Annotated in this window: 86 protein-coding genes and 1 CRISPR repeat array; of the genes, 20 read left to right on the plus strand and 66 right to left on the minus strand. The window is 61.8% G+C overall.

Annotated features, from left to right (window positions below):
* The 7 genes from B0D78_RS12780 to B0D78_RS04375 all read right to left on the minus strand — a co-directional run.
* Window positions 1-426, minus strand: a 426-nt coding sequence (locus tag B0D78_RS12780) for a hypothetical protein (RefSeq protein WP_168170002.1), incomplete at its 3' end; no start/stop codon positions are given.
* Between the two features lie 58 nt (window positions 427-484).
* The gene (locus tag B0D78_RS04355; protein WP_240496116.1) at window positions 485-1738 is read right to left on the minus strand and encodes an ATP-binding protein; all 1254 of its coding nucleotides are present in this window, start codon (window positions 1736-1738) and stop codon (window positions 485-487) included.
* 375 nt (window positions 1739-2113) lie between these two features.
* On the minus strand, window positions 2114-2245 hold the full coding sequence (locus tag B0D78_RS13475; RefSeq protein WP_256385753.1) for a hypothetical protein: 132 nt from the start codon (window positions 2243-2245) through the stop codon (window positions 2114-2116).
* A 605-nt stretch (window positions 2246-2850) separates the two neighbouring features.
* Window positions 2851-4074: an ABC transporter permease gene (locus tag B0D78_RS04360; RefSeq protein WP_078015772.1), complete on the minus strand. Its 1224-nt coding sequence runs from the start codon at window positions 4072-4074 to the stop codon at window positions 2851-2853.
* Between the two features lie 15 nt (window positions 4075-4089).
* Window positions 4090-4788, minus strand: a complete 699-nt coding sequence (locus B0D78_RS04365; RefSeq protein ID WP_078015773.1) for an ABC transporter ATP-binding protein — start codon at window positions 4786-4788, stop codon at window positions 4090-4092.
* Window position 4789: 1 nt separating this feature from the next.
* Window positions 4790-5962: an efflux RND transporter periplasmic adaptor subunit gene (locus tag B0D78_RS04370; RefSeq protein WP_078015774.1), complete on the minus strand. Its 1173-nt coding sequence runs from the start codon at window positions 5960-5962 to the stop codon at window positions 4790-4792.
* Window positions 5959-7230 (minus strand): TolC family protein, encoded by a 1272-nt coding sequence (locus tag B0D78_RS04375; RefSeq protein ID WP_078015775.1) that lies wholly within the window; start codon window positions 7228-7230, stop codon window positions 5959-5961. The genes B0D78_RS04370 and B0D78_RS04375 overlap by 4 nt, the downstream gene beginning before the upstream one ends.
* Window positions 7231-7398: 168 nt before the next feature.
* Here B0D78_RS04375 and B0D78_RS04380 point away from each other — a divergent pair, with 168 nt between their 5' ends.
* The 3 genes from B0D78_RS04380 to B0D78_RS04390 are packed head-to-tail and all read left to right on the plus strand — an operon-like array spanning window position 7399 to window position 12904.
* Window positions 7399-11658: a DEAD/DEAH box helicase gene (locus B0D78_RS04380; protein WP_078015776.1), complete on the plus strand. Its 4260-nt coding sequence runs from the start codon at window positions 7399-7401 to the stop codon at window positions 11656-11658.
* A gap of 56 nt (window positions 11659-11714) precedes the next feature.
* Entirely contained in the window at window positions 11715-12254 is a 540-nt protein-coding gene (locus B0D78_RS04385; protein ID WP_078015777.1) for a bifunctional adenosylcobinamide kinase/adenosylcobinamide-phosphate guanylyltransferase, read from the plus strand.
* Between the two features lie 44 nt (window positions 12255-12298).
* Window positions 12299-12904: a uracil-DNA glycosylase gene (locus B0D78_RS04390; RefSeq protein WP_078015778.1), complete on the plus strand. Its 606-nt coding sequence runs from the start codon at window positions 12299-12301 to the stop codon at window positions 12902-12904.
* A 93-nt stretch (window positions 12905-12997) separates the two neighbouring features.
* Here B0D78_RS04390 and B0D78_RS04395 read toward each other — a convergent pair whose 3' ends face one another.
* Both B0D78_RS04395 and B0D78_RS04400 read right to left on the minus strand, forming a co-directional pair.
* Window positions 12998-13267: a type II toxin-antitoxin system RelE family toxin gene (locus B0D78_RS04395; RefSeq protein WP_078015779.1), complete on the minus strand. Its 270-nt coding sequence runs from the start codon at window positions 13265-13267 to the stop codon at window positions 12998-13000.
* A gap of 5 nt (window positions 13268-13272) precedes the next feature.
* On the minus strand, window positions 13273-13536 hold the full coding sequence (locus B0D78_RS04400) for a DUF6290 family protein (protein WP_078015780.1): 264 nt from the start codon (window positions 13534-13536) through the stop codon (window positions 13273-13275).
* A 943-nt stretch (window positions 13537-14479) separates the two neighbouring features.
* Between B0D78_RS04400 and B0D78_RS04405 the strand changes: the two genes are divergently transcribed.
* Complete coding sequence (locus B0D78_RS04405; protein ID WP_078015781.1) at window positions 14480-15352, plus strand: LysR family transcriptional regulator; 873 nt, start codon at window positions 14480-14482, stop codon at window positions 15350-15352.
* A 124-nt stretch (window positions 15353-15476) separates the two neighbouring features.
* Here the strand turns inward: B0D78_RS04405 and B0D78_RS04410 are convergent, their stop codons facing one another.
* The 39 genes from B0D78_RS04410 to B0D78_RS04600 all read right to left on the minus strand — a co-directional run bounded on the left by B0D78_RS04410 (window position 15477) and on the right by B0D78_RS04600 (window position 61638).
* Window positions 15477-16442 carry a hypothetical protein gene (locus B0D78_RS04410; protein ID WP_078015782.1) on the minus strand — a complete coding sequence of 322 codons (966 nt, stop codon included), beginning with the start codon at window positions 16440-16442 and terminating at the stop codon, window positions 15477-15479.
* A gap of 18 nt (window positions 16443-16460) precedes the next feature.
* The gene (locus tag B0D78_RS04415; RefSeq protein ID WP_143521721.1) at window positions 16461-16757 is read right to left on the minus strand and encodes an EamA family transporter; all 297 of its coding nucleotides are present in this window, start codon (window positions 16755-16757) and stop codon (window positions 16461-16463) included.
* Window positions 16757-17344: an EamA family transporter gene (locus tag B0D78_RS04420; RefSeq protein ID WP_078015784.1), complete on the minus strand. Its 588-nt coding sequence runs from the start codon at window positions 17342-17344 to the stop codon at window positions 16757-16759. Before B0D78_RS04420 ends, B0D78_RS04415 begins: the two co-directional genes overlap by 1 nt.
* A 125-nt stretch (window positions 17345-17469) precedes the next feature.
* On the minus strand, window positions 17470-19134 hold the full coding sequence (locus B0D78_RS04425) for a YadA-like family protein (RefSeq protein ID WP_143521723.1): 1665 nt from the start codon (window positions 19132-19134) through the stop codon (window positions 17470-17472).
* 50 nt (window positions 19135-19184) lie between these two features.
* Window positions 19185-21539, minus strand: a complete 2355-nt coding sequence (locus tag B0D78_RS04430; RefSeq protein ID WP_168170003.1) for a hypothetical protein — start codon at window positions 21537-21539, stop codon at window positions 19185-19187.
* Between the two features lie 368 nt (window positions 21540-21907).
* On the minus strand, window positions 21908-22819 hold the full coding sequence (locus B0D78_RS04435; protein ID WP_078015787.1) for a DMT family transporter: 912 nt from the start codon (window positions 22817-22819) through the stop codon (window positions 21908-21910).
* Window positions 22820-23272: 453 nt separating this feature from the next.
* Window positions 23273-24103: a pyridoxamine kinase gene (locus B0D78_RS04440; protein WP_078015788.1), complete on the minus strand. Its 831-nt coding sequence runs from the start codon at window positions 24101-24103 to the stop codon at window positions 23273-23275.
* A 220-nt stretch (window positions 24104-24323) separates the two neighbouring features.
* Complete coding sequence (gene metG / locus B0D78_RS04445) at window positions 24324-26279, minus strand: methionine--tRNA ligase (protein ID WP_078015789.1); 1956 nt, start codon at window positions 26277-26279, stop codon at window positions 24324-24326.
* Window positions 26280-26396: 117 nt separating this feature from the next.
* Window positions 26397-27215 (minus strand): 16S rRNA (cytidine(1402)-2'-O)-methyltransferase, encoded by an 819-nt coding sequence (gene rsmI / locus B0D78_RS04450; RefSeq protein WP_078015790.1) that lies wholly within the window; start codon window positions 27213-27215, stop codon window positions 26397-26399.
* 100 nt (window positions 27216-27315) lie between these two features.
* Window positions 27316-28077: a tRNA1(Val) (adenine(37)-N6)-methyltransferase gene (locus tag B0D78_RS04455; protein WP_078015791.1), complete on the minus strand. Its 762-nt coding sequence runs from the start codon at window positions 28075-28077 to the stop codon at window positions 27316-27318.
* A complete protein-coding gene (gene smc / locus B0D78_RS04460) occupies window positions 28068-31469 on the minus strand; it encodes a chromosome segregation protein SMC (protein WP_168170004.1) in 3402 nt (1133 codons plus the stop codon). The genes B0D78_RS04455 and smc overlap by 10 nt, the downstream gene beginning before the upstream one ends.
* Window positions 31444-32946 carry an Rne/Rng family ribonuclease gene (locus B0D78_RS04465; RefSeq protein WP_078015793.1) on the minus strand — a complete coding sequence of 501 codons (1503 nt, stop codon included), beginning with the start codon at window positions 32944-32946 and terminating at the stop codon, window positions 31444-31446. Before B0D78_RS04465 ends, smc begins: the two co-directional genes overlap by 26 nt.
* 105 nt (window positions 32947-33051) lie before the next feature.
* The gene (locus B0D78_RS04470) at window positions 33052-33681 is read right to left on the minus strand and encodes a TIGR03936 family radical SAM-associated protein (RefSeq protein ID WP_240496117.1); all 630 of its coding nucleotides are present in this window, start codon (window positions 33679-33681) and stop codon (window positions 33052-33054) included.
* On the minus strand, window positions 33660-35477 hold the full coding sequence (locus B0D78_RS04475) for a TIGR03960 family B12-binding radical SAM protein (RefSeq protein ID WP_078015794.1): 1818 nt from the start codon (window positions 35475-35477) through the stop codon (window positions 33660-33662). Before B0D78_RS04475 ends, B0D78_RS04470 begins: the two co-directional genes overlap by 22 nt.
* 87 nt (window positions 35478-35564) lie before the next feature.
* Window positions 35565-36719: a rod shape-determining protein RodA gene (gene rodA, locus B0D78_RS04480; protein WP_078015795.1), complete on the minus strand. Its 1155-nt coding sequence runs from the start codon at window positions 36717-36719 to the stop codon at window positions 35565-35567.
* Entirely contained in the window at window positions 36719-37024 is a 306-nt protein-coding gene (gene minE / locus B0D78_RS04485; RefSeq protein ID WP_078015796.1) for a cell division topological specificity factor MinE, read from the minus strand. The genes rodA and minE overlap by 1 nt, the downstream gene beginning before the upstream one ends.
* Window positions 37025-37033: 9 nt before the next feature.
* Window positions 37034-37834: a septum site-determining protein MinD gene (gene minD, locus B0D78_RS04490; protein ID WP_078015797.1), complete on the minus strand. Its 801-nt coding sequence runs from the start codon at window positions 37832-37834 to the stop codon at window positions 37034-37036.
* Window positions 37835-38183: 349 nt separating this feature from the next.
* Window positions 38184-38852, minus strand: a complete 669-nt coding sequence (locus B0D78_RS04495) for a septum site-determining protein MinC (protein WP_078015798.1) — start codon at window positions 38850-38852, stop codon at window positions 38184-38186.
* A 186-nt stretch (window positions 38853-39038) separates the two neighbouring features.
* Window positions 39039-40817 (minus strand): penicillin-binding protein 2, encoded by a 1779-nt coding sequence (gene mrdA / locus B0D78_RS04500; protein WP_078015799.1) that lies wholly within the window; start codon window positions 40815-40817, stop codon window positions 39039-39041.
* Window positions 40798-41280 carry a hypothetical protein gene (locus B0D78_RS04505; protein ID WP_078015800.1) on the minus strand — a complete coding sequence of 161 codons (483 nt, stop codon included), beginning with the start codon at window positions 41278-41280 and terminating at the stop codon, window positions 40798-40800. Before B0D78_RS04505 ends, mrdA begins: the two co-directional genes overlap by 20 nt.
* A complete protein-coding gene (mreC, locus tag B0D78_RS04510; protein WP_078015801.1) occupies window positions 41277-42053 on the minus strand; it encodes a rod shape-determining protein MreC in 777 nt (258 codons plus the stop codon). The genes B0D78_RS04505 and mreC overlap by 4 nt, the downstream gene beginning before the upstream one ends.
* A gap of 12 nt (window positions 42054-42065) precedes the next feature.
* Window positions 42066-43115, minus strand: a complete 1050-nt coding sequence (mreB, locus tag B0D78_RS04515) for a rod shape-determining protein (protein WP_078015802.1) — start codon at window positions 43113-43115, stop codon at window positions 42066-42068.
* Window positions 43116-43162: 47 nt separating this feature from the next.
* On the minus strand, window positions 43163-43882 hold the full coding sequence (locus B0D78_RS04520) for a JAB domain-containing protein (protein ID WP_078015803.1): 720 nt from the start codon (window positions 43880-43882) through the stop codon (window positions 43163-43165).
* A 4-nt stretch (window positions 43883-43886) separates the two neighbouring features.
* A complete protein-coding gene (locus B0D78_RS04525; RefSeq protein ID WP_078015804.1) occupies window positions 43887-44516 on the minus strand; it encodes an MBL fold metallo-hydrolase in 630 nt (209 codons plus the stop codon).
* Window positions 44513-44971 carry a D-aminoacyl-tRNA deacylase gene (gene dtd, locus B0D78_RS04530; RefSeq protein WP_078015805.1) on the minus strand — a complete coding sequence of 153 codons (459 nt, stop codon included), beginning with the start codon at window positions 44969-44971 and terminating at the stop codon, window positions 44513-44515. Before dtd ends, B0D78_RS04525 begins: the two co-directional genes overlap by 4 nt.
* 3 nt (window positions 44972-44974) lie before the next feature.
* Window positions 44975-47428, minus strand: a complete 2454-nt coding sequence (locus tag B0D78_RS04535) for a RelA/SpoT family protein (protein WP_143521725.1) — start codon at window positions 47426-47428, stop codon at window positions 44975-44977.
* Window positions 47429-47501: 73 nt separating this feature from the next.
* Window positions 47502-49160 (minus strand): DHH family phosphoesterase, encoded by a 1659-nt coding sequence (locus B0D78_RS04540; protein ID WP_240496118.1) that lies wholly within the window; start codon window positions 49158-49160, stop codon window positions 47502-47504.
* Between the two features lie 68 nt (window positions 49161-49228).
* Window positions 49229-49570, minus strand: a complete 342-nt coding sequence (locus B0D78_RS04545) for a lipopolysaccharide assembly protein LapA domain-containing protein (RefSeq protein ID WP_078015807.1) — start codon at window positions 49568-49570, stop codon at window positions 49229-49231.
* Between the two features lie 283 nt (window positions 49571-49853).
* Window positions 49854-50732, minus strand: coding sequence for a protein translocase subunit SecF (gene secF, locus B0D78_RS04550; RefSeq protein ID WP_078015808.1), 879 nt, complete (start codon window positions 50730-50732; stop codon window positions 49854-49856).
* A 15-nt stretch (window positions 50733-50747) separates the two neighbouring features.
* A complete protein-coding gene (gene secD / locus B0D78_RS04555) occupies window positions 50748-52151 on the minus strand; it encodes a protein translocase subunit SecD (RefSeq protein ID WP_078015809.1) in 1404 nt (467 codons plus the stop codon).
* A gap of 86 nt (window positions 52152-52237) precedes the next feature.
* Window positions 52238-52687, minus strand: a complete 450-nt coding sequence (gene yajC, locus B0D78_RS04560; RefSeq protein WP_078015810.1) for a preprotein translocase subunit YajC — start codon at window positions 52685-52687, stop codon at window positions 52238-52240.
* A 96-nt stretch (window positions 52688-52783) separates the two neighbouring features.
* A complete protein-coding gene (locus B0D78_RS04565) occupies window positions 52784-53455 on the minus strand; it encodes a redox-sensing transcriptional repressor Rex (protein ID WP_168170006.1) in 672 nt (223 codons plus the stop codon).
* A gap of 16 nt (window positions 53456-53471) precedes the next feature.
* Window positions 53472-54752, minus strand: coding sequence for a phosphopyruvate hydratase (gene eno, locus B0D78_RS04570; protein WP_078015812.1), 1281 nt, complete (start codon window positions 54750-54752; stop codon window positions 53472-53474).
* Between the two features lie 207 nt (window positions 54753-54959).
* A complete protein-coding gene (locus tag B0D78_RS04575; RefSeq protein ID WP_078015848.1) occupies window positions 54960-55256 on the minus strand; it encodes a S4 domain-containing protein in 297 nt (98 codons plus the stop codon).
* An 88-nt stretch (window positions 55257-55344) separates the two neighbouring features.
* Window positions 55345-57084: a DNA primase gene (gene dnaG / locus B0D78_RS04580; RefSeq protein ID WP_078015813.1), complete on the minus strand. Its 1740-nt coding sequence runs from the start codon at window positions 57082-57084 to the stop codon at window positions 55345-55347.
* 110 nt (window positions 57085-57194) lie between these two features.
* Complete coding sequence (locus tag B0D78_RS04585; protein ID WP_078015814.1) at window positions 57195-59273, minus strand: sodium-translocating pyrophosphatase; 2079 nt, start codon at window positions 59271-59273, stop codon at window positions 57195-57197.
* Window positions 59274-59447: 174 nt separating this feature from the next.
* Window positions 59448-60524: a M24 family metallopeptidase gene (locus B0D78_RS04590; protein WP_078015815.1), complete on the minus strand. Its 1077-nt coding sequence runs from the start codon at window positions 60522-60524 to the stop codon at window positions 59448-59450.
* 86 nt (window positions 60525-60610) lie between these two features.
* Window positions 60611-60886, minus strand: coding sequence for a GNAT family N-acetyltransferase (locus tag B0D78_RS04595; RefSeq protein ID WP_205948263.1), 276 nt, complete (start codon window positions 60884-60886; stop codon window positions 60611-60613).
* Between the two features lie 197 nt (window positions 60887-61083).
* A complete protein-coding gene (locus B0D78_RS04600; RefSeq protein ID WP_078015816.1) occupies window positions 61084-61638 on the minus strand; it encodes a biotin transporter BioY in 555 nt (184 codons plus the stop codon).
* Window positions 61639-61850: 212 nt separating this feature from the next.
* On the opposite strand from B0D78_RS04600, the gene B0D78_RS04605 reads away from it, so the two are divergent.
* Window positions 61851-63026 carry an alanyl-tRNA editing protein gene (locus B0D78_RS04605; protein ID WP_205948264.1) on the plus strand — a complete coding sequence of 392 codons (1176 nt, stop codon included), beginning with the start codon at window positions 61851-61853 and terminating at the stop codon, window positions 63024-63026.
* 152 nt (window positions 63027-63178) lie between these two features.
* Here B0D78_RS04605 and B0D78_RS04610 read toward each other — a convergent pair whose 3' ends face one another.
* The 3 genes from B0D78_RS04610 to B0D78_RS04620 all read right to left on the minus strand — a co-directional run bounded on the left by B0D78_RS04610 (window position 63179) and on the right by B0D78_RS04620 (window position 65032).
* Window positions 63179-63679 carry an arsenic metallochaperone ArsD family protein gene (locus B0D78_RS04610; RefSeq protein ID WP_168170007.1) on the minus strand — a complete coding sequence of 167 codons (501 nt, stop codon included), beginning with the start codon at window positions 63677-63679 and terminating at the stop codon, window positions 63179-63181.
* A gap of 98 nt (window positions 63680-63777) precedes the next feature.
* Window positions 63778-64503: an HAD family hydrolase gene (locus tag B0D78_RS04615; RefSeq protein ID WP_078015818.1), complete on the minus strand. Its 726-nt coding sequence runs from the start codon at window positions 64501-64503 to the stop codon at window positions 63778-63780.
* A gap of 145 nt (window positions 64504-64648) precedes the next feature.
* Window positions 64649-65032, minus strand: coding sequence for an ArsR/SmtB family transcription factor (locus B0D78_RS04620; RefSeq protein ID WP_078015819.1), 384 nt, complete (start codon window positions 65030-65032; stop codon window positions 64649-64651).
* 187 nt (window positions 65033-65219) lie between these two features.
* On the opposite strand from B0D78_RS04620, the gene B0D78_RS04625 reads away from it, so the two are divergent.
* The 7 genes from B0D78_RS04625 to B0D78_RS04655 all read left to right on the plus strand — a co-directional run bounded on the left by B0D78_RS04625 (window position 65220) and on the right by B0D78_RS04655 (window position 71407).
* Window positions 65220-65438, plus strand: coding sequence for a cation transporter (locus tag B0D78_RS04625; protein ID WP_078015820.1), 219 nt, complete (start codon window positions 65220-65222; stop codon window positions 65436-65438).
* Window positions 65439-65577: 139 nt separating this feature from the next.
* Complete coding sequence (locus B0D78_RS04630) at window positions 65578-67461, plus strand: heavy metal translocating P-type ATPase (protein ID WP_078015821.1); 1884 nt, start codon at window positions 65578-65580, stop codon at window positions 67459-67461.
* A 501-nt stretch (window positions 67462-67962) separates the two neighbouring features.
* Complete coding sequence (locus B0D78_RS04635; RefSeq protein WP_078015822.1) at window positions 67963-68754, plus strand: DUF4198 domain-containing protein; 792 nt, start codon at window positions 67963-67965, stop codon at window positions 68752-68754.
* Between the two features lie 5 nt (window positions 68755-68759).
* Window positions 68760-69260, plus strand: a complete 501-nt coding sequence (locus B0D78_RS04640; RefSeq protein ID WP_078015823.1) for a hypothetical protein — start codon at window positions 68760-68762, stop codon at window positions 69258-69260.
* Between the two features lie 2 nt (window positions 69261-69262).
* Complete coding sequence (cbiM, locus tag B0D78_RS04645) at window positions 69263-69871, plus strand: cobalt transporter CbiM (protein WP_078015824.1); 609 nt, start codon at window positions 69263-69265, stop codon at window positions 69869-69871.
* A gap of 16 nt (window positions 69872-69887) precedes the next feature.
* Window positions 69888-70664: an energy-coupling factor transporter transmembrane component T family protein gene (locus B0D78_RS04650; protein WP_078015825.1), complete on the plus strand. Its 777-nt coding sequence runs from the start codon at window positions 69888-69890 to the stop codon at window positions 70662-70664.
* The gene (locus tag B0D78_RS04655) at window positions 70661-71407 is read left to right on the plus strand and encodes an energy-coupling factor ABC transporter ATP-binding protein (protein ID WP_078015826.1); all 747 of its coding nucleotides are present in this window, start codon (window positions 70661-70663) and stop codon (window positions 71405-71407) included. The genes B0D78_RS04650 and B0D78_RS04655 overlap by 4 nt, the downstream gene beginning before the upstream one ends.
* A gap of 114 nt (window positions 71408-71521) precedes the next feature.
* On the opposite strand, the gene B0D78_RS04660 is transcribed toward B0D78_RS04655, so the two are convergent.
* Window positions 71522-72685 (minus strand): helix-turn-helix domain-containing protein, encoded by a 1164-nt coding sequence (locus B0D78_RS04660; protein ID WP_078015827.1) that lies wholly within the window; start codon window positions 72683-72685, stop codon window positions 71522-71524.
* A 270-nt stretch (window positions 72686-72955) separates the two neighbouring features.
* Here B0D78_RS04660 and B0D78_RS13585 point away from each other — a divergent pair, with 270 nt between their 5' ends.
* Window positions 72956-73135 (plus strand): hypothetical protein, encoded by a 180-nt coding sequence (locus B0D78_RS13585; protein ID WP_446737330.1) that lies wholly within the window; start codon window positions 72956-72958, stop codon window positions 73133-73135.
* A gap of 61 nt (window positions 73136-73196) precedes the next feature.
* Here the strand turns inward: B0D78_RS13585 and B0D78_RS04670 are convergent, their stop codons facing one another.
* From B0D78_RS04670 to B0D78_RS04690, 5 genes are all read right to left on the minus strand, one after another.
* The gene (locus B0D78_RS04670) at window positions 73197-73586 is read right to left on the minus strand and encodes a bleomycin resistance protein (RefSeq protein WP_078015829.1); all 390 of its coding nucleotides are present in this window, start codon (window positions 73584-73586) and stop codon (window positions 73197-73199) included.
* 114 nt (window positions 73587-73700) lie between these two features.
* Window positions 73701-75230 (minus strand): glutamine-hydrolyzing GMP synthase, encoded by a 1530-nt coding sequence (gene guaA / locus B0D78_RS04675; protein WP_078015830.1) that lies wholly within the window; start codon window positions 75228-75230, stop codon window positions 73701-73703.
* Window positions 75231-75330: 100 nt separating this feature from the next.
* Window positions 75331-77214 carry a DEAD/DEAH box helicase gene (locus tag B0D78_RS04680; RefSeq protein WP_078015831.1) on the minus strand — a complete coding sequence of 628 codons (1884 nt, stop codon included), beginning with the start codon at window positions 77212-77214 and terminating at the stop codon, window positions 75331-75333.
* A 76-nt stretch (window positions 77215-77290) separates the two neighbouring features.
* On the minus strand, window positions 77291-78727 hold the full coding sequence (gene proS, locus B0D78_RS04685; protein WP_078015851.1) for a proline--tRNA ligase: 1437 nt from the start codon (window positions 78725-78727) through the stop codon (window positions 77291-77293).
* Between the two features lie 155 nt (window positions 78728-78882).
* Window positions 78883-81000 carry a patatin-like phospholipase family protein gene (locus B0D78_RS04690; protein ID WP_078015832.1) on the minus strand — a complete coding sequence of 706 codons (2118 nt, stop codon included), beginning with the start codon at window positions 80998-81000 and terminating at the stop codon, window positions 78883-78885.
* A gap of 297 nt (window positions 81001-81297) precedes the next feature.
* On the opposite strand from B0D78_RS04690, the gene B0D78_RS04695 reads away from it, so the two are divergent.
* Both B0D78_RS04695 and B0D78_RS04700 read left to right on the plus strand, forming a co-directional pair.
* Window positions 81298-82233, plus strand: coding sequence for a DMT family transporter (locus B0D78_RS04695; protein WP_078015833.1), 936 nt, complete (start codon window positions 81298-81300; stop codon window positions 82231-82233).
* Window positions 82234-82488: 255 nt separating this feature from the next.
* Window positions 82489-82782: a YtxH domain-containing protein gene (locus B0D78_RS04700; protein ID WP_078015834.1), complete on the plus strand. Its 294-nt coding sequence runs from the start codon at window positions 82489-82491 to the stop codon at window positions 82780-82782.
* Window positions 82783-83204: 422 nt separating this feature from the next.
* Window positions 83205-86031: a CRISPR direct-repeat array (repeat unit 33 nt; unit sequence GTTTCAATTCACGCGCCCCACGAGGGGCGCGAC).
* Window positions 86032-86404: 373 nt separating this feature from the next.
* Here B0D78_RS04700 and cas7c read toward each other — a convergent pair.
* From cas7c to B0D78_RS04720, 4 genes are read right to left on the minus strand one after another with little or no spacing between them, the layout of a single operon-like run.
* Window positions 86405-87361, minus strand: a complete 957-nt coding sequence (gene cas7c / locus B0D78_RS04705) for a type I-C CRISPR-associated protein Cas7/Csd2 (protein WP_078015835.1) — start codon at window positions 87359-87361, stop codon at window positions 86405-86407.
* Window positions 87362-87375: 14 nt separating this feature from the next.
* On the minus strand, window positions 87376-89184 hold the full coding sequence (gene cas8c, locus B0D78_RS04710) for a type I-C CRISPR-associated protein Cas8c/Csd1 (protein ID WP_078015836.1): 1809 nt from the start codon (window positions 89182-89184) through the stop codon (window positions 87376-87378).
* Entirely contained in the window at window positions 89181-89897 is a 717-nt protein-coding gene (cas5c, locus tag B0D78_RS04715) for a type I-C CRISPR-associated protein Cas5c (RefSeq protein ID WP_078015837.1), read from the minus strand. The genes cas8c and cas5c overlap by 4 nt, the downstream gene beginning before the upstream one ends.
* A 24-nt stretch (window positions 89898-89921) precedes the next feature.
* On the minus strand, window positions 89922-92318 hold the full coding sequence (locus B0D78_RS04720) for a CRISPR-associated helicase/endonuclease Cas3 (protein WP_078015838.1): 2397 nt from the start codon (window positions 92316-92318) through the stop codon (window positions 89922-89924).
* 226 nt (window positions 92319-92544) lie between these two features.
* Between B0D78_RS04720 and B0D78_RS04725 the strand changes: the two genes are divergently transcribed.
* Window positions 92545-93126: a DUF5662 family protein gene (locus B0D78_RS04725; RefSeq protein WP_078015839.1), complete on the plus strand. Its 582-nt coding sequence runs from the start codon at window positions 92545-92547 to the stop codon at window positions 93124-93126.
* A gap of 127 nt (window positions 93127-93253) precedes the next feature.
* Here the strand turns inward: B0D78_RS04725 and larE are convergent, their stop codons facing one another.
* From larE to B0D78_RS04745, 4 genes are all read right to left on the minus strand, one after another.
* On the minus strand, window positions 93254-94063 hold the full coding sequence (larE, locus tag B0D78_RS04730; RefSeq protein WP_078015840.1) for an ATP-dependent sacrificial sulfur transferase LarE: 810 nt from the start codon (window positions 94061-94063) through the stop codon (window positions 93254-93256).
* Window positions 94064-94084: 21 nt separating this feature from the next.
* Window positions 94085-94909, minus strand: coding sequence for a LarC family nickel insertion protein (locus tag B0D78_RS04735; RefSeq protein ID WP_078015841.1), 825 nt, complete (start codon window positions 94907-94909; stop codon window positions 94085-94087).
* Entirely contained in the window at window positions 94906-95661 is a 756-nt protein-coding gene (larB, locus tag B0D78_RS04740) for a nickel pincer cofactor biosynthesis protein LarB (protein WP_078015842.1), read from the minus strand. Before larB ends, B0D78_RS04735 begins: the two co-directional genes overlap by 4 nt.
* Before the next feature lie 143 nt (window positions 95662-95804).
* Window positions 95805-96233 (minus strand): RrF2 family transcriptional regulator, encoded by a 429-nt coding sequence (locus B0D78_RS04745; RefSeq protein ID WP_078015843.1) that lies wholly within the window; start codon window positions 96231-96233, stop codon window positions 95805-95807.
* 540 nt (window positions 96234-96773) lie between these two features.
* On the opposite strand from B0D78_RS04745, the gene B0D78_RS04750 reads away from it, so the two are divergent.
* Genes B0D78_RS04750 through B0D78_RS04760 form a run of 3 tightly spaced genes read left to right on the plus strand, consistent with a single transcriptional unit; the run spans window position 96774 to window position 99427 of the window.
* Complete coding sequence (locus B0D78_RS04750; protein ID WP_168170009.1) at window positions 96774-97703, plus strand: ABC transporter substrate-binding protein; 930 nt, start codon at window positions 96774-96776, stop codon at window positions 97701-97703.
* A gap of 21 nt (window positions 97704-97724) precedes the next feature.
* Window positions 97725-98639 (plus strand): ABC transporter permease, encoded by a 915-nt coding sequence (locus B0D78_RS04755; RefSeq protein WP_078015844.1) that lies wholly within the window; start codon window positions 97725-97727, stop codon window positions 98637-98639.
* A complete protein-coding gene (locus B0D78_RS04760; protein ID WP_078015845.1) occupies window positions 98633-99427 on the plus strand; it encodes an ABC transporter ATP-binding protein in 795 nt (264 codons plus the stop codon). The genes B0D78_RS04755 and B0D78_RS04760 overlap by 7 nt, the downstream gene beginning before the upstream one ends.
* Before the next feature lie 92 nt (window positions 99428-99519).
* Here the strand turns inward: B0D78_RS04760 and B0D78_RS04765 are convergent, their stop codons facing one another.
* Window positions 99520-99807: a helix-turn-helix domain-containing protein gene (locus tag B0D78_RS04765; protein WP_009163915.1), complete on the minus strand. Its 288-nt coding sequence runs from the start codon at window positions 99805-99807 to the stop codon at window positions 99520-99522.
* A 351-nt stretch (window positions 99808-100158) separates the two neighbouring features.
* Between B0D78_RS04765 and B0D78_RS04770 the strand changes: the two genes are divergently transcribed.
* Window positions 100159-100434, plus strand: a 276-nt coding sequence (locus B0D78_RS04770) for a helix-turn-helix domain-containing protein (RefSeq protein ID WP_143521727.1), incomplete at its 3' end; no start/stop codon positions are given.

Genomic DNA, 100434 nt, shown 5'->3' on the forward strand with positions numbered 1-100434 from the left:
AAAAACAGAAAACTTCATGAAAAACATCGGATCTCCGCCCGGCCCGCGCCGCGGATCTTCCCCGGGATCTGCCGCGCGATATTTCAGTGAGGAAACAAGAGGGACCGCCCCCGCCGCCGTCCGCAGGGCGCACGCGCCTTTTCGAAGGGCCGGCGGCAAACGTCGCGCCCCTGGACCGATCGAACGGTCCGGGGGCGCGGCGTTATGCGGTTTTAGGGCCGCCAGCCGGCGGCGATGGCGAAGCGGACTTTCGCCGTCGCGGTACAACGGCAGCTTTTCGCGCCCGATATACAGGACGCTCCCGGCAATCCCGCCGCCCTCGCTCCTTCCGGTGCGGGCGACGCAGCGCGCTTCATCGTCGTGCGCGTATTCGCCTGCCCCTTCGGTGACAAATGTTTCGCCGTCCGTCGTCGTGGCGACGCGCACCGCGACGTCTTTTTCCTTGTTACGGTTTTACCATGGATCTCCCATTCCTTCCCGGCTGTCAGAACAGTTCGACGCGATTCAGCAGAAAATCGCCAAGCGCGCAGTGGAAAATCCCGTTTTCGTCATAGTAGCTGTGCAACAAGTCCATGCGAATCACGATCTTTTTGAAAAAATCGTTCGTCAGCCACAGCGAAGCGAGCTCAGACGAAGTTTTGCTCTCCATGTCCATTCTCAGCGCCGACTGGATATAGATCCTTCTGTTCGTATCGTTGACGACGAAATCGATCTCTTTCCGCACGTTGCCTCCGCCAGCGCGGTCGCTGACTACGCCGACATCGACGGAATAACCTCGGCGGATAAGCTCATTGTAAATTACGTTCTCCATGATGTGTCCCGGGTCGAACTGCCGGTAATTCAGCCGCGCGTTGCGCAGGCCGAGGTCGGTATAGTAATATTTGTTGGGGTACTTGAAATACGATTTGCCCTTCACGTAAAACCGCTTCGCCTCGCTGATCAGGAATGAATCGAGGGAATACTGGATATAATTCGACACAAGCGAAGGATTCACCTTTTCCCGTCTCATGCTCGTCAGAGCGTTTGCGACGGCCGTCGGATTCGTCAGCGAGCCGATCTGCGAGGCGAGATAATCAAGGATGCCGTTCATCAGGTCCTCCCGCTCAACGCCGTTGCGCTCAGCGATGTCTTTCAGATACAGCTCGTTATAAAGAGACATGAGATAATCTTTCTTGTCTTTCTCATCATCGAGAGAAAGCAGGCGCGGCATCCCGCCATAAAGCATGTACCGGTCAAGCGCCGCGCGCTCGTCGCCGCCGACATGCGAGTATAATTCCGCAAACGACAGCGGATAAACGCGGATCTGCGTCGCCCGCCCACGAAATTCCGTCGCGACGTCGCTGGACAGCCCTCTGGAATTGCTCCCCGTCACGTACATGTCAAGATTTTTGTACGCTTTCAGCTCGTTCAGCATGTCGTAGACAGTCACAGAGATACCGCCACTTTCGCTGTCGAGCGTCGTCGAAGTCATCTGAACTTCGTCGAGCAAAAGATAAAACCGCTTTTTCGACTCTTTCTGGATCAGCGACTCGACAGACTCGCACAGGACGATCGGATTGCGGTATCGATAGAACCTTCGCTGATCGAGCGCGATCCTGACGATCTGTTCGTCCTTCACGCCCTGACTGAGCAGATAATCGTAAAACAGCTCGAACAGCAGCACCGATTTCCCGCAGCGGCGAAGTCCCGTGATGATCTTGATCTCTCCGTTCCACATGGCGCGAACGATTTTGTTCAAATAAAAATCCCGTTTAATCATATATTTCACCTCAAAGTCATATCGTAACCGTTATAACTACAATAATGATTATAGACTTCCATTCAGGAAAAAGCAATTCGTCCCTTCATCGTGCCGTTTCATCCTGACATGATTTTTGACAGGCATCGCATTCAGAATGAAATGAAAACCTCTCAGCGCCGAATATTCACTCAGGAAAAGGAGGGAACAGGCAACGGTAAATCCCCAACCACAGTCGCGCTCAGCGGTATGAATAAAGCCGCCTTAACGAACATAATCCTTCTTTTAAAAAGAGCACAAGACAGACAACAAACGTCACGCCCCCGGACCGATCGAAACGGTCCGGGGGCGTGACGTTATACGGTTTTAGGACTGCTAGTCGCTGCCGGCGGCGATGGCGAAGAAGAACGGGAACAGGAAGAGAAAGTCGTCCCGGTCGCGGCGATGCCGCCAATACCGCGGAGGCGGAGGCGGCGGACGGTGCCAGGCCGGCGGCGGGGGCGGCATCCTCCGTCCCCAGTAGGGCGGAGGCGGCGGCCCGGGGCGCCAATCGCGGCGCGGCGGGGGCGGTGGGGCTGGGCGGAAGCCGGGGTGAAAGGGCGGGGGCGGGGCAGGACGCCAGTCACGCCGTGGCGGAGGCGGGGGAGCAGGGCGAAAACCTGGACCGCCCGGTCCGGGACGGAAAGGCGGAGGGGCGGGACGCCAATCGCGGCGAGGCGGGGGCGGCGCGTGATGGAAGCCCGGACCGCGCCCGAAAGACGGCGGCGGCCCGCCGTGGAATCCCGGCCCCGGGCGCGCGCAGGCCGCGCCCGCCAACGTCAGGACCGCCAGCGCCGACAGCGCCAGACGAGCATATTTTCTGCCGGTGAATTTCATGTGAATTCGCTTCCGTGTGAGCTCGTTCGCGTGCTTGTTTTGTCTGAGTTCTGTCCAATATGCCGTTTTCAGGGGCGCTTTGGCTTTTTCACGCGGGCAACCGGCTAGAAATACTTCGGGCATGAGCTCGAATTTCCTACTTGACTTTTAATAGCTGGTCTCCTTTAAAGGATTTACTCTGCGGAGCGTATATGAAAAAGCGGAGTTTACGCAAAAACGCCGCTGATCTTCGCGTCTCATTCGTATTTCAGCGCGTCGATGGGATCGAGCAGCGAGGCCTTGGCCGCGGGGTAATAGCCGAAGCCGATGCCGACCGCCGCGGAAAACACGAAAGCCAGCGCGATGGAACCGAACGTGAACACCGGCGGCGCCTGCGTGACCGAGGCCAGAGCATACCCCGCGCCGACGCCCAGGCAGATGCCGAGGATGCCGCCGATCACCGACAGCGTCACCGACTCGATCAAAAACTGCAGGCGGATGTTGACGCTCTTGGCGCCTACGGCCATGCGGATGCCGATCTCGCGCGTGCGTTCCGTGACCGAGACGAGCATGATGTTCATGATGCCGATGCCGCCGACGACGAGCGAGATGACGGCGATGGAAGCCAGCAGCATGGAGGTGACGCTGGTGGTCCTGCGGCGCGCTTCGAGCATCTGCGAAAGGCTGCGCACCGCGAAGTCGTCGGCCTGGCCGCCGCGGATCTTGTGGCGCTCGCGCATCAGCATCGTGATCTCGCTGGTGATGTACGAAAGCGATTCCATGGACACGCCCTTGACCTGGATGGTGCCGACGCGACCGGGCGTGTTGTCCCACTTGACGAGGCGGCTCTGCGCCGTTTTCAGCGGCACGAGGATCAAGTCGTCCTGATCCATGAAGCCGCCGGTGGATTGTCCTTTCGCGGCGAACACGCCGACGACGGCAAAGGGCACTTTGGCGATGCGGATCGACTTGCCGACCGGGTCTTCGTGGGGAAAAAGTTTCTGCGCCACGGTGCTGCCGATCACGGCCACCTTGTTGCCCTGGCGCTGGTCCGATTCGCTGATGTTGCGTCCCTGCGCGATCGCGTACCCCTGCACGTCGCCGTACGACGGGGTGCTGCCGTAGACTGCCGTGGACCAGTTCGTGTTGCCGTAGACGACCTGCGCGCTGGCGTTCACGACGGGCGCCACGGCCGCAACGCCGGAGACGTTGGCGGCGATCGCCTCGGCGTCGCCTTCGGTCAGGTACTTGGCGGTGTCGCCGGTGGATTGGGCGTTGCGCTCGCGCATGACGGTGACGGAGTTGGTGCCGAAGGAGGCGATCTCCTCGTCGATCACCTTGTTGGCTCCCGCGCCGACGGCGAAGGCGGCGATCACGGCGCCGACGCCGATGATGATGCCCAGCGTCGTCAGGAACGAACGGGTCTTGTTGCGCCGCAGGGCGCGCAGCGCGGTACGAAAAATCTCCACGAGGGAAATCATGAACGTTCACTCCTTTTAAGTGCGCCGATGTTCGTTAAGCCGGTCTTCGAGGATCACGCCGTCGCGGAAGAGCAGCTCGCGCCCGGCGAAGGCCGCCACGTCCGGTTCGTGGGTGACGAGGATGATGGTGATGCCTTCTTCGCGGTTGAGCCGCTGGAACAGGCGCATGATCTCGTCGCTGGTCTTGGAGTCGAGGTTGCCCGTCGGTTCGTCGGCCATCAGGATCGGGGCGTGGTTGACGATGCCGCGGGCGATGGCGACGCGCTGCTGCTGGCCGCCGGAAAGCTGGCTCGGCTCGTGATACAGGCGCTCGCCCAGCCCCATGCGCGCCAGGGCTTCCACGGCGCGCTCGCGGCGCTCCCTGGCATGGACGCCGGCGTAGAGCATGGGCAGCTCGACGTTTTCGACGGCGCTGGTGCGCTGCAGCAGGTTGAAGCCCTGGAACACGAAACCGATGGTGCTGTTGCGGATCGCCGCGAGCTCGTCGCGGTTCAGTTCCGAGACGTCGCAGCCGTCGAGGAAATATTGGCCGGACGTGGGCTTGTCGAGGCAGCCGAGGATGTTCATGGTCGTCGACTTGCCCGACCCCGACGGCCCCATCATGGCGACGAATTCGCCCTTTTCCACGACGAGATCGATGCCATGGAGGATCTCCACCTGCCCGCCGCCGAGGCGGAAGCTTTTTTTGACGTTTCTCAGCTCGACGAGCGGCATCTTATTTCTTCTTTTCCGCTTGCAGGTTGAAGCCGACCAGCACCCTCGCGCCTTCTTCGAGGCCGGAAAGGATCTCGGTGCGGTCGCCGTCGCTGATGCCCTTCTCCACTTCGATCTTGGCGGGCTTTTTGCCGAGCAGCACGTACACGCCGGGCGTCTCCGCCGCGGCCACGGTGCCGCGGCGGGAGGGCGGCCCCATGGCGATTTCGGTGCTGACGACGGGGCGGAAGCGCAGCGCCGCGTTGGGCACGAGCAGGACGTCTTTCTTCTCGGTGACGACCAGCGAGACGTTGGCCGTCATGCCGGGCATCAGCTTTTCTTCGTCGTTGGCGACCTTGACGATCACCGTGTAGCTGACGACGTTTTCGCTGGTGCTGGGCGAGATGCGCACCTGCGTGACCTTGCCGGAGAACGTCGTGTCGGCGTAGGCGTCGACGGTGAATTCGGCGTCCTGCCCCACTTTGACGCTGCCGATGTCGGCCTCGTCGACGTTGACTTCGACCTGCATCTGCTTGAGGTCGCGGGCGATCTCGGCGATGCTGGGCGTCTGATAGCTGGCGGCCACGGTCTGTCCCTTTTCCACGTTCTTGGCCACGACGACGCCGTCGACGGGCGAATAGATCTTCGTGTAACCGAGGTTGATCTCGGCCTTGCGCAGCGTGGCCTCGTACTGGGCCACGCGCGCCTGCGCGGCCATCACGTCGGCGCTGGCCGTCGACTGGGAAGCCACGTCGGCGTCGAGCTCGCTGCGGGCGATCAGATCTTTTCTGATCAGCTCGCGAGTGCGCTTCAGGTCGCGGTCGGCCTTGAGCAGCGTGGCCTTCGCCTTGGCCAAGTCCGCCTTGGCGGAGAGGACGTTGGCCCTGGCCATGTCGACTTCGGCCTGCTGGGTGCGGTCGTCCATCACGGCGATGAGCTGTCCCTGCGCGACCTTGTCGTTGTAGTCGACGTAGATGTCGTTGATGGTGCCGCTGATCTGCGTGCCGACGTCGACGGTCTCCTCGGCGCTCAGGGTGCCGGTGGCCTGGATGACGCTGCGCAGCGAACCGCGGGCGGCGACGGCCGTGCGGTAGCTCACGTCGGCGCTGGCGGCGCGCCGTTCGCTGTACCAGTACACGCCGCCGCAGCTGAGCGCGACGACGGCAAGAAGCGTGACGATCCTTTTCAGTTTCATGATCCGGAAACCTCCCCCATGGCTTTCTCGAGGCTGAGCCGCGCCTCCTTGTGATTGTAAAGGCTCGCGATCAGCGTCGTCTGCGATTGCGCGTAAGCGTCGACGGCGTCGGAAATCTCCAGGCTGTCGCCCACGCCGGCCCGGTAGCGGCTCAGCGCCAGATCGAGATTTTCGCGGGCCTGCCGCTCCGCCGCGCGGGCGGCGTCGATGGAAGCGGCGCTTTCCCGAAGGCTCTGCCAGGCCTGGCGCACGTCGAGCACGACGTCCTGCGCCAGCTTGTCGCGGTTGGCCCGCGCCACTTTCAGATCGGCTGTGGCGCCGGCCACGCGCGCTTTCGTCTCGCCGCCGTCGCCGATCGGGATCGACAGGCTGAGCCTGGCGTTCCACTGGTCGTCGTCGTAAAATCCCGAGCCGCCGAAGCTGTAGCCGGCGCTGGCGGTCAGATCGGGGGCGTTGTTCAGCTTCGCCGCGGTCACGTCGGTCTTCGCCTTGTCCACCAGCAGGTCCTGAGCGGCCAGGTCGGCGCGGTTCGCGGCCGCGCGCTTCAGCGCGTCGCCGAGGGCGATGTCCCATCGTTCGTATTCCAGTTCGTCGGCGACGCCGTCGATTTCCAGTTCGGGCATTCCCATCGCCGAGGCGAGCCGGGCCTTGTACTGCTCCGCCGCGGACTCGGCCTTGATCAGCGAGAGTTTGGCGTTGGCCAGGTCGGTCTCGGCCTTGGTGACTTCGATTTTGGCCTTGGCGCCGGCCGAATAGTAGGATTTGGCCCAATCGAGGCGTTGCTGGTAATTTTTCACCTGTTCGTTTTGCACCGCCGTGTCGCGCACGGCCTTGTTCAGGCTGTAATAGGCGTCGCGCACGTCGGCGACCACGCTCTCGCGGGTGCGTTCCAGCGTTTCCCGCGCGGCTTTTTCGCCGAGCTTGGCGCTTTTCACGGACGCCTTCGTCTTGCCCCAGTCGTACACCGTCTGCGAGAGCGAAACGCCGGTGCTCCAGTCGCCGTCGCTGCCGCCGCTGTTCGCTCCCTTGGTGGAACCGTTGCGCGCGTAAGAACCCGTCGCGCTGGCTTTCAGCCGGCTGCCGGATGCGGAGAGCGAGGCGGCGGCATGGCGCGATTCCGCCGTTCCTTCGGCGGCCGTCAGGCTGGGATGGGAGGCCAGCGCCTTTTCGACGCACTGCGCCAGCGTCAGTTTTTCGCCGGCCATGGCGGGGACGCCGAGCAGAAGCAGGCAGCCGCCCAAAGCCAGAGCGCCGATTTTTTTCCTCATGTGAGTCACCTCGTCGAATGATCTGTCCGTTCCGATTTCGTTGGCTTCAGTCTAGCGCCGCCCATTCCGTTTGGCATTGTCGAAAATACCAGTTCGCCCCCCGGTGAATTCCCTACTCCGCGCGGAAAGGCTATAATAACGACAGATGAAAAAGGCAGGTGACGCGCAGTGCAGCTTGATTTCGAACGGGAAAATTTGCTTTCTCTCTACCGCAAGACGGACGGCGACGAGAAGCACGCCTTGCGGATCCTGGCGGCGGCGGTCGGCCCCGTCGCGGCGGGCGCGTACGAGACGATGCTCCATTCCCGAAAAGCGGCCCGCATCTCGCCGACTCTTCCCGGTTTCGACGCGGCGGCGGCGCTGCAGCGCTGGAAACGGCTCGGGCTGGCGGGGCGCGAGCGGGGAGCCGAGGGCGAAGGCTGGTCCGTCGTTCTGCCCATCCGCGAGCTGGTCGCCCGCGAAACGGTGCGCGAGAACTCCTTCGCGCTGTATTGCGAAGCCGTGGAGAGCAAACTGCATCTGCCCTCGCTGCGCGCCGAATTCAGCGGCGGCTATCGGGTGTTCAGAGAGCTCTGGCGCGCCGTGTACTTCCTGCGCAAATATTTTTATCTGGGCGACTCCGAAAGTTTCATCCAGCTGGGAGCGCTCGACTTCGCCGGCGGGGAAGCCACCGAAGAGCAATGCCTGAGCGTTTTTGCCGCCGCGGTGCTGAACAACCCCTTCGACCGCGAGATGTTTCGCGCCCTGCCGAAAGTCATGCGCCCCTTTTTCCTCGAAACGCTGCATCTGACGAGAATGAGCCCGGAACTGCGCGCCTTTGCGACCGACGCCGAAGAAGAACTCTGCCGGTCCGGCGACTTTCCGGAGCTGGCGGCCCTGCTGGCCGACCAGTACTGCCATGCCGGGCTCTTCGCGAAGGCGATGGAGTTGCTGCCCAAGCTCGACGACGCCGGCCGCGACCGCCTGCAGGCGGTCGACGCTCTGGTGCGCGGCGACCTCGAAGCGGCGCGCAAAAGCTACGCGCGCCTGGCGCGTCGTCCCAAACGCCGCGCCGGCAAGGCTCCGCCGCCCGTCAACCTTTGGGATCCGTTTTACATCCCGGTGCTAGCGGCGCTGCGCGAAACGCCCGACAAGATCGCCGCCGCCGCGCACAAGGAAAGCAACCGCACCGAATGGGCGCGCGGCGGGCGCCTTTACGACGCGCTCGGCGTCCTCGCCAAAGGAAGTTCCGCCAATCAGGCGGCGCTGTTCGCCGAAGACGATTTGGTCAAGACGCTCGACAGGGCCGTTCGCTCCATGCTGTGCGCCCCCCCCCGCCAGGACGAGAAAGCGCTCGACGAGCGGCTCACGAAGCTGATGGACTCCCTCGGGCTCGGCGCGGCCGACCTGTGCCATCTGCTGCTGGCGGCGCGCTGGATCGCGCCCCGGCTGGCCAGAACGTGGCGGGCGTTCTACCGCATCGCGGCGTTCCACCTGAACAGCCTCGGCATGTCGTTCGTCGCCAGCGAGCTGGAAGCCGCCGGCGAAGCGCTGGCAAGCCGACAGGACGACGGCTGGCACCCGCTTCGCGACCTGTTCAGCCCGCGTCCGCCGTGGGAGTGCGCCCTCGACGCGCTGGAATCGCTCGCCGGCGACGCCGGCGGAGTCCGGAAGAAAGGCGAACGCCGCCTCCTCTGGCTCGTCGAGATCGCCAGACCGGCGTGGCTGGAGGAGGACGAACCGATCGTCGCCGTGCGCCCGCTCGAACAGACGCTGCAGGCCTCGGGGAAATGGAGCAAGGGGCGCGAGATCGCCCTCAGCTCCATCGCCAACGGGCTGGAACGCATCCCCAACCTGAGCGAGCAGGAACGCCGCGTCGCCGACGCCGTGTACGATCGCGGCTCTTACGGCAAGTCGGAGCTGTGGCTGGACGGAATGCAGGCGCTGCACATCCTCGCCGGGCTGCCCAACCTCGTCCGCGCCGACGACTTTTCGCCGCTCGAAGTGGTCAAAATCGAGCCGCAACTGGAAGTGACCGCCGTCCCGTCCGGCTGCCGCATCCTCATGACGCCCGCCAACCCGCGGGGACGCGAATACGCGCTCAGCGAAGAGTCGCCGTCGCGGCTGCGCGTCACCCGTTTTTCGCCGGTGCATCTCAACATCCTCGCCATTCTCGGCGGCGAGGGCGCGCTCGTTCCCGAGGAAGCGCGCGCCCGCACGCTGAAGATCCTGTCCCGGCTGGCCGCGAACGTGACCGTGCAGTCCGAACTGGAGGGCGCGCCGCAGAGCGTCCCCGTCGAAGAAGCCAACGCGCGCCTGCACGTTCAGCTCTCGCCCTGCGGCGACGGCCTCAACGCGGAGATCGTGGTGCACCCGTTCGGCGGCGAGGGGTTGTCCTGCCGCCCCGGCGGCGGCGCGCCGACGCTGTTCGGCCTGAAAAAGGACGACGCGGGGAACGAGCGGCGCGTGCAGGTCAAACGCGACCTCGCCGCCGAAGCGCGGAAGACGAAGGAACTTTTCGCCGCCTGCCCGGCGCTGGCCGAAAACGGCGATCCCGACGACGGGCGCGCGCAGCTCGCCGCTCCCGACGCGTGCCTCGAACTGCTTTTGCAGCTGCAAAAAATCCCCGACGTGACCGTCGAATGGCCGCGCGGCGGCGCCATGACCGTGCGCCGCGAGCTGGACGGAAGCGCCATGCTCGGCGCGGTCCAAAGCGGCGGTACCGACTGGTTCGCGCTCTCCGGCACCGTCGCCGTGGACCGCGAACTGACGCTGTCGCTGCGCCAGCTCATGGATCTGCTGCGGCAGCGCAAAGGCCGCTTCGTCCCCGTCGGCGCGGGGCAGTTCGCGGCGCTGACGCGGGAATTCCAGCGCCGCCTGGAAACGCTCGACTCCCTGACCGACGCCAAGGGGCAGGAACTGCGCGTGCCGGCGCTGGCCGCCGCGGCCGTGGCGGAGCTGTTCGACGAAGGCGCTTTGGCCGCCGACAAAAAATGGCGCGAGCTGTGCGAGCGCTTCGACGAAGCGAGGGATCTCGCGCCCGAAGCGCCGCGCGCGCTGTGCGCGCAGCTGCGCCCCTACCAGCTGGAAGGATTCCGCTGGCTGGCGCGTCTCGCTCACTGGGGCGCGGGCGCCTGTCTGGCCGACGACATGGGGTTGGGCAAAACCGTGCAGACGCTGGCGCTGCTGCTGTACCGCGCCGAGGGCGGCCCGGCGCTCGTGGCCGCGCCCACGTCGGTCTGCGGCAACTGGATCGAGGAGGCGGCGCGTTTCGCGCCGACGCTGAACGTCGTCGATTACCGCAGCGCCGGGCGCGAAAAGGCGCTCGCCACGCTCAAGCCCTTCGACGTCGTGCTGGCGTCTTATGGCCTGCTGCAGAGCGACGCGGAGTCGTTCGCGCAGAAACGGTGGCACACGGTCGTGCTCGACGAGGCGCAGGCGGTCAAGAACATGTCCACCAAGCGTTCCGCCGCCGTCATGGGGCTGCAGGGCGACTTCCGCATGATCATGACCGGCACACCGGTCGAAAACCGCCTCGGCGAGCTGTGGAACCTGTTCCGCTTCCTCAACCCCGGCCTGCTCGGCTCGCTGGAGCGCTTCAACCGGCGTTTCGCTTCGCCCATCGCCGCGGGCGACGACGGCGCGCGGGGCCGTCTGCGCCGGGTGATCGCGCCGTTCCTGCTGCGCCGCGTCAAGGAGCAGGTGCTCGACGACCTGCCCGAGCGCACCGAAGTGACGCGCCGCATCGAACTGAGCCCGCAGGAATCGGCGTTCTACGAAGCGCTGCGCCAGTCCGCCGTCGAGGCCATCGACGCCGCCGGAAACTCTCCGGAGGCGGACAAGCGCTTCGCCATCTTCGCCCAGCTAATGAAGCTCCGCCGCTGCTGCTGCGCCGTCAAGCTCGTGTCGGAAAGCGTGGGCGCGGCGATCCCCTCTTCCAAGCTCGAAGCGCTGCTCGAACTTGTTGCCGAACTGCGCGAAAGCGGGCATCGCGCCCTGATCTTCAGTCAGTTCACCGACTATCTGCGCCTGATCGAACGGGCGCTCGCGGAACGGGGCGTGCCCTGTCTCTATCTGGACGGCGCCACGCCGCCGGGCAGACGCGCCGAACTGGTGCGCGCGTTCCAAGCCGGACGCGGCGACTGCTTTTTGATCAGCCTGCGCGCCGGCGCCACGGGGCTGAACCTGACCGGCGCCGATTTCGTCGTCCACATGGATCCGTGGTGGAACCCCGCCGTCGAGGACCAGGCCTCGGACCGCGCCTACCGCATCGGCCAGACGCGCCCGGTCGCCGTCTATCGCTTCGTGGCCGCCCGCACCGTGGAGGAGAAGATCGTCGACCTGCACCGCCTCAAGCGCCGCCTCGCCGACAGCCTGCTCGAAGGCGCGGACACGCCGCGTTCGCTCGATCTCGAGGCGCTGGCGGCGCTGATCCGCGACGAAGCGTGAGAAAGCGGCGCGTCCGCCGCGCCGGCAAAAATTTTCGATTGAAGGAGGCGTTACGCATGAACAGCGAATGGAGGTCGCCCTCGGGCGTCCAGGTCCGCATGGTGACGGGAGGATGGCGCAGCGGCGCCAGCGCTTTCGCGCTGAAACTGGCGCAGGACTGGGAGCGGAAAACGATCGTCTCCGCCCAGACCTCCACCGAGGAAGACATGCTGGAGCACATCGCGCTCTATCAAAAAGGCCTCGACGACGGCTGCGAAACCATCGTCGAGGGCGTTCATCTCGACCAGGCGCTCGACAAGGTCCGCGGCGGCGTGTGCATCGTCGACGACCTCGGCGCCTGGGTGAGCAACCTGACGAGCGGCAGTTTCCGCTTCACCGGCGAGACCTGTCCCGAGATCGAAGCGTTCGTCAGAAAACTGCGCCGGCCGCCCTGCGAGGTGATCGTCGTCACCCGCGAGCTGGGCATGGGACTGCCGTCCGACCGGATCGCCGAGCGGCGCTACCGCGACGTCGTCGGCCGCCTCAACCAGCGCATCGCCGCCTTGGCCGCCTCGGTCTACCTGTGCGTCAGCGGGCTGCCGCTCAAGCTCAAATAATTCGTGTATAATACCCTCGAGAACTTTTCCGGGGAGGGATCCGCATGTCCGCACTCAGCGCGCTTCATCAGCGCGTCTGCCAATGTCGCAGCTGTCCGCTGGGACAGGCCGACGGCGTCCGCGAGGACGGCTCCGCCTTTTATCACGTGCCCGGCGAAGGGCCCGAAAACGCCCGCCTCATGATCGTCGGCGAAGCGCCCGGCGCCGAAGAGGAGCGCACCGGCCGCCCCTTCGTCGGCCGTTCCGGCCGTCTGCTCACCGAAATCCTCGCCGCGGCGGGTTTGGAGCGCGAAGAGATCTTCATCACCAGCGTGTGCAAATGCCGGCCGCCGAAAAACCGCACCCCGCTGCGGACGGAGATCGCCGCCTGCCTGCCGTGGCTCACCGCCCAGTTCGAGGCGGTCCGTCCGCATCTGGTGCTTGCCGTCGGCAACGTGCCTTCGCAGACCCTGCTCGGCGTCAGGACCGGCATCAACGAGCTGCGCGGCCGCTTTCATCAATTTGCGTGGAACGGCCGAACCATGACGCTGCGGCCGCTGTTCCACCCCGCCTACCTGCTGCGCAACCCGCGCCGCGTCGAGGGCTCGCCGTGGGACAAAATGCTCCGCGACCTGGTCGAAGCGCGCGACTTTCTCGCCGGGCGAGGTTGAGCGCGCCGCCGGACGGGAGCCGCCGCAAAGACGCGAAAAAAATCAAAAAAGGTCTCGTCTGGAATGCGCATTCCAGACGAGACCTTTTTTATACTAATTCTTGTAAATGCTTCCACGTGGGCCGACATCGAGAATCAAGATTGTTAAAATGCCGTGTTCTATTTTGACAATGACTCTGTAATCCCCAACGCGATAACGATACAATCCGGCGAGATTCCCTTTCAGGTTCTTGCCGCTTTGCTGCACCTCTTCTTTACAGGCCAACTCTTCTTCAATCCATTTTCTAATACGTTCGCGAATTGGCCTGTCAAGTCTTGCCATTGCTTTAATCGCCGCTTTAGCGTAGCTGATTTTATACAACACTGGAATTAGCGTTCCTTATCGCTTTGTTCCCAAACTGCACGCGCTTCTTCGGGCGTATAGACCGTTGGGTCTGCTTCGTATTCTGCAAGGGCTTTCATCGCGGCTTGGCGATCTTCTTCGTCTTCTATCCAATCTGCTATACGCGCCGCGATACATTCAGATATTGTCAGGTCTTTCGCGGCTGCATAGCCTTGAAGAAAGACGAGCGTTTGTGAAGGGATTGCGATTTCAATACTTGTTGTTTCCTGCGGCGTTGAAATATTAGGCATGATATGTCACCTCATTGTTTGAGTGTACGAGAATGCGATGTAGTATATTTCTCCACGACGAAGGTTCATTCTCCGCTTTCTCCAATCTGCTTACACATAAGCGCTACAAGTTCGTTCGCGTTCTCGTTTTCAGCACAGGCTTCAACAAGTACGGCGTTGTCATAACGACGCTTCCGCTGTGCTGCGCGAAACCGTAATGAGTGCAGCTCTTTTCTTTTGGTAAGCATACGCTGTCATCTCTCTTATTTTGTCGGCTTTACCTAATGTTATATTATCGTTCCTTTCCGAAAACTGCAATAGGATATTACATCATATCTTTAATAATGAGTGTAATTTCGTATCCGAACAGGTAAAACTTCTTGACTCTAAATGTTTTTACACGTATACGACTGTCCCTGTTAAGACAGTTAAATGTACAGGTATTACCGCAATATGTCCATGATTCAAGGAATACGATGTCGAAGCAAGTCGTCCCTGCGCGGAGGGAAAACGGTCTGAGACGACTTCAGAATTACTGAAATTGGGGGGCGTGAACCGCGCCCCCCTTACGAATGGAGAGAAGACGGCCTGCATAATTTGCAGAGCCTTTTCATCTTCAAGTTGGTCTTGCACGAGGGGAAGATGAGGACGTAGATAATACTCATACTAATTCTTGATAAAAAGCATTAACATAGTTTACTGGGCGCCGCGAGGGAGTTCAGTCGCTCAGAACTACCTCGACTGCTGCGCAGCTCGCTTTGTGAATCTCCCTCGCAACCCCCTTGTGCTCGGCCTTTTAATGGAGAAAGAGTATTATCTTGGAGTTCTGCCGCGGTGGGCGGGGCCTTCTTGCTTTTCTTCGCGCCGTGCCGCGGCTTTCCCCGCATCCTTCCGCGCCGTTGCCGTTTGACGGAGTTTCGTGTAGAATTATATTATAGATTTCAGTTATAAAGGAGTGCTTTCTATGGAACTCTTTCATTTGCGGTACTTTATGACTGTCGCTAAATACGAAAACTTCTCGAAGGCCGCCGAGGAACTGTACATCTCCCAGCCGTCGATCAGCAAGGCCGTGCTCTCGCTGGAGAAGGAGCTCGGCGTCTCGCTGTTCCTGCGCAAAGGCAAGCGCGTGCAGCTCAACGACACGGGGCTGGCGCTGAAGCGCAAGCTCGAGCCCGTGATGAGCATCCTCGACAATCTCTCCAAGGAGCTCAGGGTCGTAGCGGGACATTCGCGCTCGACCATCGTCTTCAACGTGCTGGCCGGCTCGTCGCTGCTGCCCGACATCCTCCTCAAGTTCAAGGCCATGCATCCCTTCATCGACTTCCAGATCATCCAGAACGCCCGCACCACCAAGTGCGACCTCTGCATGCGCACGGCGTTGCCCGACGCGGCGCCGGAGAACAGCCGCGTGGTCATGAACGAGGAGATCCTGCTGGCCGTCCCCATGCAGTCCCATCTGGCGCTGAAAGAGTCGGTGCGGCTCAAGGACCTGCGCAACGAGAACTTCATCATGCTCGGCAAGCGCAGCCCGATGCGCGAGATCGCCGACCGCTTTTTCGCGCTGTGCGGCTTCGTCCCGCACGTGGGATTCGAAAGCGACAATCCCGGCACGATCCGCGGCCTCGTCAGCGCCGGCCTGGGCATCTCGTTCTGGCCGGAAGCCACGTGGGGGCATCTGGCCACCGACAAGGCGCGGCTGGTGCACATCTCCGACCCGCTGTGCAGCCGCAACATCTACATCACCTGCGACGAACGCGGCAAACTCAACGACCAGACGCGAATGTTCCTCGACTTCGTCGTCGACTATTTCCACGGTCTTCTGAAAAAAGCTCGTTAAAAAAAGCCGCGCCGCCTCCGCCGGGCAATGTTCCACGTGGAACAACGAAAGCGGGCGGAAGCCGATGAGTCAGATTTCATCGGCTTCCGCCCGCTTTGCGTCGTTCAGGGGCAAAATGCCCGCATCACAGCGTCAGGCAAACGGGGCGGCCGGCCTGGGGCAGCACGTCCCAGATCACTTCGCAGCGGTCGGGCGCAGCTTTCAGATCTTCGAGCGCGAGCGTCCAGATCTCCATCGGGTTGACGGGGCGGATCAACTCGTCGCCCAGCGCTTTCAGCCGCGCCAACGAAGCGTCGGCCCCGGCGCGGGTGCGGCTGACGAAGATCAGCCAGTTGACGCTGTCCTGTTCGTGAACGTCGCAGTCGAGATAGCCGGGGATCGCCAGCCGCCTCAGCTCCCAGAGCAGGCGGTGGAAGCGCCCGAGCGCGTCGAGCTGTTCTTCCGCCGTCGCCGCGGCCGAGAAGTAAAAGCGGTCGGCGTTGACGAGCCGGTGCTCGTCGCCCGGATGTCCCCTGAAGTCGCGGTAATTCTCGAAATCGTAGTTGACGATCAGCACCAGATCGAGCCCCAGACGTTCGCCGGGCAGTTCACGCCACGCCGCCCAGGCGGCCGGGTCGGGGATCTCCGCGCGGCGCCGGCGGTGCGGCACGGCAGGATGGGCTGCGAGCATGGCCTTGAAACGCGGTTCGTCGGGATAAAGCCAGCGCAGTTTTCCGCCCTCGATACGCCATACTTCTTCACGCCGCAGCGCCGGCCGCACGGGCCAATCGGGACGGACGACGTAGCGCTTCAGCCCCCAGCGCTGCACGTTCGCGCGCTCCAGTTCCAGCCACAGCGCCGTGGTCAGCAGGCAGCGTCCCGCGTTTTCCGGCTCGCCGCCGGGGCGCTCGTCGAGAAACATCTCTGCCGCGGCCCGGCGGAACGATTCCGCGCCGGATCCCGTCAGCGCGTAGACTCCGCCACGCTCCTTCAGCAGCCCCTGCGCGGTCAGTTCGTCCAGCCCCGCCGCGTCTTCTCCGGCGCGTTCCAGCAGCTCGCGGTCCCAGCAGGGATGATCCTGGCTGAAACGGGTCAGCAGCGATTCGTACATTTCATCCTCTCCCCTTCGTCAACTTTTATGAAGAGCGTCCCAGCCCGTCAGCGCCATACAGGCAAATTCCAGCGCCATGCCGGCCGCCTGCACGGCCGTTGCCGTCTCGCCGAGAAAAAACAGTCCCAGCAGCCCCGCCGTAAGCGGCTCCACCAGTCCGATCGTGTAGGACTGTCCCACGGTGATGCGGGCCAACGCCAACGCAAAGAAGAAATACGGCACCGCCGTAGGGAAAAATCCCAGCGCCAGCGCGCTCGCCATACCGCGCGCCGTCGCCAGCCAGCTCATGTCGCGTCCCCACAGCAGCGGCAGCATCAGCACCGCGCCCCCCACAGCAGGGCCGCGCCATTGCTCTCCAACGGGCCAAGCCCGCGCCGCGCCAGCAGCTTCAAATTCAGCCCCAACAGCGCGTAACCCAGACCGCCGAGAAGCCCCCACAACAATCCCGCCGCCTGAAAAGAAGCGCCCGCCGAACCGGGCGCAGCCGCCAGACAGCTGCCGGCAACGCCCAGCAGTGCCGCGAACCACCAGAGCCGCGACGGCGCCTCGCCGAGGAAACAGCCGAGAACGCCGGCCATGACCAGCGACGATCCGATCACCAGCATTGTGCCCAGAGCCACGCCGAGCACATCCATGGATATGAAAAACCCCGTTTGGTTCATCGCCGTACAGATCCCGGCCAGAAACGCCGCGCGCGCCGTCGAAAAAACGCCGCGACGGCGAACGGCCAACGCCGCCGCACAGAGCATGACGCCGCCGAAAAACAGCCGCGTCCACGCCAGCGCCAGCGGTTGATCGAGGCCCGCCGCCGGCGCGAAGCGCGAAATCGTGCCGCTGCCGCCCCAGAACAGCCCCGCCATGAGCATGGCGAAGACGCCCAGACTGCGTGACGCAGAACTCAATCTTCCCACTCCTCCCGCCGCTCCGCCGCTTTCCGTTCATTATAACAGGGCCCCTCGCCCCGAACAGCGCCGTGCCTCCTGCGTTGCCGATCCCGTTTCTTCTCCGCCGCGGCGGCGGATTCCGTTTACTTGAGCTTGCCCGAAGCGCGCAGCAGGCGTTCCAGACGCTCCATGCGCTCCTTCATCTCCGCCTGTTCGCGGGCCTGCGAAGCTTTCAGTTCCGCAATCTCGCGCGCCTGCGAGGCCACCTGGGCCTGCAGCTCGGCGTTCTCTTTCTGCATCACGTAGACGCTGCTGATCGGGCCGGAGCGGTAGCGTTCGGGGATCTGGTCTTTGTCTTCCTTGCGCCCGATCTTCCACGTCAGCCCGGCGTTGGCCATCGACTCGCCGTGGTGGGTGACGGACACTCCGGCGTGGACCATGAAGTCTTCCTTCACGTAGTGCGCAAAGCCGAGGGCCAGCGCGTACTCGCCTCTGTACGCTCCGAAGCCGGCCATGATCTGGCTGGGTTCGACGGGGTCGTACTGCATCGGTTTCAACCCGGCGAGGGCAGATCCGAGCGCTCCGGTGCTCTTGATTTCGCTTCTCAGTTCGCCCATCTGGTTGTAGACGTTACCGAAGTTGTTGTAGATGTTGTTGAACTGTGTGTCGACGGCGCTGAGGGCGTCGCCGACGTTATGGTACGTGCCGCCGCGGATGACGTAGGTGGGGGCGGAGACGGAACCGTCGTTGTTGACGGAGGAGCCGCCGCCGAAGTGGTTGGAGACGCTCGACGAGACGCCCCAGAGCTGCGAGCCGTTGACCGCGTCGGCGCTGGTCTGGCTGACTTCGCCCTTGGCGACGTTGGCGATCTTTTTGTTTCCGGCGTCGATGCCGGCCTTGGTGACCGAGGGGCCGTTGTGGATGACGAGGCCGTTGTCGGTGATCGAGGTGCCGCCGGCCGTAAAGGTGTTCGCGGTGACGCTGTTGAAGTTCACGTCGGCTTTCGTGGCGACGGTGACGTTTTTGTCGTCGCGGGTGATGGTGATGTTGTCGCCGCTGGTGAACGTCACTGTGTCGTTGGGATTGACGGCGGCTGCCGGCTGCGTGCCGGGCTTGGTATCGAGATTCCAGGAACCGCCGCCGGCGCCGAGCAGGGCTTTGAGCTGGGCGACGTTGACGGCGTCGGTGTCGTTGATGCCGGCGGCGACGCCGGTGATCTGGCGGGTGAACGGCGTTCCTCCCGTGATCGTCACCGCGCCGACGGAAACGGCTGCGGCGGTGGATTTCCATACGCCGGTCGTATCGTTGGCGTGGTCCGCCCCAGGGGTGGGATCGTAGCCGACGACGCCTTTGTCGACAGAGGCTACGGAGCCGCTGCCGAGGGCCACGCCGCCTTCTTTTTGCACGTCGGCGTTATGGCCGATCAGCACCGCGTCGGCGACTTTCAATTCTTTCTCGGCGTCGGCCGAGCCGAGCACGACGCTGCGGTTCGCGCTGCTCAGCTTGCGCTTGTCACCTAATACAAGAGCTGTTTGGGTATCGGTTACTGTGTTTTCGGAACCGATGACGGTCGTGTGGCTGACGTTTTCACCGGTGTTCTTGTAGCCGTCGAGCAGGTTGTATTCGCTCGGCAGGTTTGCCGTGCCGCTCAGAGTGTTGTTCACGCCTATCAGCTGCGAAGCGCGGGTGTAGTCGGCCGTGTTGCCGCCGCCGATGGCGAGAGTGGCGCCGCCGCCGTCCGAAGATTTTACCGCGGCGCGCAGGCTGTCGGCCAGATCCTTGGCGGAATCTCCGCCGCTGGTCGGCATGCCGCTGAGGGACGCAACAGAATTGGTAATTTCGTTGCCGGCGCCGAAAATCAAGGAGCCGTTGGAGTTGAACGTGCGGTTCGCCGTGCCGACGACGCTGTTGGCGACGCCGGAAAGAGGACTGCGGCCGTCTCCGATTCAATGCTGTTCAGAGCGCCGTAAATGTTGGCGCCGAAATTCTTCGCCCTGCCTGTGCTGTAGTTTCCGGACGCGATCGAGTACGCGCCGGTCACGGTGGAGAAGGCGCCCTCGTTATAGCTGTTCGTGCCGAGGGTCGTGGAGTTGATGTCCAGATTAAAGGTTTTGGTATCCGCGCTGTCGACGGTGACGTCGCCCATCAGCCCCCGATAATTGTGGGTGCCGACCATCAGGCTGCCGGTACGGGCAAAGGAGTTCTGGCCAATGGCGATGCCCGTGGCGACTTTCGACGGATCGGCCGGCGTTCCGCCGCTGTAGTCGGTCTGTCCAAAGGCAAAGGAGCTTTCCCGTGAACCGTACATATTTTCAACGTGGCTCTTCTGCCCGATCGCAATGCCTCCGCTCTGGTTGACGTAATTTTCGACGAAAGACTGGTCGCCGACGGCGATGTCGCCGCCCCCGGCGGTAGGCCCGTTGCCGTGCCCCGTTTTCGCGCCGGTTCCGATGGCAAGCGAAGTGGAACGCTGGGAAACGCTTCCGTCGCCGATGGAAATGCCGGCTCCGTATTCGCCGCCGGCGCCGTTGCCGATTGAAACGGCGCCGGGTTCCTTCGCATAGGAACCATAGCCGATCGCCACGGATTTTTCGGCATCTTTGCCCGTCTTGGCGTTGATTCCCGCCGCTAAGGAATTGGCGCCTCCGGCTCCCGCCGTGGCCGTCATGGGCCCCTTGTTGGTGCCGACGGGAGCGACTCCCGCGCCGGGGTTGACGTGGAAGTACATGTCAGCGTTGGCTGCGCCAGCCGCGTTGGCGGCCGCGTCGGCGACCGCCTGAAGCTGCCTCACGTTCACCGCATCGGTGTCTTCCGTGCCGTCGCCGACGTTGACGATCTGGCGCAGTTTGCCGTTGCCGCCCACGGAGACGGCGCCGAGGGTATTTGTGTCGTTCAGCTTGACCTTGCTGAACGGCGCCTCCGTTTCGGTCGTGAAGGCCCCGCGGTCAGCCGTGCTGCCCGAGCCCAGCGCCACGCCGCCTTCTTTTTGCACGTCGGCGTTATGGCCGATCAGCACCGCGTCGGCAACTTTCAATTCTTTCTCGGCGTCGGTCGAGCCGAGGACAACGCTGTAGTTCGCGCCGGTCAGCTTGCGCTTGTCGCCCAAGAGAAGCGCCGTGTCCGTGTTTTCCACCGTGTTCTCGGAGCCGATGACGCTGACGTGATTTACGTTTCTGGCGGTATTTTTGTAGCCGTCGATCAGGTTGTACTTGCTGACCGCGCCGCTTGTTCCGGTCAGTTTGTTGCCGACGCCCATCATCTGGGACGACTGGGCATACTCCGCGGCATTGGCACCGCCGATAGCCAAGACAGCGCCGCCGGCACTTTTTGCCACACCATCCATCAATGCCTTTTGCATGGCGGTGACCGAATCAAAATGCTTACTGTAAGCAGATGCGTCGAAGCTCGCACTAGATTCTTTCACGCTGTTCCCCGCGCCGATCACAATGGCCCCATTGCTGTTGGTCACCTTATTGGCAGCGCCGTTGATCACGTTGGCCACGCCGCTGCTGGAGGAACCGCTCATCGATTCATTCGAATTCAGCGTGCCGACAACTGTGGCAAAGGCATTTTTAGCTGTATTGCTGTAATCAAATAGGCCACCTGCTTCATATTGACTGCTTTGGACATTGTAACTGCCAAGGGTCGTGGCGAAACCGCCGCCGGTATAGGAATTCGTGCCCAACGTGGTAGAGGCCACGCCGAACTGGCGCAGCTTATCCGCCGTCGTGTCGCCGATGGCAATCTTATTCTTTTCCAGCGTATGATCCCCTATCTGAATGGAACCGGTACGGGCATATGTGTTTGTTCCTACAGCAATACCCGCAGGGAGATTCTGTTTGGCAGCAGTATTGCCATGAATATTCATAGAGAGGCCAAAATTTGTATACTCAACGGTCTCTCCAAACGAAAGCATGGACTCCTGCGTGCCGCCGCCGATGAAGACTTTGGCGTTTTTGCCTACGGCGATATTCGTCCCGTCGTTGGCGGGGCTGATGTCGTAAGCAATCGGTTGGGCACCGTTAGAAACGATGTCGTCCGCGTCCTCCGCTTTCGACGGTGCGGCCTTCATCAGCATCAGTCCCAGCGCCACGGCGGCCAGCGCGGCGCCTTTCAGGACGGACGACGGGCGTTTTTCGGCGCCGGAGCGTCTCCTTCCCCCGCAGGCGCCCGACACCAGAGCGGAATCGTAGACCTTGGTACATTCTTTCATCAACAACATCCCCCTTTGAGAGCTTCGTTTCGAAAACATCGACCAGCGGGCTTCAGCATCCGCCGGAAAATTTTTATCCTAAAGAATCTTCAGACGAGTATGGCTGATTCTATCACAGATTTTCCACGGATCAAGGGGTTTCTTAACGGTCGCCGCCGTTTTTTTGCGTTCACTTCCCGTTGCGCGGCCGACGCCTGCCGCCGCCGATTTTGCCGGCTTTCCGCACAACCGCTGCGAAGAACAGCTCGCCCTGTTCCGCTCGCTCGCCCCGGCCCGGCCGGCGGCAAAAGCCCGGCGTAAAAAAGAATCTGTCCCGTGGCAGGACAGACTCTTTTCGTTTCCGCGCCAAAGGCGGCGCGGAAGATCTTTCAGGACAAATTCTTTTTCACTCCGTCTCCGGCGCTCCGCGGCCGGCTCCTGCCCAGCACGAGGAGCACGGACGACAGCAGGATCAGCGCCATGCCGGCGGCGAGGCGCGGCGTCATCGGCTCGCCGTAAACGGCCAGGCCGACGGCGATGCTGGTCAGCGGCTCAAAGGTGCTCAGCAGCGACGCTTTCACCTCGCCGCAGAGGAACAGCCCTTTCTGGAAAAAGGCCAGCGCCAGCACGGTCGCCAGCAGCCCCAGCCCGGCTTCGGCCGCCCAAGCGGCCGCGCCCTGATTCCAGGCCAGGCTGCCCGCCAGGGCCGCGAACGCGCCGATCATGAGCGCCGAGAACAGGGAGATCCAGAAGGTGATCGTGAATATGTCGGCGTCGCGCAGATGGCTGCGTCCCAGCGCGATGATGTAGCCCGCGTAGAGCAGGCCGGACGCGGCGGCGAGCGCCATGCCGAAGCCGTCGGCGTTCCGCCCGGGGCGATAGAGCAGAAAGATCCCCGCCGCGCACAGCGCCGCGCAGATCATCTGGCGGAGCGTGAAACGGGCGCGGAAGAACAGGCCCATCAGGCACATCACCGCGACGGGATAGGTGAAGTGCAGCGTCGTCGCCAGGCCGGAGCCGATAAAGCCGTAAGACAGGTAAAGCAGCACCGGCGTGAGGGCGTAAAAGACGGACAGAAAGACGATCTCGCCCATCCGGCGGCGGCCGAGGCGCAGCGGCACGCCTTTGTATTTGAGGTACGCGAAAGCCATGGCGCTGCCCGTGAGGAATCGGCCGAACGCCGCCGTAGAAGCGTTGGCGCCGTCCGCGTAGGCGATCTTGGCAAGCAGCGGCATCAGGCCGAAGAGCACGGCCGAGGCGATCACGCACAGCGCTCCGGCGCGTTCGCTGTTTTCTTTCACTGGAATGTCACTTCCCCGTATCTTTTCGGCAGATCTCTGCCGGCGCGGCGTTCCCGCCCGCGATTCGCCTACTGTAGCGCAGGGCAGGGACAAAATCAACCTTTTTCAAGTTTGCGCGCGGCGGGCCCTCGCCGTTTTCCGGCACGGCGACGTTCCGCGCTTATACTGTTTCTCAATGAGAATGCCGAATACAGAGGCGCTGCGGGGGAGATTCACAAAGCGAGCTGCGCAGACCGCGCAACGGTCGAGCCCCTTCTGAGCGACTGGACTCCCCCGCAGCGCCCAGAAAACCGCGTTAATGTTTTCTATCAAGGATTAGTATTTCTATGAAAAACAAGGGCATCGCTTCGGAAAAAGGTTCTGCAGAAAACGCGCGGCAAAAACGCCGCCCGCTTCGAAGCGGACGGCGTTTTTGCCGCGCGGCCCATAAAACTTCGCCGGGGCGTTCCGGCGCTACTTGCACCGTTCGGTCAGCTCGTGCAGGAGCGGCTCGAACTTGACGCCGTACCAGTGCGAGGGGTCCTGCGAGGTGAAGCGAATGCAGTGCAGCGTGAAGTCGGCGGCGGCGACCGCCGCGTCGTAGGCGGATTTTCCGCCCGTCAGCATGCCGGCGAACACGGACGCGAAGACGTCGCCCGTACCGTGGCAGCCTTTCGGCATTTTTTCGTGACGGTAATAGCGTTTTTCCGTGCCGTCAGCCACCACGACGCCCGTCGTCGCGTCGTCGTAACTGACGCCCGTCAGCACCACGGTTTTGGCGCCGGCTTCGCGCAGCGCGGCGAGCAGAGCGTCGACGTAGCTTTCGTCGTACCGCTCGCGGTATTCCCTGCCGGTGAGCAGCGCCGCCTCGGTGACGTTGGGCAGGATCAGATCGGCGGCGAAAACGAAGCGGCGCATCGCTTCCACGTAGGCCGCGTCGAAGCCGGGATAGAGCCGTCCGTTGTCGGCCATGGCCGGATCGGCGATGCGCAGTCCGCCGGGCTGAAGCAGCGCGCCGTAAATTTCCTTGAGGTATTCGGTCTGCGAGGCGTTGCCCAGATAGCCGCTGTACACCGCGTCGAAACGGATCTGTTCGCGTTTCCAGTGCTCGACGATGCGCGGCATCTCCGCCGTCAGGTCGTGGAACGTGTACCCCGTAAAACCGCCCGTGTGCGTGGAAAGCACGGCCGACGGCAGGATCGCCGTCTCCAGCCCGCAGGCGGACAAAATGGGCAGAGCCACCGTCAGCGAGCACTGCCCGACGCAGGAAATGTCCTGCACCGTCAGAATCCTTTTGTACGACATGTTCCGCTCTCCTTCTCCGTTTTTTTGTTTTTCCGCCGGGGAAGCGCAAAAACGATCTGCTTACGTGAATCACATTATAGAACATGCAAAATCGCCATGCAATAACAAAATTGTATGTCGATCGCTTTTGTTTTCGCCGCGCGGCGTCAATGAAAAAGAGCGTCCCGAAAATCCTGCGCAGGATTTTCGGGACGCTCTTTTTCATTGAGATCGATCAGATTCAGTGCACGCGGCTGCCCAGCGGGATGTCCTCCACGGGGGCGAGCAGCGAGAGTTTTTCCTCGGGCGTGTGGGGCGCGCCGGAACCGGCGGCGAGCAGCATGCCGTTGCTCATGACGCCGCACATCTTGGCGGGCTTGAGGTTGGCGACGACGACGATGCGGCGGCCTTCCAGCTCCTCGGGCGTGTAGAAATCCTTGATGCTGGATACGATCACGCGCTTCTCGTAGCCGAGGTCGAGATCGAGCTTGTAGAGCGAGCGCGACTTGGGGACGGGCTCGGCGCGGACGATCTGCGCGACGCGCAGCTCGATCTTGGCGAAGTCGTCGATGGAGATCTCCGGCTCGTGCTCGCCGGGGTCGGCGGCAAGGCCTTTTTTGGCGTTGGCGCGCGCTTCGGCCTGTTTCTTCCACTCGTCGAGGTCGATGCGGGGATAGAGCACGCCTTCGCCGCGGCGGACGGTCGGGCGTTCTTCGCCCATGCCGCCCCAGCGGTAGTCGCCGAAGCGCTGGTCTTTCACGTCGCCGTTCAGGCCGAGCTGCGCCCAGATCTTGACGGCGGTCTTGGGCATCACGGGGGCCAGCATCAGCGCGGCCAGCTTGAGCTCTTCGGCCAGCGTGGCCAGCACGGTGTCGAGGCGGGCGGCCAGCGACTCGTCCTTGCCGAGCTTCCACGGCATGGTTTCGTCGATGTATTTGTTGGCGCGGCCGATCATGCTCCACAGGGCCTTGAGAGCGTCGTCGAACTGATAGTTGTCCATGAAGGCGCGGTACTCGGCGAAAGCGTTCAAAGCCTGATCGCGCACTTCCGCGTCGAGCGGTTCGAGCGCCGCGGGCGCGGGCACTGTGCCGCCGCGGTACTTTTCGATCATGGTGACGGTGCGGCTGAGCAGATTGCCGAGGTCGTTGGCCAGGTCGGAATTGACGCGCTGCACGAGGGCGAGTTCGGAGAAGTCGCCGTCGAGGCCGAAGGTGACCTGGCGCAGCAGGAAGTAGCGGAACACGTCGGAACCGTAGAGGGCGACCATCTCGTGCGGATCGACGACGTTGCCCTTGGACTTGGACATCTTCTCGCCGTCGCGGGTCCACCAGCCGTGCGAGTACACGCAGGCGGGCGGCGTCAGGCCGAGGGCGAGCAGCATGATGGGCCAGACGATGCAGTGGAAACGGATGATGTCCTTGCCGACGAGGTGGTTGACGACGGGCCAGAACTTTTTCATCTTCGCCTCGTCGCTGCCGTAGCCGCAGGCGGTCAGATAGTTGACGAGGGCGTCGAACCAGACGTAAATAGTGTGCTTCTCGTCGCCGGGCACGGGGATGCCCCACGGCACGCTGGTGCGCGAGATGGACTGGTCTTTCATGCCCATGCGCAGGAAGCTGACCACTTCGTTGTAGCGGACTTTCGGCTTGATGGCGTCGGGATGCTCCTCGTAGAACTTGAGCAGCTGGTCGGCGTAGGCCGAGGTGCGCAGGAAGTAGCTCTCCTCCTCCATCTCCTTGAGCGGGCGGTGGCAGTCGGGGCAGGTGTGGTTCTCGCCCTGGCTGGCTTCGGGCACGTAGGTCTCGCAGGGCACGCAGTACCAGCCTTTGTACGTTCCCTTGTAGATGTCGCCCTGGTCGAGCAGTTTTTTGAAGATCTGCTGCACGACTTTGACGTGGCGCGCTTCGGTGGTGCGGATGAAGTCGTCGTTGCTGGCGTCGATGAGCGGCAGCAGGTCGCGGAAGTTCTGCGCCAGCTCGTCGGTGAGCTGCTGCGGCGTCATGCCCTTCTTGGCGGCGCTCTCGCTGACTTTCTGGCCGTGCTCGTCGGTGCCGGTCAGAAAGAACACGTCGCAGCCGTCCATGCGCTTGTAGCGCGCCATGACGTCGGCGGCGATGGTCGTGTAGGCGTGCCCGATGTGGGGCACGTCGTTGACGTAGTAGATCGGCGTGGTGATGTAGAAATTTTTCTCAGTCATTCGTAATGCCTCCAGTGCCTTTAAAAAATGCGGCCGCCGGGGCCGCTTCGTCCCGCGATAAAAAAATCCCGCCGCGATTCCGTACGCGGCGGAATATTTTGTTATTGTAACAGATTTTCAGCTCTTCTGCTCGAGCAACCACGATTTGATTTTGTTCTTCGGCGCGCCGAAACGCTCCGCAAGCTCTGCGGCGATCCGCTTCACGGGAAGCCCTTCGGCGCGCAACCGCAGCGCCTCCGGCTGCCAGTCGCCGTCGGACGGCGCTTCTTCCGCGGCGCGCCCTTCGACGACGAGGACCAGCTCGCCCTTCACGCCCTCGGCCACCGAAGCGAGGATCTCGGACAGCGAGCCGCGGCGCGCTTCCTGATAGACTTTGCTGATTTCACGCACCAGCGCGGCGCGGCGATCGCCGAGCACGGCGAGGAAGTCTTCGAGCTGTTTCGCGGCCTTGTGCGGCGAAAGGTAAAAGACCATCGTGTAGGGATGGGCTTGCAGTTTTTGCAGCGCGGCGACGCGCTCGCCCTTTTGATCGGAAAGGAAACCGACGAACGAGAACGGCTGCGGCGTCAGCCCCGACAGCAGCACGGCGGGCACGAACGCCGTGGCGCCGGGCAGAACGTCGACGGGCAGTCCGGCCTCGACGGCGGCTTTCAAAATAACGGAGCCGGGGTCGGACATGCCGGGCGTGCCGGCGTCGCTGATCACGGCGACTTTCTCGCCCTTGGCGAGGCGCGCCAGCAGCTCGTCCACGCGCGCCTGCTCGTTGAACTTCTGATAGCTCAGCAGCGGCCGCTTGACGCCGTAGCGGCTCAGCAGCAGGCCGCTGTGGCGCGTGTCCTCGCAGGCGATCAGGTCGGCGGATTTCAGTTCTTCCAGCGCGCGCAGCGTGATGTCGCCCATATTGCCGATGGGCGTGGGGATCAGGATCAGCGGCATCGTTCCAGCGTCCTTTCTTTCTCGTAAGACAAAAGCGACCACGGAAACACGGAGAAGCGGGGAAAACAAAAGACCGTACTTCCCCGCGGCGGGTTCCGTTTTACGGCAGCGGCGGTTCGGGGGCGTAAAAGCGCATCAGCTCGGGCGTGTACTCGCCCGTTTCGTCGTAAATGAACAGCGGCGGCGGCACGGTCACGGCCGCCCCGCCGCTGCGCCGCGCTTCGACGAGGAACACGGAGGCGTTTTTGCCCGGCGCGGGGTGGACCATCAGCAGTTCGCGCGGTTCGAGGCTGCGCGCCCGCAGCAGCGCCAGCGTCTCGGCCAGGCGCAGCGCGCGCATGACCATGTACAGGCGGCCGCCGTTTTTCAGCAGGAAGCGCGCCGCGTCGCACACGTCGGCGAGCGAGCACATCTCGCCTTGGCGGGCCAGCCGGTTCGTCGCCGCCTCGGCGCGGCGGCCGAAGCCGGAATCTTCGTAGGGCGGATTGACGACGACCGCGTCGAAGCTCTGGTGTCCGTAGAGGCGTCGGTGCTCGCGCAGGTCGCCCGTCTGAAAGAGCGCGTTGGCCGTCAGGCCGTTGCGCGCGGCGTTTTCCCGCGCCAGTTCGATCAGCTGCGGCTGAACGTCGAGCCCCTCGAAACGGCTTTGCGGGAAGCGTTTGGCCAGGATCAGCGAAACGCCGCCGTGGGCGCAGCCCAGTTCGAGCACGCGCTCTCCGGCGCGCGGCCGGGCGAAGCCGGCCAGCAGCACCGTGTCCATGTTGACGCGCGGCCCTACGTCGGGCTGGCGCAGGCGCAGAAATCCGTAGAGGATCGCCTCGCCGTCCACCGGCGGGATATCTTTTCCGCGCTCTAGTTCCATTGGTCGACCTTGACGGAAACGATCTGCGACAGCCCGGGTTCGGACATGGTGACGCCGTACATCACTTCGGCGTGTTCCATGGTCTGGCGGCGGTGGGTCATGGCGATGACCTGCAGGTTCTTCGAGTAATCGGCCACCATCTGCGCGAAGCGCGTCAGATTGGCCTCGTCGAGCGCCGCGTCCACTTCGTCGAGCACGGCCAGCGGCACCTTGGCCACTTCCATGGAGGCGAACAGCAGCGACAGCGCCGTCAGCGACTGTTCGCCGCCGGAAAGCTGAGCGAGGAACAGCGGCTTCTTTCCGGGAGGGCGGGCGACGATCTCCACGCCGGCTTCCCAGAGATCCATGTCCTCCTGCGCTTTCAGATGGGCTTCGCCGCCGCCGAAAAGGCGCTGGAACAGTTCGTCGAAGCGGCGGTCGATCTTCACGAGCGCGCCGTTGAACATCGTCCCCGCCTGTTTGTCGGTATTGGCGATCAGGGCGCGCAGTTCGTCCATGCCGTGCTGCACGTCTTTGAGCTGGCCGTCGAGGAATTCGAGACGCTCGGACAGCGACTGATCTTCCGACAGCGCGCCCATGTTCACGTCGCCGAGATCCTTGAGCGAGCGCTCCACGTAGCGGCAACTGTTTTCGAGCTTGTCGGCGCTCTCGTCGCCGGGGACGAAATCCGCCGGATAGGGATATTTCTCCTCGTTGTCGGCGATCAGGCTGCCGAGGCGCTCGCGAACCTTTTCGATCTCGTTGCGGGCCATCAGCTCGTCGCGGGTCAGTGAGTCGAACGTGGTCTGGGCGCGCTGGCTGCGCAGCAGCTGGCGCTCCATGCGCCGCGCCGCGTCGGCGTTGTGCTTGTCCAGCTCGGAGATCTGGTCCTGCACGGCTCGTTTTTCGGCCTCGCGCTCGCCTTTTTCTTTCAGGACCGCTTCCTGCCGTCCGGCCAGCTCGGCCAGCTTCTGCACGATGCGGCGGGACTCCTCGGTATTGGCGCTGAGCGCGCGGCGCAGGTCGCTCACGGCGCGTACGCTCTTTTCGAGCTCGCCCTTTTTGGCCGTCAGGCGTTCGCCGACCAGCAGGCTTTGGGTGCGCAGCTCGGCGAGGCGGGCGCTTTCGGCGTCGTCGCCGGCGGACAGCGGCAGGGCGTCGATCTCGGCGCGGGCCTGGGAGGCGCTCTCGCGCATTTTCTTCGCCTCGGCGCGGCAGTGGTCGATGCGCTGCGCCGAATTGCTGTCTTCCTGAAGCAGGGCGTTCAGCTCTTCGGTCTGCTCGCGCAGGGCGCGGCGCAGCGCTTCGGTCTGCGATTTCTGTTCGGAAGCGGCGGCGCGCTGTTTTTCCAGCGCTTCGCCGGCTTTCGCCTCGGCGCGCTCGGCCGCTTCGAGGGCTTTGGCGATCTCCGCCTGCGCTTTCTTGTCGGCGGCGATCCGTTTTTCTGTCTCGTCGATCATGTTGCGCAGCGTGATCGCGCCCGCGGAACGGGCGTTCTTGCCGCCGCTGACGGTGCCGGAGGGCGAAAAGACTTCGCCATCGACCGTGACGATCGGATAACGGGCCGTCGCCGCCAGGCGCGCGCCGGTGTCGTAATCCTTGACGACCAGCAGGTCGCCGAGCAGATGCTCCATGGCGGGCAGCCAGCGCGGATCGGGCGCGACCAGATCGATAGCCCAGCCCAGCACGCCGCTTCCCGCGGGGGCTTTGCCGGGGCGGGGGCTGCGGCAGCGCTCCAGCGGCAAAAACGTGGCGCGCCCGCCGCTGCGCTCTTTCAGCAGGTCGATGCCGACGCGGGCCTGCGCCATCGTGTCGACGAGCAGCCAGTACTGGCGGCCGCCCAGATAGGCTTCGAGGCAGGGGGCCAGCGAGCCGTCGCAGGAAAAACCTTCGACGGCGGGGATCGTCTCGATCTTCAGGCGCCCGAGCTTGACGGCCGAGAGCACCATCTGCACGGGGCGCGGATAAAGCCCCGCCTCGGCGCGCTGCAGCAGACTGTCGAGTTCGGCCTCGCCCTTGGCGATGGAGCGGCGCACGCTTTGGGCGCGGATCGCCATCTCCTGGCTCCGAGCCGCCGCTTCGCCGCGTTTTTTCTCCAGCTGTTCGAGCGCGTCTTCGAGCGCTTCCAGCGCTTCGTCGGACTCGGTCATCTTCGAGACCATTCCGTCGCGTTTGGCGCGCAGGTCGTCGAGCACGGCGGAGCGCTCGCGGCTTTGCAGGCCGAGCGTTTCGGCGCGGGCGTCCATCTGCCGCGCTTCTTCCAGCAGACCGGCTTCGCGTTCCAAAAGCTCCTGCCGTTTGCGGCGCGTCTCTTCCAGCGCGGCGTCGCGGGAAGAGAGTCGGTCTTCCAGATCGTGGATCTGCACGTCGAGCGACGATGCTTCCTGCGTCAACCGGCCAGCCTGGACGGCCAGCTCGCTGCGCAGAGTTTCTTCTTTTTTCAGCTGTCCTTCAAGACGGTCGCGCTCTTCGCTGGCACGGCGCGCGGCGAATTCGCTCTCGCTCTTTTCCGCGTTCAGCGCCATCTCGCGGCGCAGCGCGTCGTCGAGGCGCGGCGTCAGCTCTTCCAACTCGTCGTTCAGCTCGCCGCGGCGCCGCGCGTACTCGCTGCCCTGCGCGCGGAGGCGTTCGAGGGCGTTTTTCCACAACGACGCCCAGCGTTCCGCCGACTCGAGGCGCGAACCGGTCTCTTCGTGCTTTCGATCGAGCGTTTCAAGACGCGTTTCTTCGCTGCAGCGCCGGTAATGGTACAAAACGCGGCGCAGGTCTTCGAGACGCTCCTGATAGTCTTTGGCCTTGCGCGCGTTCTGGAGATCCGGCGCGATCTCTTCGCGGCGCGCCCGCAGCTCGCCCATCAGCGTGTGCAGACGCAGCAGCTCGTCGCCGGACTGCTTCAGCTCGTCGAGAGCGCCGTCGCGCTTTTTACGATACAGGTCGATGCCGAAAAGCTCTTCCAGCTGCAGGCGGCGCTGGAACGGCTTCTGCAGGACGGCCGCGCCCACTTCGCCCTGGCCGATGAAGGCCGAACGGTCGCCCTCGAGGCGCCACTGCTGTTTGAACTGCGTCAAATCCTGGATGCGCATGCGGGCGCCGTTCACGTAAAGCGTGCCGCCCGAGGCGTCGAGATGGCGGCGCAGGCTGCCATGGGCGCCGCCGTCGTTGAGATCCAGCGTCACGTCGGTCTCGGCCGCCTCGGAAAGGCCGGCCGATCCCTGAAAGATCAGGTCGCTCTGGCGGGTGATGCGCAAACGGGCCGCGCCGCTCTCGCCGAGGACCCAGCGCAGCCCGTCCAAAATATTGCTCTTGCCGCTGCCGTTCGGCCCCACGATGGCCGTGAAGCCCGGCGCGAAAGGAAGCTCGTGCGTGCCGCCAAAGCTCTTGAAATTTTTAAGGGTCAGTCGTTCGATAAACAACGCTGGTATCTCCTCTGCTGCGCATCAGTTCGACGCGCGATTCTACGCTGCTCAGCGAGCCCTGCAGGTCGAGACGGAATTTCTCCAGCGGCATGCCCGGCCGCCCGCGCAGGAAAATTTTCCGGCCGAACGTCTCCTCCCACAGACTCAGATAGACCTGCGCCGCGTAAGCCGCCACCGATTCGTTGACGTCCACGAGCACGGCCTCGGCGCGGCCGGAAAGGAAGACCTTGCGGATGAAGCGCTTCAGCATCAGCGCCAGCGAATCCTCCTTCAGCACCCGCGAGCCGGAGCCGCAGAGCGGGCAGGGACGCGTCAGCACCGATCTCAGATCGGCCCGCGCGCGCTTGCGCGTCATCTCCACCAGGCCAAGCTGCGAGATCCCGTAGACGCGCACGCGGCAGCGATCCGCCGCGAAAACTTCGTCCAGCTTCGCCAGCAGCGCTTTTCTGTCCCCTTCCGGCTCCATGTCGATGAAGTCGACGACGACGATGCCGCCGATGGCGCGCAGCTTCAGCTGCCAGGCGATCTCTTCGGCCGCTTCGAGGTTGGTGGCCAGCACCGTCTCGCGCAAATTGTGCCCGCCGGTGTACTTGCCCGTGTTCACGTCGATCACCGTCAACGCTTCCGTCTGATCGACGACGAGATAGGCGCCGGACTTGAGCCAGACTTTATTGTCCAGCAGCGCGTCGATTTCCTTTTCGACGTCGTAGTACTCGAACAGCGGGATGTTGCTGCGGTGGAAGCCCAGCGCCGGCGTTTTCTCCGCGGCGCTGTAGCGCTGCAGGTAATCGGCGACGCGGTCGTACTCCTCCTGATTGTCGACGACGATCTGCGACACTTCGGAGCTCAGCTCGTCACGCAGCACGCGCCCGACCAGCCCCATGTCCTTGTACAGCAGGCAGGGCGCCGTCTGCTTGGCGGCGTTGTCCTCGATGTCGTGCCAGAGCGTCTTGAGCCGCTCGAAATCGTCGGCCAGAGCGTCGGCGTCCACGCCTTCCGAAGCCGTGCGCAGGATCACGCCGTAACCGGCCGTGTCCAAGGCGCGGATCGTCTCCTTGAGACGGGCCCGCTCCTCTTCCTTGACGATACGTTTGGACACGCCCACGTCGCGGCCGCCGGGCACGAGCACGAGATAGCGCCCGGGCAGCGAAATGCGCGCGGTCACGCGGGCCCCTTTGTTCTTGCGCGCCGTCTTGACAACCTGCACCAGCACTTCGCCGTTTTGCTGCACTTTCACGCCGCGCGCGTCGTTCAGATAAAGGAAGCCGTTCCGCCCGTCGCCGAGGCCGACGAAGGCGGCGTTCATGCCGGGCAGAACGCTTTCCACGCGCGCTTTGTATATTTCCCCGCTCTTCTGGCATTCCCACATCCGTTCGACGAAGAGCTCGCTCAAACGACCGTTTTCCACGATCGCGACGCGGGCTTCTTCCGGGTCGATGGTGTTCGCCAGGATGAGTATATCCGGCTGGTTCATGTCCACGCCTCCGAAAACATTTGATTTCTATCGAAAAATCGCTCGAGACAACGGTCGCCGTCGGATTTTTCCCGTTTCTTCGCGGCAGCCCTTGTTTCCCGTCGTCTACAGCAGCGGCGCGATCTCGCCCTTGTCGGCGCGCCAGCGTCCCAGACGGAGCCGGGCGATACAGACCTCCGGCCAGCCGGAGATCGCTTCGCGGGCGATCAGCGCCTTGACGAGCGCGCCGGGACCGGTCTGCGACGGATCGTGCATGACCAGCTCAAGACCGTCGCCGCATTCGCGCAGCGCCAGCAGCGTCTCCGCACCGAACTCCTCCGAGAGGACGCTCTTCACCGCCGCCAGCTTGTCCATATCGCGCGGGCAGAGCCAGTACGAAGCGGCGTCAAAACACTTGTTCAGCGACATAGCGTCGGGCGCGATGCGGGCGGCCCTGAGGAAACGGAACCCCGTCGGCGCCTGGGCGTTCATTTTTTCCAGCGCTTCCTCGGGCGGGACGTTCTCATCGAACCAGATCTCCGCCGCTTCGCAGAGCGAAATCACGCCCACCGGCAGCGCCGGTCCCATGACGATGTGCGGATGGGGCGACATGCCCTGCGTCAGGACGACTTTCAGTCCGGCGCGGCGGGCGATACGCCCGAAAAGCTGCGGCAGTTCCACGTGGCGCACGAAGCAGGCGAAGTCCCGCTTCTCGAAGATCATGCGGAGGCGGCTCATGCGTTCGCTGCGCTCCACTCGCAGCCGCGCCGCTCCCAGCCGCAGGCGTTGCAGCCGAAAGACCGGCAGTCGCGGGTGACCTTCGCTTCCCGCGCGCGGCGGTATTCGCGCAGCAAAAACGATTTGGACACGCCGGTGTCGATATGGTCCCACGGGAACGCCTCGTCTTCGGCGCGCGTACGTTGGGCGTACCACGCCGGATCGACGCCGGCCCGGGCGAACGCTTCCATCCAGCGTTCGAGACTGAACGTCTCGCTCCAGCTGTCGAAGCGCTCGCCCAGCCGCCACGCTTCGAGGATCGCGCGGCCGACGCGGCGGTCGCCGCGGGCCAGCACGCCCTCGATGAAAGACTGTTCCGACTCGTGATATTTGAAGCTGATCGCCCGCGACCTGATCTGTTTCTTCATGAAAGCGCCCTTGCGCGCCAGTTCCTCGCGCGTGTTCTGCGCCACCCACTGGAACGGCGTGTGTCCCTTCGGCACGAAGCCGGCCACGGACACGTTGATCGCCGCACGCTTGCTGTAGCGCCGGCCGATCGACGCGGCGCGCTCGGACAGTTCGACGATGCCCCGCAGATCGTCGTCAGTCTCCGTCGGCAGCCCCATCATGAAGTAGAGCTTGATCTTCTGCCAGCCGTGCTCGAACGCCGCGTTCAGCGCCGCGTCGAGATCGGCTTCGGTCACGCCCTTGTTGATCACGTCGCGCATGCGCTGCGAACCGGCTTCGGGCGCCAGCGTCAGGCCTCCCTTCTTCATCGCTTCCAGCCCGGCCGCCAGGCCGACGGAAAAATTATCGACGCGCAAACTCGGCAGGCTGACCTTGATGCCATCGTCGTGAAGGTCCGCCAGCGACTGGAGCAGCGTTCCGATCTGCGGATAATCGCAGCTGGCCAGCGAGACCAGACTGCACTCTTCCCAACCCGTCTGACGGATCAGCGCGCGGATGCACTCGTCGACGACCTGCGGGCTGCGCTCGCGGATGGGCCGGTAGATCATGCCCGCCTGGCAAAAACGGCAGCCGCGCGAACAGCCGCGGAACAGTTCCACCGCCACGCGGTCATGGATGATGCCCGACGCGGGAACGATCATGTCCCGCGGCGCGATCGCGTCCATGTCGCGGCAGATCAGGCGCTTCCGCGGCAACGGAAACTCCGAGGCGAAGTGCGTCCCCGCCTCGTCGTAAGTACACGACACCAGCGCCGGCACATACGTGCCGTCCAATTCGGCCGCGGCGCGCAACCGCTCGATCCGCGGCCGTCCTTTCGTCTTTTTCAGCAGCTCGAACAGCGGCAGATTGACGACTTCGCCGTCGCCGAGGCAGAAAATGTCGATGAAATCCGCCAAAGGCTCCGGCACCAGCGCCGCCGGTCCGCCGGCCATGACGATCGGATCGCCGTCCGCCCGGCGGGATGCCAGCAGCGGCACGCCGCCCAGATCGAGCATGGTGAGGATGTTCGTAAAGCTCATTTCGTGCTGGAGCGTAAAGCCCAGCCCGTCGAAATCTTTCAGCGCCCGCCCCGACTCCACTGACCCCAGAGGCAGCCGCGCTTCGCGCAGCGACTGCTCCATGTCGATCCACGGACAGTAGGCGCGTTCCGCGTCGACGCCGTCCATGTTTTTCGTACGGGGATAGAGCAGCTGAAATCCGAGATAGCTCATGCCCACCTCGTACACGTCGGGGAAACAGAAGCACAGGCGAAAATCGGCGTTTTCCTTCGGCTTCGTGCGCCCCCATTCGGAGCAGGCGTACCGCGACGGCCATTTCGCCCCGGCGATCAATGGCCAGCGCGGATCGTCAAATTCTTCAAATCGCAAAATCAATCATCCTCAATCGAGTAAAGAAGCTCACGGCGCGGCGGCGAAAAAAATCGCCGCGCCCTCAATCGCAAGCTCATAAGCGCGTCAGGAACGACGCACCGAATACGGCGTCCGCGAATCCGGCACCGAGTTTTCACGGCGGCTGATCTCGCTTCGAGCACCCAGCTTCACCGTTACGCCGATCGCCAGCACCGTCGCCAGCAGCGAACTGCCGCCGTAGCTCATCAGCGGCAGGGGCAGCCCCGTCACGGGCAGCAGCCCCATGCTCATGCCGATGGATTCAAAGCTGTGAAACCACAACGACGCCGACAGCGACGCCACAAGGACCTTGACCGTCACGCTGCGCGCCCTCAGGGCGATGCGGATCATGCGCCAGAGGATGAACGACAGCAGCGCCAACACAAAAAGCCCGCCCACCAGCCCGAACTCCTCGGCGAAAACGCTGAAGATGAAATCGGTGTGCGGTTCGGGTAAAAAACGCAACTTGCTTTGAGCCCCCTGCATGAACCCCTTGCCGAAAAAGCGCCCCGAGCCCACGGCGATGCGCGACTGGATCACGTTGTATCCGGCGCCGAGAGGATCCAGCTCCGGATTGATGAACACGAGGATGCGTTTTTTCTGATACTCTCTGAGCAACATCCAGCCCAACGGCAGCAGCGCCGCCGCGCCGCCCATCAGCGAGAGCAGATAGCGCTTCGGAGCGCCCGCCACCAGCAGCGCCACGAAGATCATGACGCCGTAGACCAGCGTGCTGCCGAGATCGGGCTGCACGAGCACCAGCAGCGCGGAAACGCCGCCGAGCGCCAGCGCGCCGGCGAAATTTTTCAAATTGTACGGCGGAAAAAGCGTCACATGATGCGCCATCACAAAGGCCAATCCCAATTTGACGAATTCCGCCGGCTGGACCTTGAAGAATCCCAAGTTGATCCACGACTGAGCGCCCTTGGCCCGATGTCCCATCACAAACAGCAGCACCAGCATCAGACAGCAGCCGCCGTAGAGCCAGTAGGACGCGTCGAGGAAAAACTCATAATCCAGTCGCAGCACGACCGCCAGCATCACGAGCGCCGCGACGCCCCAGATCAGCTGACGACCGGCATAAAACCGACCCAGCCCCGCGGGGCCGCCGCCGGCGCTGTAAATCGTCGCTACGCCCGTCAGGTACATCAGGAAGACGGCGATCAGCAACGGATAATCCAGCGCACGCAGCGTATCCCGCCAGGAACCACGATCGTTCATCACGCGTTGTTTTTATCGGCCACCCTGCCTATGGCCGAAGAGGCCCGCTTCATGCCCTTCACCGGCACGGAAACTTCGAGCGCCACCATGTTCTCGTCATCGTTCAGGTCGATGTCGATGCCTGTGTTGTCAACGTCCATGTACTTGCTGATCACTTTGAGAATGTCCTCGCGGATCGCCGCCATGACCTCGGGAGAAATATCCTTGCGGTCGTGCATGAGCACGATCTGCAGGCGCTTTTTGGCGTTGTCCTTGGATTTGGTCCTTTTGAAGATCCGGTTCAGAAAATCAGTCATCGATGCCATCGCGGTCACCTACTTACGGCCAAAGAAATGGCGGAGACTGGCAAGGAATCCTTTGTCCATGTTCTCCACGTCGAGGAAAGGAACTTCTTCGTCCAAAAGACGGCGCGCGATATTGGTGAAAGCCGTGGCCGCCGGAGAGTTGGGCGAAAGCGTCAGAGGCTCCCCGTTGTTGGACGAGCGCAGCACCAGATCGTCCTCGGGCACCACGCCGATCAGGGGGACGGAAAGGATGTCGAGCACGTCGCTGACGCCGAGCATGTCGCCTTTGCGCATCATCTTCGGCACCAGGCGGTTGATAATCAGATGGATCTGCTCCTTGCCCTGAGCCTCGAGCATGCCGATGATACGATCGGCGTCGCGCACGGGAGCCACGTCGGGCGTAGTCACCACCAGGGCTTCGGAGGCGCCGGCGGAAGCGTTCTTGAACCCAGACTCGATACCGGCGGGGCAGTCGAAGAGGACAAAATCGAAGTCCTTCTTCAGCTCGTCGCTGAGGGCTTTCATCTGCTCTTCGCTGACGCAGTCCTTCTGACGGGTCTGAGCCGTGGGCAGCAGATAGAGTCCATCGACGCGCTTGTCGCGGATCAGGGCCTTTTTCAGTTCACAGCTGCCTTCGACGACGTCGACCAGCGTATAGACGATGCGGTTTTCCAATCCGAGGATGATGTCGAGGTTACGAAGTCCCGTATCGCCGTCGACGACCACGACTTTCTTGCCCAGCTTCGCCAAAGCCATGGAGATGTTGGCCGTCGTCGTCGTCTTGCCGACGCCGCCTTTTCCTGAGGTCACTACGATCACGCGTCCCGCCATGGGGGATCTCCTCCTTTGAGTTCTTTCCGTCAATGCCGCATTTTCCCTTGTCTCCGCTGCAGATCGTGACGCTCCGAAGACGTCGGGCTGTTCCGGTTTCTTTTCGGCGGGCGCCGCTTTGGGGACGTCGGGCTGCCGTGCTTCCTTTACGTTTTCCTCAGCAAAGGAAACGATCGACTGCCCCGCCTCGTTCGCGAGCCGCGCCGTTCCGGAAAGTTCCGATTGCTTTTCGTTCTCCGCAGGCCGTGTCACGGTTTGATTCTTTCTTGCCGCGGCGATCAAAGCCTGTCTCTTTTCCAACTTATTCTGCTTCTTCTGTCTGTCTTTTCTGCTCATCAGGACTGCCTTTCTACTTTTCCCAAGAGATATCGCTGGCTACAAAGACACCGCCCTCCACGACAATTCGCACGGGCTTGCCCCACCAGGGCGAAGCGCCAGGCTCCATGGCGTTGCTGATCATGGAACCGATACGCAGCTGATTGGTCTGGTAGCTCAGCGTGATCACCGAAGCGCTGTTATCGCCGTTACAGCCGGCATGCACTTGCCCCTGGATGGCGCCAAGAACGATGATCGAGCCGGTGGCATTGATCTCGGCGCCGTGATGCAGGTCGCCCAGCATCAGCACATCGCCGTCATGCTGCAGCGCCTGCCCGCCGCGCAGAGGGATCGAGACGATCTTGAGAGTCCCCTGCGTCACCATGGGACGTTCCGAACCATCGACTTTAAATCCCAGCGACGCCAGATTTTCTTTCGTCGACGGCTCTTCAGCGTTCCACAACGAGACGGAAAGATTCATCGGGAAAATCACGTCGCGCAGCAGATCAAGCAGCCAGTTTCTTGGCACCTGAAGTTTCTTGAAATCAAAGACGATCTGATGGCCGGTCACCATGCTCCCGGCATCGCGCAGCTCTCGCAGCACGTCCGAAATGCCCGGCAGGATCGCGCCTTCGAAGGCCACGCACACCGATGTACCGCGTCCTTTGAAGCTGATTTCCTTCTTCTGTGAGGCAAGTTCCATCTATTTTTCCCCATTCCTTTCACTGAAATACGGATTCATACTATTTCTTTAATAAAGGGCGAACTCAAGAGCGCTGCAAGGGAGATCCACAACGCCAGCGGCGCAGCAGTCGAAACGTTCCCGAGCGACTGAAGAACTCCGTTGCGACGCCCGGCGAACCATGTTAACGCTTTTATCAAGAAAGTATTATTTTTCTTTCGCGCTGCCATTTTCATTCAGCAAAAAGCTCAGCAGCTGCCCAACCAAAGGGCCGGCCACGCGGCCGCCGCTCTCGCCGCCTTCGATGAAGCAGACGACGGCATAACGAGGCTTTGACGCCGGTGCGTAACCGGCAAACACGGCGTGATCCTTGCCGTGATCGTGCTGGACCGTACCGGTTTTGCCCGCAATTTCCACACCGGACACTGCGGCGCGATGACCGGTGCCGCCTTTGGCAACCACCGCCCGCAGCCCGGCCTTGACCAGTTGCAGATACTCCGGACGAAGCCCGGTAGGTTGTCCCTCTACTTCCGCCGTTTTCAACACGTGCGGACGATAGAAAACGCCGCCGTTGGCGATAGTCGCGTAGACGCTGGCCATCTGCAGCGGCGTGAGCAGCACAAAGCCCTGCCCGATCGACATGTTGACCGAATCGCCCTTGAACCAGCTCTGGCGCATCGTTTTTTTCTTCCACTCGGGCCCCGGCAGGATGCCCGCGGCCTCGCCGGGAAGATCGATGCCCAGCGGGCGGCCGAGAGCGAAACGTTCTCCCACGTCATCGTACCTTTTCACGCCGACCATCTGGCTGGTCTCGTAAAAATAGACGTCGCACGAATCGCGCAGCGCCCGCACGAAAGTCTCCCGACCGTGTCCGCCGCGCCGCCAGCAATGATACAAATTCCCGCCCAGGCGAAAAACTCCGGAGCAGTGAACCGACGTGTTTTTGTCTACCACACCGGATTCAAGCGCCGCGTAGCCGGTCACCGCTTTAAATATGGAACCGGGCGAGTACTGCCCGCTGATGGCCCGATTCAACAAGGGGCGGGAGCTGTCGAGATTCAGGCCGGCCCATTCAGTCCCGGACACCCCCCAAGCCAGCGGATTCGGATCATAAGAAGGATTCGACCACATCACGATCACTTCGCCGTTGTTCACGTCGAGAGCCACCATCACGCCATTGTAATCCTTCATGAGATCCGAGGCATAACTCTGTGCGCTCAGATCGATCGTCAGCGTCAGATCCTGTCCGATGCCCGGCATCGTTTCATTCAGCGTGCGGCGCTGACGGCCGCGGGCGTCCACTTCTACCGCCCGTTCGCCGATGGAGCCGCGCAAAACGTCTTCATAATATTTCTCTACGCCGGATTTACCGATCACGTCGCCGCCGATGTAGCTTTTGTTTTCATCAGTTTCAACGCTGCGCAGCTCCTGTTCGGAAATTTCGCCCACGTATCCCACCACGTGGGACGCCAAGGGACCGGCGGGATAAGTGCGGCGCCACACCGGCAGCGGGAACAGCACTTCGGGAAATTCAGGATCTTCCATCAGGCTGGTCATCTGCAGCAGCGTCAGATTCGAGACCAGCGAAATAGCCCGATACGGAGCCCAGTAAAGATTTTTGACGCGCTGTTCGAGCTTCTCCGGATCGTGAGGCAGGCGGGCACGCTGTAAAGCGCCAAGCAGTTTTTGTTTGACCTCGTCGCGCTGCAGGTCCAGCGGATAGCCCATGATATCGAACGTCATCACGTTCAGAGCCAGCGGCAGTCCCTTGCGGTCATAGATCTGCCCGCGAGCCGGCGGCATGCGGATCAGCCGAAGGCGGTTCTTCAGCGCCAGCCCTACGTAGCGGTCGGACCAGAGCACCTGAAAAAGCGCCAGCGCGATCGCCAAAACCACAAAGGATCCGGCCACGACGGCACGCCAGAAATTCAAGCGCGTGTCAGACAGCAGGCGCTGGGTCGGTTGTTCAGAAAGATTTTTCGTCATGAAGGCGAGACCTCACGAGCGCCAAAAAGATCAGCACCGCGGCGTTCGCGATCCATTGCACGCCGATGACGAGCCCGATCCGACCGGCCAGGACGCCGGTATCCCAAAAGAGCAGTCGCGACAGCGTCATCACGGCGCAGAGCAATGTCGTGATGACCACATAGGGCAGCGTTCGGCGGTTGGCCGAGGGAATCTGGAACCATGCCCAATGCGCAGCCAGAACCGCCGCCGTATAAAGAGCGCCATACAGCCCCGGCACTCCGATCCAGCGCAGGTCCATCAGCAGGCCGCCACACAGCGCCGCGGCGAACCATCGCCAAGGCACGCTCGGCTGCTTCTCCCGGGTCACGCACCAGATCAGCATCATCAGATAGATTTCCGGCGCCAGAAAGGTCTGAGTCATCATGATCTGCACAATGTCCTGAGCGTACCAGCCGAAAATCAGCGCCAGAAAATTTTTCATGGCTGCAAACCTCCCAGCACGGACACGTATTGAAGTCTGAACAGATCGGCGCCTGTCTTGACGCGGAACTCATCGACGCCCGCGGTCACCGTCCGTCGTTCCGAAGTCAGCTCGCCTACCGGCAGTCCGACCGGCAGCCGGCTGCCCAAAACGGTCAGGATCTTCATTCCCGGCTTGTAATCGCCGTCGGAAGGCAGATACCTGACCCACACGCCGCCTTCGTTGTCCCCCGTGACGACGCCGATCTCGCGCGTCTCTTCCACGACCACGGGAACGTAAAAGCCGGCGCTGGTGACCAAACGTACCCAGGCGCTACCGCCGCTCTGCGAGGTGATCACGCCGACCAGATCGGAGCCGTCGAGCACGGCGCAACCGGGATCATACCTCTCGTCGCCGGTGCCGATGCGTAGTTCTTCCCACCACATACTGGGGTCGCGAAAAATGATCGGGAAACGATTGCCGGGACGGGCACGCCGCTTAAACTCCGCCGAGATTTCCTCTCCCGATTGCAGGCGCAGCGCGCGATTCTCTTCGCGCAGCTCCTCCAGCTCCATCAGCAGATCCCGACGTTCCGTGGTCCAACGACGGAATCGCTCGACGCGATCGATCACAAAAACGGCCGGTTTCTCAAGCGGGGCCAGCACCGATGCGGTTACATCCATGGCATGGCGCGTCCGCCCGCTTCCAGTCGCTCCCAAGGCGAGAAACACGCAGGCGACGACACAGATCAGGCCGATAACCAACTCCCGTTCAAAGTTCCAGCGCTCTGCCATGATCGGGACTCGTTAGAGCTGGCTCTTGTGGACGGTCGTGAGGATCCTTTTCATTTCTCCCAAATTCTGCAGCGTCAGTCCCACGCCGTTGGCGACCGCGTGAATAGGCTCCTCGGAAAGGATCACGGGAGCGTTCAGCACCCGCGTCAGTTTTTCCGGCAGGCCGCGCAGCTGCGAAGCGCCTCCGGTCAACACGATGCCGTTGTCTACGATGTCGCGGGAGAGCTCCGGCGGCGTCTGTTCAAGAGCCACTTTCACCATGTCCTCGATGCGGGAGACGATCGGCAGCAGCACCTCGCGGACTTCCACCGAACTGACGCGGCTCACCTTGGGCAGGCCGTCGGCCAGGTCCCGCCCTTTCACTTCCATCTCAAGCTCTTCCTTGAGCGGCAGCACCGAACCGATCTCGTTTTTTACGTTTTCGGCCGTGCTTTCGCCGATCAGCAGCGCGTGCTTCTGCCGGAACAGCCCGATGATCGCCTCGTCCATGCTGTCGCCGGCGATGCGCAGCGAATTGCTCACCACCAGGCCGCCCAAGGAAATGACGGCCACTTCGCTGGTGCCGGAACCGATGTCGAGCACCATGCTGCCCTCCGGCGCGTTGATTGGCAGCCCGGCGCCGAGCGCCGCCGCCAGCGGCTCGTCGAGAATGTACGCTTCGCGCGCGCCGGCGCCCAGAGCGGCGTCGACGACCGCGCGGCGTTCAACCTCGGTGACCCGCGCGGGCACGGAAACGACGACTTGCGGATTGGAAAAATGTCCGGCCGCGCAGGCTTTGGAGATAAAATGGCGCAGCACGGCCTCGGTCATGTCGAAATTGGCGATGACGCCGTCGCGCAACGGCCGGATCACCGAGACGCCCATAGGCGTTTTGCCGATCATCGCCTTCGCCTCGCGGCCGTAAGCGATCACTTCCACGCCGCCGCCGCGCGGCAGTTTGCGCACCGCCACGCAGGAAGGTTCGTCGAAAACGATTCCCCGGTCGCTCTGAAAAACGACCACATTGGCGGTGCCAAGATCGACGCCTACGCCAACGCCGCCGGATCTTCCGAAAAGAGCCACGATTGTTCCTCCTCAACAGTTCTTTTTCCGCGCGGAAAAGAACGATTTCACTGTTTTACCGCGGCAGCATTCAACACCACGTCTTTGCCCGTGCTGCCGTCGCCAGGAATGCGGCGGATCCCGCCGCCGCCGGCAATGTAATGTCCATAATAACCGATCTGAAGCACCTGAAGCATTTTTGCCACCGAGCGCGACAGAAAAAGATCGTCGTCGCTCGGCGTCAGGCCGCCGTCGGGATGGTTATGCACAAGCGCCAGCGCCGCGCAGTTCAGCCGCACGGCGCGGCGCATCAGATAGGGGGCGTCCAGCACCGCGCCGTCGACGCCGCCGTACGAGAGACGTTCGTCCGCGATAGGAACGTCTTTACGATCCAGATAGATGGCGATGATGAATTCGCGTTCGTCCGCCGACAGCTGCCGGGCCCAAAATTCAAGACGGCTTTTCAGGTCGTCGCGGCGCTCCTCTTCGTCCGCTGCCCGCCGCCCCAGTTCAAGCGCCGCCAGCAGCGTCACCGCCTTGGCGAGGCCGACTCCTTTGACGCTGTCGCAGGGGCGGCTTCGCCCCGCCAGTTCCAAGGCGTGAGCGCGGGACAGATTTTTCAGCGAGCCGTATTTGTTCAGCAACTCCCGCGACATTTCGATCACGTTGCAGCCCTCGCGCCCCGTACCGAAAAGGATCGCCAGCAGTTCCTCCGTCTTCAGAGCTTCGGGGCCGCGGGCCACGAGCCGTTCGCGCGGGCGTTCGCTGGCGTTCATCTCGAGTGCCATCGGTTCAGCCCTTCAAAAAGGGGTTCCACTCGCGCTCTTTCTGGAGCGTCGTCTCGGGCCCATGGCCGGGAAGCACGGGCATGTCGCCTGCAATGGCGTTGAGACGGGCCAGCGAGCGGGACATGGCCTCGCTGTCGCCGCCGCTCAGATCGGTGCGGCCGATGCTGCGGGCAAAAAGCGTGTCGCCGGAAACGAGCAGTTTTTCCCCGCCCTGCTCGGCGATGTAGCAGGTGCTGCCTTTTGTGTGCCCCGGCGTGTGCAGCGCCGTCAGCGAGATACCGCCGACGGAAAAAACGTCGCCGTCGCGCACAAGGCGGTCGGGCTGCACCGCTTCGATCTCGCAGCCGAACTCGCTGGCCAGATTCCGGTTGGGATCCGCGAGCAGCGGTTCGTCGTCCGCCGGCACGTACAACACGGCGCCGGTCGCTTCCTTCAGCGCCGCGCAGCCAAGGATGTGATCCATGTGGCCGTGGGTCAGGACGATCGCCGCCAGCTTCAGCCGCTCGTTGCGCAGGTAACCCAACACGTCGGCGGGATCGCCGCCGGCGTCGATGCAGAAAGCCGTGCCGCGGCCGTCGTCGATCACGTAAGAATTGGTCCACAGCGGGCCAAGAGGAATGCGTTTGTAATTCATGACTCTTTCTCTCTCTCCGGAGTATCGATAATCAGCGTGACGGGTCCGTCGTTGACGATATTCACCGTCATCATGGTCTGAAACACGCCCGTCTCGGCGGGAATGCCCCGAGAACGGACGCAGGCGACGAATTTCTCGTAAAGCGCGTCGGCCTGCTCGGGCCGCGCCGCCTCCGAAAAGGACGGGCGGCGGCCGCGGCGGCAGTCGCCGTACAGCGTAAACTGGGAAACGATCAGCATCGCTCCGCCCACGTCGGCCAGCGATCGATTCAATTTGCCGTTCTCGTCTTCGAACACGCGCAGTCCCGCAATTTTGTCGGCCAGCCAGCGGGCGTCGGCTTCGGTGTCGCCGTGCGTCACGCCCAGCAGCACGCAGAAGCCTCTGCCGATGGCGCCGACGCGAGCGCCTTCGGAATCGACGGAGGACGAGGTCACCCTCTGCACCACAGCTCTCATGTTCTACCCCCTGTATACGTCGATCACGTCGCGGATGCCGTTCAGCCGCGCGATGATGGAATACAGCTGTTCCAGATCCTGCACGGCGATATCCATTTTCATGCGAGAATTGCCGCTGCCCATCTGGCTGGCCATCACCGACGTGATGTTGATGCCGCCGTTGCCGCAGACCTGGGCGATGTCGCCGAAAAGTCCGGGGCGGTCGAGCGCGTCGATGATGATGCGCGCGTCGTACTTTTTCCGGTCGGTGTTGCCCCATGTGACGGGGATCAGGCGCTCGGGCGCGGCTTTTTCGAGGCGCGGGCAATTTTCGCGATGGACCATGATGCCGCGCACCTTCGTGGAAAATCCCACGATGGCGTCGCCGGGCACAGGCTGACAGCAGTGAGCCAGCGTCACAACGATACCGGATGCGCCTTCGACGATCACGTCGGCCCCTTTTTGAGCGAAGCTGTGAGGCTTCTGCCCCACCGCTTCCGGGACCTGCGGTATCGCCTCGGAGACGGGCGTGTTCAGCGCCACGCAGACTCTCTGGGCGATGCCCGCCGGCCCAATCGCGCCGGAACCGATCGCCGCCAGTACGTCGTCGGCGTTATTGCAGCTTACGTCGTGAGCGATGCGGCTGATGCAGGGGATGACTTCGTCCACGGGTTTGAAATTCTCGCCGAGGCGCGTCTTCAATTCCCGCTCCAGCAGTTCGCGGCCGCGCTGGATGTTCTCGTTTTTCTCCTGCGAATCGAGGCGCTTGAAGTAGCTGCGGATACGGCTTTTCGCCTTGCTGCTCTTGACGAAATTGGCCCAGTCGCGCGAAGGCTTTCCCTGCGGCGAAGTCATGATCTTGACGATGTCGCCGTTGTGCAGTACGTAGTCGGCGGCGACGATGCGGTTGTTGACCATGGCGCCCACGTACTGTTCGCCGATGCGGCTGTGCACGGCATAAGCGAAGTCCACGGGACAGCTGCCGCGGGGCAGGCTCTTCACGTCGCCCTCGGGCGTGAAGACGAACACGTCCGACGTCAGCACATCGTCGCGCAGGCGTTCCATAAACTCCTGGCTGTTGGTCTCCGGCCCGTTCTCGAGGGTCTTGCGGATCCATTCGAGCTTCTGATCCAGCTCGTCGATGTGCCCCTGACCTTCCTTATAGCGCCAGTGAGCGGCCACGCCGTACTCGGCCAGCCAGTGCATCTCCCACGTGCGGATCTGCACTTCCAGCGGCTCGCCCTGCGGCCCCATGACCGTGGTGTGGAGGGAACGGTACATGTTGTTCTTGGGGTTGGCGATGTAATCGTCAAACTGTCCGGGGATCGGTTTCCACAGCGTGTGGACGATGCCGAGGACGGTGTAGCAGGTCGTCACGTCGTTCACGATGACTCTCAGAGCCAGAAGATCGTAAAGTTGCTCCACCGACAGTTTCTTGCGGTTCATCTTCTCGAAGATGCTGTAGAAGTGTTTGGCCCGCCCCTTGATGTGAGCCTCGATGCTCATGCTCTTGAGCCGTTCGCCCAGGGTCTCCATGGCTTGGTTGACGATGGCTTCGCGCTCCGGCAGGCGTTTTTTGACGCGCCGCTTGATGTCGTAATACATGGTCGGATCATAATACTTGAAGGCAAGATCCTCGAGCGTGCGCTTGACCTGATAGATGCCGAGCCGGTGCGCCAGCGGCGCGTAGATCTCCAGCGTCTCCTTGGCGATGCGCTGCTGTTTGTCGCGGCGCAGAGCGCCGAGGCTGCGCATGTTGTGCGTGCGGTCGGCCAGCTTGATGAGGACGACGCGGATGTCCTTGGCCATAACGAGGAACATCTTGCGCAGGTTTTCCGCCTGATAGTCCTCGAAAGTCTTGAACGGCAGCTTGCCCAGCTTGGTGACGCCGTCCACGAGCATCTCCACGGTCGGTCCAAAACGATTTTTCATCTCGTCGGCGGTCACGGGCGTGTCTTCAAGCACGTCGTGCAGCAGGCCGGCCTGCAATGTCGGCAGGTCCATGCGCATGTCGGCGAGGATGGACGTGACGTACACAGGGTGAATGACGTAGGGCTCGCCGGAGGCGCGCATCTGATCGCCGTGTGCCTGCGCGGCAAACACCAACGCCTCGCCGAGCTGCTTGAGATCGTCATGCGACAGGTAGCGCGACGCCTTGCCCCACAGTTCCTGCCAGGCGAAGCTGACGGTCACTGAACGCTGAGGCACCGGCAGGCGTCCCATGTAACTGTCGCGCAGCATATTCAGCTCTTTTTTGAGCGCCGCACCGGGATCTTCCCGCGCCGCAACGGCAGTGCCGATCCCTTTGCCAGCGGAAGCCAAGGGATTGACGCGGGAAACGGCGAACTTGAAAGTTTCCGTCTCGGGACGGCGCGGCGCTTCCGCGCCTCCCTGCGTGACGGGCGCGCCGAGCTCTTCCGTATTTTTTTTCCGGTTGCGCGCGGCCGCGGCGGCAACCGTATCTTCCGTCAACGCCATGCTCCTCACTCCCTCGCGCTTTTATTTTTCCCCGCGAAACGCCGGCGGGCGCTTCCGCTGCTTTCTCATGAGATCAGGCCACGACAATGCCTTCAACGATGTACTGCAGGCTGACGCGCCCCTGCCAGAGATTCGGACGGGGACGGTAGAGCCAACCACGGATACCTTCCGTGCGTTCGATCTGCTCGGCGCCGTTGAAGGCGATCAGCGCGTTGCCGCCAAAAAGCACGCGGGTATGCAGGCCGCGCTTGCCCAACGGCGCATATGTCGTGCGGGAATCCAGCGGCACGAAAAAGGCCGGCAGAGGGTTGCCGTTGCCAAAGGGCCCGATGCGCTGCACCTCGTCCCATGCCGCGCCGGTGATCCGATCGGGTTCGAACTCGATCACCTCTTCGGGCGTTTTTTCAACTTTGATATTCTGAAGCAGACTGTTCAGCTCCCGCTCCAGGCGGGGCCATTTGAGCTGATCGACGGAGAATCCCGCGGCGCTTTTGTGCCCGCCCCAGGCGTCGAGCAGATCGTCGAGGCTTTTCAGCAGTTCCACCGCGTTGGCGCCGCTGGGCACGCGCAGGGTGCCGCGGATGCCGCCGCCCGACGGCGCGGCCAGCGCGAAGGCCTTGTTGTGTTCGCTGCACAGACGGCTGGCGATCGCGCTCAAGATCCCCACCGGCCAGCTGCCGTTGAACAGGACCTGCGACCGCTCGCCCTGCTCCAGACCGGCGTTGATGCTCGAGCAGATCGCCGCGGAAATATCGCGGCGGCGGCGGTTGAGATCCAGCAGCTGATCGACGCTGCGCTGCAGTTCCAGCGGCGTTCCCAATCCGGAGAGCACGTTGACCGCGACGTCGGCCACCTGCACGCGCCCGGCGGCGTTGAGGCAGGGGATCACCTTCATGGACAGACGATTTTCGTCGATCATCGAGTCGGGTTCGTTCGGGCACAGGGAGCGGAGCAGTTCGCGCAGCCCGCGGCGCGGAGCGCGGCGCATCATCTTGATGCCTTCGCGCGTCAGCGAGCGGTTCAGCGGCCCCAGCGGCATGCAGTCGGACACCGTAGCCAGCGCGGCCAGCTGAAGCATGCCGGCCAGGCGGCTTTCGGGCAAAATATGCGCCTGCCAGGCCCAACACCACAAAACGGCTGTCGCGCAAAGCCGTTTGGCTTCGGCGTCGCCGTCCATCTGGGGATTGACCAATGATTCGAGCCGGACGATGTCGCCTTCCACGGCATGGTGGTCGAAGATCAACACGTTCATCCCGGCGGTGCGCGCCATCTCTACGGCTTCCACGTCCTTCGAACCGCAGTCCGTCACGATCAGCGTGTCGAAACCGTCGGCGATGATGCGGCGCATGCTCGCAGGATGCAGGCCGTAACCTTCGGAACGGCGGTCGGGGATGTAATAGACCGCCTCGGACGCGCCGCTCTGCTGCGCCAGTTCAAGCGCGATCACCGTGGACGAGACGCCGTCCACGTCGTAGTCTCCGTAAACGAAAACTCTTTTTCCGGGCACCGCCTTCAGCCACAGCTCCCGCGCCGCCGGGGCCGCGCGTCCGAGAAAAAGCTCGTCCAACTGCCGGCGAAGATCGGGGACGTTCAGCAGCTGCTGGAATTGTTCCTCGCCCGCCGCTCGGCTGTCCAGCACCGCGGCGGCCAGCTCAGAACATTCCAGCCGGCGGGCGAGATCGCGGGTCTTCTCGCCGGGCTGGTAAATATCCAAATCATTGAACGAACACACAGGGATCAACGCAAACAGTCCTTCCTCGACGAAGCCGCCGGCGACCCCGGCGGCGGCCGTTTTTTGATTTACAGCGACGTGCCGTTTTCGATGAAAGTGATCTCTTCCTGAGACGCGCCGGCGGCCTTCATCGCCGCCAGCAGCGCGCCGCGCTCCTTCTCCAGCGCGGCGATGCGGCGGCGGGCACGCTCGATCTCACGACGGCTGCGGAACCGGCCTTCCCATGAAGCGGCCAGCGAGATCAGCCACATCACGACGATGCCGAAGAAAAACAAAAAGACCTCCCAGAGTCCCTGAGGCAGCGCGAAGTCCCAGGCCAAAAAGCGCACCGCCAGAATATCCTGATTCTGCACCGCATAAGTCGCCGCCCAGATGGCGACGAAGCCAAGCCCCAGCCCGTAACTTCTCATCAGGCACTCCTCCTTCGCCGCGCCTTTTCATGCGCGTTGAAATTTTGCGCCGGACAAAAACGGCGACCGACAATACCAGGAACATTTTACCAGATTTGCGCTCACAAAACCGCAGTAACATCAAGTTTTCTTCACGGCGAACCAATTTTCCCGTCCGTACGGGGATTCTCTTTCGCATCGCATTTTCTGCAGCGGCAAAAGCGCCGAACGAAATCCGCCGTCCCCGAAATTTTCAAACGAAAAAACCCGTCCGGATCTTTCCGAACGGGTTTCGTTGTCTATGTTATTTTTCGGGAGAGAGCTCATGCCACAGGCACAGGATCGACGTCGTCACGCAGACGGAGCTGAAGCCGCCGACGACGATGCCCGCCATGATGGCCAGCGAAAAACCGGCCAGGACCGGACCGCCCCAGACGTAGAACGCCAGCACCGGGAAGAACGTGGTCAGCGACGTGTTGATCGTGCGGGCCAGCGTCTGGTTGATGGAATTGTCCAGCAGCTGCGGCATTCCCACCTTGGGCAGGCTGTGCCAGTTTTCGCGCACGCGGTCCAAAATGACGATGGTGTTGTTCAGCGAATAGCCGATCGTCGTCAGAATGGCGGCGATGAACGTCATGCCCAGCTCCACGCGCAGCAGGCTGAACAGGCCCAGCGTCAGCAGCGTGTCGTGGATCAGCGCCAGCACGCTGACCAGCGCGAAGCGGAAGCGGAAGCGGAGCGTGATGTACAGCAAAATGCCCGCCAGCGCGATCGTCGAGGCCAAAATGGCTTGGTTGCGCAGTTCCGATCCGACCGTGGGGCCGACCATTTCGAAGTTGACCAACTTGACGCTGCCCGTATGGAGCGCGTCCACCGCCTTGATGATCTTGTCGCGCAGTTCAGCCGGCGTCAGCTCGCTGCTACCCTGCAGACGGATCATCACGCCCTTGTCGCTGTACGACTGGATCACGGCGCTGCCGTAGCCAACTTTCGTCATGGCTTCGCGCACCTGGCCGACCTCGACCGCTTCGGGGAATTCGATCTGGAGCAGATTGCCGCCCGTGAAGTCAATGCCGAGGTTGAAGCCGCGGAACGCCACCAGCCCCAGACTGCCCAGCACGAAGAACGCCGCGATCGTCAGCCAGACCTTACGATAACGCATAAAAGGGATATTCGATCTCATTTTTCGCTCCGCTCCTTACTTGCGCGCCTGAAAGGTCTTGCTTCCGTAGTTCACCATGAGCTGCAGCATCACGCGGTTGACCACCAGCGCGCTGAAAAGGCTGGCGATGATGCCGAGCGTCAGCGTCATGGCGAAGCCGCGCAGAGGGCCGCTGCCGTAGTAATACAGAACGGCGGCGGCGATGACCGTGGTGATGTTGGAGTCAAGGATGGTCGTCAGCGCGTTGCTGAACCCCGAAGTCAGCGCCGCGTTGGGCGTTTTGCCGGCGCGCATTTCTTCCTTGATGCGCTCGAAGATCAGGATGTTGCTGTCTACGGCCATGCCGATGGTGAGGATGATGCCGGCGATGCCGGGCAACGTCAGCGTGGCCTTGAACGCCATCAGCAGGGCGAAGAGCACCAGCAGCGTCGTGCACAGCGACAGATCGGCCGTGACGCCCCACAGACGGTAGTAAACGAGCATGAAAAGGAACACGGCTGCCAGGCCGATCATGCCCGCATAAGCGCCGGCTTTGATCGAATCGGAACCCAGCGACGGTCCCACGGAACGGTTTTCGAGAATCGACACGTTCACGGGCAGAGCGCCGGCGCGGAGCATGACCGCCAACCCCTTGGCCTCTTCCACGGAGAAATGCCCCGTGATCTGCGCTTTGCCGCCGGAAATACGCTCGTTGACGCGGGGGGCCGAGATGACCGAGCCGTCGAGCACCATGGCCAATTGACGGCCGACGGTCGCCTCCGTCGCCTTTTCAAAAAGCTCCGAGCCAGTGCTGTTGAACTCGAGGGAAACGTCGGGACGTCCCAGCTGGTCGAAGCCGGACGTGGCGTTGCTCAGCTCGTTGCCCGTCAGCATCGGCCTGCCGAGCAGATAAATGGAACCGCTGTCGTCGCTGGCGACGATCTGTCCTTCTTCGCCCTTGAAGTCCTTGGCCTGCTCCATGGCCTTGGCCTGGCTCGCTTCGAGCTGAACCTTGTAATCGTTCCAGCGTTTGACGGCGGCGTTGAACTCTTCGTCGCTGTCGTAGTTCTTGCGCTCCGCCTGCGGCGGCAGGGGCGCGGCGCTGTAAAGCGTCTGCACCACTTCGCGGAATTCCAGCAAAGCGGTGCTGCCGATCAGTTTCAGAGCCGCCTGAGGGTCTTCCACGCCGGGAAGATCGACGATCATGCGGTCGGCGCCCTGCTTCTGCAGCGTCGGCTCAGTCAGGCCGTACTGATTCACTCGCTTCTCGAGCACCGTGCGCAGACGGTCAAGACTATCGGGCGTCAACGGCACGTCCTTGGTGCCGCTGGCCTGAAGCACGATATGAGCGCCGCCGCGAAGGTCCAGGCCCAAATTCACTTTGCCGCGCAGAACCACCACAGCCGAAATTGCGATGACGGCCGCCATGAAAATCAGCCGCCAACGATCCTTTCTCAACATTTTTATACCTCCCAGAAGAAGTCATTCCTGCAATAAGCAAAAAAAGAGGCGGACGAGGTAATCCATCCGCCCCAAGCAAAAATGCCTTATTGTTTGTCCTCGGCCGCGGGCGCTTCTTCGGGCGTGGCAGGTACGTCGGCTTTTGCGGCCTCTTCGGCCTTGGGAGCCGCCTTGGGCGCTTCGGGGTTGATCTTCGTGGAGATGGAGCTCTTCAGCACACGCGCCACAAGGCCTTCGGCGATCTCGATGATGACGCTGTCATCCTTCACTTCGCGGACGATGCCGAAGAAGCCCCCGGCGGTAATGACGCGGTCGCCGCGCTGCAAGCTGTTGACGAGGCTGTCGTGGGTCTTCTGACGTTTCTTCTGAGGACGAAGGATGAAGAAATAGAAAATCACCACGAAAATGATCAGCGGGAAAAACGCCTGCAACGCGCTGCCGCCCTGAGCAGCTGGAGCCGCCGCAGGAGCGTCGGCCGCAAAGGCCGCACCGGCCAAGAGAAGGGCGAAAAGCGAAGCGAACAGAGTCTTTTTCATGTACTGAAACCTCCTAAAAGTTTTTTCTCTCAACTAAAAACACGAGCCACATTTTAACATGCGAAGACACGTTTTTACAAATGACGAGGCCGGAGCTCAAAAGCTCTGCTTTTTCTTCTGTTCAGAGGCTTTCAGCTTGAAAAGCAGCTTCTCCAGCTCGATGAAAATATCCACGTCTTTGACCTGAACGCCGGGAGGCGCCTGCAAGACCACGGCCGAAAAGTTGAGCACGCCCTCGATCTTCCCAGTGCCGACCGCTATGTCGAGCACTGCCTGAGCCACCTGCGGCGGGACGGTCAGGATCAGCACGGTGATGTTCTTTTCCGCGATCACCCGCGGCAGGTCGTCGATATGATAGCAGAGTTTCCCGGCGTAGCTGCGCCCGACTTTGTCGGGGTTGGAGTCGAAAACGGCCGTCACCTCGTAGTTCTCGCTGAGGAACGAGCGGTGATTCAGCAGGGCTTCGCCCAGACGACCGATGCCTACCAGACCGATGCGCCACATTTCGAACGGCGCCAGGATGCCGGCCAGATCTTCCAGAAGACGGCCGACGTCGTAACCGACGCCTCGTTTGCCGAACTCGCCCAGATAGGACAGATCCTTGCGGACCTGGCTGGACTTCAGGCGCAGCATTTCGCCGATCTCCTTGGAAGAGACCACCGGCACGCCGTCGTCCACAAGGCGCATCAGCAGGCGCCGGTACGCGACAAGACGACCGACGGTCGGATCGGTGATCCGTTCTTTTTTCGACGGGATCAGGAATCCCATTTCGTTCACGCCCGTTTCATCTGGCGCAGCGGAAGGTGGACAGCCCGGCGTAGGGGGCTTCGCCTTCCAGCGCCTCCTCGATGCGAAGCAGCTGATTGTATTTGGCGATGCGGTCCATGCGGGCGGGGGCCCCCGTCTTGATCTGTCCGGCCGCGGTCGCCACCGCCAGATCGGCGATGAAGCTGTCGTCGGTCTCCCCGGAACGGTGCGACACGACCCAGCTGTAACCGGCATCACGAGCCATGCCGATGACGTCGAGCGTCTCGGAGACGGAGCCGATCTGATTCAGCTTGATCAGGATCGAGTTGCCCGCGCCGCTCTCGATTCCTTTGGCAAGACGTTCGGGATTGGTGACGAAAAGATCGTCGCCGACGAGCTGCACTTTGCCGCCCAGCTTTTCGGTGAGCAGCTTCCACCCCTCCCAGTCCTCCTCGTTCATGCCGTCCTCGATGGAGACGATCGGGAAGTCGGCGCAGAGCTGCGCGTAGTAATCGGCCAGTTCGGCGGCCGTGAAGTCGCGCCCTTCGCCCTTGAAGTGATACGTGCCCCCGGAGTACAGTTCGGAGATGGCCACGTCGCAGGCGATCGAGATCTGCGTGCCCGGTTCGTAGCCGGCCGCTTCGATCGCCTTGACAAGATATTCGAAACCCATGCGGTTGCTGGAAAAGTTCGGGGCGAAGCCGCCCTCGTCTCCCAGCCCGGTGCTGAAGCCTTCTTTGACGAGGATCTTTTTCAGGGCGTGATACGTTTCCGCGCCCATGCGCAGGGCCTCGCGGAAGGATTCGGCGCCGTGGGGGACGATCATGAACTCCTGAATGTCGAGGTTGTTGTCGGCGTGCGCGCCGCCGTTGATGACGTTCATCATCGGCGCAGGCAGCGTCTTGGCGTTCAGGCCGCCGACATAGTCCCACAGGGGCATGTCATGGTCCATGGCCGCAGCGCGGGTCACCGCCATGGAAACGCCGAGGATGGCGTTCGCGCCGAGACGCCCCTTGTTGGGCGTGCCGTCGAGATCGAGCATGACGCGGTCCACGGCGCGAAGATCGTCGGCGTCCATGCCGCAGATCTCGGGAGCGATCACGTCGTTGACGTTTTTGACGGCGTTCTGAACGCCCTTGCCGCCGTAACGGCTGCCGCCGTCGCGCAGTTCCACGGCTTCGAACGTTCCCGTGGAGGCGCCGGAAGGAACGCCGGCGCGCGCGATCTCGCCGGTCTCGAGGCCGACTTCGACCTCGACCGTAGGATTGCCGCGGGAATCCAGGATTTCTCTTGCATGTACGCCTACGATTGCGCTCATCTTAATTTAAACTCCTCTCAGAATTTTTTCGTGTACCGAAAACAAAAGCATCGCCGCAAAGAGGCGGGATTGTTAACTGTTAGGAAGAAAGGACAAACAGGAAAAAAACAGCGTTTGACACGGAAACGCCCGGCGGTTTACTTTCGGATACAATGCTCCGCGCAAAACAAAAAAGAGCGGCCGACCGTTCACGCGAGCCGCGGTATCTTAATGCCCGCCTGCGCTTCCTTCCCAAGGATTCTCGTCGGGTTCGACTCTCCGCTCGCCGCGCATCTCGCAGGCGACCGTACCGCGGCGGCGAAGCGCCGCTTCGTCGTCCACAAGGACGGCGGCCATAATGACGCGCCGGGGGAAAGCCACCTCGATCAGGTCCCCCGCTTTGACGTCGCTGGCCGGTTTGACCTTCCGGCCGTTGACGCGCACCGCGCCGACCTCGATCATTTCCTGCGCCGCGGTGCGGCGCTTCACCAGCTGCGAAAGCTTCAGGAACTTGTCCAGTCGAATCACGCGCATCGCCTCATTTCCGAAGATTACAACGATGTTTTATTATAGCAGTTTTTTCACAAAGTGTTCATCTTTCATGAGGAAGCTATTAACGTTTCAGCTCCGCGGCCAGAGCCCAGTACTCGGTCAGTTCCTCCGGCGAGGCTTCGCCGCGGAACATCATGGCTTTAAGTTGAATGTAGCGGGCCTGTTTGACTCGGCGTCCCTGATCGGAACTCAGTTTCTGCCATTTTTCCATGTCAGTGCCGGACAACGTGTCGCAGAACGAAGCGCCGCCGGAGATGGCCGACATGGGAAAATGATCTCCCATCTCCAGCCAGCGATGCTCAAGGCTTTCCGGCTGTTCGCCCGTCAGCAACGCACCGGCGATGCCTTTGAGACGGGGGTCCTGAAACATGCGGATCACTTCCGCCACAGATGCCGACATACGCAGCTCGCGGCTGATCCAGAGCAGGTAAAGCAGCCCCGTCTCCGCCGGATCGCAGTTTGACGGCGTTTCCGAAACGGCCGTTTCGGGCTCGAGCGGCTGCATGTCGCCGCCCAGGCTTTCTTCCGTACGAGGGCTGAGGCGGCGGCCGCGGCGCAGCCGGTTCAGTTCCGATGCCAGCTGATAATCGGGCAGCCCCACGGCATGGCCGATCTCCTGCATATAAGGCGCCAGCTCCACAGCCGTCAGCTGCGCCATGCCCTCCAGCAGCTCTTCTGCCGCTTTGGCCTGACCTTCTTTTTCGGCCGCCGCCTTGAAAAGGCCGATGTGATGGAGCACCAGCGGCTTGGCGTCTTCCACCGCCTTGTCGAAGAGTTCCTCGCCGCCTTCGCTCTGCAGCATCTCGTCGGGATCCTTGCCGCCGGGGAACAGCACCACGAACACCTGAAGCCCGGCGCGCTGCAGAATGTACATGCCGCGCAGCGTCGCGTTCTGCCCGGCCGTGTCGGAGTCGTAGCAGATATAACATGTGTCGGCAAATCGTTTCAACAATGACGCCTGTTCTTCCGTCAGCGACGTGCCCAGCGAAGCGACGGTCTCCCTGTGACCGTGCATGTGCAGGCGGATGGCGTCCATGTAACCTTCGACGAGGATCGAACGTCCTTTTTCGCGGATCGCGCTCTTGGCCTTGTCCAGCAAATAGAGATTTTCCTTTTTGTTGTAGAGCGGTCCTTCCGGGCTGTTCAGGTATTTGGCGCCCTCGCCGTCGACGATGCGGCCGCCCAGAGCGATGGCGCGTCCGGACACGTTGCGGATAGGAAAGATCACGCGTCCGCGGAAGCGGTCGTAGCAGCCCTTTTCGCCCTGGATCACGAGCCCGCACTTGAGCAGCTGTTCCTGCGTGACGCCTTCGCGGCGCAGGGCGTCGTTCAGAGCCCGCCACGCCGACGGCGACCACCCCAGTTCGAAGGCGTCGGCATCCTTCGCGGACAGGTTGCGGCGGCTCAGATAGCCTTTGCCGACGGCGCCGGCCGCGCCTTTCAATTCGGCACGGTAAAAGTCGACGGCCATTTCCATGACCGCATAGAGATCCGTCGTCTGCCCGCGGTTTTTCCGCCGCGGGATCTCGATGCCGGCACGCCGCCCAAGATATTCGAGCGCTTCGGGAAAGCTCAGTCCTTCCTTTTCCATGACGAAACTGAAAACGTCGCCGCCCTTGCCGCAGCCGAAACAATGCCAGGTGCCGCGATCGGGCGAGACGATGAACGACGGCGTCTTCTCGTCGTGAAAAGGGCAAAGGCCGCTGTAATTACGTCCCTTTTTCACGAGCCGCACCGAATCGCCCACCAGTTCCACGATGTCGACGGCGTCCTTTATTTTCGCGACGATTTCGTCGGCCATGAGCGTTCACCTCTCAGATTTTGAAATCCGACAGAAAAAGCGGAGAGAGCTTTCGCGCCCTCCCCGCTTTTATTTTAGCTTTTTCTTTTCGTCCTGTCGAGAACGCGCCCTTACTTCATGATCAGAGGAGCGATAACGAGAGCCACGACGGTCATCAGCTTGATGAGAATGTTCAGGCTGGGGCCGGCGGTATCCTTGAAAGGATCGCCCACGGTGTCGCCGACGACGGCCGCCTTGTGGTTGGCGGAACCCTTGCCGCCGTGCACGCCCGATTCGATGTACTTCTTGGCGTTGTCCCAGGCGCCGCCGGCATTGGACATGTAAACGGCGAGCATGACGCCGGTGACGATGGCGCCACCGAGCAGACCGCCCAGAGCCTCCGCGTCAAGAGCGAAGCCCACGACGACGGGAACGACGATAGCCAGCAGGCCAGGCACGATCATCTTATGCAGCGAAGCGTCGGTGGAAATGGCGACGCACTTTTTGTAGTCGGGCTTCTCGCTGTAATCCATGATGCCGGGGTGCTCCCTGAACTGACGGCGCACTTCCTCGACCATCTTGCCGGCGGCTTCCTGCACGGCAGCAATGGTCTGAGCGCTGAACAGGAAGGGGAGCATGCCGCCGAGGAACAAGCCGACCATGACGTGAGGATTGTTCAGATCGATCGACCTCAGACCAGCCGCCTGAGCGTAGGCGGAGAACAGCGACAGCGCGGTGAGGGCGGCGGAACCGATCGCCAGTCCCTTGCCCATGGCGGCGGTGGTGTTGCCCACGGCGTCAAGTTTGTCGGTGATATTGCGGACGCCTTCGGGCAATTCGGACATCTCGGCGATGCCGCCGGCGTTGTCGGAGATGGGGCCGTAAGCGTCGACGCTGAGGCTCATGCCGGTGATGGAAAGCATGCCCACGGCGGAACAGGCCACGCCGTACAATCCGCTGAAGAAATAGCTGATCAGCGTCGCGGCGCAGATCAGGAGCACGGGAATCACCGTGGAGGTCATGCCCAGAGAAATGCCGCCGAGGATAACGGTCGCAGGACCGGTCTCGGTCGTGCCGGCCAGCTTCTGCACCGGTTTGTAATCGGCAGAGGTGTAATACTCGGTGATCATGCCGATGGCCACGCCGGCCACAACGCCGGAAACCACGGCGAAGAAGATCTTGATGTCCTGAAGCAGGACCAGCGAGAGGATCAACGCGCCGACGATCTCGATGATGCCGGTGATGTAGGTGCCCAGACTCAGAGCCTTGGCGGGATCCGTCGCGTTGCCCGTCTGCATGAACTTGAACAGATACTTGCTGGCGAACTGCCCCATCTTGCTGTCGTTCTCCTCGGCCAGGCTGCCGGTGACGCAGGCCGAACCGAAGATCGCCGCGGCGATGCCCAGAGCCGCCAGCGCCAGAGGATAGAGCACGCCCATCAGGCCAAGCGGGGCGCTGTCGCCGGCCATCGTGGTCACAAAGCCGACGGCCATAGCGGCGATGATGGAGTTGACGTAGGACTCGAACAGGTCGGCCCCCATGCCGGCGATGTCGCCGACGTTGTCGCCGACGTTGTCGGCGATGGTCGCTGGGTTGCGGGGATCGTCCTCGGGGATACCGGCTTCAACCTTACCCACAAGGTCGGCGCCGACATCGGCGGCCTTGGTGTAGATACCGCCGCCGACGCGGGCAAACAGCGCGATGGACGAAGCGCCAAGGCCGAAGCTGGTGATGACGTTCGCATCGCGGAACAACACGTAGGAAAGCACCACACCGGCCAGACCGACGCCGACCACGGTCATGCCCATGACGGAGCCGCCGCGGAAGGCGACGCCCAGCGCGTCGTTCATGCTCTTGGTCGCCATGAAGGTCGTGCGGCCGTTGGAACGGGTAGCGACGATCATGCCGCAGTAGCCGGTCAGAGCGCTGCACAGCGCGCCGAAGACGAAGCACACGCCCGAGGGAATGCTCAGGAACGTGCACAGCAGAGCGCCGACGACGACGACAAACGGCGCGAGCCATTTGTATTCGCTGTTGAGAAACGCCATCGCGCCCTCGTGAATGATGTCGGAAAGCTCAGACACCTTTTTGTGCTCTTCGTCGACGGCGATGTTCTTGACGAAACCGTAGGTAATGAACGCGTACCCCAGAGCGAGCACGGCGCTGCCGAGCACGACCAGCAGCAGTACCCAAAACAGAAACGATACCATTACGCAGACCTCCTTAGAAATTGAGAACCACTCTTTTTAGAGCCGTTGTATCTTCCATAAAAGCCTGATTATTATATGCGCCGCACTGACGAAATACAAGCGATAAAAAACTTTTTCCGCACTGCAGAGAGGGCGAAACGATTTTTATTCTCGCCCCCCGGCGCGGCGTCGGCGTCATTCGATGATCTGAAGCTCCTTGGGAACCTGATTGAGGATGCGCACGCCCGTTTCGGTGATCAGACACAGATCTTCGATACGCACGCCCGTCTCGCCGGGAAGATAGATGCCCGGCTCGCAGGAAAAGACGTTGCCCGGTCTGACCTGTTCCGTGTTGGCGCTGCTCACGTCGCCCCATTCGTGCCCCTGCTGGCCGATGGAATGCCCGAGACGGTGCGTGAAGTACGGTCCGTATCCGGCGTCGGCGATGATCTTGCGGGCGATGCCGTCTAAGTCGCAGTAGCGCACGCCGGGTTTCATCGCCGCTTCCGCAGCCTCGTTGGCGCGGCGCGTGATCTCGTAGATTTCGCGGTCCTTGGCGCTCGCCGTCTTGAAGTAATAGGTGCGCGTCATGTCGGAACAATAGCCGTCTTTGATGCAGCCGATGTCGAAGAGCACGCACTGTCCCGGCTTCAGCACGGTGCCGTCGGGCGAATGGTGCGGATCGGCGGCGTTGGCGCCGAAGCTGACGATCGACGGGAACGACAGGCCGTCGGCGCCCAGCTCGCGGTAGATACCGGCCAGTTCGTCGGCCAGTTCGATCTCCGTCACGCCTTCGCGGACGCGCTCGCGAAGGGCCAGCATGGCCTGATCGTTCATCTGCGAGGCGCGCGTCATCAGGGCGATCTCCTCGGCGTCCTTGCAGGCGCGCACGCGGTCCACGCAGGGGGAAGCGTTCACGTAGCCGGCAGCGGCGTCCGCCTGCTGAAGTTCGAGCAAGAACTCGGCGGGCATTTTTTTGTCCACGCCCAGCGGCCGGGAACGGTCGATCAGGGGCAGGGCCTTGAGCGCGCCGCGCTCGGTATCGTCGTAGGGAACGATGTTTTCCGCCGCCACGTGGGGGGCGAAGAACAGCCGGTTCAAAAACAGCGCCGGTTTCTGCCCCTCGCGCAGCAGGAGCGCCAGAAAGCGCTCGCCGGGGCGGAAGTCGTCGCCGGTCACGTAGGTCAGCGAGAAAGGATCGCTCAACAGGGCCTGCGTGAGCCCCGCATCTTTCAGACTGGCCATGATCTTGTCGATTCGCCGTTGATTCATGATTCCTCTTTCCTCCTCGGGGCTCTCCGGCCCGAAAGACCTTCTCCGCACGCCCGGCCGTCAGGGCGTCGTCCGTAAGCCGCGCCTTATCCCCTGACAGAGTCGTACTCCGTCGTCTTCTCAAACTGGCGGAGCGCATACGAACAGGTCGGCACGATTTTGACGCCGCGCTCACGGGCCGCCCGGACCAGTTCGTCCACCAGGCGCGCGGCGATGCCCTGCCCGCCATAGACGGGCTCGACTTCAGTATGGTACGCGGTCCAAACTGCGCCGTCTTCGGCATAGGCGCACAGCCCTACGCACTTTTCGCCGTCGTAGGCGGCGGTGCGTTTTCTCGTTTCTTCAAAGACAATTTCGATCACGGCGCTGCCCCCTTTCCATCACTCACGACGTCATTGTATCATGAAGTTTTTTTGCGGGAAAGGCGCGACGATTCCGCGATCCTGTTCCAAAAAGAAACGTTTCCGTTGGCCGGCAGGCAATGTTCCACGTGGAACATCAATACCGCACAACGCCTGACGGCTCAACCGCCGTCAGGCGTTGTGCGGTATTCTGAATCTCAGCGTTCCTCGGACTTTTCCTCCGTCCCGGCGGCGCGCAGACGGCGGCGCAGCCCCCGGCCAAGCAGGATCGCCAACACGATCTTCAGCGCGTCGACGGGAATGAACGGATAAACCGCCGCGGCCATGCACCGGTCGAAACCGAGATTGGCGACTTTCGCCAGCCACGCCGCGCCGAACAGATAGAGCACGGCCAGCCCCAGCAGCATGCCGGCGAACTGCGCGGCGACGCGTTCCGAGCGGTCGATGAACCAGCCGCTGATCGCCGCCAGCGGGATGAAACCGACGAGGAAGCCGCCCGTCGGCCCGAGCAGTTTGCCCGCTCCGCCGGCAAATCCCGAAAACACGGGCAGCCCGACAAAACCGATCAACAGGTAGAGGACGACGGCCAAGGTGCCGCGCCGCGCGCCGAGCGCATACACCGAAAGGTAGACCACGAACACCTGAAAGGAAAAAGGGATCGGCCCGACGGGCACCGACAGCGGCCCGAGCACGCACATCAGCGCCGTCATCGCCGCGATCGCCGCCATGTTTCTGACATGATTCTTCTCCATTGTTATTGTCTTCACTCCGTCTCCGCGAAAATGTGCAGCGCCCCGATCATACGTCCGGCCGGATCAATTGTCAATCATAAATATATTAAATGGTGACAATTAATGAACAAGCCCCGATCTTTCGGCGCGGACAAAGCGCCTTGAGCGAAGGCACGAAACGTGGCATAATTTGTCTCTGCGGAAGAAATCATTTTGATCGAAGAGGGTTTTCCATGGACGAGATGAACGAACTGTACTATCGGCTCCCCTACGTGAAGGAATTCGACGCCGTCGTCACCGGCTGCGTGCCCGGCAAAAGCGGCTTCGAAGTGACGCTCTCGCAGACCGCCTTTTACCCCGAAGGCGGCGGCCAGCTCGCCGACAGCGGCTCCATCGGCGAAGCGTCCGTCGGCGACACGCGCCGCCGCGGCGGCGACATCATCCATTACGCCGACCGGGCGCTGCAAGTCGGCAGCACTCAGCACTGCGTCATCGACTGGCAGAAGCGCTTCGATCACATGCAGGCCCATTCCGGCGAGCACATCGTCTCCGGCCTGATCCACAGGCGCTTCGGCTACGACAACGTCGGATTCCACATGGCCGCCGACAAAGTCACGGTCGATTTCAACGGACTGATCAGCGAAGAGCAGCTCGCCGAACTGGAGCGCGAAGCCAACGCCCGCGTTTACGACAACCTGCCCGTGCGCGTCGCGTTTCCCTCGCCGCAGGAACTGGCGGCGCTCGATTACCGCAGCAAAAAGGAGCTGAGCGGCGCCGTGCGCATCGTCGAATTCCCCGGCGTCGACCGCTGCGCCTGCTGCGGCACCCACGTGGAGCGCAGCGGCGAGATCGGCCTGATCAAGTTCGTCTCCATGGCTCATTACAAAGGCGGCGTCCGCATCGAAATGCTCTGCGGCCGTCTCGCCATGCAGGACTACGCGCGCAAGAACGAGCAGGAGCGCGAGATCGGCCGCATCTTCTCCGCCAAGCCCTACGAGACCGTCGAGGCCGTGCGCCAGTACGTCGCCGCCGCCGAAGCGGCGGAAGCCCGCGCTTCCGAGCTGGCGCGCCGCTATTTCGAGCTGCGCGCCGCCCAGCTCCCCGCCGGCGGCGGGCTGCTGATCGAGTTCGAAGAAGGCTTCAAGCCCGTCGAGCTGCGCAGATTCTGCGACGCCCTCGTTGCCGGCGGCAAGGCGAAAACGGCGGCCGTGCTCTCCCCCGCCGAGAACAACGGCAAAAAAGGCTGGAACTACGTGATCTGCGCCGGTGACCCCGTGCTGCGCGAGGCCGTCAAAACGCTCAACAAAGAGCTGAACGGCCGCGGCGGCGGCGACCCCACGCTCGTGCAGGGAACGTTCTTCGCCGGGCGCGCCGAGATCGAGCGCGCGCTCGAAGCGACTTTCCGGTGATCATGTGCCGAAAGAATCTCCATAGAACATTCCGAAAAAGAATCAGCGCGCGAAAACAAACAGGGAGCGCCTCCAGCCAAAAGACGGAGGCGCTCCCTGTTTGTCGCAAAAAATCTCCGCCGCCCGCTCAAAAGAACGGACAGCAGATCTTTCTAATGATGGCCGCAGCCGTGATGATGCCCGCGGCCATGCTCGCGCCCTTCGGCGCCGTCCGAGCAGCCGTCTTCGGCATAGTGTTCGTGACCGTGACAGCCGCAGCCGTCGTGATGGCGGCGGCGTTCGTGCTCGTGTTCGCGACAGCTGCCGTTCCCACCGCCGTGCGTTTCTTTCAGGTCCTCGACGTCGGCCCATTCGTACCCCAGCACCTCAGGCGGCAGCTCGAGCCAGTCGATCAGATCGACGTCGTCGGGATAGCGCCCGGCGATGACGACGACGCCGTCCACCAGCACGACGGGCAGGCGCTCCGCGCCGAACACTTTCAGGTACTGCGCGGCGGCGGGATTCGCCTCGAACGCCTCCGGCTCTTCAGCCAGGTCGTGGCGTTCCCATTCGACGCCCTGATGCGTCAGCACGTCCAGCGACTGAGCCAGATCGGCCAGCTCCTGTTCGTCGTCCCACTCGGCCGCGGCTTCGTAAATGGCCAGTTTGCGCATGATTGGTTCCTCCTTCTGCTGAAATATCATTCGGGAAAAGTTTAGCGCTGACAGCCGCATCTTACCATAAAGCGGCGTTTCTTACGAACGGCAAGGAATCACTCCACCGTTTCCCGTTTTAGAATCTCGATCGCCGCGCCATAGTCGCGGAGGCGGTAATCGGCGAGGGCGTCGATGCGGGCGCGATCGGCGTCGGCGTAGCGGTCGTAGACGGCGGCGGCTTCGATGCCGGCGTTGCGGGCCGATTCGACGCCGACCAGAGAGTCCTCGAAGATCAGGCACTCGTCAGGCGCCGCGCCGAGGTCGCCGAGGATACGGAAATACACTTCCGGGTCGGGTTTCATCGCGCGCACGTCCTCGCGCGCGTAGACGGGGCTGAAATACTCGTCGAGCGGCGCTTTGGCGAGCATGTTGCGGTTGACGGTGCGGTAAATATCGACGGTGCCGCGGCGCGTCGCGGTGGCGATGGCAAGCCGGAAGCCGCGCGCCTTCAGCGCCTTGACGAACTCGTCGGCGCGCGGCTTGTAATCGACGACGTTTTCGAGGAAATCGCGGGCGATGCGGTAGCGCCGGCTGTGGATCTCGTCCGCCGTCAGCGGCGAAGCGTACTTTTCCTTTAAATAAGCGCAGTAGTCGCCGTACGGGTCGGAACTGGCAGCGCGCTCCCGCAGCAGGGCGTCGCGCTGCCGCTGCAGATCGCCGCCGTTCCGCTCGCCGCCGCCGATCTGCTTCACCAGCTCGACGTCCACGGCGTTCCACACGCCCACCGAGTCGATCAGCGTGCCGTCCAGATCGAAGATGATCGCTTTTTTCCTGTCGAACATTCCTGCCGCCTCCCCGAAGTTCTTCCGAAACCGCTTCGATTGTACCAGAAAAACCGTCCGCGTTCCCCCGTGTCTTCGCGCTTCGGCACGACGGCGGAAAAAACGGAGAGCCGCGGAGCGGAAACGCTCCGCGGCTCTCCGTTTTTTACCCGTTCCCGCCGCGACGCCGCGCGCAGGGGCAGGCCATGGACATCAGCTCCTCGATGGCGCGGTGCAGCATCGCCGCCGTCTCGGAAGCGGCGGCTTTGTAATAGACTTCCTTGCCCTCGCGGCGGCTGACGATCAGCCCCGCGCTCTTGAGCGAGCGCAGATGGTGAGACACGGCCGGGCTGGACATCTCCATCAGCGCGGAAATGTTGATCACGCACTCTTCGCCGTGGCACAGCAGCCAGAAGATGCGCACGCGCGTGGCGTCGCCGAGCTGTCTGAACACGTCGGCGACAGTCTGAAATTCCTCTACGGACGGCGCTCCGGCGCAGAACTCCTCGACGGGCTGGCCGTGCCGGTGCGGCAGATGGACTGGCGGCATGGAATCGCCTCCTTTTCTTCATTCTATTTACCATAAAAATTCGCCGCTGAAAAGCTCCCGCGGCGAATCTTTTTTCTGCGTCTCCGGCTGAGGGTTGACAGGATCGCCGCGTCGGGATAAAATCTCATTAACGAATAAGCATTTGTTTAATCGTTTATCTCACCTCATCGAAAAGGAGCCGCCGACCATGAAAAAGAGCTACAAGATCGAAGTGGACTGCGCCAACTGCGCCAACAAGATGGAGCAGGCCGCCAAGGGCACGCCCGGCGTCAAAGACGCCAGCGTCAACTTCATGCTGCTGAAAATGAACGTGGAGTTCGAGGACGGCCAGGATCCCCGGGCCGTCATGCCCGAAGTGCTGAAAAGCTGCAAAAAAGTCGAGGACGACTGCGAGATCTTCTTTTGACCGTCCGCCGCGCCCTTCACGCCGAAAACAATTTTCCGCAAAGGTCGTTTGGGGCCGCGCCACGCCTCAGCGCACGATATAAATCGAATCGCCTTTCCCGCGCCGTCTCGCGGCGGAAAGTTTTGTGGAGGAATATGCCATGAACCGGAAACAGCTTCGCATGCTGCTGCGCATCCTCGCCGCCGCGGTCATGATGGGCGCCCTGCACTTCGCGCGCGTCGCCGGCGCGGCGCGCTTTCTGCTTTATCTCGTGCCGTATCTGACCGTCGGTTACGACATTCTCGGCAAATCGCTCAAGGGCGTCAAAAACCGCCAGCTCTTCGACGAGAACTTCCTTATGGCCGTGGCCACGCTCGGCGCCATGGCGCTGGCCGTTTACGAGGACGGCGACTACACCGAGGCCATCGCCGTCATGCTCTTCTACCAGACCGGCGAGCTGTTCCAGAGCTACGCCGTCGGCAAAAGCCGCCGCAGCATCAGCGCCCTCATGGATATCCGCCCCGACTACGCCAACGTCGAGCGGGGCGGCCGCCTCGAGCGCGTCGATCCCGACGAGGTCGCGCCCGGTGCGGTCATCGTCGTTCAACCGGGCGAAAAAGTCCCCATCGACGGCGTCGTCGCCGAGGGACGCTCGACGCTCGATACATCCGCCCTGACCGGCGAGAGCGTGCCGCGCGAGACCGGCCCTGGCGACGAGATCCTTTCCGGCTGCATCAACATGACCACCCCGCTCAAGGTGAAAACCGCGCGCGAGTTCGGCGAATCCACCGTTTCGAAAATCCTCGACCTGGTCGAGAACGCCAGTTCGCGCAAGTCCAAATCCGAAGAGTTCATCAGCAAGTTTGCCCGCGTCTACACCCCCGCCGTCTGCGGCGGCGCTCTGGCGCTGGCCGTGCTGCCGCCGCTGGCGCGTCTTTTCGCGACGGGACTCTCCCCCGATTGGGGCGATTGGCTCTACCGCGCCCTCACCTTTCTCGTCATCAGCTGCCCCTGCGCGCTGGTCGTCAGCATCCCGCTCACGTTCTTCGCCGGTCTGGGCGGCGCCAGCCGCGAAGGCGTGCTCGTCAAAGGCTCCAATTATCTGGAAACGCTGGCGAACACGAAGTGCGTCGTCTTCGACAAGACCGGCACGCTCACGCAGGGCGTCTTCGAAGTCAGCGACGTGCATCACTGCCCCATCGAGCGCAAACGCCTGCTCGAGTTCGCCGCGCTGGCCGAAAGCGCCTCGCCGCATCCAATCAGCACGTCGCTGCGCCTCGCCTACGGCAGACCCATCGACCGCGCCCGCGTCGCCGACATCCGCGAGATCAGCGGCGAAGGAGTCACCGCCGTCGTGGATGGATTCTCCGTCGCCGCCGGCAACGCCAAACTCATGGAACGTCTCGGCATCCCCTGCATCCGCTGCCGCAGCGCCGGCTCGATCGTGCACATGGCCATCGACGGCAAGTACGCGGGACACATCGTCATCTCCGACGTGGTCAAGCCCAACGCTCGGGAGGCCATCGTCCGCCTCCGCGCCGCCGGCGTGAAAGAGACCGTCATGCTCACGGGGGACCGCCGCCCCGCCGCCGAACAGACGGCCCGGGAACTCGGCGTCGACGAGTTCCACGCCGGGCTGCTGCCCGCCGATAAAGTCGCCAAGGTGGAGGAGCTGCTGTCACGCCAGCCCATCGGCGCAAAGCTGGCCTTCGTCGGCGACGGGCTCAACGACGCGCCCGTGCTCTCGCGCGCCGACGTCGGCATCGCCATGGGCGCGATGGGCAGCGACGCCGCCATCGAAGCTGCCGACGTCGTGCTGATGGACGACGATCCCCTCAAGATCGTCACAGCGATCAGGATCGCGCGCAAATGTCTGGGCATCGTGCGCCAGAACATCTGGTTCGCCATCGGCGTCAAGCTCGCCTGCCTGGCGCTCGGCGCGCTGGGACTCGCCAACATGTGGCTGGCCGTCTTCGCCGACGTCGGCGTGATGGTCCTGGCGGTGCTCAACGCGATCCGCGCGCTGTTCGTCAAAAACCTGTGAAGGCAAAAACGGGCGCGCCTCAAAGGGCCTGTTCCACGGCAAAGGTACCATAGCAAGACGCGGGGAAAAACAAAAAAACACGATTTCTTCTAGAACCGGGCGGCGTGGAGCGTCCGACAGCCGCTGAGTTGTCGGGCGCTTTTTTTCATGGCGAACGTTCGACGCGAAGCCCTCATGACTATTTCTCCCGACTTTTAGCCCCTAAAAGTCGGGCGGAGCGATTTCCGCCGCCGAGGACCGGCACATCCCACGAAAGGTTCTTCGTCCGCCGGCGCCGACGTCGTTTCGGGAAAACCTTCCGCCGCGCGCTCAAAAAGCCGCGAGCTCCGAGCAAGGCGTGACACGCTCTTTACTCACCTTGACACAAATTGGCGTTATGATATTATTGCGTCGTAGCACGATGACGGAAACGCCATTTCCAAGCGGCGATTTTCCGCTTTCGGGCCGCGGAATCTCCGCGGCTCAACACAATCTTTTCAAAATCTAAGGAGGAAGCATTTCATGTCTCAGCGCAAAACGTTCTCCCTGTTCTCGGCGGCGCTTCTCGTCTCGGTTCTTTCCGGCGCGGCCATGGCTCACGAACTGGTGCTGCGCGCCAACGGCGAGGTCAAGGAAGGCGCGCCTCTGGCCGTGTCGGTGCATTCCGGACACAAGTTCATCGTCCCCGAAGAAGTGGAAAGTCTCGAACGCGTCAAGGCCGGTCCCTTCGTGGACGGCAAGCTGATGGCCCAGCCGCTGACCGGCAACGAAAAGGGGCTGTGCATCGACTTCACGGTGCCGGAAGTCAAGGCCAGCGAGTCGTTGATCGTCGTCGCCGAAAAGGACGGCGGCGTCTGGAGCGTCACCAACGAGGGCGGCAAATCGGGGGCGCGCAAGGATCTCGAAGCTCAGGGGCTGAAGGTCAAATCGGCAGTCAAGCACGACAAATACGCCAAGCTGATCCTCAACGCCTCCAAAGACGACAAGAACTTCGCCACCGCCGTCGGCCATCCGCTGGAAGTCATTCCCGTGACCAATCCGGCCGACGCCAAGGTGGGCGAGTTCTTCGAGGTGAAGGTCGTACTCGAAGGTCAGCCTTATACGGGCCCCGTCTGGGCGACTTACGACGGCTTCGTCACCGAGCATGAGAACACCTATGCCTACTACACCGAGGCGGAGAGCGGCACGGCCTTCATCAAGATCACCGCGCCCGGCCTCTGGGGCGTCCGCGCCCGTCAGGACGGCCTGCCCGGCGTCGAAGGGACCTACGACAGCCGCACGGTGCGTTCTTTCCTGCTCTTCGAAGTCAAATAACGATCATGACGGCGCTTTTGAAAAGGGCGGCCGCGACTTTGCTGATGGGGCTCGCGCTGACGGGTTCCATTGGTTGTTTGCGCGCTTCCGCCCATGGCGTGGGATACCGCCAGTCAGATCTGCCCTCGGTGCCGCTGGAGTTCTTTTATTCCACCGGCGAAACCATGAGTTACCTCGAGACGAAGGTCTTCTCGCCCGCCGACGAGAAGTTCGCCAACCAGTCGGGGCGCACCGACGCCGCCGGGCGCTTCGCGTTCGTTCCCGATGTGCCCGGCACATGGCGCGTGATCGTCAAGGACGACGAAGGCCATCAGTGCACGGCAGAAATCGGCGTGACGCAGGAATTCCTCGACGGCGGTTCCGAAAAGTCCTCCGCCCTCGCCGTCAAAGAACAGAGCGCGGTGCCTCAGGGCATGGATCTGGCGATCCGCTGCGCCCTCGGCGTCAGCCTGCTCTTCAACGTCGCCGCGCTCGTCCTGCTGGCACGCCGTGGAAAGGCGGCCTGAGCATGCATATCAGCGAAGGCGTGCTCTCCACAGGCGCGCTGGCGGCCGGCTGGGCCATCACCGCGGCCGGCACGGCCGTGGGCCTGAAAAAGCTCAAGCCCGAGCGCATCGTGCGCGTGGCGTTGCTGTCGTCGGCGTTCTTCCTCGCGTCGCTGGTCAACGTCAAAATCGGTCCCAGCTCGACGCACCTTTCGCTCATCGCGCCGATGGGGCTGGTGCTGGGCTGGTCGACTTTTCCCGCAGTGCTGGTGGCGCTGCTCCTGCAGGCGCTGCTGTTCCACTTCGGCGGGCTGGCGGTGCTCGGCCCCAACACGGTGGACGTGGCGTTGCCGGCGCTGCTGGTCTATCTGATTTTCGCACGGCCGATCCGGCGCCAGGGCGGCGCGGTTGCCGCGGTCTGGGCGTTCGCCGCCGGCACGCTGGCGGTACTGCTGTGCGCCGTCGGCGTGGGGTTGTTCCTCGGTGCCACGGACGAAAATTTTCTCGGCCTGGCAAAGGTGGTCTTTCTCGCTCACGTGCCGGTCGCGTTCGTCGAGGGCGCGATCACGGCCTTCATGGTGGCGTGGCTGAAAAAAGTCTCCCCGGAGTTCCTGTCGGGCGTCGACCGCTGACGAAAGGACGGCGGTAATGCGTCTCGATACGGGCGGACTGTTCGCGGAAAACGCGCGCGCTCCGCTTGACGCTTTCGATCCGCGCGCGCGGATACTCTGCGCCGCAGCTTACGCGGTGACGCTATCGGCGCTGGACCGGCCGGCGGCACTGGCGTTCGCGGCGCTGCTGCCGGGGGCGCTGTTTTTTTGCGGGCCGCTTCGCCCCTTGCTGCGCTCGCTGCGCCAGCTCAATCTGGTCAGCCTGGCGATGACGTTCCTGCTGGCGCTGACCTGGCCGGGGCGCACGCTCTGGGGACCGTTCACGCGCGAAGGGATCCGTCAGGGGCTTCTCATCACAGTCAGGCTGAATCTGATCTCGGTCGCGTTGCTGCGGCTGATCGCGGCCATGGGACCGGCGCGCTGCGAAACCGCGCTCGCCCGTCTGGGCTGCCCGGAAAAGCTGCGCGTTCTGCTGCTGCTCACGCTGCGCGGCATTTATCTGCTGGCCGAGCGCATGGCCACGGCCCTGCAGGCGGTCAATCTGCGCAGCGGTTCGCGCGGCGCGGGACGCTCGCCGCACTTGAAGGGGACGCTGCGCTGGCGCGTGTTCGCTTTCATGGCGGCGAGCGCGCTGCTGCAGAGTTCCGACCGCTCGGAACGCATGATGCTGGCGCTGAACTGTCGCGGCGGTCTGGCAGGTTTCGCCGCGGCGCAGCCGCTCCGCTGGAAAACGCGCGACACGGCGCTGACCGTTTTCTGCGCGGTCGTGCTCGCAGCGGCGCAGGCGCTCGATTTTTCGGGAGGCTTTCAATGAATCCGGCTCAATCGGAAAAATCCACCTGCCCGCTGGAAGTGCGAGCGCTCCACTACAGCTATCCCGACGGGCACAAGGCGCTGAACGGCGTATCGTTCGGCCTGCGCGAAAACGAGAAGCTCGCGCTCGTCGGCCCCAACGGCTCCGGCAAGTCGACGCTGCTGCTTCATCTGGCCGGGGGCATCGCCGCCCGCCAGGGAGAGATCCGGCTGTACGGACGGTCCGCCGGCACGGAAGAGCTGCGCCAAGCCGTCGGCCTGATCTTTCAGGAACCGGACGACCAGCTCTTCATGCCGCAGGTCGCCGACGACGTGGCCTTCGGCCTCGTCGCCCGCGGCGTGCCCGCCGGCGAGGCGCATCGCAAGGCGCTGGAAATGCTCGAACATTTGGGCGCGGCACATCTGGCCGAACGGCCGCCGCACCGCCTTTCCGGCGGCGAAAAGCGTCTGGCCGCTTTGGCTGGGATCCTCGTCATGAAACCGCAGGTGATCGTTCTCGACGAACCGACCGCGGCGCTCGACCCGCGTGCGCGGCGGCGCGTCGTCGAAACGCTGCGCGCGCTGTCCCAGCCGCTGATCCTCACCACGCACGACCTCGACATGGCGCTCGACGTGTGCAGCCGCGCCGCGCTGCTCTACGACGGAGCCGTCGCCGCGGAAGGGCCTCTGCCCGACCTGTTCCGCGACAAAGGGCTGCTGGAGCGCAACGGCCTCGAACTGCCGCTGCGGTATTCCGCCACTTAACTCGACACGATTTCTTGATCAGATATTTCAATGTACGCCCACAGTTTTCTCGGCATCAAAAAATAAAGGAGCGATAGCGGCATGATTCTGCTATCGCTCCTTTTCTATCCTGTTTTATTCTGCGAGCGCCTCTTCCTGCTCTTTGCAAATAGCCTCTTCTATATTAAACAACGGAAGTTCAATAATCGATATCTTTTCTTTATTTAGAAAATTCTCTGCGCCATCTTCATCATGAAAGAACAAAAAACGTTCGTCAGAAGCTTCGTCGCCGAATTCGTAGATTAATGAGATCTCCAAGCTCAAGGATTGCTCTTGACCAAAATCGATGTTATACCGCTCCGTTTTGCCGTCGGCGTAGCAGCAGACGACTGCTCCCTCAGATAATAATGCGTCGCTTGTACCGTCATCTTTCTCGACGTAACTGGCCATCACTTTGCACAGATTTGGAGAGATAAGTTTTTCCGGTATTTGTTCTTCGGTCTCTTCGTAATACGTGTAATCACTCAATGACTCGTAGATGACTGGTGGAACCTCCCCCTCGTCGACAGACGAATCCCAGGTGCATGAACTAGGCGCACCACAACCATCGTCAAGTAAAACAATTCTATTGACATTGCTTGTATTGATCAAAAGAACTTTGTTATTCATGCAAGGGATGACAAGATATCCGTGCCCGATCCAACCATAAACCATGCTTCGCGTGGTTCCGGTAATCGGATACCAAAGATATTTCTCGGAAGATGAGGGGAGAATCCCAATATGCCCCCAGAACCCGTTTTCCGCCAATTCCTCTCCTGCGCTGCAACGGTCAAGGGACGCTTTCCACCTTGCTATTTGAGGTGGGAAATAATTCGTCCCCAGGAGGCTCCGCACGCCTGTGCGCAAGGCATAGGCAAGGTCGCGAAGTTCAGAGATCTCAGCTTTTGCGCCGGCTTCGATTTCTTTCAGTCGTGCCGTCGATACTCCCGTACGTTCGGCCAGCTGCTTCTCGTCAACTCGAAGAAGCTGCTTCAGGAGCCGGGTTTGATTGAATCGATTCGGGCTGTTTCCCATTAACATATCTGCGGAGATTTTCAAACCGTCAAGAACCTTTGTAATATGTTTTTCGTAATTCGTCTTGTTCGTAATGCCTGCGGACAAAAGCTTGTCCAAAGTCGGGCGCGATATGCCCGCGGCCTTGCAGAAACCAGCTTTCGTAAAACCGCGTTCAAGCAACATCGATTCGAGTTTCGCTCCGACAGCGCTGCGCATATCAAATAAGTCCGCTATCTCATACATTTCATCAGCCTCCTTTTGGGCTTAAGTATAGCTCAGCTCTCAAGATATGTCAATAAATATTTTACGTTTTTACATTAAAACATTTATATCCGCTGAACGTCAAAGCAACTATAATATAAACCGCGAGCCATCGTTGCATCTAATCTGAAAGCTTCGATGGTGCGTTAAGTCTGACGCAATTTCTCTGACGCATTTTAAAGCGGAACGCCCCCAATCCTCCAACTTCTCGTATGGTATACCTTACAAGGTGGATGAGCATTGAGAAAGCGTTTGACGTTGTCGGATCGCAAAAACGTCGAAAAATGTCTGGCGCAAGGAGTTTCTTTCGCGGAAATCGGACGGCGCTTGATCCATGCCCCCGGCCAACCTCCCGCGCGAAAATATCTCGCAGCTCCCCGTCTGGTATATCCAGCGCGCGCCTCAAAGCAGTTCCTCAAACTGATATTTTAACAAGCACAAAAAAGCACATGGCTGAAGGATTTTTTGCTCTTCAAGCCATGCGCTTTTCTCGTCAGTCTGTAAATCTCAATAAATATCCGTCAGGATCCTGAACCAAAAACTCTTTCTGAACGATCTCTTCCGTCCCGCTTCTGTAAGAATTCGTCGTCAATCTTCTAAACGGCTCGATCCCCGCAGTTATCACTCTATCGTAAAGCTCTTCCACATTGGAAACGGACATCTCAAAGTTCACGCCTCTGCCAAAGGGATACTCCAGGACGCCCGTGTTCCAGCCGCCGTTGTCCTGTTCAAACATCAACTGATTTTCCCCCAAAGACAAAAAGACGAATTTATCTTCAGGACGCTCATACTCAATGTTGAATCGCAGCACGTGCGTATAGAACTTCTTCGTCCTTTCGATATCCTCAACGGTCAACTCAGGGATTAAAGAATTGAATTTCATATCTCATGCACCGCCCTAAAAGCCTCAATTTCATCCGTCTCGCTCTATATCCATAAAGCCTCTCAGCACAGAAATGTTAGGAGGCTTTTTCTGAGGAGCAGTGTATTTAGATCGTTATTCCCACTCCACCGTTGCCGGGGGTTTGCTGGTGACGTCGTAGACGACGCGGTTGACGCCGCGGACTTCGTTGCAGATTCTGGTAGAGGCGCGGGCCAGCACTTCGTGGGGCATGCGGTACCATTCGGCGGTCATGCCGTCGCGGCTGGTGATGGCGCGCAGGGCGCAGACGCGGGCGTAGGTGCGCTCGTCGCCCATGACGCCGACGGCGTAGACAGGCAGCAGCACGGCGAAGGCCTGCCAGATCTCGTCGTACAGTCCGGCTTTGTTGATCTCTTCCAGATAGATCTTGTCGGCGGCGCGCAGGATCTCGAGCTTTTCCCTGGTAATATCGCCGAGGCAGCGCACGGCCAGGCCGGGGCCGGGAAAGGGATGGCGGCGCACGATGTTTTCGGGCACGCCGAGCAGGCGGCCGACGGCGCGTCCTTCGTCCTTGAACAGTTCGCGCAGGGGTTCGAGCAGCGACAGGTTCATGTCTTTGGGCAGGCCGCCGACGTTGTGATGGCTCTTGATGACGGCGGCGCCCTTGCGCTGGCCGCTCTCAATCACGTCGGGGTAGAGCGTGCCCTGCAGCAGCCAGCGGGCGCCTTTGATCTTGCGGGCTTCTTCCTCGAAGATGCGGATGAAGGTCTCGCCGATGATCTTGCGTTTCTTCTCGGGGTCGATGACGCCGGCCAGCCCTTTGACGAACTTCTCGCTGGCGTCGACGTAGGCGACGTTGAGTTTCATCTGCCGGTAGCTGGCGAGCACTTCTTCGGCCTCGCCGGCGCGGAGCAGGCCGTTGTTGACGAAGATGCACTGCAGGCGGTCGCCGATGGCGGCGGCAGTCAGCGCGGCGGCCACGGAGGAATCGACGCCGCCGGAGAGGCCGCAGATGACTTTGTCTTCGCCGACTGTGGCGCGGATCTCGTCTTTCATTTTCTCGGCCCAGTCGCCGAGATCCCAGTCGCCTTTGCAGCCGCAAATCTTGAACAGGAAGTTGCCGAGCAGTTCCGCGCCTTTTTCGGTGTGCGAGACTTCGGGATGGAACTGTACGGCGGTGATGTGGTCGTCGGGCGTGCGCATGCCGGCGACGACGCCGTCTTCGGACACGGCGGTGGGGACGAAACCGGCGGGGACTTTTTCCACGTCGTCGCCGTGGCTCATCCACACCCGCGAGCGCTCGGGCACGCCGGCGAAGAACGGGCATTTGCCGTCCGTGACGACGAGCGTGGCGCGGCCGTATTCCCGGGCGGCGGAGCGGCGCACGGTCCCGCCGTACTGGAGCGCGGCCAGCTGCATGCCGTAGCAGATCCCGAGGATGGGCAGCCTGAGGTCGAAAAATCCCTCGGCCAGACGGGGCGAATCGGGTTCGAGCACGCTGCGCGGGCCGCCGGAGACGATCAGGCCGGTGGGAGTTCGCGACATGATCTGTTCGATCGTCGCGTCCCAGGGCAGGATCTCGCTGTGCACTTTCATTTCGCGCACGCGGCGGGCGATGAGCTGGGTGTACTGCGAGCCGCAGTCGAGAATGACGATGTTGTCCATGAAGAACTCCTTTCGCGAATCGGGAAAAGTTGGCGTTCGATTTATTATATCAAGGGACGGGTTCTCCGGCGTTTGCATAAACGCGGAAGCCCCGTTTCGTTTAATTCGAAAAGAGCGGAAAAACGCGCTGCTCTTCCGCGGCGTTCAGCGCTTCCTGGATCTGCTGTTTTTTCTTGGCGCTGCGGCGACGGCCGCCGCGGTGGCCGCGGCGCTTTTTCTTCTTCGCTCCGGCGTCCCCGTCCTTCTTTTCGGGCGGAGTTTTCTGAGCGGGAGGCGTTTTTTTGCGGACGCGGCGGCGCTTTTCGAGGCGCACGCGGTCGCTGGGGACCAGGCGGACTTCCGCTTCCGGCAGGTCGACGGCGGTGTTGTCCATTTCGAGGATGCGGTCTTCGAAGCCGAAAACGGTGGGGTCGATCTCTTCGATGGCCCGCTCCACCTTGTCCATGCCGTTGAACTTGTATTCGTCGGGCAGCGAGTTGTTGTAGCGCTTGACGCGCAGCAGGGCCTGCAAAAAGTTCTTTTCGTACTTCTGGAACAGCTCGGCGGCGATCAAACCGTCGGGATGGACGTATTCGTCGCCGCTGCCGGCGCCGCGGAAGAACAGGTCGGCCATTTCCAGATTCTGGTCGATCTCCATCTCGCCGTACCACACGTCGGCGAGGATGCGCTTGAACATTTCCTTGCGCCCGGGGGCCAGCAGGCCGAGGCTGGAATCAATGCGGCGCACGGCGTCGCGGATCTCTTCGAGTACGGTCTTGGTGCGGAGCTGGGGCAGCGAGTAGCGGGCGACGATCTCGGCTTCGTTCTCGACGGTGCTGCGTTTTTTGAGGATGGCGCCGAAGTCGGGGCGCAGCTCGATCATGGCCTTTTCGTCGCCGGTGCGCTCCAGCGCCTTGAACATCTCGCCGGTGTCGACGCCGCGGGATTCCACGGGGGAATCGGCGAGCCAGCTGACGAAGCCTTCGTCGAACAGGCCCTTGCGCCCGGCGCGTCCGGCCATCTGGCTGAAGCTCGTCTTGGTGAGGGGGCGGCGGTCGAAATACTTGACCGTCTGGGCGAAGACGACGGTCTCGGCCGGCAGGTTGACGCCCAGCGCCAGCGCGTCGGTGCCGACGACCACGTCGATGATGCGCTCGCGGTAGGCACGCTCGACGAGCAGTTTTTCCTTGGGCAGCAGGCGGCCGTAATAGACGCCGACGCCTTTGTAGAGGTGTTTCTGCACGACGTTCACTTCGAGGATCCAAGCCAAGTCGCGCAGACGGGCCTTGCGGTCCTTGTCGATGTCCATGCGCTGCGCGGCGATCAGGTCGGCAACCTGGTGCACGCCTTTCTGCGAGAAGGCGAAGACCAGCGCGTCGTGGATCTCCCGCGCGCTGAGGGCGTGGCTGAGGTAGGTCAGTTTGGTGGCGCGCTCCTTGAGGAGATACAGTTCGAAATCGCGCTCCATGACGCGCTCGAGGTAGCCGCGGATCTCCTCGGGCTGGCCGAAGGTGGCCGACATGACGAGGATGGGCACGGCGGGATGGGTCTTGCGCAGGCCGTCGATGTAGGCGCGGCTGCGCTCGTTTTCGCTGAAGATGTAGTGGAACTCGTCGATGATCAGGCGGATGCGGTCGCAGCCCGCGTATTTGAGATCGTAGATCTCCTGCGTACAGCAGATCACGGGCGCGCCGTCGTTCTTTTTGAAGTCGCCGGTTTCCAGCCCGACGTCGAAGCCCATCTTGAGCAGTTCCATGTAGCGCTCGTTGCTGAGGGCCTTGATGGGCGCGGTGAAGATGACGCGGTCGCAGCCGCTGCGATCGGTGAGCGGGCGGCCTTCGCCGTCGACGAGGCCGGCCCACAGGTAGGCCACCATGGTCTTTCCCGCTCCGGTCGGAGCCGACAGCACGGCGCTGAGGGGCGTTCCGCCGTCATCCGTCAGCTCGCCCCAGGCTTCCAGCTGCCACGGATAAAAAGGATAGCCCCCCTCTTTATTTTCCTCCATGCTTTTTCAACTCCTTCCGTGTGTATTACGCATAACGGCGCCTGAGCCATGCCGCGGCCCAGGCGCTTTCCGTCCGTTAATAGGATTTGGCGAAGACGGCCAGATGCGCGCCTTCTTTGCCGGTGTAGACGCATTTTCCGGTGCGGTCTTTTTCGGCGAGCGGGTAGCAGCGCACGGTGGCCTGCGTTTCTTCTTTGATCTTCTTTTCGTCTTCCTTGCCGCCGGCGAAGAAGCACTTGACCCAGCCGCCCTTTTCGAGCCGCGCTTTCAGCTCGTCGTAGCTGCTTGCCTCGTACGTGTTGGCGTCGCGGAAAGCGCAGGCTTTTTCGTAGAGACTCTTCTGAATGTCTTCGAGGATCGCCGGCACGCGCTCGGCCAGTTCGCTCCACTTCAGGTCTTCCTTGGCGCCGGTGTCGCGGCGCACGGCGCGCACGGTCCCGGCGGCGGCGTCCTTTTCGCCCAGTTCGAGGCGCAGCGGCACGCCCTTCTGCAAATGATAGAAAAAGCGGTCGGCGGGGCGCAGGTGGTTCTGCTCGTCCACGCGCACGGTCAGCGCCCCGAGCACGGAATCGAGCTCGTCGGCCAGCTCGTGAGCCTTGGCGTCGAGTTCGGCGAACGTGGAATCGTCCTTGGAGATCGGCAGGATCACGACCTTGACGGGCGCGACGCGGGGCGGCAGGATCAGGCCGTCGTTGTCGGAGTGGGTCATGATGATGGCGCCGATCATGCGGGTGGAAACGCCCCAGCTCGTGGTCCAGGCGTACTGCATGGCGCCGTTCTGGTCCTGGAACTGGATGTCGAAGGCCTTGGCGAAGTTCTGGCCGAGGAAATGACTGGTGCCGGCCTGCAGGGCCTTGGTGTCGCTGACCATGGTCTCGCAGGTGTAAGTGTCGAGCGCGCCGGGGAAGCGTTCGCCCTCGGACTTGACGCCCTCGACGACGGGCAGGGCCATGTCTTCCTTCATGATTTTGGCGTAGACGTTGAGCATCTTCACGGTCTCTTCCTCGGCTTCGGCGGCCGTGGCATGGGCCGTGTGACCTTCCTGCCAGAGGAACTCGGAGGTGCGCAGGAACAGGCGGGGGCGTTTTTCCCAGCGCAGCACGTTGGCCCACTGGTTGATCAGCAGGGGCAGATCGCGCCACGATTGCACCCACTTGCTGTACATCGCGCCGATGACCGTTTCGGACGTGGGACGGATGACGAGCGGCTCTTCCAGCTCTTCGCCGCCGGCGTGGGTGACGACCGCGCACTCGGGAGCGAAGCCTTCGACGTGCTCGGCTTCCTTCCGCAGAAACGACGAAGGGATCAGCAGCGGAAAGTAGGCGTTGACGTGCCCCGTCTCCTTGAAAGCCCTGTCGAACTTGGCCTGAAGGTCTTCCCAGATCGCGTAGCCCGTGGGGCGGACGACCATGCAGCCGCGCACGGGCGCGTAGTCGGCCAGCTCGGCGACTTTGATGATGTCAAGGTACCACTGTGAATAATCCTGTTCTCTCGGGGTGATGTTGCGTGCCATGGCGCTCTTGTCCTCCTGCGTGAAATCGAAAGTCAAAACAAAATCCACCGCGGCGGAGCGAAGAAGCGGCGAAAAGCGAAAAAACATTTTTCAGCCGTTTATTTTTTCGCCGCTTCTCTGTTTCTCCGCAGTGGCCTTTGTTCTACCGCTTAAACTTAAAACAGATGGAACGCGTCCCAGTTGGGGACGCCGACGCTGACGCCGAAGCGCCATTCCTTGCGGTCGGTGTAGACGGCGTACAGTTTGCCGTCGATGAGACGGCGCGGCGCACAGAGCGCGACGCCGACTTCCCACGGCCGGGCGATCTCCGCACCGTCGCTGCCCCAAGCGTACCCCTGGCCGCCGAAGATCTCGGCGATGACGTTGCCGAAGATGGTCTGCGACAGCGGGTAGCGCAGCTTGGCGCGCCACCAGGCAAAGCGCTCGGCCTCGATGGGGTGCTCCGCCAGGCTGTACAGTTCTTCGCGGGCGCCAAGATAGGCGCTGAACAGGCGCTTATCGTCCATGTCGCCTTCCGCGAAGCCGCCCTGGAGCTCAGCCATGAGTTTCGAGCTGATACGGCGGCGCCCTGTGAGGCTGAGCCGCATCAGCATGGTCCCCGTCTCGGAAGGCCACATCGAGCGCGCGTTCAGCAGCCACCCGTTGACCGGATCGTCGGGATTGTCCATCAGGTTGAACGTCGCTTCGAGGAACGGCGCCACGTAGTTGGCGCTTTCGCCTCCTTCCACGCGACGCGCGGCCGTGGCCGACACGCCGGCGGAAAGGCGCAGACGTTCGTGCAACGTAAAGTGACGCTGCACGTCGAAGTTGTAGCGCTGCCATTCAAGCGGAGCGCCGGACGCGTCGATCCTGAAATGAGACGCCGACAGGCCCGCCTCCCAGAAGGAGCTGTGCGACACATCCATATCCCAGAAATAGTTGAAATCCGCGCCCCAGCGCTGGCCAAGGTAGAAGCTCGACTGCAGCGTGTCGCCGGGCGTGAACAAATCGTAACGACGGCTGCCGATCACCAGCCATCCCATGTCGCTGTAGGTACTGGCATAGCCGCCGAGCGAATAGCGGTGTGCGGGAAAACGCTGCACCTTGAGCAGCACGATGACGCCGCGCTCGGTATTCAGCAGATCGTAATCGACGCTGCGGACGTCCTCGCGCTTGGCGATGTTGGCGCTGGCAGCGACGATCTCCTTCATGGGCACGGGGCGCCCCAGCCAGACCTTGAGCAGCTCCCGTTCTATCTCCTTGCCCATTTTCTCGGGCACTCCCACGACATGCACGCCCATCACATGAGGCGGCTTGGGCGGCGCCAGTTCCTTTTCCTTCACGGGGCGCCGCGGCGCTTTCTTCAACAGCGCGCGGATCTGCGGCAAAGCCTTGACGGCAGCGTCGCGCCCCTGCTGAATAATCTCGACGGCAGGCGAGGTGCCGAGGATGGGGTACTCCTTCACGCCGGGACTGATCACCAAATCGGCCAACGTCGCCTCGCGGCGCACATTCTGCATGGTGAGAATGGTGATGGACTGGCTGACCACGTCGAACACGGTGCTCAGCTTTTCGCGCGGCTCCAGCTCGCTGGTGAGGTTGACGGCGATCACGGGATAGCCGGGGAACAGCTCTTTGGCCGTCTCCACCGGCATGTTGGAGACCATGCCGCCGTCGACGAGCAGGCGGCCGTTGATTTCCCACGGGTCGAACACGCCGGGAATGGACATGGAAGCGCGCACAGCCGAAGCCAGAGAGCCGCGGCGCAGCACCACTTTCTCGCCGCTGACAAGATCGGTGGCAACAGCCGCAAACGGTATGGGCAGACGACGGAAATCGGTCACGGTCACGTGGGAAAGCAGCTGAGCGATGTACTCGAGCACGCTCGTGCCGGCAACGAATCCCAGCGGTCCCGCCACTTTGTTGTGAGCGTCGGTGTAGATTTCCGGACGGATCATGCTGATGTCGCGCGTAGCTTTGTCGGAAAGGTTGAAATAATTGCCGCCGCTCGCCGTGACCAGTTCGCCGAGATTGACGTCCATGACGATTCGTTCCAGCTCCGCCGGCGTTCTGCCGCTGGCATAGAGACTGCCGACGATGGCCCCCATGCTGGTGCCGACGATGCCGGCGACGCCGACGCCTTCCTTTTCCAGTTCCCGAAGCACGCCGATGTGAGCGTACCCCTTAATGCCGCCGCCGGACAGCGCCAGGACCACGTACGGTTTGTCTTCCGCGCCGGCCGGCGCCGCGCAGAATGCCAGCGCTGCCAGCAGCCACCGCCATATTTTCTTCATGCCTCAGCGCCTCCTCACGGAATCATGGTCCGCCGCTTTTTCTGTCCGAAAATTCAACTGCCGGATGGCGAGATCTGTTTTCACCCACCGGTCAAAAACAGGAGCGAAGATGTCTGTTTATTTTAGACGAGCCAACGCCGCTTGGCAAGTTTTTACCTCGATTTTCACCGATCGCGCGCGTTCTGCACGTTCGGAAAAGTTTTTTATTTCCGTCTGTCATTTCGCGGTCAGAGCGGTAAAATAAGGTCGTTTTGGCCAACGTCCTTTTGCGTTCGGCACATTTTCCGAGGTGATCCGATGAACGAAAACAATTCAACGTTGCGGCGCTATCTGCCAATGACGCTCGTGCTGCTGATCTGGGGTTTTATGAACGTGCCGGCCACTTATGCGCTGCGTGAGATGCCGCCGCTGGAATTGCTGCTTTTGCGCACGGCTATCGCCGTCGTCATCCTTGCCCCGCTGGCGTACGGCCGTGAGCGGCGTTTGCTGCCGGACCGCGGCGATCTGGCGATTTCCGTGCTGATGGGCATTTCCGGGGTACTGCTCAACAACCTCTGCTTTTTCTATGCGATCAAGTTCACGTCGTTGACAAACATCGCCATCATCTTCGCCACGTCGCCGCTGATCACGACCATCCTGGCCGCCGTTTTCCTCGGCGAAAGGCTGACGCCGCGGCGCGTCTGCGGCATCGTTCTCGCGCTGAGCGGGGCGGTCTGTCTGCTCTGCAAGGGCGACCTGTCGCTGCTGGCCAATCTGTCGCTGAACAAAGGCGACCTGATGGAATTTTGCGCCTCGTTCTGTTGCTCGGTGATGACCGTGCTGGGCAAAAAGATCGCAAAATCCTCGCCGATCGTGGTGACACTGTGCAACATGGCCGCGTCCTGCGTGCTGACCGCGGCGCTCATCGCCGTCGTTGGGCAGCCGATGAACCTGGCGCTGTCGGGGCGCGCCCTGGCCGGTACGCTGTACATCGGCATTCTCGGTTCGAGCTGCGCGTACGTGCTTCAGCAAATATCAATCCAGCGCATCGGCGCGGGCGCGACGGGAGCGTTCCTCAACGGCTCGCCGGTCGTCAGCATTTTCGCCGCCATGGTCTTTATGGGAGAATCGCTCTCCATGATCCAGATCGTCTGCGCCGCCGTGATCTTCGCGGGGATCTTCCTCAACGCCGGGAGAGAAAGAAAATCAGGCAGCGCCGATTCGCAGATGAAAAGGGCAGACAGCGCCTCGTAAGTTTCGTCCCCTCAAACGCGCGCCCTGCGTTTTTCCCGTTCCTGCAAGACGTCGGGCGGAAACGGAGCGCCGCTCCGCAAGCTTCTGAAAGAGGCCGTTCACCATATTGGCCACGGCCTCCGGGAGAAAACGTCTCGCCTCTTGATTCTACTGCGTTGTTCAGGGCACAGGTTGCCATTCTGAAGAAATATAGTAAAATGTCGTCGTAGCATCCGAAAGAATGCCACAAATTTAAAAGAGGAGCTGTGACCCAAGATGAAAAAAATGATTCTTCTCATTCTTCTAATTGCCGCGTGTGTGCTGGGATATTGCTATTACAAGGGGACAGGCCCATTCGAGAAAGCGCCTGACGGAAACGTACAGATCAAGCAGGAAATGAAGGACAAGGCAACCGAGATCAAGGACAAGGTCGTCGAAAAAGCTGAAGAAGTCAAAGAGAAAGCTGCGGAACTCACCGACAAAGCGGTCGAGAAAGCCGAAGAAATCAAGGATAAAGTGATGGACTCCATGGCCGACAAGAAAGAGGAACCCGCTCCTGCCGCAAAGTAACGTTGACTTCAATCACAAACTTCAATTGAAAATGCCGTGCCTCTATGCGGCCATGCCGCATAAAAACGCGCGCCATGCGATTCCATGCAGTCTTTGCTGCGCCTTCGGCGCTATAAAAGCGGCAGAAAATCTTCGGCCTTTTTCACGGAGGCCGGTATAAACGCGCGAAAAGAAGAGCCTGTCTCTAAATCCCATAGAAGGGAGAAGAGACAGGCTCCTTTAATCGGCTCTTCGAGGCGTCTGCGCAAGCTTGCAGACATCGCGTTGCAGGAGACTTCTGAGCTGCCGATGAAGATGCGGGGTGACGATCTCTCGGAGAAACTGCATTTGCCAGAGCCCTCGCCAGCGTCTCGGGCTTCAACTCACGCGACCGTGCGAGGGGCGTGACGATCCCCTCCTGCGTTCAATCCGATTTCGGCGATGTTTCAATTCACGCGCCCCACGAGGGGCGCGACATTTCATCTGTCAAAGCGTCTCGCGGAATGCCTTGTTTCAATTCACGCGCCCCACGAGGGGCGCGACGAGCAGGAGCCGAAAACGCTGACGTCCAAAGACCTGTTTCAATTCACGCGCCCCACGAGGGGCGCGACCATGTTCCTTGCCGCCGCCGGTTTCCAGCTGCTTGTTTCAATTCACGCGCCCCACGAGGGGCACGACGTAAATGCCGTTTGCATAACGATTCATGGCGACTGTTTCAATTCACGCGCCCCACGAGGGGCGCGACAACATCCGGGCGCAACGTTGTAATCGTGTATTGATGTTTCAATTCACGCGCCCCACGAGGGGCGCGACACATCAAAGAAAGAACGCCGCGCGGGATCGCTTCGGTTTCAATTCACGCGCCCCACGAGGGGCGCGACGGATGCCCATGGCCGTGGGGTCTGCGACGCGCACGTTTCAATTCACGCGCCCCACGAGGGGCGCGACAACCGTCGTGCACGAAATCGCGTACCATTTCATGATGTTTCAATTCACGCGCCCCACGAGGGGCGCGACACGAAACGCCATGTCAACGTATGTAAATCTGACACGTTTCAATTCACGCGCCCCACGAGGGGCGCGACATTGTCCGTGCGCCGCCGCGCTTGCCGCGTCCGGGTTTCAATTCACGCGCCCCACGAGGGGCGCGACGTTTACGACGAGCTGCAGCAAGACCGCGCCGTCGTGTTTCAATTCACGCGCCCCACGAGGGGCGCGACAAAGCCTGCCATATGATTTACTCTCCTTTACCGGGGTTTCAATTCACGCGCCCCACGAGGGGCGCGACCCGTCGTTCCATGTGCGCGCCAGGCGGGTGTTGACGTTTCAATTCACGCGCCCCACGAGGGGCGCGACTTTCAAGAGTCGCGCGACGTTCCGCCTGGTCGGGGTTTCAATTCACGCGCCCCACGAGGGGCGCGACAACGGGACTTTCGTCGTTTACGATCAGCACTGCGGTTTCAATTCACGCGCCCCACGAGGGGCGCGACCGCAGAGGACGGTGCAAGGCGCCCCGTCCTCCATGTTTCAATTCACGCGCCCCACGAGGGGCGCGACGTCGTGCTCGGCACGCGGGCGGCGTTCCTGCTGATGTTTCAATTCACGCGCCCCACGAGGGGCGCGACGGGATCGACGTGCAGTTCGACCGAGAACGACATCTTGTTTCAATTCACGCGCCCCACGAGGGGCGCGACCAGGCGGCGCTGCCCTACGACTCCGGCGCGGAGACGGTTTCAATTCACGCGCCCCACGAGGGGCGCGACCGGCGACGATGAACTTGTTTCCCGGCGTCGGGATGTTTCAATTCACGCGCCCCACGAGGGGCGCGACTGACCATAGTATAACACAGCCTCCAATTCGAAGGAGGTTTCAATTCACGCGCCCCACGAGGGGCGCGACATACTGTTCGACTGTAGCTCAGTGTCTGCGAGGTGTTTCAATTCACGCGCCCCACGAGGGGCGCGACAGGCGAATGCAAAGTGCCATGCGTATTTTACAAAGGTTTCAATTCACGCGCCCCACGAGGGGCGCGACCGGCCCCGATGGTCGAGGCGGCGGTCAGCGCGATTGTTTCAATTCACGCGCCCCACGAGGGGCGCGACTCGCCGCTCGGTTTTACGATCGTGTTCTCTTTGATCTTGATTGTTTCAATTCACGCGCCCCACGAGGGGCGCGACGACAATGGCAAGGTATTGCGAGATAAAGACGGGAAGTTTCAATTCACGCGCCCCACGAGGGGCGCGACCCCCCGCGCTTGCCCTTCCCTTGTCGCTTCTTTCATGGTTTCAATTCACGCGCCCCACGAGGGGCGCGACCCGACGACGACGGGCTTGCCCACCGCGCATACCCAAGTTTCAATTCACGCGCCCCACGAGGGGCGCGACTTTCAGTGGCTGGTCTGCGTGGAGGACGGGAAATGGGTTTCAATTCACGCGCCCCACGAGGGGCGCGACTATTCGCGCCAGCCGCTGCGGCTTCAATAGCAGAGTTTCAATTCACGCGCCCCACGAGGGGCGCGACGTCAAGGCGGGCGGCGTCACGGTCGAGGCGGATCAGTTTCAATTCACGCGCCCCACGAGGGGCGCGACGAGCACCCAGGCGGGGTTGTCCGTCCAGGCAAGCTTGTTTCAATTCACGCGCCCCACGAGGGGCGCGACGACCGTCAGGTCGTTGCCGTTGTAACCATCGCTCTCGTTTCAATTCACGCGCCCCACGAGGGGCGCGACTGTCCGCATGGTCGAATAGTTAACTGCTAACATGGCGTTTCAATTCACGCGCCCCACGAGGGGCGCGACGGCTTCCTGCTTGTTGACGGCAACGCTGTCGACCATGTTTCAATTCACGCGCCCCACGAGGGGCGCGACAACATCAGCACGCTGACAAGCGATTTTTGAGATGTGTTTCAATTCACGCGCCCCACGAGGGGCGCGACCATTTCTCGCGGGGCTTGGCGAGGATGATCTAAAAGTTTCAATTCACGCGCCCCACGAGGGGCGCGACGATGATGACCGGTTTGTCGAGTGCGCACACGAAAGTTTCAATTCACGCGCCCCACGAGGGGCGCGACTCAAGGACTACTGCGACGCCGCAGTCAACAACGATGTTTCAATTCACGCGCCCCACGAGGGGCGCGACAGTATTGTTTGGCATCGTAATCACATAGTTCCCTGTTTCAATTCACGCGCCCCACGAGGGGCGCGACCCGTGCCGTGGCAGTCGTCGCATTCGCGCTTTTCGGTTTCAATTCACGCGCCCCACGAGGGGCGCGACAGTGGTACATTTGATGCTGATATTTCTCTGCTTCTTCGGAGAGATATTCGCGGAGCCCGCCACAGATCATATTTCATGGCGTCTTTTGTCACTCCATTTCAGATGAATCGCTGCATTTCCATGGGGCGCGGCAACCTCGAAGATTGTATTACGTTTTTTCAGGCAACTGAGTGGTTTTACATGTGCTTACGGAGAAAACGTTTTTTGCGCGCTTGAGGTTCGCGCTCACAGGAGCGGAGCTCACTCTGGAGCGGAACTTTTTTCGATAGGTTCGTTCTGGCTGCGATTTTGCCGCTTTGGCAGGCCCCCTTCTTTGCATAAGGACGTTCAGGGGAACGGCGCCGTTGTCCTGAATGGTGAGGCCAGCTTTTCTTTAGCTGACGGCGACGATCTTTTTCACTTCGGTCAGAGGCTGTCCGTCGAGCATGACGCAGTAATCGCCGAAAGAGCGGGGAGTTGAAGCGTCATTATTTTTCCTGCAAACGACGCGCTCGAACAGACTTTCCGCCGAAGCGTTGCCAAGCGGGCTGCCGTGTTTGAAGATTACAAGGCGCCTGGCGGTCATCAGGCCACGGGCGGCGGAACGGTCATATTCGAACATGTTGAGCAGTGCTTCCCAGAAAAGTTCGAGATCCTCTTCGGAAAATCCCGTTTGAGCCGCCAGCTGCGGCGAAACGAAGCCGCGCGCGCAGTACAGGGCGTAGGGAACGGTGTACTTGCGCCCCATGGTACGCTCTTTGTCGACATCCTTTTCGTTGGTGACGGCCATGCGGGTGATGCTGTGCTCGGCGACGACGATCGGATCGTACGAACGGGAAAAGGTCAGCTGGATGGGGCCGCGCACCTGCCCGGCGCTCATCTTCAAATTCTTGCCGCCATTCTTATCTTTCGTGTTATCCTTGCTCTTTTCATCTTCCTTGTTTTCTTTATCGCTCTTACTGTCTCCTGTGCTGAGCACAGCACCGAAGGTGCGGATATCGTAATAACGCTTACACAGACGCTTACGAGCCTCATCTTCAACCTTCTGAGTTTCTTTTGCAGCTTTGACTTCTTTCGGCGTTCTGCCACCAGAAGCTCCCTTCCACTCCTCCTCGATCATATTGTTGAGAACAGCCTTTTCCTTCACAAAAATGTCATAGCCTTCCCGTCCGCCCTGAGTCAGCATCACATAGTTGCGGACCTTTCTTTTCAGGCAGACGTCGGTGACGAGGCCGTAACCGGTTTCGAGGTCCATGCGCGGCTGGTTGCCGAGGTCGGGATCGCCGTTGGGGTTGCCGTCCTGTACGTCATAGAGAAGCACGAACTCATAACGATTTTTAAGCTCAGACATGGGTGTTTTCCTCCTTATTCTTCTTCGTTCTGTAAGCTGATTTCAGCCACGTCAGCTTCAGTGCCCTCTTTTTTTGTAAAAAGCGCTTGACGCTGATGGTAATAGCCGAGGGCGAAAGCGCCCTGCCGGATAATGTCGAGGCGGAGCGGAAAATGGTCGTTCATCAGCGACAGGATCTCGGCCAGCATCTGATTGTAATGAATCTGCGAGCCCATGCCGAGCTTTCTCAGATGGAAGCGCTCCATCCGCAGCAAGCGGGGGATCACCGCCGCCGGCGTGGACGAAGCGGCGCCGTAATAGCGGTCGCCGATCGTCGCGTTGATTCCAGGCAAGGCGTCCTGCTGGATTTTTTCGATGACGGCAAAAAGACGGCCCAGCACGTACCCTTCGTTTCTGTTTTCCACATCCAGGGACATTGTAAAATTCTCCTTTCCCAGTTCATAGCGATTTCTTTGCGCCCAGCGGTTGAGACTGCCCTTGACCACGGCGGCCCACTCGTCGCGCATGCGGCGCTCGGCGCGGGCGCGACCGATCACCCTTTGATACAGCGTCATCGGATAACAGGAGCCGCCGACGACGCTGTCAAGCAGCGAACCGCTCAGGTTCGGCGGCAGTTTGTCCACTTTGCCGTCCAGCGTCGTCGAACGCAGGATTTCGTAGAGCGTAAACGAGGGACGTTCTCTCTTGCTGTTCATGACCGTAAAATCTTCAATGTGTTTTTGCAGGTTCCGCTTGAACTCTTTGATCGTCCCCGTCCTCCACAGTCGCACGGAGATCCGCGCGCTGTTCGGCGAAAGGCCCAAAAGATAAAAGCGTCCGTCCTCGGCGGCAAAGTCGATGCCCTGCCGCAGGTTTTCGAAATAAGCTCTGACTTTTTCGGCGCCTTTGTCGGGATCGTCCTCTTTCGGAACGCCGACGACCGTCGCGCGCAGGAACGACGCAAACGAGTCCTCGTCGTCCGGCGGCGCGACGTCTTTCTGCCCCTCCGGCGGCATGGTCCAGAACACGTAGCTGTCGCCCGCCAGATAAAAAGAGTTCCGCTCCGAAGCCAGCATCCCGTTGAGCGCCGTGGCATATTCGAAGGCCGCCTGCTGCGAGACGGGCGCGTTCAGTCCTTGTTCCTTAAAATAAGAGTCGTAGCCGGACGATTTCTGAAATCCCACCAGCTTTCCCGTCGCCTGTCCGCCGCGGATCGGCGTCTGCGGATGGAGCACCGCCAGCGGACCGGTCTCGCCGGTGATCAGGCAGCGCCCGAGCCGGACGTCCTCCGCGGCGCCGTGCTTTTCTGAAGCCAGATCGAGGATTTCCGGCAGGGCCGCCACGGGGCGCGAGTCGCCGCTGAGGCGAAACGACATTTTGCAGCCGGGGATCGACGCGCAGTCTTTCCACTTCGGATCCTGAGCGACCTTTTCTCTTTCGTTTCCATCATAAAACGCCACAACGGCCGCGACGGCCTTCTTCGTTTCCGGCTCTTTGACCCGGGGTTCCACGGACTTGACGCGCCGGGTAAAAAATTCCAGCTTGTTGGCGGCCGTTTCGCGATCGGATTCGCCGTCGGACTTGGGATGACCGAGGACAAAATCGACGCTGTCCCACATCAGGCACGGTTTCTCGTAGGCTTTCTTCCCCGAGCGGATCTCCGCCTGCGGCAGCGTGTAGATTTTTCCTCTTTTCCCTTCGCGCAGGTCCACCAGCTGGCGGAACTTGCCTTGGTCCGAAATCTCCACAAGGAACTTCAGCTCGACTTCCGCGCAACCAAGCTTCTGCCCGCGCCCCAGCGCTTCCTGGCGTTTCTGGTACTGGTAGAGCGCCTGCAGGATCATCGCAGGATCGCCTCGCTTTCAGCGTCGGGCAGCATGATGATGCCGTTTTCCATTTTTGCCCGGAAAAACATGGGCTGGGGATTTTTCAGATCGGAAAAGTCCATGTCGTAGAGCATGATGCCAAAATCCCGGCTCTCGGCGATCGGGCGCGGCGCCTCGCGTTTTGCATCTTCGACCAGACGGAACGACGCGCAGGAGAACTCGCGGCAGCCGAGATACGGACGGTTGAAATACTGCCCCTTCGCGGCCCGCCGCGCAAAAATGCCGTAGTACTTGCCGGGATTCTCGTCGCCTCGCAGAAGCCGTTCCTCCTCGCGCTCGCGGACAGCTTCCGACAGTTCCCCGTAGACGCACGGCCGCTCGCGTGGCGGGACGAACTCCAGCTCCGCGTAGAGCCGGTAGGCGACGTCGCGCAGGATCATGCCGGCCTTTTGCTGGCGGCAGTCTTCGATAAACAAGCCGCTACCGCGCGGGCTGATCGTCGCGCCGACTTCGTTGCGTCGCACCGAGAACCAGCGGATCGGGTTCAGCACGTCGATGCGCTTCATGCGCCAGCGGATCGCCGGCTTCCAAAAGATCGCCGTAAAGATCCCCCGCGCCGCCGAGGGCGTGATCACGTCGTAACTGACGCGTTCCACCTTCAGTTCGGGCCTGGTGAAGCAGGCCCATTCGCCGCTCACTTCAAGACAGAACTCTTTGTTGAAATGCTCCACTCCGTTGCACACCTCCTTGTTCGTTTACAGGCCGATAAACACGTTGGCCGCGTTGTCTGCGGCAAAATCGAGATTGAGACCGAATTTTGGACTGTAAAGCTCCGGCAGCGTTTGGTAATAGAACCCCTCCCGCGGCGTGGCCGCGATGACGCCCTTTTGCAGCAGCGCGCCGGCGTCGTTAAGGGAAATGTTCACGCTGTAGCGCTGAAGACGGCGCATCAGCGCGCGTTCGGGGCCGCTTTTCAGCAACCGGTCGATCAGCGCCTGGCCGTCGGCGCCCGTCTCTTCGTTCTGGTAGGCGACGAAAACGGAGATCTGGTTCTCCTCGTCGATAAGACGGAACTTCCGATCGAACGTGCGGAACCAGAATTTGAACTCCGGCGCGCCGTCGAGCAGGCGCTCCCTGAACCCCGCGCCGTCGAAGCTGTTGACGTCAGCGTAATAGCGCCTGAAATACCGCGAGATCGCGTCCCGGTCGAAGATATCGAGATTTTTGTCGTCCATCAGCATCGACTTCAGCGTCTCTTCGCCCTTGAGCAGCAGACCGCGCGGCGAAGGCTTTTCCGGCATGAACAGATACAGACGCCCCGGTTCGGCCAGCAGCCCTTCGCGGTTGCAGCGCCCCGCCGCCTGCACGGCGGAATCCAGACCGCAGGCGGCGCGGTACACCGCGGGAAAATCGAGGTTGACACCGGCTTCGATCAGCTGGGTGCTGATGACCCGGATCGGCTCTTTCGTTCCCTTCAGTCTGGACTTTATCAGGGCGATCTTGTCCGAGCGGTGTTCGGCGCACATGCAGGCGGAAAGATGGAACAGATCTTCCGGCGCCAGCTTGTTCAGCTCGTCGTACAGCGCGCGGCAGTCCCTACGGCGATTGACCACCGCCAGCGCCCGCGGCTCCGCGGCGAGATCCCGAGCCAGATCGGGCCAGCCGACGGGTTTTGCCAGATCGTATCTGGAAACGCGCTCGACCCGCTTGAGAACGGAAAACAGTTTCGGCACGTCGCCGACGATCTCGCGCGGCTCCGGCAGCCCGTCGAAAGCGTTTCTCCCTTCGGCGAAACGACCGCTCAGCGCCGGCTGCGTCGCCGTGCACAACAGGACGGTAACGCCGAAATGCCTGACCAAAGACTTCAGAACCGACAATACCGGCCGCAGGTGAGGCAGCGGCAGCATCTGCGCCTCGTCAAGCACGATAACGCTGCCGGCGACGTGGTGCAGTTTGCGGCAGCGCGAGGTCTTACTGCCAAGCAACGACTCAAAAAGCTGCACGTTCGTCGTCACCACCACCGGGCTCTCCCAATTTTCCGCCGCAAGCGCCGAGCGGCGCGTCTCCTCCTGCGGATCGAGATTGGAATGGTGCTCGAGGACGTTTTCCGCCAGCGCGCTTCCCAGCGCCTTTTTCAGATCGGCCGCTGTCTGCTCGATGATACTGGTATAAGGGATCGCGATAATAACGCGCTTTTTGCCCCAGCGCAGCGCGTGCTTCAGCGCGAAGGCAAAGGAAGCGAACGTCTTGCCGCCGCCGGTCGGCACCGTCAGCGAGAAAAACCCTGGATGCTGCTCCGCGGCCGCCAGACAATCATTCAGAACGTTCTGCCGACAACGGTTCACCGGCGTATCCGCCGCAGATTCGGACAGCTTTTTCATGAAAAGGGCAAATGCCTTTTCGAGCTCCGCAAGCGTCGCATAACCGCCGCGGTCCTGCGCCCGTTCCGGCGTCATGAAGGATTCCGTGTCGAGGAAATCCGCGTCGGTCAGGCACGAAAACAGCATCCTCACCCAGAGATGGAAATTTTCGCTCTCGCCCAGATAATTTTCCGCCGTCAGCCCCAGAAAAGACTTTGGCAACGGCGGCTGGCAATGCAGCATCGAAGGGGTAAAATTGATCTGGGAATCCCCTTCCCCCAGATATTGTCCAATCCCTTCGACAACTTTCGTCTCATAGGCTTCTTGGAACCGGCTGACCAGCGCCGAGCGCCCGTCGCCGTCCCAGTCGGCAAGGCCAGCGTGATGCCCGGCGATCGCATAGGCCAACGCCCAGGCACACGCCGCAGGCACGTCCATCGGATCTTCGCGGCTGCGAAAATCACAAACGGCCGCCACGGCGCCGGCGACGCTGTGCTGGGGCGCGCTGCCGCCATCGCCGTCGAGCTTCTGCGCAAGCTCCGGTTCGCAGCCGCTGTCGTCTTTCAAATGTTTCTGCCAAGCCGGCGACGCCTTCCCGAGATCGTGCAGCCGGCCGGCAATGCGCCCCCAATCCTCCGAAGCGAACGCGCCGGCAAAATCCGCCGCCAGTCGCGAGACCGCCTCGAGATGCCCGATAAGCGTCTGCTTTTCCCACGAACCATCCTCGTTTTCTCTGACATGAGCAAGAGGAACCAACGCATCACCTTCATTTCGATCGCTTTTTAACAACATTTAAATTATACCAAAAAACATTATTCAAAGAGTTCCACGTTCTATCGTCTAAAAAATATTTTCCAGCAGAAAAATAACAAAAGAATGCAGCAAAATATTTCATTGTTGATGAAGAAATGGATCATAGCCTCCGCAAAAGTTCCTTCGGGTATAATAAAAAAATCCGCCGCGGTTCGCTGACGGATTCAGCGAAAATCATCAAAACCGACAGAGAGGATGAACAGCGATGCATCCGCTCCTCCACTTCAAAACGATCACGCGGCACAAGCTGCTGGTGATGAAATTCTGTTTCCGCCTCGGACTGTACCGGCAAGGCCTGCTGCACGACCTGTCGAAGTACGCGCCCGTCGAATTTTTCGTGGGCGCCAGGTATTACCAAGGCACGTGCAGCCCCAACAACGCCGAGCGCCTCGACAAGGGATACAGCGCGGCGTGGCTGCACCACAAGGGACGCAACAAGCACCATTTCGAATACTGGATCGACTACGCCGTCGGCGACGACGCAAACGGCGAAGCTCAGCCGATGTGCGGCATGGAGATGCCGCGGAAGTACGTAGCGGAGATGTTCTGCGACCGCGTCGCCGCCAGCATGACCTATCTCGGCGAAAAATACACCGACGCCGCGCCATGGGAGTATTACGAAAAGTTCAAGAGCCATTACCTCATCCACCCCAACACGGCGGCGCTGCTCGAAGAGGCGCTGCGCGTCCTGAAAGACGAGGGCGAGTCGCGCGCGTTCGACTGGGTGCATACGCATATTCTGCACGGGAGAAAGGCGCCCCGCCGCGGAAAAGGACGGACCGAATGAATTCAAACGGAGAACCGTCGGTCATGCGCCGCCAACAGCCATGTTCCACGTGGAACATTCCACGAAAATCAAAAAGATCTCCGTTTCCGAAGCGATCGTTCGGGAACGGAGATCTTTTTTGCGCGAATTATTCTGCGGCCAGCGTTTCGTTCATGCTGCCGGTGCGGTAGCCCTGCAGATCGAGCGCGGCGTAGCTGAAGCCGATCTTTTTGAACTCGGCGGCGAGTCGCGCGCGGTTTTGCATGATCAGGGGGAACTGTTCGGGCAGCGCCTCGATGCGGGCCACGTCGCCGTGAACGCGCACGCGCATCTGCGAGAGTCCAAGGTCGAGGAGCAGCTGTTCGGCCCGCTCCACCATGTTCAGTCTTTCTTCGGTGATCGGTTCGCCGTAGACGAAGCGCGAGGCGAGGCAGGCGAAGGACGGTTTGTCCCACGTCGACAGCCCCAGCTCTTTGGAAAGCGCGCGGATCTCCGCTTTGTACAGCCCGGCTTCGCGCAGCGGGCTTGCGACGCCTAGTTCGGCGACGGCCTGCAGGCCGGGACGGTAATCGCCCAGGTCGTCCATGTTGCTGCCCTCGGCGACGCAATCGAAGCCGAGCGACGCGGCCAGCGCGGTCATTTTCTCGAACAGAGAGCGTTTGCACAGATAACAGCGGTTGCGCGGGTTTTCGCGAATGCCGGGAACGCTCAGTTCGTCGCAGACGCAGATCTCGTGGCGGATGCCCTCGCGCGCGCAGAATTCGCTGGCTTCGTCGCGCTCGCGCCGGGGGAAAAAGCAGGACTGCGCGGTAATGGCGAGGACGCGGTCGCCCAGCGCCTCGCGGGCGGCCTTCAAGAGAAACGTCGAATCGACGCCGCCGGAAAAGGCCACGGCGACGCCGCCAAGTCCGCGCAGACAATCTTTGAGCCGTTCGTACTTTTCGTGAAGCTGATCCATGAAGCAATTCCTTTCAGGCGTTTACTCGCTTTCGCCGAGGAAGGCGCGCACGCAGTTGGCGGCTTCGAAATCCTTTTTGCCCATGCCGTAGCCGATGGACGAAACGGTCATCACGGGCATGGGACGAAAATCGGAGACAAAGTGTCTGAGCAGCGCCGCGCCGGTGGGCGTGCACAGTTCGCCGTTCTCGTGGCCGCCGTATATGGGCACGCCGCGCAGGATCAGAGCGGTCGCCGGCGCGGGCACGGGCATGACGCCATGGGCGCAGTGCACGTGCCCACTGCCGACGTTGACGGCGGAAGCGAGCACGCGGCGCGGCGCCAGATCCTCCATCAGCGTGCAGACGGCAGCGATGTCGGCGACGGCGTCCAGGGCGCCTACTTCGTGGAAGTGGATCTCCGTCACCGGCACGCCGTGAACGGCGCTCTCGGCCGCGGCGATGATCTTGTACACTTCGAGAACCTGCGCGCGCACGCTCTCGGAAACGTTCAGACCGTTGATGACGGTCTCGATGTCGGCCATGCCGCGGTGAACGTGACGATGTCCGTGGTCGTGATCGTGACTGTGTTCGTGTCCGCCATGCTCGTGGCGGCAACCGCGGCCGCAATGCTCGTGATGATGTTCGTGCCCATCGGCGCCCTCTTCCTCGCCGTCGACCGTGACCGTCATCTGCGTGCCGGTGATGCCGCACTTGACGCCCTTCGCCGCGGCAAAACGCACGCCGGGCACGCCGAGCGCGTTCAGCTTCGCGAGCGCCGCCTCCCGGTCGGGCGTCAGTTCCAGCAATGCGGCCGTCAGCATGTCGCCGGCCGCGCCCATCGCGCAGTCGAAATAAATCGTTTTCATTTTTTGACCTCCATATGATTGACCATGCTGGCAAAATAGCCCGCGCCGAAACCGTTGTCGATGTTCACGACCGTAACGCCGCTGGCGCAGGAATTGAGCATCGAGAGCAGGGCGGAAACGCCGCCGAATGACGCGCCGTAGCCCACGCTCGTCGGCACGGCGACGACGGGACAGTCGACCAGCCCGCCGATGACGCTGGCCAGCGCCCCCTCCATGCCGGCCACGGCGATAATGACGCTGGCGCTCATCAGATCGTCGAGATGCGACAGCGTGCGGTGCAGTCCGGCCACGCCCACGTCGTACAGGCGCAGCACGTCGTTGCCCAGCATCTGCGCCGTCAGCGCCGCCTCCTCGGCGACGGGGACGTCGCTCGTGCCGCCGGTGGCGACGACGACGCGGCCGATGCCGTCGGGCTTCGGAAAGCCGCCGACGAGCCCGAGCCGCGCCTCGGCATGATATTCGATCGGGAAGGCGGCGTTCACCTCTCGCGCCGCTTCCGGCGACAGGCGCGTGATGATCGCGTTGTTCTGCCCGTGACGGGCCATGACGCCGAGAATGGTGACGACCTGCCGCGGCGTTTTGCCCGCGCCGTAGATCACTTCCGCCGCGCCCTGCCGCACCGGACGGTGCAGGTCCACCTTGGCGAAACCGATGTCCTCGAACGGCGCTTCTTTCAGGGCCAGCAGCGCCTGCTCCACCGGCACCGCACCGTCGCGCACGCCTTCGAGCAGTTTTTTGATTGAAGTTTTCATCCCGTCACTCCTCGATTCACCGCCGCTTCACCGCAAATACGGCGCAGAGTCAGTATATTGTACCCCATGAAGTTCATTTCAGGTCAAAAAAGCTCCCCGCGCCGAAATGCTCCGACCACGGGAAGCCCGAAAATTTCGCTTTTTCAAATACCGCCGGCGCCAGAACCGTCCTTTTTGGTCAGCTCAGCCAGCTTGCGCCCGTCAAGATAGGCGAGGATCATCGAGTCAAGTTCCTGCCACATCGGCAGCGTGCGGCATTCTTCGCGGCGGCCGCACTTTTCGCCGTGCTCCGCCAGACAGCTCACCGTCGCCAGCGCAGGCTCGGTCAGACGCAGGATGTGCCCCACCGTCAACTCCTTCGGCGCAATGGCCAGTTTGTAGCCGCCGCCTTTGCCGCGCATGCCGGTAAGGATCTTGCCGCGCACCAGCGACTTGAGAATGGCCTCCAGATATTTTTCGGAAATCTGCTGGCGCTCGGCGATCGCCCGCAGCGGCACATAATCCCCAGTCTGATGCTCGGCCAGATCGATCAGCACGCGCAGAGCGTAACGCCCCTTCGTCGAAACAAGCATATGATATTTCTCCCTCGTCCACGATAAAACCCCGTTCGATGTCAGCGCTATTATACATCAACTCACGAATCCGCACTCGCCCGTCCGCGACGGACGGTAAAAAAGCACTTGCTTTTTTCGGATTTCGTGCTTAAATAATCCCAACAACTTCACAACGCCAAACCGAAGAAGCGGAGATAAAACCGCAGCGCGCGCTCACAGAGAGCCGGGGCAGCTGAGATCCCGGCAGAAATGCGGCTCGGACAAATGGACCGCCGAGGGCGGACCCCAACGGCGAGAGATCGCCCAGTAGGGCCCGACGGGAGCTCCCGTAACAGAGCGGGGATGTGTTGGCATCCCGCGAGCGGCCTTTTTCGCGAAAGGCAATCAAGGTGGCACCGCAGGCCTTTTTTCGAGACCTGTCCTTGAACGTATCCGTTCAGGGGCAGGCCTCGTTTTTTGAAAGGAGGAAAGGCGCTGCCCCGGCATTACGCGTCGGCCGTTGTGAATTTTGCCGTTCCCGAAAAAATCATTTTCGAAAGAGAGGTTTTTGTCATGATCATGAAAAAGCTCTTCACGGCCTGCATCCTGATGGCCCTGTGCGCCTCCGCGGCTCTGGCCGCTCCGAAGTTCAGCGTCGGCATCGTCCAGTTGGTCGAACATCCTTCGCTCGACGAAGTGCGTCTCGCCATCCTCGACGAACTGAACGCGGCCGGCTACGGCCCCGACGTGGTCGAAATCGACTATCAAAATGGACAGAACTCGCCGGCGCTGATCAGCACCATCTGCCAGAAGTTCGTTGCCCGCGAAGTGAACGTCATCGTGCCCATCGCCACGCCCACCGCACAGGGCGCCGCTGCGGCCACGGAAACGATCCCCGTGATCTTCGCCGCCATCTCCGACCCTGTCGCCGCCGGTCTGGTAAAGGATCCCGCTCATCCCGACGGCAACGTCACCGGCGTCAGCGACGCCATTCACCCCAGCAACGTGCTTGACCTCGCCGAAGAGCTCACGCCCGGCCTGAAGAACTACGGCGTCGTCTACAACACCGCCGAAGCCAACTCCACCAACACGGCGCGCAAGGCCGAGGCCGAGATGGCGAAGCGCGGCATCGCCTTCCGCGAAGCGATCGTCTCCACCGCCGCCGAGGTCGTCCCCGCCGTCAACTCGCTGATGGGCAAGGTTGACGCCATTTACGTGCCCGACGACAACACCACCGCTCTGGCCATGCCGCTGCTGTCGCAGGTAGCCATAGAGCACAAGGTCCCCGTCTACGCCGCGGTAGACTCGCTCGTGCGCGACGGCGGTCTGGCCACGAGCGGGATCAATTACACGAATCTGGGACGCCAGGCGGGGCAGATGATCATCCGCGTGCTGAACGGCGCGAAGATCGCCGACACGCCCGTGGAAGTGCTGCACGAAGTCTCCGTCGTGGTCAACAAGGAAACGGCCGCCGCGATCGGCGTCGACGTGTCCAAGTACGCCCAATAGCCTGACGGGGCTTTTGTCTTCATGAGTCTTCTTCTCGTTCGCGGCGCCGTCGAGCAGGGGCTGATCTACAGCCTTGTGGCGCTGGGACTGTACCTTTCCTTCCGCACGCTGAACATCGCCGACATGACTGTCGACGGCAGCTACACGTTGGGGGCGGCCGTCTCGGCGGCGCTGACGGCGGCGGGACACCCGTTTTGGGCGCTGTTCTGCGCCGTGCTGGCCGGCGCGGGAGCCGGACTGGTCTCGGCTTTTTTGCAGACGAAGCTGAAGATCCAGTCGATCCTCGCCGGCATCGTCACGATGACGGCGCTTTACTCGGTCAACCTGCGCGTCATGGGCGGCCGCGCCAATCTGACGCTGCTGCGTCTGGACACCGTATTTTCCCTGCTGAAATCCGTCCTGCCGCGTGCCGTTCAGCCTTGGGCGCGCCTGCTGATCGCCGCGGGCGCAGCCGTAATCGTGGGACTTCTGCTCGTGTTTTTTCTGCGCACGCGGCTGGGACTTTCGATCCGCGCCACCGGCGACAATCCGCGCATGGTCAGCGCCTCGTCCATCAATCCGCAGTACACGATCACCATCGGCCTGTGCCTGGGCAACGCCATGCCGGCCCTGTCCGGCGCGCTGATCGCCCAATACCAGCAGTTCTGCGACATCACCATGGGCACGGGCATGGTCGTCATCGGCCTCGCTTCGCTGATCATCGGCGAGGTGCTCACCGGCGCCATGCGCTGGCCGTCGGTGCGCCGCGGCGTTTTTGCGGCGCTGCTGGGCGGCGCCGTGTACTGGCTCATCATCGCCGGCGCCATTTCCTCGTCGGTGTCGGCCAACGACCTCAAGCTGCTCTCGGCGCTGATCGTGGCGGCGGCCATCTCCTGGCCGGTGCTGGTGTCGCGCGTGAAGTTCGCGCTGCGGAAGAAGGCGAACCGCCGATGCTGACGCTCGCCAGGATCAGCAAGACCTTCGACCCCGGCACAGCCGGCGAGAAGAAGGTGCTGGAGGACTTCTCGCTGCATCTCGACCGCGGCGAGTTCGTGACCGTCATCGGCTCCAACGGCGCCGGCAAATCGACGATCATCAACGCCGTCAGCGGCGCTTTTTACGTGGACAGCGGCCGCATCATGCTCGACGGGCAGGACGTCACGTTCATGAAGGATTACCGGCGCGCCCATTTCATCGGCCGTCTGTTTCAGGATCCGATGCAGGGAACGGCGCCGTCGATGTCGGTGGAGGAAAACCTTTCGCTGGCCTTCATCCGCAACGACGAGCACGTCTCGCCGTTCGGCCTGTCGGCGCGCGAGAAAAAATATCTGCGCGACCGCGTCGCCACGCTCGGTCTGGGGCTGGAAAATCGCATGAACGCGCGCGTCGGCACGCTCTCGGGCGGCCAACGCCAGGCATTGACGCTGCTGATGGCGACGCTGGTGACGCCGAAGCTGCTGATGCTCGACGAACACACGGCGGCGCTCGACCCGGCCACGGCGGAGAAGGTGCTGGCGCTGACGAAGAGCATCGTCGCCGAAAACAAGCTGACCTGCATGATGATCACGCACAATATCAGTTCGGCGCTGGCGCTCGGCTCGCGCACGATCATGATGGACAACGGCCGCATTCTCTTCGATCTGCGCGGCGAGGAGCGCGCCCGCATGACCGTGCCCGCGCTTCTGGACCGCTTCAAAGAAGCGGTGCAGAAGAATCTGGACAACGACCGCATGCTGCTCAGCTGAAATCAAACGCAAAGAAATCCGCCGGACGCCTCCAAAAAAACGGAGCGTCCGGCGGATTTCTTTTGCCGCCTTATGAACCGGCAAAAAAGCGGCTATTTCTTTTTGACGTCGACAAATTCTACCTTGAGCGCCATGCCCAGCCCCTTGGCAAGATTGTTGAGCGTCCGTAGCGACGGATTGCCGCGCCCGTTCTCGAGACGGCTGATGTCGGGCTGCGTGATGCCCGTCATCTCGGCAAGCTGCTTCTGCGTGACGTTCTTCTTGCGGCGGGCCTCGATCAGAGTCTTGATGACCTGATACTCGGGATCGTAAGCGTCCCACTTCGCTTTGTACTCGGGATCGCGAAGCTTCTTCTCCAGTTTCTTTTTGAAATCGTTCATCGCGGAATCTCTCCCCCTGTCGAAAATGGCAAAAAATTATTTACACAGAAACATTTTACACTGCATTACACGAACACTCCCCGGCTCCCCCGTACTTCAAGACTAGGAATTCCCCCACGCCGCCTCGACTCCGAGCGTATCGCACGATTCCTACCTTGACAGCAAAATAATTTGAACACGCACTTATTTTCTTGGTTATTATATGGAATCGTTCTTATAGTGTCAATAGGCTTTACAATTTTCGGATCCCAATGCATCAGCCTGAAATTCTTCAAGGTAAATGCAACCCAACATCCGGTACCCCGTTGCATTAAATCTGAATTAAAAGAAGCTTGCATTTAGTCTGAATTGATGAAAGACCTTTCTTACGAGACAACAGATCTCGGAAAGGAGTTCATCATCATGAACAAACATTTGACTCTGGCTGAAAGAAAAGCCATTGAAAGCGCCCTCAACCGGCGAGAATCTCTCAGAAGTATTGCCTCAACAGTTCTGAAGTCGCCGAGTACGATCTCCAGAGAGATCAGAAAACATGCAGAGACTGTCTTCAAAGGCTGTTATGGCCGGACAGCAAACTGCTGCCTTCACCGGTATGACTGCTCCGTTACTTCCCTTTGTAACACCTCT

The sequence above is a fragment of the Pyramidobacter sp. C12-8 genome (assembly GCF_002007215.1).
Lineage (GTDB): Bacteria > Synergistota > Synergistia > Synergistales > Dethiosulfovibrionaceae > Pyramidobacter.

Bases quoted from the DNA above. Each gene is read 5' to 3' on its own strand.
- B0D78_RS04745 (WP_078015843.1), bottom strand. From the start codon at position 96,233: ATGCTTGTTTCGACGAAGGGGCGTTACGCTCTGCGCGTGCTGATCGAT.
- B0D78_RS04525 (WP_078015804.1), bottom strand. From the start codon at position 44,516: ATGAATTACAAACGCATTCCTCTTGGCCCGCTGTGGACCAATTCTTAC.
- B0D78_RS04535 (WP_143521725.1), bottom strand. From the start codon at position 47,428: ATGGCGTTGACGGAAGATACGGTTGCCGCCGCGGCCGCGCGCAACCGG.
- B0D78_RS04605 (WP_205948264.1), top strand. From the start codon at position 61,851: ATGGACGAGATGAACGAACTGTACTATCGGCTCCCCTACGTGAAGGAA.
- larE (WP_078015840.1), bottom strand. From the start codon at position 94,063: ATGGATCAGCTTCACGAAAAGTACGAACGGCTCAAAGATTGTCTGCGC.
- B0D78_RS04630 (WP_078015821.1), top strand. From the start codon at position 65,578: ATGAACCGGAAACAGCTTCGCATGCTGCTGCGCATCCTCGCCGCCGCG.
- B0D78_RS04365 (WP_078015773.1), bottom strand. From the start codon at position 4,788: ATGCCGCTCGTCGAGCTGAGAAACGTCAAAAAAAGCTTCCGCCTCGGC.
- B0D78_RS04415 (WP_143521721.1), bottom strand. From the start codon at position 16,757: ATGCTGCCGCTGCTGTGGGGACGCGACATGAGCTGGCTGGCGACGGCG.
- B0D78_RS04370 (WP_078015774.1), bottom strand. From the start codon at position 5,962: ATGAAACTGAAAAGGATCGTCACGCTTCTTGCCGTCGTCGCGCTCAGC.
- B0D78_RS04505 (WP_078015800.1), bottom strand. From the start codon at position 41,280: ATGAAAAATTTTCTGGCGCTGATTTTCGGCTGGTACGCTCAGGACATT.
- B0D78_RS04660 (WP_078015827.1), bottom strand. From the start codon at position 72,685: ATGTATGAGATAGCGGACTTATTTGATATGCGCAGCGCTGTCGGAGCG.
- B0D78_RS04725 (WP_078015839.1), top strand. From the start codon at position 92,545: ATGCATCCGCTCCTCCACTTCAAAACGATCACGCGGCACAAGCTGCTG.
- B0D78_RS04430 (WP_168170003.1), bottom strand. From the start codon at position 21,539: ATGAAAGAATGTACCAAGGTCTACGATTCCGCTCTGGTGTCGGGCGCC.
- proS (WP_078015851.1), bottom strand. From the start codon at position 78,727: ATGGCACGCAACATCACCCCGAGAGAACAGGATTATTCACAGTGGTAC.
- dnaG (WP_078015813.1), bottom strand. From the start codon at position 57,084: ATGGCCGACGAAATCGTCGCGAAAATAAAGGACGCCGTCGACATCGTG.
- larB (WP_078015842.1), bottom strand. From the start codon at position 95,661: ATGAAAACTTCAATCAAAAAACTGCTCGAAGGCGTGCGCGACGGTGCG.
- B0D78_RS04755 (WP_078015844.1), top strand. From the start codon at position 97,725: ATGAGTCTTCTTCTCGTTCGCGGCGCCGTCGAGCAGGGGCTGATCTAC.
- B0D78_RS04610 (WP_168170007.1), bottom strand. From the start codon at position 63,679: ATGCGCAAACTGGCCATTTACGAAGCCGCGGCCGAGTGGGACGACGAA.
- B0D78_RS04655 (WP_078015826.1), top strand. From the start codon at position 70,661: ATGAATCCGGCTCAATCGGAAAAATCCACCTGCCCGCTGGAAGTGCGA.
- B0D78_RS04495 (WP_078015798.1), bottom strand. From the start codon at position 38,852: ATGGAACTTGCCTCACAGAAGAAGGAAATCAGCTTCAAAGGACGCGGT.
- B0D78_RS04405 (WP_078015781.1), top strand. From the start codon at position 14,480: ATGGAACTCTTTCATTTGCGGTACTTTATGACTGTCGCTAAATACGAA.
- B0D78_RS04590 (WP_078015815.1), bottom strand. From the start codon at position 60,524: ATGAATCAACGGCGAATCGACAAGATCATGGCCAGTCTGAAAGATGCG.
- B0D78_RS04455 (WP_078015791.1), bottom strand. From the start codon at position 28,077: ATGGAACTAGAGCGCGGAAAAGATATCCCGCCGGTGGACGGCGAGGCG.
- B0D78_RS04440 (WP_078015788.1), bottom strand. From the start codon at position 24,103: ATGTCGTACAAAAGGATTCTGACGGTGCAGGACATTTCCTGCGTCGGG.
- rsmI (WP_078015790.1), bottom strand. From the start codon at position 27,215: ATGCCGCTGATCCTGATCCCCACGCCCATCGGCAATATGGGCGACATC.
- B0D78_RS04585 (WP_078015814.1), bottom strand. From the start codon at position 59,273: ATGGTATCGTTTCTGTTTTGGGTACTGCTGCTGGTCGTGCTCGGCAGC.
- metG (WP_078015789.1), bottom strand. From the start codon at position 26,279: ATGACTGAGAAAAATTTCTACATCACCACGCCGATCTACTACGTCAAC.
- B0D78_RS04625 (WP_078015820.1), top strand. From the start codon at position 65,220: ATGAAAAAGAGCTACAAGATCGAAGTGGACTGCGCCAACTGCGCCAAC.
- minE (WP_078015796.1), bottom strand. From the start codon at position 37,024: ATGGCATCGATGACTGATTTTCTGAACCGGATCTTCAAAAGGACCAAA.
- B0D78_RS04360 (WP_078015772.1), bottom strand. From the start codon at position 4,074: ATGATTTCCCTCGTGGAGATTTTTCGTACCGCGCTGCGCGCCCTGCGG.
- B0D78_RS04695 (WP_078015833.1), top strand. From the start codon at position 81,298: ATGAACGAAAACAATTCAACGTTGCGGCGCTATCTGCCAATGACGCTC.
- B0D78_RS04390 (WP_078015778.1), top strand. From the start codon at position 12,299: ATGTCCGCACTCAGCGCGCTTCATCAGCGCGTCTGCCAATGTCGCAGC.
- B0D78_RS04680 (WP_078015831.1), bottom strand. From the start codon at position 77,214: ATGGAGGAAAATAAAGAGGGGGGCTATCCTTTTTATCCGTGGCAGCTG.
- B0D78_RS04410 (WP_078015782.1), bottom strand. From the start codon at position 16,442: ATGTACGAATCGCTGCTGACCCGTTTCAGCCAGGATCATCCCTGCTGG.
- eno (WP_078015812.1), bottom strand. From the start codon at position 54,752: ATGAGCGCAATCGTAGGCGTACATGCAAGAGAAATCCTGGATTCCCGC.
- yajC (WP_078015810.1), bottom strand. From the start codon at position 52,687: ATGAAAAAGACTCTGTTCGCTTCGCTTTTCGCCCTTCTCTTGGCCGGT.
- B0D78_RS04465 (WP_078015793.1), bottom strand. From the start codon at position 32,946: ATGAACCAGCCGGATATACTCATCCTGGCGAACACCATCGACCCGGAA.
- mreC (WP_078015801.1), bottom strand. From the start codon at position 42,053: ATGGCAGAGCGCTGGAACTTTGAACGGGAGTTGGTTATCGGCCTGATC.
- B0D78_RS04385 (WP_078015777.1), top strand. From the start codon at position 11,715: ATGAACAGCGAATGGAGGTCGCCCTCGGGCGTCCAGGTCCGCATGGTG.
- B0D78_RS04650 (WP_078015825.1), top strand. From the start codon at position 69,888: ATGCGTCTCGATACGGGCGGACTGTTCGCGGAAAACGCGCGCGCTCCG.
- B0D78_RS04600 (WP_078015816.1), bottom strand. From the start codon at position 61,638: ATGGAGAAGAATCATGTCAGAAACATGGCGGCGATCGCGGCGATGACG.
- B0D78_RS04670 (WP_078015829.1), bottom strand. From the start codon at position 73,586: ATGAAATTCAATTCTTTAATCCCTGAGTTGACCGTTGAGGATATCGAA.
- secF (WP_078015808.1), bottom strand. From the start codon at position 50,732: ATGAGATCGAATATCCCTTTTATGCGTTATCGTAAGGTCTGGCTGACG.
- B0D78_RS04565 (WP_168170006.1), bottom strand. From the start codon at position 53,455: ATGGGATTCCTGATCCCGTCGAAAAAAGAACGGATCACCGATCCGACC.
- dtd (WP_078015805.1), bottom strand. From the start codon at position 44,971: ATGAGAGCTGTGGTGCAGAGGGTGACCTCGTCCTCCGTCGATTCCGAA.
- B0D78_RS04765 (WP_009163915.1), bottom strand. From the start codon at position 99,807: ATGAACGATTTCAAAAAGAAACTGGAGAAGAAGCTTCGCGATCCCGAG.
- minD (WP_078015797.1), bottom strand. From the start codon at position 37,834: ATGGCGGGACGCGTGATCGTAGTGACCTCAGGAAAAGGCGGCGTCGGC.
- B0D78_RS04640 (WP_078015823.1), top strand. From the start codon at position 68,760: ATGACGGCGCTTTTGAAAAGGGCGGCCGCGACTTTGCTGATGGGGCTC.
- cbiM (WP_078015824.1), top strand. From the start codon at position 69,263: ATGCATATCAGCGAAGGCGTGCTCTCCACAGGCGCGCTGGCGGCCGGC.
- B0D78_RS04750 (WP_168170009.1), top strand. From the start codon at position 96,774: ATGAAAAAGCTCTTCACGGCCTGCATCCTGATGGCCCTGTGCGCCTCC.
- B0D78_RS13475 (WP_256385753.1), bottom strand. From the start codon at position 2,245: ATGCCGCCCCCGCCGCCGGCCTGGCACCGTCCGCCGCCTCCGCCTCCG.
- mrdA (WP_078015799.1), bottom strand. From the start codon at position 40,817: ATGACGAAAAATCTTTCTGAACAACCGACCCAGCGCCTGCTGTCTGAC.
- B0D78_RS04520 (WP_078015803.1), bottom strand. From the start codon at position 43,882: ATGGCACTCGAGATGAACGCCAGCGAACGCCCGCGCGAACGGCTCGTG.
- B0D78_RS04760 (WP_078015845.1), top strand. From the start codon at position 98,633: ATGCTGACGCTCGCCAGGATCAGCAAGACCTTCGACCCCGGCACAGCC.
- B0D78_RS04635 (WP_078015822.1), top strand. From the start codon at position 67,963: ATGTCTCAGCGCAAAACGTTCTCCCTGTTCTCGGCGGCGCTTCTCGTC.
- B0D78_RS04700 (WP_078015834.1), top strand. From the start codon at position 82,489: ATGAAAAAAATGATTCTTCTCATTCTTCTAATTGCCGCGTGTGTGCTG.
- B0D78_RS04620 (WP_078015819.1), bottom strand. From the start codon at position 65,032: ATGCCGCCAGTCCATCTGCCGCACCGGCACGGCCAGCCCGTCGAGGAG.
- B0D78_RS04720 (WP_078015838.1), bottom strand. From the start codon at position 92,318: ATGTTGTTAAAAAGCGATCGAAATGAAGGTGATGCGTTGGTTCCTCTT.
- B0D78_RS04690 (WP_078015832.1), bottom strand. From the start codon at position 81,000: ATGAAGAAAATATGGCGGTGGCTGCTGGCAGCGCTGGCATTCTGCGCG.
- B0D78_RS04615 (WP_078015818.1), bottom strand. From the start codon at position 64,503: ATGTTCGACAGGAAAAAAGCGATCATCTTCGATCTGGACGGCACGCTG.
- B0D78_RS04735 (WP_078015841.1), bottom strand. From the start codon at position 94,909: ATGAAAACGATTTATTTCGACTGCGCGATGGGCGCGGCCGGCGACATG.
- B0D78_RS04425 (WP_143521723.1), bottom strand. From the start codon at position 19,134: ATGCCGACCAGCGGCGGAGATTCCGCCAAGGATCTGGCCGACAGCCTG.
- secD (WP_078015809.1), bottom strand. From the start codon at position 52,151: ATGTTGAGAAAGGATCGTTGGCGGCTGATTTTCATGGCGGCCGTCATC.
- B0D78_RS04400 (WP_078015780.1), bottom strand. From the start codon at position 13,536: ATGCCTAATATTTCAACGCCGCAGGAAACAACAAGTATTGAAATCGCA.
- cas8c (WP_078015836.1), bottom strand. From the start codon at position 89,184: ATGATCCTGCAGGCGCTCTACCAGTACCAGAAACGCCAGGAAGCGCTG.
- cas7c (WP_078015835.1), bottom strand. From the start codon at position 87,361: ATGTCTGAGCTTAAAAATCGTTATGAGTTCGTGCTTCTCTATGACGTA.
- B0D78_RS04375 (WP_078015775.1), bottom strand. From the start codon at position 7,230: ATGAGGAAAAAAATCGGCGCTCTGGCTTTGGGCGGCTGCCTGCTTCTG.
- guaA (WP_078015830.1), bottom strand. From the start codon at position 75,230: ATGGACAACATCGTCATTCTCGACTGCGGCTCGCAGTACACCCAGCTC.
- B0D78_RS04545 (WP_078015807.1), bottom strand. From the start codon at position 49,570: ATGAGAAGTTACGGGCTGGGGCTTGGCTTCGTCGCCATCTGGGCGGCG.
- rodA (WP_078015795.1), bottom strand. From the start codon at position 36,719: ATGAACGATCGTGGTTCCTGGCGGGATACGCTGCGTGCGCTGGATTAT.